Raw genomic sequence first — 94,375 nt, 5'->3', positions numbered from 1 at the left:
GGCTGTGACAAAAGTCTTGTCACAGTCCCTTATCCCGAACAAGCGGTGTTCTCCCGCCAACTCCTCGGTCACACAACCTCCATTTTAACAATAAACTTGTAAATGTGAGGGCAATACTTTGATATTTACAGGTAATTTGTCCCCTTCATCACCATCAACATTCGTCGTCAATTCTTCCTCATCAGCTAATGACACAACTAATTGCTCACAAGTAAGGTAGGCTAGATTTTTCGTTGATTCATCTACTCCTTTTAATAGGTCTGGCAATGTTTTAAGCGTATCGATCAAAGAAGAATCTTTTAAATAAACTAAATGGAGCTTACCATCATCCACTTTTGCATTTGGAAGCAATGTCTCAAATCCGCCAACTGAGTTAGTTAGTCCTATCAGTAGAGTACTACTCTCAATCTCTTCCTTCTTTCCATCAACTTCTACGTGAAACGAGTAGGATTGTGTGGAAGCTAACTGTTTGATTCCTGACATGAAATAAGCTAGTTTTCCGAATTTCGTCTTCTTCTCCGCATCTACATCATTGATTGCTTCAGGAATAGAGCCAATTGCAACGACATTCATAAAATAGTCATCATTTATTTTTCCAATATCCAATGGTTTGACTGATTCAATCGAAAAATGACTGATCGCTTCCTCAGGTTCTAGCGGTATCCCTAATGCTCGAGCCAAGTCATTCACCGTACCTAATGGGAAAAAGCCGAAATTTGGCCGATGTTCTTGTTCAGCGATTCCACTGATTCCTTCGTTAACTGTTCCGTCTCCGCCCATGACAAATACACTATGATACCCTTCCACAGCCGCCTCGCGAGTAAAGTTTTTTGCATCTCCTGCTTTTTTTGTATGCAAGACGACCACTTCATCAAACACCGACTCCAATTTTGCTATCGCTAATTGCTCAAATTCCTTTGCTTGTTCACCGCCTGAACTGGGGTTTACCACTAATAAAACTTTTTTCATCACTTTCTTTCCCTTCTCATTGATTTCTTTAATATAACGATAGCATAAAGAAAAAAATTAGGCTGTGATGAAGTATCGCTTTAATGTTTCTTATGATTTGTTTCTACGCTTGATAAGTACATATCCACTAGTGACTACTGCCAACAGACCAATAATTGTGAGTATAACAGAACTCTTCTTATTTTCATTAGTTTTAGGCAATTGCTTATCAGGACCATTAGACGACTCTTGAGATGCAATAATTATTTGCTTATCTGTTGTGCTTGGTTCTGTCATACTTGGCTCTGTCGTACTTGACTCTGTCGTACTTGGCTCTGTCATACTTGGCTCTGTCGTACTTGGCTCTGTCGTACTTGGCTCTGTCGTACTTGGCTCTGTCGTACTTGGCTCTGTTTCTTCTAATGTATTGATAATCGTGAAACTGTTTCTATCACTTATCACCTCATACGTGAATCCATCTGGCACGTCTATCTCATCTACACTATAAATAAAATTCTCACCGTTATTATTGTAAAGAGGCAAACTAGAGGAAATACCTGCAATGGGTACCTGATAGACTGAAGTTGCATAATCCTCTTCTTTAGATAACATCAGTGGGTCTGAGGTGATCCAGCTTTCATTATTGGTAACAGTTTGTCGTTTGATGACATATTGAATAGAAGTTGGTATATGATTAGTTTCTATATTCTTCCACTGTTTCTTGATATTCAATTTTACAGTAGGTGCCTTGATCGATGGTATAGGAAAATCGAGAAGTTCTCCATTGTTCAAAGGATCAAGAGTCGTCCGTCCATTACACAAATACCATGTTTCACCTTTGAATGCTTCTGCTTCCGTAGCTAATCGTATTTGATACGTAAAAGTGATTTTTTCATTTTTTCCCAATGTAAGATGATTTAGTTTGATGATCTGCCCGTTCTCAGTCACTTCAGTCTTCCCAAGAACAGTTTCATCCGCTTGCCATTCTCCGCTTTCTTCTTTACTCCAACCTTGCAGCTGATAATATGAAGGACCAAATGCCCCAATTCCCTGCAGCAAGATATCTTTCCCCATTGGATCAGTAACTGTACCATTAACAATTGTTTTATCCATTCCATTCGCAATTTCCTTCAATGCATTTCCAAGACCAGTCAGATTCTCATCAATCGATAAATAATTGTTTGGGGAAGAAGCTAGATTTCTGCCTATATATTCGCCTCGCGATGAAGGAGCTGTTGCTACAGAATAACATTTGATTCCTGCATTTTTTATCGAAATGATTGTTCCTAATGTCGCATCATTGATAAGAGAACTGCTTACAGAAACCGCATTTGGATCTGTCGAACTACCGCTTGTTTGATATTTTTCTGAGTCCGTTTGGAATTCTGTGACATATTGATCCGTATGGTACCCGTTATAATCCACAATTTCTCCTGAATTATGAAATACTTGTGCATTTTCTTTAGGGAGATAACTTCGATTAGCACTGTCATCTCCGATATGCACCAACATTTTTTCTGCTTCTGGTCTACTCTTTTCTTCTAAAAGTGATTGGCCTTCCAGCAATCCTTTTTGCATGAATGTCCCCGTATGACTTTCAGCTGTATTTCTCAAAAAATACTCCAGTTGATTGATATCTGTCAAAAAATCATCTGTTGAATAAACAAATCGATTATATGCCACGATTCCAATACGGATATTCCCACTTTCTAAGGAATCATCAAGTTCTTCACCAAATTCTTGTAAGCCTTTTAGTGCGTTTGATAATTTTTCGCCCGTCATCGAAGAAGAATAGTCAATGACCATTACTAGGTCAATTGGTTTTTTTAATTGATTTCCCTTGATAGCTAATGTTACATCGAATAATCCTTGTATTCCTTCTGCCTTTTTTACAGATTTTTTTACAAATGCGCTGTTTTCATAATTTATATAATTTTCTTCATCAAAATTTGCTTCAGGTGCATTCCCATAGTCATAGTTATAAGTATCGCCTTCTTTTACCCCATTTGTCAAAAATTCCCCTTCTGCATTGTTTTGATAATGAAAAGCATTTGTTTCGGCAAATGTGTCTCCCCCAAAAAACATTGCAACTAAACTAAACACTATCATCAACATGCTAGCCAGGTTCGTTTTAGTTATTCTATTACACATCTTTATTCAATCTCCTCCCTTTTATTCACTATTAGAAGTCAGTATAGAGGATTTCTAGTACTTTAACAGACAATAAATCGTACAATTAAAGTACAAAATGGTACAAAACATATGCTATGATTTACAATAATAGAATATATATAGCGAGGAGTCTAAATAATGGAGGTATTTCATTCTTTTTTTGGCAATGAAACAAAGAAAGAACTAGAACTGTTAAAGCTTTTATACAAGAACAAACGATTCATGGGAACAGAAGAAATCAGTGAATGTCTAAAAATGGATCGACGCTCAGTCTATAAATATTATGATTTGTTGTTGAACAAACCCTACATGACAAAGAAAGAACATATGGCAGTTTTATCAGTTAAGCATGGACAAGGCTATAAATTCAATGGCTCGAAAAAAGACTATAAGATTCTATCAAGACAAGTCCTTCAATCGAATCCTTTTTTTGAATTGCTTGAGACTCTCTTACTTGATAATAAGATCATCATCGCAAAATTCGCCTATGATAATTTTGTTTCTGAATCAAGTGTTCGGAAAAGAATGCATGAGTTAGCATCTCTGCTTGAACCCATGGACTTTTCCTTGAAGAAATCAAAAGGTACCGTTCACTTAATCGGTAAAGAGATGCGTATACGCTTCTTTATGGTGGCTTTTTTTTGGCGGATCTTTTCTGGCTTGCATTGGCCTTTTACGGGTATATCTCAAAGAAAATGTGAAAAGATCGTCACGGAAATCTACCATGAATGTCAGATTCCTGTTAACACAATCGAATTAAAACTTTCCTGTTATGTATTGGCTGTGACGATTCTAAGAACACGCAAAGGTTTGAAGATCGATGAGGAAATACATTCTGTCGTTGATCGATTCCCTTTTGTCAAACAGCCAGTATCACCATCAGATATGAAGAATATGCAATCTATTAAAAATATATTAGCGGAAAAATTAAGTGCCCATTACCATTTAGATAGATCAAATATCGAATTTATTTTTTTATGGCTGTATTCACGTGCTGATTTCCATCAAAAAAACATAAATACTGACTGTTTGGCTGATATCGATGCTCATAGAAGTGATAGCACTCTAATAGAAAAAATCATGTCACTTTATCCGCAATTAATAAAAAAAGCCGATACTGGATTGGTTGATGAAGAAAAGAAAAGAATGATTTTTGTGACATTATATACAGGTATCCTCTCTGTAGAAATGTTTGGAAAAATGGACTATTCCTTAACTGGTTATAATCTAAAAGAATATTTATCTCTCAAATTCACCGGTTTGTTACAACAATCGGAAGAATTAGTGAAGAGAAACAAGATTTATTCGAAAGAACCAGATAAACAAGAAGGATTATCCTTACATGTAGCGGTTGCTTGGTCTATGGTCGCCAGACCTATCAGTTTCTCAAAAAAAATAAAAATAAAAGTTGAAACCGACTTACCTTTTACGATTGAGCAAGGGATCATTGAACGAATCCAGACCACTTTCCAAAGCTATTATCCAATTGAGGTGAGCCATTCCTTTAAAGAAGAGAATTATGATTTTTGTTTGAGTACCGCGCCAATCACAGAATTAGAAGGATCTACCGAAACTTTATTGATCAACGCACAAGTTACTTTATCAGATTTACTGGCTATACAGAAAAAACTAGATACACTTATCCCATCATAAAAGTTGTTTTGCTTACAAAAATTCAATTCATACTATCGATTCACTCAAAAAATCCTGACCCACTCATCTAAACTTTGCTAGGTGGGTCAGAATTCTTAAAACGATAAAACATAAAAACAACCAAAATGAGAACACTCAATACAGCAAAATAAGAACGAAAAGGTAATATTATTTGATAGACACCTAACAAACTGAAAATTTTAGGTGGCAGATAAAAGCACAAAAATAGCAGGAGAATGTAATAGCGTCTCTTCCAATTTTTGTTGTCAGACCTCATAGCGATAAGAGGAATACCACATGCATAACTGAAAAACTCTTTATGTATCGTTAACGTTTCATAGCCTTGAATAATAAATGCTACAATCCCTGCTATAATCAGGGTGCCTAACATCAAAACGGAAAATCGATGAATATATTTTATATACAAATGATCCATTGTACTTCCTGCCTTTTTATTTGTGAGAAAAACAAATCCTTATACGTGAATAACTTCTAGAAATAAAAGAAATTTGCAAAATCACTTCATTTAACTACTTCTACGTACATTTTTCGACATCGCTTTCTTTATTTAATATTATATAGGGAAATATCTAGGGTGGCTATCTTGGATTCCAACTAAAACAAAGAATTGTTTAAATAAAAAGAACTAAATCAAGTAGTAATGAAACTACTGTTGATTTAGCTCTAATAAAAAGATTTAGATGAACGGTTTTATTGGTTTAAATAGTTCATACTTTTTTATTTATTCTGCTTATTTACTACTTGCTGTACTGGAATCTGAAGTGAATGTACTCAAAACATTTTCAAAGTCTTTGTCTTTGATTTTTACATTAGCGTCTTTCAATACTTCGCCAATCACTTTATTCCGGAAGGTACTGTCACTTAATTTTGTGTCTGTCGCGATTTCTTTCAATTCTTTTTTGTATTTATCCATGTCGTTGCCTTTGTTTTGGTTTTTCACCATTTTGACTACGTAGTATTCTGTAGCGTAAGTTGAGGTATTAGTAGAAGTGATCACATCAGAAACTTGACCGTCTTTCAACTTAAAGGCTGCTTCTTTGACTTCTGTTGGAACCGTTGTAGTAGTGGAATCAAATTTTACTTTTACGCCATCTTCTTTTGTCGTAGTATCAGTTGACTTGTCTTTAGCTAATTTAGAGAAATCATCTCCCTTATCAGCAGCTTTTTTCACATCTTTTGCATCGTTTTCACTTGCTACTTGGATGATTTGAGCTTCTACTTCTGGATGGAAAGTTTTCCAAGCCGTTTTTAGATCTTCATCAGTCAATTTGATATGCTTCTTTAGACCTTCTTGGAACGCAAGACTTTGTTTGATACTGTCTTTGAAGGTTTCTTCAGTGTAACCTGCAGTTTTCAATTGTGAATCAAATGAATCACCCAATTGTTTCTTTGTTTGATCATATTGAGAATCGACTTCTTTAGTTGATACGTCATCTCCGTATTTGTCTTCAAATACTTGATAAACGATCAACTGTTGCACAGTGGAATCTGCTCCTTGCATTTTTTTCAAGCTATCCATTACTTCTTGTTCGCTGATTGTGCCGCCTTTATAACTAACGGCTGTTTTTTCACCAGCATTCGTACAGCCTGACAATAAACCAGCGCCTAGTACGATGGCAAGTGCTAAAAATTTTTTCTTCATTTATTTGTTCTCCTACTTTCGTTTTTTGCGAATTGCTAAAAACAAAGGTGCTCAAGATGAGAATCATCTAGAACACCTCTACTAATCTGCTTGATACGGCCTGAATAGATAGAAGTCTATACAATCCAGAAAGTTCGCTCAGCAGAATAAATGTCAAGTAGCATATCACACCTTAATATACTACTTCTTTTGTTACCGTTTTTCAAGTCTATCTTGCGTTACGCTTTTGAAAAAACTGTGAATCCTTAGAACAAGTGCTATCATTTTTGTTCTTTCTTTACCGCTGTTGTCATCTTAAAAATAGACACTTTTATGTCCGATTTTTTAGACATTTTTTTGTTGTTTTTATTATGATATATTTTTATACAACTAAAAATGAATATATTAAAACTACCAAAAATAACTTTTAACGCTGTTTCATTGTATGTTTTTTCTATTTTATATAAACTTTTGGATACTTAATACCAACCGGTTGGATTGTACCAACATGAGAATGTGTCAGTTCTATTTCCTGTCGCACTTGCATAAGCCCATACTCCTTTTGTTGCATTTGCTGATCGAATAGAGTTTCCAACTTTCGCTTTTGCACCGTGACGATTATAGACACGACTATAGTGGTTAGAATGACCAGTTTTTCTCGTCCAAGTTGTATCACTATAATAAACCCATCTTCCAGAGCTATGATTAATTGCTGTTCTAGAAATTTCCCGGTCTACTGGTAAATTTGACTTAATAATATTACCTTTAGCATCAAAATGAATCTCTCCTGGCTTTAAAGATTTGTAATAGATTTCACCGTGAACTGAATTTGCTTCCACTTCAGATGACATAGCGTTTCCTCCAACAAAACCTATCCCTAGTGCACAAATAATAACTGCTTTTTTCATAAAACGACATCCTTTCCTTTTTGATTTTTAAAGCATGATCATCTTGTTTCCTATTTTGGTCAGATATGGATCATGCGTGACCACGATAACTAACACACCTTGGGAAGCTTGTTGCGATAAGATTTCAACGACTTGATCCTTATTTCGTTTATCTAATGATCCAGTTGGTTCATCGGCTAAAATGATTTTGCTATTCTTCAATAAGACTCTCGCACAGGCGATTCTTTGCTTCTCACCACCAGATAATGTATAGATAGGCGTACTTAGCTTCTTGTTTATATTTACTTTTTTCAATGCCTCATACTTTGCTGTTCGCTTATCTGAAACATTTAAATTCGAAAACTTCAATCCAATATCTAAATTAAAATCGATCGTTTCATATTCAATCAACCCAAAATCTTGAAAAAGAAAAGATATGGTATTTCTTTTTATCAAGCGCTTCTCTCTTCCAGTTAATTGTTTCGTCTCTTGATCGAACAAATAGAATTGTCCTGAACTGAACCGATCATTCAATCCTAATATATTCAATAACGTACTTTTACCTGCTCCACTTTCTCCAACAACAGTCACAAGATCCCCAGCATCCGCAGTGAAACGATCCAAATGAAGAATCGTTTTGTTTTTGATGATTTTTTTCGCACCTTTTATCACTATCCACGGCTCCAATTGTTAACCTCCATTCATCAACAATAATTGACTTTTCTTTTCTGTAGACAAAATAAAAACAACTGAAAGAATAAAATCAATGAAACTAAAGAAAAAAATATTAAAAAGATATTTAGGCTCTCTTTCTATAAGAAAAAGGAAGATTACACTTGTCGTCCCCCATTTGATGAGGTTCATCCTAAAGAAATCTTTATACGTTTCAAAGAGCGAATAACCACTTGAACGAAAGATAGCGATTTTCCGACAATTGTAGACAAAATATATGCATAACATGACGTAGCTCAACAAGAAGAAAGAAAAGAAAGTGAGAAAACATATCTGTATCAAGTAATGAAATGATCTGCTTAACACTTTGACAGCTATCTCTTCAGTCTGAGTATACGGAAATGATAACTGCAGATTATCACGTAACTGACTTTCCTCAATCAGCTCAAATAACCTTTCTTTCGACAAAGAGCCTATCTTGATCTTTAACGGCGGATAGATTTCTCCGCTGAGGATATTCCTTTCCCAATACGTACTGTTTTTCAATGTCAGTATTTCAACAACCGGATAATGTTCGATCCATGGGTTAGAAGGAATAAATGTATAAATGGGTTGGTTGTTTTTTATAAATAGAAATTTCGGTTCTTTTTCACTGATTTCTTGATAATATTCTGTTATTTGAGCTAGGTCATTTTTTAAATCTGTATGTCTATATCGTTCAGGAATCAATATAACCGGGTGCGTTTCTTCTTCGGTTATTTGGATCAAGCTTCCAGAGACATCAATCAAAGGAAATTTCTTAAGATAATTCAGATTTATTTTTATCCCTCTGCCAAACTGTTCGTTTTCTTCATTCAAGTAATCTGATACATTGACTAATATACTTCCGTTTTTATTCAAAGTTTCATATAATTCCTGATCTGCTGCTGATGCAAAACGATTGGAATAAATAAAATCTACATGGTTTTTCCCGATGGTTACTGGATAAAACACATGATAGTCTTCATCAGCGATTTCTTTTGGAGATTCATGGGAAACAGCTAACTGTGAAGAAGAAAAAACGATAGTTGCTAATTCGACATTGGCAACAGTCAAAATAAGAGAAAACAATAATCCAAATGTAAAAAGAATGTATTGGATATAGTTGAACGCTTCTCTTAACGAAGCGATTTTTTCAACTAATAAAAGAGAAATTAAAGAGATACCATATATTCCACTGAACAAGAAAACGTACATCTGGAACAAATAAAGAAATTGCTCCTTATAATACATAAAAATAAAACCACCAATAATTCCTGCAATTATGAATGTAGTAATGATTTTCTTTTTCCCAAATAAACACCACAATACTTGATGTAAGGAAAAGCCATTATTCAACAATAAACTGATTTCTTTATTCATCAATAAGAAAAAAGACGGTAACAAAAGGAATAAAAGAATCAACCCAATAGTTAAATACACTCGATAATTATATACGTCTGTACTTGAAATAACCGAATACAGATAGCTATTTTCAAAATCTTCAAAAACATCAGTCGCATAACCAGTGTGAAATGCTTGATTGAATCGTTCCACAAATAGTAATATGAACCGATCATAGTCTTCTTTTTCTCTCGTCATTAAGAAAAATTCACCTTCAAAATCTTTTATTTTGATCGATTCTTCAATGGACATTACGCGAAAGGAGGTATTAGAATACGGTACCTTCTCGTGAAAAGATTTGACATTCCCTTGATAATACAATGTCATTTCAAGCTTTGGCTGTATCTTGAAGTTCCAAGATGTATCTACTTCATTGGATTCATTTACTGTTTTTTTCATATAAGAAAGCTCAGTTTCTGATGATACATTTTCAAATACCATGATTAGCTGCTCATATTCTTCTCGCTCAATAAAATGTTGTGGCAATCGAATCGGAGTATAAGCATCCGTTTGGTGGAAAAATTCATTTGTCCGATAAAGTACCTGTTTATTTATACTAACCAAGGAAAAACCGCTCATGATACCGATTACTATGATTGTGAGTAAAACTGTGAACTTTTTTTTGATTATCACCACTCTCCCTTACTTAAATGATTCTTCGATAAAATCATACCGTTTTTCATCAAAAAAACGTATCTATCAAGTGTATAGGTCATGTAGAATAAATCTATATACTGTAGAATCGAAAGGAGAAGAAGATGAATATCGGAGAAAAAATACGAACTTACCGCAGAAATTGTAACCTTACGCAAAAAGAACTAGGCGAAAAAATCGGTGTTTCCGATAAAACGATCTCTAGTTGGGAAAATTCTCGTACAATGCCAGATCTTGAAATGCTGTCACTTTTACATCAGACTTTAGGTCTGCCGATTGATTTTCCTTCTATTGAGCCAACTGCCAAATCAATAGAACCAACATTGCCGGATGAATCTCTTGTTTTCAAGAAATCTTATTCATCAAAACAACCCTTCTCACTCAAAAAGACACTATCTTTCTTTCTACTCGTCTTTTGTTTGGTCTATCTTTTTCTTATCAATTATCAATACAAAAATGAAACGATTGATCGATTCAACCCTTTTTTGAAACCACAAATCGGCTATACCACACTCCCTGTAGGATACGTGGACAATTCCATCGAACATTGGGTATGTAATGATATCTTTGGTCATGGTACATGGCTGTCTTTTCACGCTGGCGAGGTAGAAAATGGTAAGAATCATGCTGTAATCAAACACAAAGGAAAACACGTCATGAACGTTCGTCTACTCTCTTGGGAAGCCATTCCCTCAGATTACCAAGAGATCCTCAGCCAAGACTATGACGACGCCTTAAAAAGAACCCCTCAGGAGCTAGATAGGCATTAAGTAGGAGAGGAATGTGAGGTAGAAAAAATCAATGTACATGATTTTATCAAAAACATAGGTACAAAATAATTGAAAAAGCCTTGAGATGAAAGGCGTCAAATAAACATCTCTACCTAATCGAAAAATTTGATTAGGCAGAGATGTTTATTCTGGATAAGCACTGCTCTCACAACCTCATTAACCGATCCGAGACGCTTTGAACATTGTCTAATGCCGCATCTACCCTTTGGCCTTTGGCGGCAGCAGAAACATTGTTTTTATAGGTATCACTGGCATTCTTCAGTTTAGTTGCTCCTTGGCTTTTTCTTTCTCGTGTGAGGTTTTTTCTAGTTTGGGATGTAGCTTTGCTGGGACTTGCTACAAGTAAACGGATGAGTTGTTTTTCCAGATTCTTTCGTTGCTGGATTGATTCATTATTTGCTCCTTCAAGTAAAGCATCTACACCACTCATGATCCAATCGAATTCAAACATAGGATTCTCCCTCTCTTTTTGATTTTCTGTATCCTTCTTCATACTGACGGATCTTTTTGTTATATATAGATTGATTTTCATGTAGTCATTCTTCTAGATTCCGTTGGGTTGCTCGTGTTCGTTGCCGTGATTCTTCACTTGCTTGTTCTAAGAGACGATAGACTGCCCTTTTATTTTCGGGAGGGTTGGTCTCATAATGTTTAGCGGTGGCATTGATTTGCACAGAGATATTTTCTAAATAGCGTTGAAATTTTCTTTGCTCATTCGACAGATAATCTAGATGGTTTTCTAATACTACGCGATTTTTACGATAAATTTCTTCAGTTTCTTCTATTTTCCTTCTGATTTCTTGTTCCATTTATTCACCTCTAAAATAAGTAATGGCTGAGCTCATGATCAGAATCTACTTGCCTATTGATCGTTTGTTCAATGTTTCTTAACAGCCTTTCAAGCTCTTCTTCTGATTTTCTAAGCGTTGCTACTGTTTGTTCATATTCATTTACTGGGTCTATCCGTATACTCCGTTCCGTTACTCCCAAAGAATCAAGTGCTTCCAGTTCTTCATAATGTGTCAAACTTGTTCCCCAATAGCGGGCGTCTAATTTTGTCGTTTGCCATAATTCATTGGCATTTCTGATTTCTGTTTGGAACCATTTCTTTAATTCACTAATTTCTGTCTCCACTGTTTTTTTGTACCCACTAGTAATCGCTTTGGCTTGTGATGCATCCAAAAATATTTTTTGAGCAGAAGATAGACTGCCTTTTGCTAGAAAGTGTCTCTTCACGTTTTCGATGCCGGCAAGACGCTGCTGGGTTTCCAACCCGATCACATCAGGTTCTCCTTTCGTATCAAACAAGACATTCCCGAATTGGTCATACTGATATCCACCCCACATGTGCTGGTCGACCCACCCGACTTTTTTAGACAACACTGGGCGCATTCGGCCGACCATTGGCTTGTCTTTGCTATAGCCGATTGGTACCAAGTCTTTCTCATCGACATAATTATGCAGTTTTCCTGACCTCGTCAGAAGATCAGCGGTCACGCGCTGACTTGGCGTCAATACCGTATAAATATTGGGTCCTTGGAAAAAATATCCTCCACTAAGACGCCTGCTTTCCTCCAATGACAAATCAGCGACAGCATATTGTCCATTCATGGAGCCTAAAGAATGACCATAGACGAAAAACTGGGCATTGGGATAATGGCGCATCGCTTCCTTCAGGGTCTCCGCAGACGTTCTTAATTGCGGGGGCGGTGCGCCTTGTTCAGCCGCGAGGATCTTACGTGCCATATCCACATTGTTGACGACCCAGTCTTGCCACACATCGCCAGTTTGTTTCTTGATTTTGTCTAAGCCTGTCGAACCGCGATAAAGCACCGTTACTTCTTTAACCGCCAATCTTTCCGGCAATGGTGCAACCGGGGAAACGAAGCGGTCCGTATGGGTAATGACAAAAGACTGTTCGCCAGAGGGATTGTTGATGACTTGGGAGATGTAGCCGATTGTCTTTTTATTTTCATTAATTTTTATTGGGTAGCTAATTATCAAATTATCGTACTCTTTTCTAGCAATCATTACTTTCTCCTCATCAGTGTACATTTTTTTCTCCTTCTTTTCCTTTTTGTAGTAATCGATCTAATATCGGGGAATAACTAGAAGAGTCAACTTTTACATCACAATTATCATATTTCATCAATATAGGGTGATAATCTAATTCCTTCTTTCCATTAATATGAATAGTCAGCATGATTCCACCCATCGGATTTTTTCTGATACTTGTATAATCTACTTCATATGTTTGAATGATTCCTTCTGAAGAAAAAGCATTCCTATCTAAAATAATTAGACTCCTTTCTATAGCTTTTTTTGCCTCTTCACTTTTCACGTTTTCGATCATTTCTTTTTGTAACTTTTCTGCTTTATTTTGCTTGTCTATCACTAGTTTTCCTCCTATTCCTAAAAGTATGAGTATGCCGATCAGTGGAACCAACCACCATTTTTTCTTTTTCATTTAGGCTCCTTTTTTAGTTTTATTTATCTCACCAATCTTTCCGGCAATGGCGCAACCGGGGAAACGAAGCGGTCCGTATGGGTAATGACAAAAGACTGTTCGCCGGAGGGTTTGTTGATGACTTGGGAGACGTATCCTAAAAACGTTCCATCTTTAAGGCGTACCTCTTCTTTTACTTTCCAATTTTTATACTCTTTATTCGCAATTTCCACACGTTCCGCATCAGTATAATAAATTTGGCTCATTCTACTCTCTCCTTACGCAAATTAGTACCTAGCTTGCTCGAGTTTCCTGCAATTACATATTCACTAGAAAAAATTCCATTACTATTTTTATTCAGGTGAAAGTAAATATATAATTCTTTATCGTTATTCACAACTATCGTTCCATCTATCCCGCCCATCGGATTGTGTTCTATACTGTCGTAATCGATTTCATAAGATTGGATCACTCCTTCTGGGGTCAATGCTTTAGGGACCAAGTTCTTCAAGCCTTCTTCAACTACCTGTTTTGCCTCTTCGCTTTTCACAATCTTGACCATTTCTTCTTGCAACTTTTCTGCTTTATTTTGCTTGTCTATCACTAATTTTCCTCCTCTTCCTAAAAGTATGAGTATGCCGATCAGTGGAATCAGCCACCATTTTTTCTTTTTCACGCTAGACTCCTTTTTTAGTTAGTAAAGTAATTCGGGATTTATAAATTCATCACAAAGTTTATAATTTTAATGGTTTATTTATCTTCTCTATACAAAATCCCAACTATATAAAAGCGCATTCATTTAAATGTTAACATAAAAGCCTTTATACAGGATTCCATATTTTTACTATAAAAATAAAAAAAGTTTATAAAATAATAGTTAGCTAATGAAAAAATATCATACTCTTGCGTAATTTAAACAAAGAGAATGATATCTTATATATTTAAGTCTTTTCTGTTCATTTTTGGGTTATCTTCAAAATTGTTTAATCATTAGAACTAGTTCTATCAATCTTGTCCTTTCTTTACCCCTATTGCCATCTCAAAAACAAACACTTTTATGTCCGATTTTTCAGACATTTTTTTGTTGTTTTTATTATAAAAAGTTTGTTTTTTTCATTATGATAGTTAGAAAAAAATACCATTCTCTTGCATAAATGAAATGAAGCAAAGAGAATGATCAATTAAAAAATGATTAACTATTCTATTATTAGGCTATTTGTATTATTCTTCTGTCACTTTTCTATCAAAAAAGCCAGAAATAACTAGATATAGGTATTTCTTGCTTATAATATAATATTTACGCCACAGCCTCCCAATGATTCTTTTTGGAATCATAATCTATGATGATTTGCAGTAACATAAATAAATAGGATCATCGCTGGTAGTTTATCCAAGAGCACTCAAGAAAATACAAAATGTATTGTTCAAGCGCCTATCGTAATGATAAAATGAAACAAATAAACGATACAAGGAGGAAGAGACCTTGAGTAATGGCAAAAAATTTTTTTCATTGTAAAAATCGTTCAGTTGCTAATCTATGGGGTTTCGGTAGTGTGGGCATTTTTTTATAGAGGAATCACACCAAACTGGCCATTTTATCTCTTTTTAGTGGGAATATTAGTAGGAAATTTTGTCCCCCTTCACTATCGTACCAACTTTTTTTCAACTGGTTCTGGTCTTTTTCTTAAAACAAAGACGCGAAAATTAGAAAACATTATTGAAATGACAATTACCTGTATGGTCATTTTCTTAGTAATATTCCTAAACGTCTTCTAATAAGAATCTCTTAAAATTAGCTTGTTACAGTTAGTTAACTAGTTTGTATTTTTCCTAATTTAAATAACACAGTAATTTTATCTTCCTCATTAACATCTTTTGCCACCTCTTTGTCTTAAATTTGAAACATACAAGTAGAGCTACGGACACTAAGAATGTTTTGGCTCTGTTTTTTTGCATCAAAATTACTCTGATATAGCTAGCTGATAGCTTCGTCCATTTGAATGAAATTATTTTCATTTCACCTTATTACGAAAGGAGGTGTGACAAAAATCTTGTCACACCTCCTTTTTCCGAATAAACGGTGTTCCAGAAGTAGCTTCTTCGGAAATAAGCCGAAATTTCACAAAAATTTGAGAAGCAATTTTCGTAAATTCCTTCTTATTTCTTGAAGCTGCCCACTTCTGTCACAACCTCTATATTTAAGTATTACCCCACAGACCCTTCCAATGACTCTTTTGGGAATCAGAGTAAAGGAATAAGCTTTGTATAGATATTTCATTTAACAAATTACTATAGACTGACAGTATATAGCAGCAGATATTATCATCGGGAACGTAGCCAATATCGTAACCAAAACAGCAGGTAGAGAAGTTATTTGAGGATTCAAGTTATTCTGTTTCAGCTATGAAGTTAAGTTCATTTACTATAATTGAAGATAATTGATTTTTTTCTAAATGATTCACGTATTTTTTTAAGCTCTTTAGTAATTGTTGATTAAGGGTTATTGTATCTCTTTATTACAACTTAAGATATTTCTTACCTATCTGATTAGTTTCATATCTTTTTGAATTTCTTCCATATCAATAATCTTATGTTTATTTACGACTCAAAGATAAAGTTATGGATAGTTGATCGATTAAGTACAATAGATATTTGCAAGAATTATCTAAATCTGAAAATAAAGTTGATTTTATCATAAAGATATTATAAAAAGAAGAAACGGTGACATAAGTCGCTAAAAAAGAAGCATGTGTAACTCTTCAGATCAATTCTCCCTATATTTAGTCGTCCAAGAGAATAAATATGATTTAAGCGCAATGGGATTGACAAAAATAGATACTGGAAACATTGAAGATAAATATAAAAAATAAGGAGCACTCGAAAAAATAAGCCATTTTCGAGTGCTCCTTATTTTTTATAGAGTGTAACTAACTTATGTCACACCTCCAATTTATTCGTATTTCTTAGCGCTCAATTACTTACATAGATAGTTAAAAACATCAGCGCTACTTCCAACAACTAAGATTAGTGATTCAGTTAAATTAATATTTTGATAGAGATTAGATAAGACAACGATGATTGAACATCACATTGTAAATGATCATTGAAACTTTCGACACCTTATTTATTTTTTGTTAACGTCAAAGATTTGTAAACACTCCCAATTATTGATGGTATTCAAATGACACTAAGCAAGATCAAATCAGTCGTTTTCCATGTACTATTAAGAGACAAAAATGTGTATACGTACCAGTGATCAAGAGATAGATAGATCGAACAATGATCGAATACTTGGAAAACTTTCTTTACCTTTATAAAAATTAGACTATGAAATAATGTAGAAGAAAAGCAAATTTAATAACGCTGCGATTCCATGTGTAACTGTATTTAATACTTAATTGATGAATTCGTGCTTTCGTCTAAATTCTATCTCCATCTTATTACACTCCGTTTCATTCGTGAGATTCCACTATACACAAAAGATATTCTGTTTACGTAAACTATATACTTACTTTTTTAAAAATTTTATTAGGATCACTAAAAATAGCAACAAGAGCACACCGATCAAACCGCTTACAAGTAAAAATGCAGTACACTTTGCCTGTTTCACTTTTTCTAAGGATTCCTTTATTTCTTCTGGTTCAACAACGATTCTGTGTCCACGCACCAGTAAACGGTGACTGTTGATCATATACGGAGTACAAGTAACCAGTGTGACTAGATCTTGATCTTCTTGGATTTGCAGCGCTTCTGTTTCTGTGGGTTCTACGGTTTTGATTTGATCGACTTGATACGCAAGATACTGTCCGTTAATTTCAATATAAAAGTGATCTTTTATTTTTAATTGAGGTAAATTTGTAAACAATTTTGCTTGCGACAAGCCTCTATGGCTAGAAAGTACCGCATGTGTCGATTTGCCTCCAATAGGGTATGAGGTTCCCTCGAGCAGACAAGCTCCTTTTTCCAATAGTTTCATCGTTGTTTGATCAAAAATCGGTAAGTTGACATTGATTTTGGGGATCGTCAAAATACCGATCGTATGTTTCTCAAAATAGGTTCTATCCTTTTTCACAGGTTCTTTTTTCTTAGTAAAGGGATCTGCACCTGAATTTCCACCTTCTTTTGCTAATTGCTGGTTTTTCTTTGTCATGTTTTCTTGGATTTTAGCCATGACTTCTTCATTTTCTTTGACCGCTTGTTGCTGATAATGAGAGATGATCTGCTGATCCAGATAATTATTCAGCGCGTCGCTAACAAATGGATAAGCTAGTATCCCTATTCCTGAGAGAAGCAAGAAAAGCATCAGCAGATCTAGAAGTTTCCTTTTCTTTGGTTTCATTTGTGTTCTCCTTGTGATGACTGTTTGATAATAAAAGAAAAAGGAGCATTTGCGTAAGCCACTGCTCCTTTTTCCAATTCTTGCAAAAAGACTAAATCTGACTGTGCTTGCGTCTAGCAAAGTACAATCCAGCAATCAGTAGAAGGACTACTCCTGCACCGATATACACATAGATTCCCTTACCGCCTGTTGAAGGAAGTGTACCTTTGTGTTTATTTGGTATTTTTTCAGGAGAAATCAACTGTCCTGCTGTTACATAAGATTGTTCATCGATAGTAAATGCTACACGGTTTGTTAATGGAACATATTTTTCTGGCGCTTTCGTTTCTTCCAGATAGTACGTGCCATATTTTAGACCTGTCACATCGATTAAACCGTTACTTGTGGTTGTAAAAACCGTTGCTGATTCTTTCGCCGATACCCAGCTGACGGCTTTTGTAGATGGGTCGATCGACAAATAGTTCGCTGTGTCACTATCTTGATCACGAACGACGAATTCTGCTCCAGCAAGTGTTTGGTCTGATGTAACGTCACCATCTACTTTAACAAATCGTTTGCCCCCAGTAACGACATCGACTGACGGTGGTGTTTGATCATTTGTATGCCCGTTATCGACATTTGCTTGGTTAGAAAATCCTTTGGTTGGATCTGCTTTTTCGTTCAAATGCATATAGTAAACGAATTTCAATGTACCGCCAGGAGTTAATGAAGGAATATAATTCGGATCAACTGAAACCGTGAATCCGTCTGTTTGCTCAGTGACAGAATAATTTACTGGGTCGATTTCTTTATTTCCATCATATAAGGCATAAGCATACGTTCCTGAAGAATCATTATCAAATGTTAAAGCAGCGTCATGAGTATCGATAAGTTTGAATGTTGTGTACTTGTTTTGCGTTCCTTCTTTATCAGCGATACCTAATGGGATATTGACAGAAATCTCATATTGAATTTTTTCACCGATTGCGACATCTTTTCCATTCAATTGAGGTGTTGTTTTATCGACTTTGGACGTATCATTTTTGATTGTCTTTTCTACAGGTGTTTGACTATTTGCCAAGATCTCAAACGGTGTGTTTGTTTGATTGTCAATCATTTCCGCATTATCAGGAGCTTTTACTTCTTCTAAATTATATTTTCCAACCTCTAAATGATTGACGATCAACTGTCCTTTTTCAATCGTTGCCTCGGCAAAGTCATTGTTGCCGATGTCATAAGAATGACCAGTAATGAAATGTTTGGCTTTGGTTTGATCCGTTGTCCAAGTGTACAATCCATCTGTGACGCTTTGGATGTATTTTTTGACGCTTGGTGTTCCTTCTTCTTTAGAAATAATAAATTCTGCTCCATTTAGTGCTTCGTTTTCGGCAGTACCGATTTTTGTAACTTTCAACGTTCCATCATTACCGACTGTATTTTTAGGGTAGAGATGGATAGTATCTAGTTCTTCTGTCCCGTATTTATAAGAGCCATCTGCTTGTTTGATCATCTCATATACAGGGAAAGCTAAAACCATGTTTGCGGCAGCTGACACTCCGTCTTTTGGTTCTTCTTTGATCGTGTAGACTGCATCTTTCCCATTTTGTTTTTTAGGTAAAGATAAAGTGACATTTCCATCCGCATCTGTCGTTCCTGAAGCAACTGGTGTACCAGGAGTCAAAGACTGGACTGCTTGTTTTGCTGCATCCACGGACGCTCCTTTATCTCGTTGCGCATAAAATTCTGGAGTGACGTTATAAACTGAAAATGAAATATCGGCTAATCCTTGGTATTGATCGAATTCGCTCATTTCTTTCCCGCTGTTTTGGATTAAAGGATCGGGTAAATCAGTCATTTTCTTTTTATGAAGGATGACTTGAGCTGCTGTCTCCTCTGCAAACACTTTTTTTGCGCCGAAGCTGTTTGTGAGTAATGGTAAAATAAGGAAAAGTACTCCTAACATAACGTTTATTTTTTTATGATTTTTCATTTTTTCACTCCTGTTCTTTTTTTGATAAACAACCAGATTGCAAAGCTTGCGAATACCATACCAACAACGCCTAAAAGTGTATTTTTCGTTTCGTTTGTTTTTGGAAGAAATGGACGGCTATTTTCTTTTTTATTGACTACTTTCAATATACTGTCCGCCTCTTTATCCTCAGAAAGAAAAGTTGAAATGGTAAACGGAATTTCTGTTTCACTTAAAATATAACCAGAAGGTGCTTCGATCTCTTTTAATCGATAACTTCCTGTTTTCAACCCGGAAATTGAAAAAGCGCCATTTTTATCGGAAATCAGGTGAAGCGCATCTGATTCGTTCTTTGTCCACTTGTATCCGTTGGCTGTTTGCTGGAGGTAATTTCCTGCTTTGTTTTTAATAAGGAATACTGCGCCAGCTAATCGTTTATCTGGTTTATTTGTCTCGATTTTGACAAATTGCTTACTCCCTGTATATACAGAAACTTTCTTTGTACTGATACCAAAACCAAAATCTAGTGTTCCGTTGTTATTGATTTCCTTGTTCGCCTGAGCTGTACTGTTTAGCTGCATCTGATAAGAAATATTCAGGTTTTTTCCAGCATATTTTTCTAGCGAAGGAATCGAAAATGCAATTTCAAATCCGTGTGGTTTCGTGTGTATGACAAATCCTTCTGATAGCTTTTGTCCATTCGATGAAATCGTTAGACTATTAGGTAAAAACGTTAATGCTCCATCCGCACTATCTGATAATACGAACTTTTGATAGTCTAAGATATTCATAGGGATCGTCGTGTGCAAGGAATAAGTGATTTTGTCACCAATCGTAAAATCATCCCTCGATTCTTCTAATACCTTTTCAAAAGGAGGATCAGGGTAGTTATTTTCTTCATTTTTAGGATACAAATGGATAGTTGAAAGTTTTTGATTGTTTTGTCCATATACAGGAAGAACAACTACCATATTCTCTGCCTTTTCTTTGACGACTTCTGGTGCTTTGGATTCAATGAAAAGATACGCTTTATCTCTTTTTTCTTGATCTTTAGCGGCCAGAGAAAAAGAAGCGATACCATCTTCGTTGTTAAGAGTTGTAGTTGTTGCTTCTGCGGTAAACGTACCGGAAGACGCACCGTTTTTTGCGATCTCTGTTTGTGCTTCTTCTACCGTTTTGCCCTTTTCCCGTAGATGGTAAAAAGAATCTGTGACATCATAAACTTGGAATGTGACACCATTTAATCCTCGATACGTTTGTAATAACGCTTTTTCTTGTCCGTCATTTGGATGATTTTTCGGCAGTTGCCCGTTTGGGAAAAGCAATTTGTGTAAAGTAATCTGAACCATTTCTGTTTCTGTTTCTGTTGCTGCCTGAGTAAAAGCTGGTTTAAATAGTAACAAGAAGAGACACATACTAAGCCAACCAAGTTTTTTCATATTTAGCTGCCCCCTCTTTCTTTTTTCAAAAAAAGATACCAAATAGAAAACGCACAACCAATCATCCCTACTAGATAGATTCCTAAACGGCCAATTCCTCCCGTTTCAGGTAATGGTACTTTTGCCTGATTCGTGATGTCTAAAGAAATCTGGTTGTTTTTGGCTCCTGGTGACAGAACAGATTCATGATCTTGTCCATCCACTTGAATTAACCCATCTTCGTGTATAACTATAGTAACTGGCTCTTTTAGACCTTGGTATCCTTCTGGTGTAAAAGTTTCGGTCAGCGTATAAGTTCCAGGTTTTAAATTTTCGAATAGAAAGGTATCTGTTTCTTGTCCATCTTTTGGCGATTCTAAGTCCATTTCTGGTCCCTGCAGTCTGAATTTTGCTCCTTTTAATGTCTGTCCGTTGTCTTCTTTTTTGTGTACCGTTAGATCAAACGCTTTTAGTCGATTTTGATGAGTGAGCGTCCATACATTATTTGTCATCTCGGTATTTTTTCCCGTGTAAATGATTTTTCCATATTTATCGATTTGGAATTCATAATTTCCCGGCGAAGTATCATATCCGGCAGGACCAGCTGTTTCAACGACTCGGTATTTACCAGGTGTGAGTGAATCAAAACTGGCAAGACCTTTTTCATTCGTTGTTTGGCTGTCAATTGGCTGATAAGTACCATTTGCTTCTTTTTTCTGTAGGGAAAATGCTGCTCCTTTAAGATTTATCTCTTTGTCCGTCCCTTGCATCGTATACTTACGTACTGCTATAGGAATTTCAACAAAAGGATTTTCAATGGTCAACTGGATCGTATCATCGGAAGTAGTGACTGTTTTTCCATCAATGGTTACCGTACCATCAGAAGCAATCTTGATTTCCCAAGTAGTCTTTTTGCTTAATTCATGCCCTTCTGGAGCTTTTGTTTCTGTCAGTGTATAAGTCATTTCTTTTTGCAATTTGACATTTTCTGGAAGAGAATAGGTTCCGTCGCCATGATCTGTTAGTAAAGTATCAATAGAATCTCCTGTTAATTTGAAAACAGCGCCAATAAGATCCTTTTCACCTGTAGAGGAATTTTTCGTTATTTTCAAGTTTAACGGTGTGAATTGTTTAGTATTTTTCCATGTCATTGCATCTATTTGTTGAGAATCGTATCCTGGTACAGGTAATTCTTTGATTGTTTGGTAACTGAATGCTTGACCTTGATTATTGTATTGAGGTAGTGATAATATCTCTTGATAACTTTCTCCGCTATTTGCAGATAATTTGTCAATGTCTGCACGTTCCCACGTATTTGTTGTATCTTTAGCTGGTTTAATGATGCGGATATATCCGTTTTTCCAAGCTGCAGCATTTGTCGTATGTTCCCGTTGAATCTCAAAAGTAACTTGATCTGGACGATCAGCTAGATTGTTGTCAAATTCTTCCCATAACTTTTTGATGTGAAGACTGACTCCGGGAGCTTTAGCAGATGGTATACCGAATTCAGCTAATTCATTGGTATCAATGTTTGGCTGGAAAGTTGTCCTGCCGTTCATTTGATACCAGAAATTTGGATGGAAGTCCTCATTTTCTGTTTGGATTCTCACTTGGTAATGGATTTGGATTTCTTGGTCTTTTCCTAAATAGATCTGATTGCTCTTGATGGTATTTCCTTCTATGGAAATAGATGGAGTGACCGTTGTAGGACTTGTCCCCACACTCTTGACTGAAAGTGTACCAGGCTGATAAATGAATGGTTCTGCGATTGGATCATTTATTTGTCCATTGCTTACAGTTGCTGAGATCTGTACAGCTTTTTTGGCTAGGTATTCAGAGATATCTGTTGCATGATCAGCTGATTCATAGTAAAGATCGCCTTTTTCATCTGATGAAACCATTTGTCGCATACGAGACTCTACTTCTGCTTTTGAGAGACCAGCTGCCGGATCGCTTTGAAGTTGGATGCCAAGACCATGTATTTCGATTCCTCGTTCTTTGAGTGCCATCGCTTCTCCGATGGTTGCGATAAACGTACTGTCGATTCTTCTGGATAGATTGTTTTGGTCAGGTGCATCATAGATTCTTGAGATTAGAGAAGTATTTCCCGGCCGATCTTGCGTATTAGAAAACTGAGTTCCGTAATAATTGCTGCTTGATTGTGCGTGTACCCGCTGTACTTTATAGGAAAATGTTGGTACACCATCCGTCAGCAAAACGATCACTTTTTTATGTCCATTTGGAACGGATAGCATGTTTCCTGCATCTCTTAGTGCTTTTTGTGTAAAAGTACCACCATTTGTCCATGAAGGTGTAATGGATTTTACTTGATTTTTCACTGAATCAAATGAACCCATCTGTACTGCACCGTTACTGTAGCTATATCCTTCGATTGAGTAGCCGACATATCCCATATTGATTTTGTCTGTGATACCGCTATCTGCTAAAGTATCGACAAAACGATCGACACCAATCTTTACTTCACCGATCCGATTATTGTCGTTCATACTTCCAGACCAGTCTACGACCAATACGAGATCAAGAGGAGTGATATTTTTTTGAGTATTTCCTCGAACATTCAGATACAAGTCAAACAATCCAGGAGTCGCTGTTTCTTTGGCAAATTTTCGGATGGCATAATCGGCATCCTCTTTTTCCCCACCATATTCAATATAAGAATTGTTGCGATTGGTTGGATTGCCATCCCACCCATTCAGCCCGTCCCATTGCTGTTGTCCTTGGCGATTGCCCTGATGATTACGCACATATTGACTATTATCCGGTTGCCACATTGCCTTAGGGTATGTTCCTTGCTCATCTGTGGTATATTCTGGTTCAATCGTAGCTAACCCCTTAGGTTTCAACTGTGCATTAAATAATTGTGGTTGTTCAAACGGACGATATTCGTCTTTATCTAACGATGAATCATCCGATATCTCATGATTTTCATAAGAAGTTGATGTTTCAGACGTTTTTTCATTTGTTTGTGCAGTTTCCTGATTCTTATTATCTATAGAAAATGAAAAGGAAACAGGTTCGGATAAAAGTAACTGACCCGTTTTTTCTTCTATCTGAATATTGAGTTGAAATTCTTTGCTCGTACTCGGCAACTCAATGGTCCATTCTTTTTCTTCAATAGTTTGAGAAAAATAACCTGCTAGCCATTTTCGTTGTTGTTCATCTGTGTATTCTTGATATTCCTGAGAAACATAAGAGGAAAGCAGATTCGTTTCAGGTGCATCTTTTGAATGTAGCTGGAATAAAAATCGGGTTTCTTGCGTTTGCGCATTTAATCGATACAAGATCGTTAGCTGATGATCTATTTTCCTAATACTTACTTTGCCGTATTCATTGTTTAATACTTCTATGGTTGATTCTTCATTGGCTGCCACAGTCTCCCCTTTTTGGATATGGAAATAGGTGACGAAAAATAGAGAAAATAGACAGAAAACGATAAAATAATTTCGCTTCTTCATTTATGGATACCTCCTTAGAAAAAATTTAATATTCAATTAGATAATATAAAAAAAAGAAAAAATTCACTAATCTTTCTAATTCTCTTCTCTTTTGGCTGTAACTATTCAATCAGAGTTATTTTAAAGGAAATTAAACTTGAGATAGATTAATAAATATATCTAATAATTAGTTATTGAAAATAGGTTATTTATTCTTTTCTCTCACAAAATATACTCATTAAGTGGTAATTTTGAGATAAATTAAAAAAAAATATTTCTAAATCCTGTATAGTTTTTTTAGAAAATCGAGACAAGTATTTACAAGAAAAAATAAATACGGTATTAATAATAAAAACATAAAAAGAAGGTGAAGAATTGATTGAAAAAATTTTATTAGATGACCATGCGAGAATGAAATTAAGCGTGTATGGAAAGGTGATGACCTTACGGCCGGGGGAATATAGTTTAGATCATGTACGAGAAAACTTAGATTTCTATTTCAGTGCGACTCGTTTCAAAAAAATCCTATGTGATATACAAGATGATTTAGAACAATTTACTGATATTAAACTGTTACATAATAAAAATAAGTTATCCATTCCTGAACAACTTGTTCAATATATCCAATACCAACATTACCTATCAACAGAAAGTGTTCCTTATAAATTATTGATCAGTCTTCTGACCGAACAAGATGAAAATCTTGCAGCTTTTTGCAATCGCCAATTTATCAGCCGCTCAACGTGTTTTCGGCAAATAAAAAAATTGGCTGAATATTTGAAGGAATACAATATCAACTTGAATTTATCGAATCTTACCTTATCTGGTTCTGAAATGCTGATTCGCATCATCTTTTTCAATTTCTTTTGGTTTGTTTCATTAGGGGAAAGCCTGGATAGCATTCCTTACAGCCAAGAAGTTCGTGCATTGATTTATAAGCACGAAGGATCGCAACACAAGAATAAGTTTGATTTAGGAAAAAAACAAGCCAGCCTCCATTGCCTGATTTGTTTGCTGAGGATCGAAAACAATCATTTTACGGATATCTATAGATTATCAAGAGATTCCTTTATTCCAAGCGAAACAAACATTGACTTTTTTTACGACTTCTTCAAAATTGCGAATCTTCGTTTAGATATCTTAGAGGTAAACTCTTTGTTTTACTTATTCTATTACTGGCCGCTTCTTACCTCTAATCAAGACATTCGTGTGCCGATCGTTCATCATTCGTATGAACAACCGAGCAATGAGGTCAAAGATATCTTAGAGGAATTTCAGAAGCATTGTCAGACATTTATTGGTACACTCCAGTTTGAAAAAGAGCCAGCTTTGCTTTTGAATCTCTATCTATCAATTGGTAATTTTAGCATGTTCAAGCAAAAAATTCCTTTGACCACACTATTTATCTCTTCTTATATTAAAGATAAATACCCACTTTTACGTATCTTGACAATCAAAATCGAAGGTTTTTGGAAAAAAATCGCACAACGAAAAAACTATACATGGCTGAAATCATGCGTAAGTGAATTAGCCTTTCTACAAACCAGTTTACTTTATCCGTATTATTCAGAAATCGATGAAAACTATAAATTGAAAGTTGGGTTTGTTAACGTCTCTGAACATCTGATTTCCGAAGAAATCTTGAATTTAGGAAAGAAAATCCCCTTTGTAGATATCGAGCTACTCACACTTCCCATCACTGAAGAATATGACTTTTTCATCTTTGGTTCACCTCTACTGATTCCTGCTGGTCTTGATTCTTCTAAGTATACAGTCCTTGATTTTTGTCATTACAGCGATTTTGAAACTGATCTGTATCAACGTCTTTTAGAAGTTCATCATCTCAAATTACAAAATTTGTTCTCTAATTAGCTGATTTATGTAAAAAAGTGGCTATGACATAAGTTCCTAAAAAGAGCTGAACCCTTATCTATCAAGGGTTCAGCCATCGTTTCTTTATTCAGATTTTTCTTCAGCTATGAAGTTAAGTTCATTGACGATAATTGAAGCTAGGTGCTTTTTGAATAGGATTAATCACTTTGCTAATAATAAATTTTAATGATTAGTTTTCAATCGTATTCAAGTTACGTGGTGTGCTTTTGGTAAAAAGCTACTTATCAATTAGTTTCAAAGGTTCTACATTAGCAAAATTATCAATTTTTGTAATTTAACTAGTAAAACGATATTCCCAAGCTTTTTCTTTACGCTTATTATTAACAGAATATCTAAGCATATACTTATATTTTTAGCGAAATTCTTTGTAAATCTCAATAAATTTCATCTGGATTGTCATAAGTAATAATCCCTAATGCTATGCTTATCTTTATCAATAAATTCAAATAAAGATTTTTTTACATTGATTAAAATATGGAGGCTCAAAAAAATGAACATTTTCTCTTTTGGATAATTAAATGAAATACCATCTGTATAAGATTCAACATCCATATTAGTTAATTGAATCTTTTAGTAAAGAAATATCCCTTATTTTTTTATTAAAGATTGCTTATTAAAGCAACAACCTACCTTGTACTTACTTTCTTGTTTTGTCCCCTCTATCTGTCCACCGCTAGTAATACCACTTACGTTCGTTATATTTAGGAAGGAGGTCGCAAACCCTTCCTCTAGAGAAAAAGGATGATTAAACTCTTTTTTACAAATTTCTTTCTGTCTTGGCCATTCTTCAATGTTTACAATGGTTTTGTTAATCAGATTGATAAATTTGTTGGGATAATTTAATATTGAATACCATAAAGAACGCATAGATTTATCTAAATTATTAATTGCAGTCATTTTCACATTCTTTTGAATTAATAGCTGAATGGGCCACCCCGGCTCCCTCTGCAAAATGCTCGATATCTCGATATAAATTTCATATTCTCCAATACTCTTGTCTATTGTTTTTTTCAAATTTATACAATTGACTTTTTCCTGCCAGATACCTCAAAAGGGAGTTGGTTGTTGGCAAAAAATACACCTCCTGAAATATTTATTTTTTGCATTATTAAATCTTCATCAACTTTTTGTCCTTACATACATATCTGCATATATATCCAGCTTTAATCTGTCATCACTTGAATTTTACCAAAAGTATTCGTTAAATAGTTTATTTATAGTTTTTAATATCTCTTTGGATAAAAACTTTTTTAATCATCGTTGGAGAGTATTGGGTCATTATCACCTGAATACCCTAGTCTTAAAAAAATTGGGTTAAGACATAAAAAAATTCAATTTGTGCAGCTGGAAAAAGACCTGCGTCTACTTCATCAATTAGCAAGATTCCTCCTTCAATTTCTTAAACGATAACAAGACTCTTACAATTGTCCAACATTATCTTCACCTACAGATATTGATTGAAAGTTATATTCAGAAGTATGTGGTTGCTAAAGAGTTTACCGTCCCACTAATAGTATCAATTGCTGCGACAAATTATATCCAGTAAGCTCTAACTTCAAGCCTTTATTTTCTTCAACATATACATCAGTAGCAAAATCATAATCACGAGAAACAATTAGAGTTAAGCAATTTACATTAAGATAAATTATCATTGGATTCATTGCATTTCTAGCTCTCTTAACACTGGACTATTTTTGCTATAATCTTTTGATAAATTTAACTTTAGATTTTTCTTTTCTACTCCATCATATAGTTCAATACCAACATCCAGTGAACTAGGTAAATCATAGTTTTCTAAGAATCTAAAGTGTTCTGAAAATACAAATTCATATGCTTTATCCAACAACGTTTTGTATACTTTCAAATGATTTCGTTTAATTGGATTCTCAGTATAACCTGTTGAGAATATAGTATACCCTATCGTTACATATCCCATTCATTATTATACCAGTATTTCTTTGTGATACATAAGGGTGTAAAAATAGCTTCTTATACTAAAGACTACAAGTAGTTATTGAAGCAAGTCTTCATAAGACACCTGTAGAACATCCCTAATAGCTCTCAATTGATCCAACTTAATGTGTTGGCGGCCGCTTTCAATCTTAACCAATGTTTCCCTAGTTATAGCGATTTTTCTAAGCTGTAGGTCTCTAACTAGCTCGGTTTGACCGATTCCTTTTTCTACTCGGAATCGTCTAATATTGCTACCGATTACATTTTCTCTATCAATAATTTTTTCCTCTTTCAAGAATAGCACACCTTTTGGACTAAAATTAGTCCTTTTTCTTATTAATGTTAAAGATTTGGTATGCTACAATGGGACTAGTATTAGTCCATATTCAATTTTAAGGAGGAATTTCTTTGAAAAAATTTGCAATCATTCTAACCTGCGCTTTACTCATCAGAACTATAAGCGGGTGTACCACTTCTGACACAAATTCTACAAGTACGGAAACTAGTACAACAACCTCAGAAAAGAATTACCCTATACATTTTTTTCCGGTTCCAGATGGATTTGAAGCTTATTATCATGATAAAAAACTAGATGTCCCTTTATCAGAAACTGAACCTACTGAAAAGATTTTGCCAATTGAAATTGAAAGAAATCAAGAGGATATAAAACTCAAGGCCGATCTTCCCATACTGAACAGCACAGAAATTGATTGGCACGAGAACATTAAAGTAACTATTGAAAAAGGAGCATTAGCACAACTTTATACTGAAAAAGTTGAACAATTTTTTGAGGCTGGTGCCAATAAAGACTTTTTAAAAATAAGCGATTATTCGGATAACTTTTTTAATGAAACCCAAGATGAAATCATGAACTCAACTTTTATGGCTGAAGATATGTACAATATGACGTTAAAAAAAATTAAAGCTTACGACCATCCGTTAAATCTGACACTAAATAATGGATTGCTCTCTTTTGTATTAGCAGGTTACGTTGACTATGAATATTCACCAGCTTATTTGGAGAAACCTCTTCAACACGAGAACAATGATATTAATTTTAGATTTGTCTACAATTCAAAAAGGAAAACATGGTTAGTTGATCAACTAAGCACTATAAACACAAGCTTCCATGAATTACCTAAACCTGAAACTGAAGCTAATATGGTCATTAAAACATTCTAAAAAAGAAACGTTGAAGGAATAATCATTCTTTCAACGTTTCTTTTATTGTTTTTCAGTTTACAGTCTTACCTGAGCGAATAATCTGATTTCTAAACTCTCGAAAAACTTCTTGTGGTTGATAATAGTCTGTATCTATTTCAAATATTTCCGAAAACAATTCAAGGAACTTTTCTACTGAAATGATAATGTTACCATCTTCCTCTTGGCTGTTTTCTATTATTTCTGCTTCTAATTCAAATAAATCTAGTGACGAACTAAAATCATAAATCCTGTCATATTGAACAAAAAAATCAAGAAAAAGTTGCTCAAACTCTTCCTTATTTATCACTAGTGTTTCAAGCGGAACAACTTTATTTTCATCAGACATTCTCCCAATTTCCTCACTTTCATTTTCAATCGTTCATTGTTGCGGACGTATCAGATTTTCTCTATCATTTTTCAGTGCATAGATTACTTGTAATACACGACCATGCTTTGTAAACTTTTTTAGTTAGTCGAATATTTTTTAAATGTGCGTTTCATACTATACGCTTGATAGATTTTCTCCTATTTTTTAATCTTTTATCACAACTTTTATCGTTTTTTCTTCTGAAAAAAATCTTGCTTACATCGTTACATAGTTTCCAAAAAGATACATTACTAGTAGAAACAACAAGATTCCTTTATTTCCCGCTGAAATGGGAAGTATATTTTAAACATTTTTTCTCCTTCAACTTACACTATAAAGTATCTTAATCACGCGATATGCTGGCCACTAAATTCATTATATTTGATTCCTTTTTTTAGATAATGTAGCATCTTTTTATCCAATAACGCAATTGTTTTCAAGGATAAATTTCTTAAGATGGTACATTTCAAAATGGTATTTGACATATAAAACAAAAAAGAAAGAAAAGAGCATAAGGGAAAACTGATAGCACCTTCCTACAGGAAGGTGGCTAAGTTAGCTGTGCCAACTGGTTTTCTTTCAAAATCACTTCATATTTTTTTGATACCACAAAAAAATCCATTTTGGACCTATTTTCGGTCATAATATAGTACCTACTTTTGGTCATAGTTTCGTCCGTAATTTTGGTCATAGTGACTAAGGCTTTTACACACAAAATTGGTTTAAATTTGCTTTCTTTAACACTTCATTTATATCATAGCAATTATAATGTTTACACTACATCATTCCTAATTTTAACGGTTGTTCCTCTTTATATTTTTTAAGTTCTACATTTTTTTGAGTTTAATTGCTTTTCTCTTTAGTGTTGAAGCAGATACACTCGATTAATTCAAGTGTATCTGCGTTTTGGTCAAGACAGCAGATTTGATCTATTAGACGATTTCCAATCATATTAAGAGTCCTTTCTTGTTTATTTACTTAGAGCATCTATGATATACATTCTGTTATCTTGTTCTTCTAAAGCAATTTCTTTCCAGTGATTTCGAGATACCGTGTTTTCAAGAGTTGTATGAATTATGGATTGATAACTACAGAACAAGAGTAAAACCGTCTTCTGTTGCCGTTGCTCAACGTTTTTGCAAAAACCATATATTACCTGCTTTTGGGGAATTACGATTGGATAAAATAAGTGTTAGTTATTGCCAAAAACAGGTGAATGAATGGCACAAAACATTAAAACAATATGGTTTCTTGAGAAAAACAACTGCTCAAATATTTAAATTTGGAGTAGCAAAGGAAGTCTGTAAGGATAATCCTATGTCTAAAACATTGCTTCCAAGAAAAATTGAAGAAGAACAACCCTTGAAGTTTTACACGAAAGATCAATTACAACTGTTTTTACAGAATACTAAAGAAAATAATTCAGTTAAACTGTACACTTTTTTCCGTTTATTAGCTTATACAGGAATGCGTAAAAGCGAGGCATTGGCGCTTCAATGGGAAGATATAGACTATTTCAATAAAACAATAACAATTGGTAAAACTATCGCTCAAGACGAGTTTAATCAAGTAGTTCTACAAGTACCTAAAACTAAAAATTCTTCAAGAACGATTCAGCTTGATGATTCTACACTTAAACAACTGCGTATTTGGCAACAAGAGCAAATGAAAATAATGATCTTATATGGCTATAACACGAATTCACCAAAGCAGTTTCTTTTCACTACAAACACAAACAAGCTGTACTACCCCCAAGTAGTAAACGATTGGTTAGACTGGATTTACAAAAAGACACCGATGGAGCCTCAAATTACTCCACATGGATTTAGGCATACCCACTGTAGCTTATTGTTTGAAAGTGGTGCTTCGATAAAAGAAGTACAAGAACGATTAGGTCACAAAGATATTAAAACTACCATGAATATCTATGCTCATGTCACACCACAATCTGTTAAGAAAACAGGTGACCGATTTGCAAAATTTATGGGCGAATAATTCCAAACATAGCCAAAAACGTAGCCAACTATTAAAATGCAAATAAAAAAATGCTCGAAACGCTTTAATATAAACGTTTCGAGCAATGAAATAGTTATTAGCCAACTGACCCTTCCATCTCATAACTGATCAATCGGTTGAGTTCGACTGCATATTCCATTGGAAGTTCTTTGGTGAATGGTTCAACAAAGCCCATGACGATCATTTCAGTTGCTTCAGATTCTGTCAGGCCTCGGCTCATCAGATAGTAGAGTTGTTCTTCTGAGATTTTTGAGACTTTGGCTTCGTGTTCTAAAGAGACTTGGCTGTTGTGGATCTCATTGAATGGGATCGTATCGGATTTCGACCATTCGTCCATGATGATCGTGTCACATTCGATATGAGAGATCGAACCCGCACTGTTTTTGGCAAAGGTTACTTGTCCTCGATAGTTTACTTCACCGCCGTCTTTTGAGATTGATTTAGAGACGATGGAACTAGAAGTGTTTGGTGCGTTGTGGATCATTTTTGCACCTGTATCTTGGATTTGGTTTGCTCCTGCAAAGGCGATGGAGAGCATGGTGCCTCGTGCGCCTTTTCCATCTAAGTAAACACTTGGGTATTTCATCGTTGTTTTTGCACCTAGGTTTCCGTCGATCCATTCAACGGTTGCGCCTTCGTATGCTTTTGCTCGTTTGGTTACTAAGTTGTACACATTGTCTGACCAGTTTTGGATCGTGGTGTAACGGCAATACGCATCTTTTCTTGTAAAGATTTCTACGATGGCGGCATGCAGACTATTACTTGAATAAGTAGGTGCCGTACAGCCTTCGACATAGTGGATGCTTGCTCCTTCGTCAACGATGATCAGCGTACGTTCGAATTGCCCCGTGTTTTCCGCATTGATCCGGAAGTACGTTTGTAATGGAACATCGACTTTGACGCCTTTTGGCACGTAAATAAAGGTTCCACCTGACCATACGGCTGAATTCAGCGCTGCTAATTTGTTGTCGGTTGGCGGTACAATTTTTGAAAAGTACTCTTTGAATAATTCAGGGTATTCTTTCAAAGCAGAGTCAGTGTCAGTAAAGACGATTCCTAATTTTTCGAATTCATCTTTCATATTATGGTACACGACTTCTGATTCATATTGTGCGGAAGCACCGGCTAGATAAGCTCGTTCAGCTTCTGGGATACCAATCTTTTCAAATGTATCTTTGATTTTTTCTGGTACGTCTTCCCAGTCACGAGCGGGTTTGTCACTTGGTTTTTGGTAATATTTGATGGCATCGAAATCGATGTCTGAAAGGTCGGGCCCCCATGTTTGCATTGGCATTTTATTGAATGTTTCTAGAGATTTCAGACGGAATTCAAGCATCCATTCTGGTTCGCCTTTGATTCTTGACATCTCACGGATCACTTCTTCTGTCAAGCCTTCTCCTGTACTGAAAACCGGTTCGACATCATCGTGAAACCCGAATTTATATTCTTCTAATTCTGGTACGCCCATGTTCTCACTCCTCTTCCTTGTGGTAATGATGGAAAGCTGCGGTACCATCGTTTTCCATTGCTTTTCCTAGTGCTTTCCAGGCAAGTGTCGCACATTTGATCCGAGCGGGAAATTTAGCTACACCACCAAGCATAGCAGCATCGCCTAATTGGTCGGGATCTTGGACTTCTTTTCCTTGGACAAGCTGTAGAAAGTCTACAGTTAAATGTTCTGCTTCTTCTATTGATTTTCCAATGACGGCGTCTGTCATCATCGAGGCACTTGCCGTACTGATGGAGCAGCCGCTGCCGTCAAAGGCGATATTTTTGATGATTCCGTCTTTTACATCGACTTGCAATTCGATCACATCTCCACATGTGGGGTTGTTCAATTCAATCTTGCTTGTCGAGTCGGTCAAGCTTCCACGATGATGCGGATGGGAAGAATGATCCAAGATCACTTGACGGTATAAATTGTCTAATTTAGATAGTCCCATGTTGGAAAAACTCCTTTGTTGCCATGATTGCTTCAACTAAACGGTCGGCGTCGTGCGTCGTGTTGTAGAAATAAAAGCTGGCGCGAGCAGTCGCTGATACTTCAAGGTACTTCAATAGCGGTTGCGCACAATGATGACCTGCTCTAACGGCTACCCCTTCCATGTCTAAAGCTGTCGCGACATCATGGGGATGTAACCCATCCAAATTGAACGCAACAACTCCTGTCCGAAATTTCGGGTCTTGCGGACCATAAACAGTCAATCCATCGATTGCTTGTAATTTTGGCAACACATAAGCGGCTAGTTCTTCTTCATATCGATGGATATTGTCCATGCCGAGTTCTTGCAAATAATCGATTGCATGGCCTAATGCGATAGCGCCAGCGATATTTGGTGTCCCTGCTTCGAATTTCCAAGGTAGTTCTTTCCATGTACTGTCGTATAATTCGACAAAATCAATCATTTCGCCACCAAATTCAACGGGTTCCATTTCTTCTAACCATTTTCGTTTACCATATAAAACACCAATACCTGTTGGTCCGCACATTTTGTGTCCGCTGAAAGCAAAGAAATCACAGTCTAGTGCTTGGACATCAATGGCCATGTGCGGGGCAGATTGTGCACCATCTACTACGATGACCCCACCGTTTTCATGGACAAGTTCAGCTAATTCTTGAACAGGATTGATGACACCTAAAACATTGGATACATGAGCAATGGAGACGATTTTGGTTTTGTCCGTAATCTTTTTCGCTGCATCCTCCATATCCAGGAAGCCTTCTTCTGTTAGTTCGATATATTTCAGGACGGCACCTGTTCGTTTTGCCAACTGCTGCCATGGGATAACATTAGAATGATGTTCCATGTAAGAGATCACTATCTCGTCTCCTGCTTTGATATAGCGGTCGCCGAAGCTTCTGGCTACCCAATTCAAACTTGTCGTCGTACCACGAGTAAACAGCACTTCTGCTGTTTCTTTTGCATGGATGAACGCTCGTACTTTTTCTCTTGCTTGTTCATACTCATGGGTCGCGCGTTCTGCTAACGTATGGACACCGCGATGAACATTGGCGTTATCGTGTTCGTAATAGTGCGCTAATGCCTGGAGTACTTGTTTTGGCTTTTGGGTCGTCGCTGCATTATCCAGATAAACGAAAGGTTCATCATTGACGTCTTGAAATAAAATAGGAAAATCATTGCGTAGCTTTTTAGCATCGATCATCCATTCAACTTCCCTTCGATTACTTCGACTAATTCTTTCCGAACTTGTTCTACAGGGATTGCTGTTAAGACAGAACCGAGGAATCCTCGAATCACTAAGCGCTCTGCTTCTTCTTTATGCAATCCTCGACTCATCAGATAGTACATTTCTTCTGGATCAACTCGTCCTACACTGGCAGCATGTCCAGCAGTTACTTCGTTTTCATCGATCAAAAGAATAGGATTCGCGTCACCGCGTGCTTTGTCAGAAAGCATCAAGACACGGCTTTCTTGTTGAGCATCTGCACCTTTTGCTCCTTTCAAGATGTGGCCGATACCGTTAAAGGTCAATGTTCCTTTTTCTCGGATCACTCCGTGTTGCAAAATATGCCCGATCGTATGAGGTGCTTTATTGGTTACTCGTGTATCGATTCCTTGGATTTGTCTGCCCGAGCTGATCGCCACGATTTTGACTTCTGCGTGTGCACCTTCTCCTGCTAAATCTGAATCAAAGTCAGCGATCACATGACCGTCATTCATGACACCAATTGCCCAGTCGACAGAAGCGTCTCGTAAAATGTGCCCACGGCGATTCATATAAGAAGTAATATTCTCTCCTAATTGATCTACAGCTGAATATTTGATTTTTGAACCAGCTTTAGCGATGACTTCCACGATGATATTACCTGATGATTTTGCTACTTGTTCTTTGGTTGTCTGGAAACGTTCCAGATAAGAAAATTCACTATGTTCATCTGCCACGATCAACACATGCTTGAAGAAGTGCTCATCGGATGCGCCATCTTGAATGAATAAGGACTCGAGTGGTTCATCGATCACGACATTTTTAGGCACATACAGGAAAATACCGCTGTTCATAAAAGCTACATGGAGTGCAGTCAATTGGTCTTCGTCCATGTTTACTGCTTTTTTCATATAATATTCTTGGACTAGTTCTGGGTATTCGATCATTGCAGTAGACAAGTCGGTAAAAATGACTCCTTTTTCTGCTAATTCCACAGGTAGTTGTTCAAAAATCGTCCATGAACCTTGTTGGACAAGCACAGGATTGTCTTTCATTGCATCAAATGCTGGAATCGTGCCTGTTTCACTGATAGTTTGTGTTTCTTTCACATCGAATAACGACCAACGATGGAATTTCACCCGATCGATATGCGGCAATGGCAGTTCATCTGCTTTTGTTAGTGCGTCTTGACGGAAGGTTCTCATCCAATCAGGTTCGCCTTTACTTAAAGAAAAATCATTTACCGCGTCAAGATAATCGAGCCAGTTTTTTTCTTTCATTCTTGCTCCCCCTTACGCTTCTTCTTCTTTATAGTCGATTCCTAATTCTTTACTGATTCCAGCGTAACCTTCTGCTTCTAGGCGTTTAGCTAAGTCAGCATTTCCTGTCATGACTACTCGACCTTCCATCATGATGTGAACGACATCAGGTGTGATATAGTTCAATAATCGTTGATAGTGGGTGATGATCAATGCACCGAAATTGTCTCCACGCATTTCATTTACTCCTTTAGCAACGACTTTCAAAGCATCGATATCCAAACCCGAGTCGATTTCGTCTAAAATCGCAAATGTTGGTTCTAACATCAACAATTGTAGGATCTCATTCCGTTTCTTTTCCCCGCCAGAAAAACCTTCGTTCAGATAACGTTCAGCCATTTCTTCTGGCATATTCAGTAAAGCCATTTTTTCATCTAACTTTTTCAAAAATGCCATAACAGAGATCTTGTCGTTTTCATCACGTTTCGCATTGATTGCTGCACGCATGAATTCCGCATTCGTGATACCTGGTATCTCACTTGGATATTGCATAGCTAAAAACAAACCAAGTCGTGCACGTTCGTCTACTTCCAAGTCTAAAACATTTTTTCCGTCAAACAAGATTTCGCCTTCTGTTACTTCATAGTTTGGATTGCCCATGATAGCGGCAGATAAGGTTGATTTTCCTGTGCCGTTAGGTCCCATGATGGCGTGAATTTCTCCGGTTTTCATTGTTAGGTTTACGCCTTTAAGGATTTCTTTTTCCTCGATCGACACATGTAGATTTTTTATTTCTAAGACAGACATGCATTATACCCCCAAATTCTCTTTCGTTCTCACTCATTTTAGACTAATTGAGAATGAAGCGCAATGATCTTCCTTACTAAAATCAAATATCTTTTATTGATTATTAAACAATTTTGATTTCTAAATTAGAATAGGTATAAAAAAGATGAGGAATAAGCCGTTACAGACTTATTTCTCATCTTTTTTGTTTCATTCCTTATTTTGCATCAGCCTTTACTGGTTTAACAGAGCCGCCCCATTTGTCTGTGATCCATTCTTGGACTTCTTTACGGTGAAGCACTTCAATCAGTTTTTTGATTTTGTCACTGTCTTCATCACCTTTGCGAGTCGCAATGATATTCACGTAAGGAGAGTTGTCTTTTTCAAGTAATACGGCATCTTCTAATGGATTCAATCCTGCGCCATAAGCGAAGTTTGCATTGATTGCGACTAGGTCACCTTCATCATTTTGGTACGTAGAAGCTAAAAGTGATGGGTCGATCGTATGGTTGAACTTCAAATTCTTAGGGTTTTCTGCAATATCATCGAATGTGGCTGTTTCCAGATCTACTCCATCTTTGACTTTGACTAGCCCAGCATCTTGTAAAATCGTGATGATGCGTCCCCAGTCTGATTCAGAATTCGAAGTGATGATCGTTGCACCATCTTTTAGTTCAGAAACATCTTTGATTTTTTTAGAGTACAAGCCCATTGGTTCGATGTGGACAGCACCGGCATTGACAAAGTCATACCCTTTTTCTTTGATTTCTTTGTTCAAATAAGGAATATGTTGGAAGTAATTGGCATCGATATCGCCTTCTTCCAAAGATTGGTTCGGTAATACATAGTCATCGAATTTGACGATTTCAAGATCGATTCCTTCATCTTTCAATAATGGTTTCACATGTTCCAAAATCTCTGCGTGCGGTGTCGGTGAAGCGCCGACTTTCAATGTCGTGTCGTCTGCTTTATTTGCTGAATCTTTGCTGTCGCTGTTGTTACCGCATGCTGTTAATCCTACAGTCAGCAAAAGCGCTGCTGCTAATCCAAAAATCTTCTTTTTCATATCCTATATCCCCCTATATCCTATTATCTTTTGTCTGTTTTCTTAGTTAAGAAATCACCGATTCCTTGAACGATAAATACGATTAATAAAATAATTAAAGTCGCAACGAATGTCACTGTCAGATTACCACGTTGGTAGCCTTCCTGCCAAGCAAGACCACCAAGTCCACCTGCGCCGATCGCGCCGGCCATTGCAGTAAATCCGATCATCGAGATCGTTGTAACTGTTAATCCAGAAATCAACGCGGGAATACTTTCAGGTATCAAGACCTTCCAGATGATTTCCCAGTAACTTGCCCCCATTGCATCTGCTGCTTCCAGTACGCCAGGGCTGACTTCACGAAAAGCAATCTCTACTAGACGGGCATAAAATGGTGCCGCGGATAAAACAAGAGCTGGAATGGCTGCTTGCGCACCTAGCATAGTGCCTACGATTGCTTTAGTAAATGGAATGATCAAAACCATCAGGATCATAAATGGTGTTGATCGGAAAATATTACTGATGATCGATACGATCCCGTAAATGATTCGAGCATACGGTTTGTTTTTGCGCCCAATAGAGTAAAGGATCAATCCCAAGACTAATCCGATGATCGTCACTAAGACCATTGAGATCAATGTCATATATAGTGTATCAAGGATAGCCTGATTCATCGTTTCCGGATTGATTTGTTTAAAATCTAGATATGTTTCTGAAAAGCTTTTATCCACGATGGATCACCTCAATTCCTACTCCTTGTTCTTTAATGAACACTTCTGCTTGATCTAATTCTTTGGTTTCACCTGTCATCAAGACAGTCAATGAACCAAAGGAACCTTCTTTTACTTGTTTGATTTTCCCGTATACGACGTTGACATCAATGTTATAGCGTCGAATCGCTTGGGAAATAACTGGTTCGTTGGCATTTCTTTCGCTAAAGGTCAAAGTTGCCAAACGGCCGCTTGGATTTTCTTTGATGAGTTCAGCTAATAGTTCTGTCGAATCAGCTTCTGGTTCGATGTCTTGTTGTACAAAACGTTTGGTTACTTCTTTTTTCGGTTGTCTGAAGACAGTCAACACGTCTCCTTCTTCTACGACTTTCCCCAACTCCATCACAGCGACTTTGTTGCAGATTTTGCGGATCACATTCATTTCATGTGTGATCAAGACGATGGTCAAATTAAATTTCTTATTGATTGCTAACAATAAGTCTAATACTTCTTCTGTTGTTTGCGGGTCCAATGCACTCGTAGCCTCATCACAAAGCAGGATCTCAGGATCATTTGCCAATGCTCGTGCGATACCGACACGTTGTTTCTGTCCGCCGGAAAGTTGTGAAGGATACGCTTGTCCGCGTCCTTCTAACCCGACTAAACGCAACAATTCTTCTGCTCGTTCTTTGCGTTTGCTCTTTGGTACACCAGCTAATTCCAACGGCAGCTGGATATTTTCAAGTACAGTTCTTGACCATAACAGGTTGAAATGCTGGAAGATCATACCGATTTTCTTTCGGAATGTACGTAATTCTTTGTTTTTTAATTTTGTGATATCTTGATCGTTTACGATCACTTCGCCGCTCGTGGGAAGCTCAAGTCCATTCAGGAGACGGACTAATGTACTTTTTCCTGCCCCAGAATAGCCGACGATTCCATAAATATCCCCTTTTTCAACGTTTAGTGAAACGTCATTGACGGCTTGGATGTTTCCGTTTTTCCCATTGAATGTCTTTTTGACATTCGTTAGTTGGATTAATGACATGCCATTCACATCTTTCTCTTATGATTTTTCAAACAAAAAAGCCTTCGCCCTCTTGCCTTAAGCAAAAGGACGAAAGCTTGAACTTCCGTGTTACCACCTTGATTTACCGTTACTTCGCAATAACAGCCTCTTCCAGTACTTGGACTTAGCTTCTTTCCGTATACTGTCGCGCTGTAACGGGCACTCCCGTAGTAAGTTTGCTTACGCTCGCTTACTCTGCTCTAAGACCATCTTCCATCTCATTTTCGTTACCCATTTTCAGCAAACAGGGCTCTCTTCAAACGTCCGTGACATGTACTCTTCTTTTCAAAGCTTTCTCGTTTCATATAGGATTGCTTATGATTATAGCAACTGGAAGAATCAGTGTCAACTTTTTTCAAGTGATTTTCTGATTTTATAATTCGTCAAATTCTTTTGGATCAACATCTTTGAAACTTAAGATCCACGCATTCATTTCATCTGAATCATTCAAGATATTGATATCTTCACCGATTTTATCATTCACAGAAGAAACTGTACCCGTTAGCGGGCTAGCAAATTCATTGACCGCTTTTTCCGCTTCGACTTCGATCAGAGGTTCATCTTTTTTTAGCGATTGTCCTGCTTTTGGCAAATTGGCAAACGTGATGTCTCCGAGTTCTTCTTGCGCTTCATTTGTCAAACCAACACAGTATTCTTTTCCATTAAATAAGATCCAAAGGTTGTCCTTTTTCTTCAAATGTTTGCCTGCCATTTTATATCAGTTCTCCTTCATAAATTTTTTCATTGAATCCAATTGCAACAAGCTGGTCCTCTTGCACGATCAGCGGCCGCTTGATCAGCATGCCATCTGTCGATAAGACTTGGCTTGCTTTTGAAGCCGTAAACTCGCCTACTTGATCTTTCAGTCCAAGTTCTCGATATTTCATCCCGCTTGTGTTGAACAGGCGACGGATCGGTACTTGACTCGTTTCTAGCCAAGTCTCAATCGTTGAGGCCTTCGGTACTTCTTTGATCATATCAACAGTTTGATAACTAACGCCATGCTGGTCTAACCACGCTTTGGCTTTTTTGCATGTTGAACATTTCGGGTACCAGTAAAAGGTGTACAATTTTCTTACCTCCTTGAAGATCTTGCAGGTGCTTCATTTTGGTATCTCATCGATAATATCAATCCGACACCGATCATGTTCCCTAAAATCGAAGATCCTCCTTGGCTAATGAAAGGCAATGGGATCCCTGTTAAAGGAAGTAATCCGATATTTGCTCCAATGTTCTCAAAGACATGGAACAGCAGCATCATGATCAAACCGCTTGCGATATAGGCGTAAAATTCATTGTTCGTATCGAAACACACCCGAATCATACGATAAATCAAAATAAAATACAAGAAAATGACGAATGCACCACCGATAAAGCCGAAGTTTTCACCGATAACGGTAAAAATCATATCGGACTCACGAACAGGCACATAAATATTGCTTACATTGAATCCTTTACCAAACAAGCCACCGGTGCCGATTGCCAAAAGTCCTTGTGCCGGCTGGTAACTCATCCCAGACGTATCATGGAAAGGATCCAGCCATGAATCAATACGTGCAAATTGATAAGATTTGAAGCCCACTTTATAAAGCAAGTCTCTTCCGCCTTCAGTCGTCACTAAGAAAATCGTTCCTGCACCAACGACTACTGCTAAGATCACTACAGGGGCGATGATGCGCCAAGAGATTCCAGACATCAAGAATATCCCGCCGAAGATCGCAAGGAAGACGAGCATCGTTCCAAAGTCATCTTGAGCCATGATCAATGCTAATACCGGTATCGTCACGATCAAGAGCTTCCCAATCAGCCAAAAGTCCGATTTCATCGTCCGTTCTTTTACTTGCGTATTATGTTTGGTCACGATCAGCGCCATCATCAAGATGTACGCGATCTTCATTAGCTCTGCTGGCTGGAAGGTGAACGCACCGAATCGGAACCAGTTTTTAGAACCTGTAGAATCGGCTAAATTCTTGTCATAGAATTCCAGTAAGAGTCCCATTACTACTAACCCCAAGCCATAAAGGTAAGGAGTCAGTTTCCAGATCCATTTGGAATTCAAATGCATGATGACAACGATTGCTGCCGCCCCAACTAAATACCAGACAACTTGCATCCCTACGCCTTTCAAGACTGCTGGATTGTTCGGATCATGGCTAAGTGCTACATATAATGAGAGCAGACCAATCAAACATAACAGAAAGACTGGTAAAATCACGCCATAATCAATACGATTATCGTTCGAAGCTTTTAATTTTTTTTCCATGTTTCATCCCTTTTCTTAAAAACCATACTGCTGATTATTATAGCGGTCCAGTTAGATAATGGAAAGTCTTTCCACAGACATTTGGGAAAAATTAACTTTCCGTTTGTGCAGCTGCTTGAGCAAACGGAAGGCAAAAGCCTACTGCTTATCTTTAGTGTATCACAGAACTTTTTTTGATACATGCAATTATCTATCAGCTGAGATTCTCCTCGCTGTGAGAAGTTTCTGTGCTTTCATTGTATCGAAGGATCTCTTCAGCAATCTCTAACAGCTGATCAGAAACCAGATTGGTTCGTTGAATGAAATAAAAATACCGATGGAAATTCAACGGAATCATTGGTACGTCTTTTGGCACAGAGCGCTCAGATAAAATCGAGCGTCCGATTCCTTCCTTCAGCAACGCAACGATCACATCATTGCTTTTCACGATCATTTTCTTATCTTGGATGTTCATTTCTTCAAAATAACGTTGTGTGTAATGAAAAACGCCAGAATTTGCTTCTCTTACAAGCCACAATTTACTTTTTGGGTCCCCAGCAATGACTAGCTGGTCTTCCATCAAGGAGTACCTTTGTACGCCGGAAGTCTCTAATGGCTTTTCGATAAAACCAAAATCGGATTCATGTTTCGCTACTTGTCCTAATGATTCATGTGAATTCGCGATCTCGATCTCAAAATGCACTTTAGGAAACCTTTTGATCAGATGTTTCATCAACTGAGGCAAAAGATAAACAGCAAATGTGTGGGAAGCAACGATCCGACATACTTCTTCTTCATTTTGTTCATTGAGCAATTTTTGCTGGGTCTCTTCCCATTCTTCTAATAAAACCAGCGTCCGCTCGTATAATAAATCGGCTTGCTTAGTTGGAAGCATCTCTTTTCTGCCATTACGCTGAAAAAGATCAATATTCAACTCCCGCTCTAATTGTTTGATTTGATTCGAGACGGCTGGCTGAGATAAAAACAGTACTTCTGCTGCTCTAGAAAAATTTCTTGTTTCATATACTGCTCGAAAAGTCGTTAATAACTTAAACATGGCACCACTTCCATAACTTTTTATGATAATTACTATAAAAACTATTTGATTTAAATATACAAAAAACCATCTATAATAGAAATGTACAACAAAACAGTTGCTGATCCAACTAGTAACTCAGACAAGATAATCAGCTGTCTGCTTTGCTCGTAATCATACAGACCTATTCATTTTACAATGTATTCGTTCATCTTGGTACTAAAATCTATTAAATAAAAAGGAGAATATATATGAAGAACTTTTTGAAAATTATTCCGATCCCGATCTGCGGGTTGATTCTTGGGTTAGCTTCCCTTGGAAATCTGTTTAAAGACTATCACCATGTTGCTTTAGGCAATCTAACTGGCGGTATCTCAATGATTCTTATGATATTCATTTTTGTTAAATTGTTTATCTTATTTGAGCATACGAAACAAACGTTGCATGATCCGATCATCGCCTCCGTTTCACCAACTTTTACGATGTCACTCATGGTTATTTGTACTTATTTTGTTTCATATGAAAGTATTGCACCGATTGTCAAATTCATTTGGTTGTGTGCAGTTATTTTCCAAGTGATACTTGTCTTTTATTTCAATTATCACCATGTCATCAAAGCTGATCTTTCTATTGAAGCAATTTATCCAAGCTGGTTTATCATTTATGTTGGGTTTGGGGTCATCACTGTAACTGCTGGGAACTTCTTCCCACTTATTGGAAAAATCTTCTTTTGGATTTCATTGGTCTGCTATGCGTTCTTATTACCAATCATCATCAAACGTGTCTTTTTCGTAAGAAATATGGCTCATCCAACACGTCCGCTGATTACGATCGTTGCAGCACCTGGTTCTCTTTGCCTGACAGGTTACCTGAAAAACTTTGCAGAACCTAACTTTTATCTTGTCGTAGCGTTGTTCGTTTTATCTCAAGTATTGTATTTCGTCGTGCTGTCTATACTGCCACGCTTGTTCAAGCTTCGTTTTTATCCAAGCTACGCAGCCTTTACATTCCCACTTGTTATCTCTGCAACAGCTCTATTTACTACTGTTCATTACTTCAACAGTTTAGGTATTTATAGTAGCGTATTAGATTTCTTAAAAATTGCGGAATGTCTGTTTGCAAGTGTAGTTGTCTTCTACGTGCTTGCTCATTACGTACGTTTCTTAACTAAAGAACATAGCAAACATGGAAAATTTGTTTCTAAAAAAATCGCTTCATAATTGATTCGATTGGTTGTGAAAGAAGTGGTCAGCTTCTAGAAATAAGAAGGAATATACGAAAATTGCTTCTCAAATTTTTGTAACATTTCGGCTTATTTCCGAAGAAGCTACTTCTGGAACACCGTTTACCAAGAGGTCGTGAAAAAGCCGCCTAGTTTCGAGTAGTAAGAAAAATTTTGTGAAAATGGCTTTCCACATTTTTGCATAAATTTGGCTTAATACCGAGAAACTGGCTTTGGAACACCGTTTATTCGAAACAAGAGGTTGTGACAAGACTTTTGTCACGACCTCTTATTCTTTTGTCAAAATACTGGTTTAGTGCTACTATGTTCGAGTATGCTTTTAGTATTTATTGACGAAAGGAACCAATCAAATGAAATCATTGTCACATCCAATAAAATCTGTAAAGGATTCAGCGGTCCGCGAGATTTTGCCCGGATTACTGCTTTCTTTTGCCATCGCTGCCGTCAGCCGGCTTCTTGCTATTTATCTGCCACAGTTAGGTGGAGCGACTATTGCTATTTTATTGGGTATTTTATTAGGAAATACTTTTTTTAAACAGCCTGTTCTAGCAATCGGCACAAAATTCGCTGAAAGCAAACTATTGGAATTCTCTGTTTTTTTACTAGGTGCAACTGTCACCGCTCAAACGATTGCTCAAATTGGTGTAAAAGGAATTGTTTTTGTGTTACTACAGATGTCAGTCACTATCATCGGTGCTTACTTGATTGGTAAGAAACTGCAATTCAGCGATACTTCTTCTTTGATGATGGCTGGAGGAAACGCTGTTTGTGGTTCTTCTGCTATTGCTTCGATCGCCCCTTCCATCCATGCAAAAGAGGAAGAAAAAGGACAGATCATCACACTGGTCAATCTACTAGGTACTATGATGATGTTGACCCTCCCTTTTCTTGGATTACAGCTATTCGGAGGAAATCTCATTGAAAAAAGCGCACTTTTAGGTGGCACACTCCAATCTGTGGGTCAAGTAGTCGCTGGTGCAAGTTTGCTTGACAGTTCTGTTGTCGAATTTGCCATGTTGTTTAAGATTCTACGTATCATGATGCTTGTTGTTGTTGTCTATTTGTTTGAAAAATTCATGCACAAGAAACAACCAGCTCTGTTTGAAACACCGACTGATACGCAGAAAAAACGAAAATTACCGCTTCCTTGGTATGTATTAGGGTTTGTGATCTTTTGTTTGGTCAACAGCTTGTTTTCTTTACCTGTAGTTATTGACCAATCGGCACATTTTATCAGTAGCTGGTTTGAGATCACTGCTTTAGCGGCAATTGGGCTGCGTTTAGACTTTGCAAAATTCATGAAAGAAGGTACACGTTTCTTATCTTACGGATTGGCTGTCGGGCTTCTCCAAACAGTAATGGCTTTACTATTTATTTGGCTGATCAAACTTTAGAACAAACACGAAAAAACAGTTGTGATTCTCGCATGGAACAATGTTCGAATCACAACTGTTTTTTAATTTTGCAGATACCCTTCTAATAGCAACAATTGGCGTTTGATTTCGACTCCATCTGTTGCGTTTCCCATATATCCTGTCAGTTTTCCATTTTGCCCGATCACTCGATGACAAGGAATAACGATTGGTAATGGATTGGTTCGATTTGCCTGTCCAATCGCTCGCATAGCTTTCGGACTAGCGACAGCAACGGCTACTTCTTTATATGTTCGGATTTCTCCATAAGGAATGGTCGACAAAGCTTTCCAGACATTTTGCTGAAAAGGCGTACCTCTCTTTATAGATAAAGGAATTTCAAATTCTTTTCTTTTTCCCGTAAAATATTCTTCAAACTGTTCTTGTGTGCGCGTTAAAATTTGCTGATTCGCTGATTTGCTTTCCGAAATTGGCTGAAAAGATACAGCAGTCAACCCGGATTCATCTGCATCTAACCATAAAAAGCCGATAGGTGTGTGTATTTTCATTTTGTTTGCTCCTGGTCAACAGACTGGAACTTCCTCCTTTTTCTCTGTCCGAAACTACTTGCCAACTACTAAAAATTGTTCTTAAAAATTTGATAAACCGAGGAAACATGGTAAACTAAATACGGTAGTTTACCAAAAGAATACCTGTTCTTTTACGTAAAATCAAATTTAAAAGGTGTTATTTAAGGTTTATTAAATTTTGAATGTAAACCATATATAAACATACGATTGAAAGGAAAGAAACGATGAAAGTATCAATTGTTGTCCCATGTTTCAATGAAGAAAAAACGGTTCCTCTTTTTTTTGATGAGGTTGAAAAATTCAAAGGTCCCCATGAGTTCGAATATTTATTTATTGACGATGGATCAAAAGACGGTACATTAGCAGCAATCAAGAAGCTAGCTGCAGCTTATCCTTATGTCCGCTTTGTCTCATTTTCCAGAAATTTCGGGAAAGAAGCGGCTCTATACGCTGGATTACAAGCTTCTACAGGAGATTTAGTGACTGTTATGGATGTTGACTTACAAGATCCACCTGAACTGCTTCCTGAGATGATTGAACGAATCACTACTTCTGATATCGATTGTGTCGGCACCCGGCGTTCGACTCGTGAAGGTGAGCCTGCAATCCGCAGCTTCTTCGCGAAAAAATTCTACCAGTTGATTAATAAAATCAGCGATACAGAAATGGTCGATGGCGCTCGTGATTTCCGTTTGATGACCCGACAAATGGTGGATGCTGTCCTAGAACTAACAGAATACAACCGATTTTCAAAAGGTTTATTCAGTTGGGTCGGATTCAAAACAGAATATATTTCTTATGAAAACCGCGAACGTGTAGCTGGTGAAACATCTTGGTCCTTCTGGAAATTGTTCAACTACTCGATTGATGGTATCGTGAACTTCTCCGATGCGCCATTGACAATTGCTTCATTTATCGGCGCTTTGTCTTGTGTCGGTTCTGGTATTGCGATCTTGTTCATTATTTTGCGGGCATTGCTGTTTGGTGATCCTACATCAGGATGGCCTTCCATGGTCTCGATCTTCCTATTCATCGGCGGAATCCAACTGTTATGTCTTGGAATCATCGGGAAATATATCGGAAAAATCTTCTTAGAAACGAAGCAACGTCCTGTTTATATTATTAGAGAAACAGAAAAAGTGAAGCCAAATGAATTGAAGCCTCACCAATAATATACGTCAAATGAAGTAAACATTTTTTTAAATGAAGAGGGACTGTGACAAAAATCTTGTCGCAGTCCCTTTTTCCGAACAAACGGTTTTCAATCAACTAACCTTCGGTATTAGCTCAACAAACGACAAAATATGAGGAGCTATTTTTGTTTGCTGTTCTTATTACTTGATGCAGGATGATGCAGAACAGCTTTTTCACAACCTCTGATATATGGTGTTCCAGAAGTAGCTTCTTCGAAAAATAAGCCGAAATGTTACAAAAATTTGAGAAGCAATTTTCGTAAATTCCTTCTTATTTCTTGAAGCTGACCACTTCTGTCACAACCTCCATCTTCTTACTTCTTCATTGCCGCTTTTAGTGCTGCTGCTAATGGGCTTTCTTCTGGTTCTTCTGCCTGTGCATATTTTTTCAGCAAGCGACGTTCTTCATGTTTGGTCATTTTCTTCTTCTGCTCTTTTTTATCAAGCATTTTTTCTGTCGTTCCGTCGTATTTACAACGGAAATAAGCACCATTTTTGCCTTCGATGATTTCCATTTTCCGGTGGCATTGTGGGCAGCGATGGTTGGAGACTTTTGGATCTTTTCTTCTGCGGTAGTTGCAATCTGAATTGGTGCAGACATAAATTTTGCCGTCTCGCGTGTTTTTCTCACGCAGATTGGCCCCACATTCTGGACATTTCTTTTGGGTAATCGAGAAATCTTGATATTCTTGTTTGCTTGATTTGATTTCATTCACCAAGCGTTTTGTTTCTTTTTCGATTCCATTCAAGAAGGTTCCTGCTTGTTTCTTTCCTGCAGCAATAGCTTCAAGGTCTTTTTCCCAGCTTTCTGTCAGATCCGGTGTCACTAAAGATGGGTTGACTAATACTAATAATTGTTTACCTTTAGGGGATACTTGCAGTCCTTGAGGGGTACGTTCCATCAACTCTGATTTGATCAATTTTTCAATGATCTCTGCACGAGTAGCCGGGGTTCCCAGACTGTATTTTTCCATTTGTCCAAGCAAGCTTGCTTCTGTCAATGGTTTAGGCGGTGCAGATAATTCTTTTTTGATGGTGAAATCAGGATTGATCCGCATTCCTTTTTCCCATTTGACTGTTTCCGTTTCAGATTCAGTTTCGCCTTTCCACCCTGCTTGGACGACACGATTTTGTCGGAAAATGAATTGTTCTTTATCAAATTCAACCGTGACTTTTGTCTGACTGACTTTGTGTGGTTGAGCAAACAAGCCTAAGAAACGAGAGACGATCATTTGATAGATTTTTTGCTCTTCATTACTTAGTTTTTCATAACGTGCTCGGTTTTCAGTTGGCAAAAGCGCATGGTGATCGGTCACTTTATTGTCTTGGAATACTTTTGTCTGTTGGACGATGGCTCCGTTTTTCAAATACTGCTTGACCTCAGGAGCAAAATCGCTGACTGCTTGCAGTCGTTCGTTCATCGTACTTTTCATGTCGTTTGTCAGGTATTTGCTGTCTGTACGCGGATAAGTAACGATTTTATGGGTCTCATATAAACTTTGTACAAGACTTAATGTTTTCTTTGCAGAATAGCCATAGCGTTGATTGGCTTCTCTTTGGATCTCTGTTAAATCATAAGGTAGCGGCGCAGATTCCGTTTTTAATTTTTCTTGGACTTCTGTGACAGTTCCTTTGCTTGTACTGATCAATTGAACAAGTTTTTGTGCTTCTTCTTGTGTTTTTAAAGCAAATTGATTTTTTTGAACCATTTTGGCTTGTTCTTTTCCAGCGTGCAACGTGATCGTGAAATACGTTTGTGGACGGAACTGTTCGATTTTCTTTTCTTGGTCTCTCACTAATGCTAGTGTCGGGGTCTGCACACGGCCCGCTGATAAATTATCCGCGTACTTCACAGTTAAGGCTCTGGTCACATTCAATCCTACCAACCAGTCCGCTTTTGCCCGGGCAAGAGCAGATTCATACAATGCATCATATTCTTTTGCAGGTCTTAGTTGCTTGAATCCTGTTTTGATTGCTTTATCTGTTTGAGAAGAGATCCATAACCGCTTCACTGGTTTATTGAAATGCACATACTCTAAGATCCAGCGAGCAACAAGTTCCCCTTCCCTTCCGGCATCTGTCGCAATGACTGCTTCTGAGACATCTTTTCGTTGAGCCAGCTGCTTGATTGCTTTTAATTGATATCCTGTTTTAGGAAGTGGTTTGATTCCTAGTTTTTTAGGGATCATCGGCAACGTGTCCATTTGCCAGCTCTGCCATTCCTTATTCAGATCTTCCGGCATTTTCAATCCTAATAAATGACCAAGGGCCCAAGTAACGATCACCTTGGGTCCTTCGTAATAATTTTTGTGCTTTTGATTAGCACCAAGCACCTTGCTTAGGTCTTTCGCAACGCTTGGTTTTTCCGCTAGAATTAGTTGTTTCATAAAATTCCTTTCTGCTTTCTACTGTGATGGGCTGATGATTTTTCAACAACGCAAGTCCCTTGTATTGCTGTAAATCATCGTCACACTCTTCACACCAGCGCTCATCTCCGTCATTCCAAAAGGCGCTGAGAAAGTTTCTTTTCGCATTGATATATTCATAATTTTGATGGATCGCGATCCATTGTTTTTCGTACGCTTGTCGTGCTTCTTCAAAAGACTCGAATGTTTCTTCTGCTTCAATATCTTCTTCCCAGTCTTCAAAAAACCACCAAGGCTCATTGTCCCCGAACATGGTAATTACTTGATACATACTCGTGCTCCTTCTTTCAGCTTTTCTAGACTCATCTTAGTCACTTTTCAAGAAAGTTGCAAGAATTTTCTCTTATAAAAGGATCATTTAATGAACATCTTGAAAATGATACCAATGAATCTGATTGTTTAAGGCAAAGTAGCGATAAAGTCATTGATCATCCAAAAATAGCTGTCCTCTGGATCGATTGTCGGTTCTTTTGTAAAGTATCCTAAAAAACGCAAGGAAAGATAGCCGTGGATCATACTACGTAATTCTCTGCTTCGGTGGACTTTTTCTTCTTTCGTTAATTGAAAAGCCTCAAAGATCTGCAAAATGATCTGGTTCGTTTCATGGATTCCCTCTAATAAAACTGCTTCATTGGTGTGGGGCACACTGATCAGCAACTCATACACTGCTTGATTCGAAAAAGCAAAGGATCGATAAGTTTCTGCATAGATCTGCAGTGCTTCCTGACCACTTTTCCCCACAAGAGCCCGACGCAGCTGGTCATTAAGTTCCTGCAGAAGTTTTGCTGTTAACGCTGTTTTGACATCACGAATATTTTTGAAATGGTTATACAGCGAGGGAGCCTTGATATCCAAGCGTTTTGCTAAATGCTGAAAGGTTATTTGCTGAACATCCATCTCTTCTGCTAGTTCTCGAAAGCAGTCGATGATTTTCTCTTGAGACAGATTTCTTTTTTTCATTTCCATGTTTCCTCTCATAAAATAAATCCTTCACTCTTTCAGTTTACCACGAAAAAGAACGAGAAAAAAGAGACTTTCATTGATAAACTACATAATGTAGTTTATAATAAAGAGTTGTAGATGAAAATTTTCAGAAAGAAGGAGTCTAATTGGCTGCAAGAATAAAGGAAAAATTATTTAGGAAAAGAGAAACTTGGGAACAGAACTTGTTTGTCTTATGGTTTGGAACATTTATGGCTGGTATCGGATTTAGTTTAGTCATGCCTTTTATGTCACTTTACATAGATACGTTAGGTAATTATAGTACGGCACAATTGAACTTTTGGAGCGGATTGACTTTTTCATCTACTTTCTTAGTGACTACGCTGATCTCTCCTTGGTGGGGGAAATTAGCCGACCAAAAAGGAAGAAAATTGATGCTGTTGCGTGCTTCATTAGGAATGGCAATCGTCATTTCTTTGATGGGCTGCGTGACTAGTGTGTATCAATTAGTCGCATTGCGTCTGCTTCAAGGGATTTTTTCTGGTTATATCAGTAATGCCACTGCCCTTGTCGCAACTGGGACGCCAAAAGAAAAAAGTGGTCAAGTTCTTGGGACCTTAGCAACTGGTTCTGTTACAGGAACATTACTTGGACCGCTTCTTGGCGGGATCTCTGCTTCAGCGTTTGGCTATCGCCCTACCTTTTTCATTACAGGGATCATCTTATTTTTCGTCTTCTTGTTGAGTCTGTTTTTCGTCCATGAAAAATTTGTCCCAGTGAAAAAAGAAAACATGGTTTCTGCCAAACAGATTTTCAAAGACTTGAAATATCCACACGTCGTCATCGGTATGTTCGTCACAACGATGATCATCCAAGCATCCAACAATTCCATCAGTCCAATCATCAGTCTGTACATTCGTCAATTGCTGCATGGACATGGGAATGTTACATTGATCAGCGGAATCATCGCTTCGATACCTGGAATTGCTACTTTGATAGCCGCTCCAAGATTTGGTCGCTTAGGTGACAAGATTGGGAGTGAAAGAATACTTGCGATTGGTTTGGGTTTTGCGATTTTGGTTTATATCCCAATGGCATTCGTCACGAATGTTTGGCAATTAGCTGCCTTACGTTTTTTGATTGGTATCTCTGATGCTTGTCTGCTCCCTGCTGTCCAAGCATTGATCACAAAATATTCGCCTCATCAAGCTGCTGGACGGATCTTCAGTTATAACCAATCTTTCCAAGCAACTGGTAACGTAGTAGGACCTATGATTGGCTCCAGTGTTTCCAGTGCATTTGGTTATCGTGGCGTCTTTCTTTCGACTTCTCTTCTTGTTTTAGTCAACTTCTTGCTTGTACGACACAATACACAAGAGATCCATCAGCAAGAAACTGCAGAAGAAAAAGCTTCAGGAGTCTCCATATCTTCAGGGCACTCTCCTTCTCATAGACAATAAGCGTAAATGAAAAACACTGCTTGAACAGTTGTCACAGACTGTCCTTGCAGTGTTTTTGTTTAGGCCTGTTTTTTCAAGAATTCAGATAAAAGGGATAATCCCTTTTCCAAGGTTTCTTTTTTACAACAGTAACCTAGTCGGGCATGCTTCGGTAAATCAAAGGCACTTCCTGGTACTAATAGTACTCCTGTTTCTTCTAATAAATTGATACAAAATGTCTGATCATCTTCTTCGATGGTTAATTTGATGAAAGAAGTAGAGACGTAATTGGGAGCGACGAGTTCAACTTTCGGTTCATTTGCTACCCACTGTTTTAAAATCGCAAGGTTCTCAGTAATGATCTTTTGGTTTCGCTCCAAGATTTTTTCTTTGTTCTTCAATGCATGTACAGCAAGATCATCTGACAGGACTCCGCCGCAAATCATCGTGTAGTCTCGATATTTTCGAAAAACCTCTGCCAACTCAGGTCCAGTAGCTGTCCAGCCAATACGGATACCTGGAATGGAGTAGGTTTTGGATAGGGAATTGGTTGCTATACCTTTCTCATAGACATCTACGATCGACAAGAATTCACCTTTATCCGTTAAAGGCGCATATACTTCATCTATCAATACATATGCATCTACTGTACGAGCAATTTCTGCGATTTTTTCTAAAGTTTTCCGATCTAGCAATGTGCCTGTAGGATTGTTTGCACTATTCAAACAGATGATTTTTGTTTCAGGTTTGACTAAGGCTTCTAGCTGTTCTAAATCAAACTGCCAATCTTCTTCTTCCTTCAAATGAACAAAGTCAACAGTGGCACCTAAAGATTTAGGGATGTCATATAGTTGCTGATAAGTGGGAAGCATCGAAACAACATGGTCTCCTGCTTCCACTAACGCGTATAGAGCTAAAAGATTAGCACCAGTCGCTCCGTTCGTTTGTAAGATGTTTTCTGGATCGACGGTTTGATAAAGCGAAGCGACTTCTTGTTTGAACGCATCTGATCCTTCGATCCAGCCATAGTCCAATGGTTCATTTTTGCGTTTTTCGAAAAATTCACTTACGTTGGTCCCGTCTAAGCCAACGAGTTCGTCTAATGTCAATGCTTCGATCGAACTTTGTGCAATATCATATACCGCTTTCTTCTCCCATTTATTTAGCCATTCTTCCACACCGAAATTTGCGATTTCCATGTTTCTTTCCCCCTTATATCTTGATCCAGCCTACAGTAAGCAACCCGATTGAAAGCAGTGCGGCCACACAAATCAGCCCAATCATTACTTTTTCTTTTCCCGTGATTTGATGGTTGGTTTCCCGACAAGCGATCCAGTAGAAGCAAAAACCAGGAAGATAGGCAATACTACATAAAAGGACATAAGAAAATCCTGCTAAAGTGATTCCCATCAATTCAAAAACTACAGCAATCCCACCGATCACTACTTGTTTTTTGATTCCTTCTTTTAAAGAAAACTGGACTTGATAGATTCCGACAAGCAGATAACAAATCAAGATTGCCGCTGTACATAAAGAATAGGCAAATTGATAGGCATAATCAGTAACTAAGAAAGTCAATAAGAATAGATTAGTCAAGATGGCAGTAACAACTAACGAATAAGTTGGGGCATTTTTTTTATTCGTTTTTCCCCAAGCTTTCGGCAACAGACCGTCTCGAGCCATCAACATCGTTGTTTCTGCTGGGAGCATCGTCCAAGACAACCAAGAACCGATGATCGAAATGATCAAGCCGATATTGATCAGTGCCGCTCCCCAATTTCCCACGATTCCTTTTAAAATATTTGCCATAGCAGGTTGTGAAATAGTTGCTAACTCTTCTTGAGATAAGACACCGTATGGCAAGATCGAAGCAAGGATATAGATAAATAATAAACAAAGCAGCCCCATGATGGATGCTTGCTGGGCTTCTGAACGTTTCTTCGCGCGGTTAGCTAAAACACTTGCACCTTCGATCCCTACAAAGACCCACATCATGACCATCAAACAACCTTTGATCTGCAACCAGATCGTTCCTTGCTGTCCTGATCCGTTCACTAGATTATCAGATACGTTGCCCCAAAAATTAGTAGTGAATATATTCACTTTAAATGCGATAAATACAAATATTAAAAATAGGAATAATGGCACTAATTTACAAATCGTCACGATCGTATTGATTACGCTCGCTCCTTCGATCCCATTGTTTACTAATAAAGTCAGACCCCAAATAAAAAGACTTGCGAATAAAATAGAAGGAACATTTTGTCCCCCTTTGAATATCGGAAAAAATTCTCCCATGGCACTCATTAGCATCGTCGCAAAAGCAACATTTCCTAGCCACGCAGACAACCAATAGCCCCAGCCACTAATGAAGCCACCTAACTTACCAAATGAAGCTTCTGCATACCCAAAAATCCCGCCATCCAGATCTGGACGTTTTTCTCCTAAATGGTTCAGCGATAATACCAAAGCTAAAATACCAATCCCGACGATTATCCATGAAAGGATTGCTGGTCCAGGGGCGGCAGAACTAGCCAGATCACTCGTGATTCCAAACACACCGCTTCCGATTGACGAACTGACAACGAGAGCAACCAGACCCCACTTACTAATACCTGTCGATTTCTTTTCCATTTCCATCACCTTCACTTATAAAATTGAACAAACCACCTGCAAAATATTTCCTTTATTTTGCATCTGCTCTTGCTTACCAAAAGCAACTTTATTCATATTATTGGATATTATGGACTGTTTACACTAAAATTACAAGCGTAAAATGAATAAAAATTAATTTTATTGCAAAAAAACAGCTATGCTGTCCAAAAGAAAAGGTGTTTCTTTTGTTAGCCATAGCTGTTTTGATTCATTTCATATCGCTTAAACGTATTGTAAAACTTTTGTTTCTTGGTATGCGTGGTCGATCAAACCGCCACCTAGACATTCCATTCCGTCATAAAATACAACTGCTTGTCCAGGAGTGATGGCACGTACAGGTTCGTCGAATACGACTTCTGCACGGTTATCATCCAATAAGCGAACTGTCACAGGAACATCTTGTTGACGGTAACGGAATTTCGCTGTGCACTTGAATTCTTTTGGCATTGGTTCATTCGTCGTAAAGTGGATTTCACTTGCATCCAAGCTTGTGGCGTACAGTGCAGGATGGTGGAACCCTTGACCCACGTATAATGTGTTCGTCGCTAAATCTTTCCCTACGACAAACCAAGGTTCTTGCGAATCTCCTCCGCCACCGATTCCTAGGCCTTGACGTTGACCGATCGTATAGTACATCAAACCAGCATGTTGCCCTTTGACTTCACCGTCAAGAGTGACCATATTGCCTTTTTTCGCTGGTAGATAGTTGCTCAAAAATTGTTTGAAGTTCTTTTCACCAATAAAGCAGATTCCTGTTGAATCTTTTTTCTTAGCAGTCGCAAGGCCTGCGCGTTCAGCAATTGCCCGCACTTCTGATTTTTCCATACCGCCTAGAGGGAACATCGTTTTTGAAAGCTGTTCTTGTGATAATTGACTAAGGAAGTAAGTTTGATCTTTATTGTTGTCTACTCCGCGAAGCATATGGACCACACCGTTTTCATCGCGAGTGACTTGCGCATAATGTCCAGTAGCTACATAATCAGCACCAAGATCCATTGCATAGTCCAAGAATGCTTTGAATTTGATTTCTTTGTTACACATCACGTCTGGGTTAGGTGTACGTCCTGCGCGGTATTCGGCTAGGAAATATTCAAATACACGGTCCCAATATTCTTTTTCGAAATTCACAGAATAATAAGGAATCCCGATTTGAGCAGCTACTTTCGCTACATCCTTATAATCTTCCGTGGCCGTACATACGCCGTTTTCGTCCGTATCATCCCAATTTTTCATGAAGATCCCGATCACGTCGTATCCTTGTTCCTTTAATAAAAGTGCTGTTACAGATGAGTCGACACCGCCGCTCATCCCTACGACAACGCGTGTTTGGCTGTTGTCTGTCATGATATCACCATCATTTCAATTAGATTCTGAAACATCTACGAGTTGAAGGTCGCAACTTTTCAGTATTTTACATTATACGTCATATTTCTGAAAATTTCATCCCTTAATTATCAGCGTTCGAATACATAACCTATCATAGGGAAAAAACAGCGCTATCTTCATACTCCAGTGATTCTCATGATCAAAAGAGGAACGGCAGTTTCGATTCATAAGAAAAACAAAAGAACAACATTGTAATAAGTAGCAAATAGATAATTCATTCCTAAAAGTAGCCACTTTATTCGATTATCCTCAAGTTTTGTAGAGAAATAGAGACCCATCAAGCCGGAAATCATTATGAAAAGCAACAAAGGGATAACAAGCCAAGATTTAATAGTATTTGAATGGAAAGCCAACAAGTAATGGATTCCAATAAGCGAACTGATCGATATTAGCATCGGTAGACCTAGACCGAACAGATAGAATGTTTTTTTCTTTTTTTGATAGTCTAATGTTACGACTGCTCCAAAATACAACACACATACTAACAACAACTCCCACCTAGGTAAACTTATCCACCCGATGATCCACCCAATGATGTAAACAAGCCCTACTCCGCAAGTCAAAAGAAAATGAAGAGCAATCACTAGCCATTTTACTTTTATAGAATCCATTCTTCTTGAAAAAGCTAAACTGATACCACTTAAAATCCAACATGAATACTGGACGATTAGAAACCCTATCACTTCATGACGAATATACAAATGACTGCTGAGCAAAATCATACAGAAGACTAACAGAACCACCGATACCCTCTTACTTTTCTTACTTTCTATTGATAACATTCAACTCGCTCCTTTTTAATTGTTTGCTTCGTTGCTGACTTCAAAAAGTTTGAAACAAAATAAATAGAAATTGGAAAACATTAAAATATGTAGCAAATAGATAATTGATAACTAACAACATCCATCTTACCTTCGCAGATTTGATCTTTGTCGAAAAATAAAGACCTGCTAAGCCGGGGAAGGATATGAAAATCATTAAAGCTGCACTTTGAAGACTATTTCCATAATAGAAATGAGCCACCCCTAGACACCAGCCAGACAGTAACATAGATATACATAACCCGACCAAATTGATAGTTAGTTTCATTTTTTCTCCTTTTGTTTTTAATCCTCTTTTTCTTACAACAGAAACGTTCCGCCATTTTTTACCAACCAAAAATGATCCAGTTAAAGATACATATCAAATTCGATACTATAACAATCGCTTTTAAACATTTAGAATTGATTTTTGTTGAAAAAACCAGGCTTAACCCACCAAATAACCAAATACAAAACATTATTCGTATACGAGTCCCATCGTCGTTATAATTTATTGAAGGGAAAAAAATAGTCAAAGCTATACAAAGCACTAGTAGACTTATTGAAATGATTGTACACGTCTTACTTTTTAATGGTAACATTCACAAATCTCCTTTCCGATTGATACATGGCTATCTTAATAAATGACCATAAAATTGCATCATAGTAAGATGGGTAGCTATTAGATAATTTAGTATTATCAGGAACCATCTCATTCTTACAGACTTGACTTTTGTAGAAAAATATAGTCCTGTTAATCCTGGAAAAATCATCATAAGTAACATATATACTCCTTGAGGGCTATTTCCGTAATAGAAATGAGCTATCCCGAGACACCAGCCAGACAGTAACATAGATACACATAAACCGATCAAATTGACATCTAATTTCATTTATTTCCCCTCATTTTCGTTTTTTATTGAAACAACAAACTAAAACAGAACAATTTACATAGCATAAATCACCCAACTATAAATACCAATCAAATCAAGTAGGATAACTAGCATTTTTAACCTTTTAGAATTGATTTTTGTCGAAAAAACCAAACTCAAACCACCAGTGCTCCAACAACAAAATATTATGGACACTAAGAACTGAAGATTATTTTCTATAGAAGGATGAAAATAAAAACTAGCTGAAATGAAACAAATTGACAACAAGCTTATTGAAATGATCGTACACGTCTTACTTTTTAGTGGTAACATCCACACATCTCCTTTCTAATTGATTGATACTTGTCTATCTTCAAAAAAACTCTAAACAAAAAATCTAGAAATTTGTTATTTAAAAATAAACAAATAAAAAATATAATAACGAAACAAAACAAACAGATATACAAATCAACACGTCTGTTCAATACTCATTCCTACCAAGAAATTGTATCTTCTGTAGACTATCTAACCCCAAATAAAATATAACGTCTTTGATTTTATTCGTAAAAATTAAGTTAAATGCTAATTATTTCATTAAAGATAACAGTTCTCAATCATCGATATAGCTGATTTTACTCTTTGGTGTTATGTGCAATATACGCCTAGATTAAATAACTTATACATTTTATTTTCAAGCTATCATCATACTTATTCATATGTTATTATTCTAGCATAAAACAAGGAGGGATTACATTGAAATCAAAAATTAAATTGTTTCTGACTACCTGTTTACTCGCCGTCGCATTTGCCATCCCAATCACGACTGTACATGCTGATACAGATACCCAGCAGATATTGGAGGAGTATTATGAAGAATTCAAAAATGAATACGCTTCCTTCGATCAGACATTTGAAGAATTCACTTCGAATTATTACAATCAACCATTCAATTCCGCGATTTCCGAAGAAGACCAATTGCGTGACTACCTAAACACCGTCAATGAGCACTATATTCGTAAAGAAGCCGAACAATTATCCAAAGACCCGCCTCTTTGGTCATTCAATATCGGAAATGCTTTGGAGAATATCACTTTTGAAAAAGTACCGACTTATCATAAATATGATCTGATGAATATCGTTCAACCAGGAGATATCATTTTCGAACGGAAAAGGGCTGGAATCACTCCAGTATTTCTTCATCATGTGATGATCGTAGAAGGCATTTATGAAGAGACACATAGCATCAATGGAAAACCAGAGACCTTCACATATATCCGAACTATCGAAGCAACTGATTATAGTCCTATACTTGAAACAAAAGCTGGAGGCGTTGTTTACGGTGTCTTGGATGATGAACGATTCGATTATACTGATTCAACTATTTTAAGAGTTCCAGCAGGGACAACAGCACAAAGAAATGCAGCCATCTCATTTATGCGTGGACAATTAGGTAAACAGTATAGTGTATGGGGAGATATAATGGGACGGGATCGCTCATCCACTAGAAATGACTGGTATTGCTCTTCCCTTATCTGGGCTGCATATATGAACGCAACACCTGATGGTAGAATCGATGAGCTAACTAATGAAAATGATCCTAGTTTCCAAGGTATTGATTTAGAAAGAACAGATTTTATTAACGGAATGGGTGTAACTCCAAATGATATAAAAAAATCCGATAAAGTCGAAAAAATCAATCCTTTTTTCGTAAATTATAAAGATTACGCAGAAAACATACGATGGTCGAACGCCGGCACTCCTATAGATGGCGAAGATTTCATTTTTAGCCGCGGTTCCAACTCATACACCTTAAGGAATGATTATTATTTCATCGCCACGGACAAAAATAACGGTAGACCTTATGCAAGTACACGTCTTACTTTCGGGCGTAATCATTCTGGAACGATCGTCGTAGAATTCGATATGTTCACCCGTTTTCTTTTAACAGACGAAGCAAGAGCCAAATTTTCTGACAGGAATATCCCGCTTATTCCAGAGACGATCGAAGATCATGATGTTCCGAACTATGTGATGAACTGGATCAATACCTATACCCAATGTTCGTTGGAGATCGTTTATTCTAACAATATCTCTACTGACAACAATCACTTAAGATATAATCCTTCTTTTACAAAAATCACGAAGAAAAAACATCCAGTCAATCCTTATCAGATCAACCAAGTCGTCCATACACCGCCTGCCTTCACTCAGCAAAGATTTGACTATACAGAGAACCTCAGTATCTATGACAAATATGAAATGACGCGACCGAATCCTTTCAATGCAGATGTTTCTTATAATCGAGCTACACCAAGCTGGTATTATTTTTACAATAATTATCATGCGTTGATAAAATTAGAGAATGGTACCTATCGCCACGCCTCTTATCTAAGGATCCATGGTTCATTCACAACTGCTGCTTCTGTCAGGAATGGTTATGGCTTCAATCATGATTTCACGATGACGGACGAAGCAAAAGCGATTTATGGGAATTATTTCTATCATATCGGCGTGAATCAGTCAGTGGATTATGCGATTGACTGGCTAAACCGATACACAAAAGAAAACACCCTGATCGTCTATTCCACTAATATAGATAATGATGTTAGGAAATTGAATGATGGTACTCCACGGTCAGAAAAGCAGTTAATGATCAAGGGAAATTCGTGTACTGTATTTTGTAGTTCCTCCTTACAACATATGACTGTATTACTAAAAAATAGGATAAAAAGCCGCGCCAAAAAGGGACGACTTTTTATCCTATTTTTGAAAATCAGGTACTTCAATTCTTTTATAACATGCAGCGAACTGTTTTTCTATTTTGATCCTTATGGCACAGAATTGGGCAGCAGGCTCAAAAGCTTGTATTTGTGGGGACAAGTCCTACCCAATCAAAAACACGAGAAGCTGTTTTTGATTGCCTGTTCTTATCACTTGATGCAGGGCAGCTTTTTCACGACCTCTTTGCTTCATATATTTCTTTGATTTGCTTTTCGGATAACGGCGTACCGAATGGCAGTTTTTCTTTTAGAAGGTCTCTTTCTGGTGCGTCTACGCCTACATTGACGACATTTTCAATGGGTACACTATAATGATGGATATGCCCGTGAAGGTTTCGAATGGTGTCGTTAGGTCCGAGTAACATTGGATAATGCGTCAAGTAATATTGCTGATGGTCGAACTTCACGATAGCACCTACGTCATAAAAATAAAATTTGGGACTGCCATCAGAAAGTCCAGGATCGTTTTTTTCTAAATAACGGAAGAACGCACGACTGTCATGATTCCCTTTGATCAAGTGGATCGTTCCTTGCAGTTGACTGACTAATTCTAAGATGTCTGCATTTGCTTTTTCATACTGCGGATGCATGGCAAGATCACCTAGATGATAGACGTGATCCGTTTCTTTTACTACTGCATTCCAGCTGGTGATCAACTGTTGGTTCATCTCATCTACATTTGCAAAGAGTCGCGGAGCAAAGTCATTTTCTCCTAGTAAACGCTCATGAAAAAAGTGCATATCACTCGTAAAATAATTCATGTTTCTCCTGCCTCCCTTTTCCTTAGAGTAAACAAAATTGCTGATCGGAGCAACTCATAACATCTAAAAAAGCTGTGAAAAAACCACTTGATTTCAAGTAGGAAGAAAATTTTTATCACCGCTCCTTTTCTATTCGTTTTCTTGTTCACGGTGTTCTTTCACCAGTTTTTTCTGTAATTCTTTATCATAATTTCGAGCAACGGGTGTCAAAAATAAAACGATCCCGCATAAAAGCGTACCAATTCCCGCAATCAGAAACATCTTTTCTACACCAATCTTATCTGTCAAGGGGCCGGCAAATATTAAGCCAATCGGCCCTGGCAAAGTCATTAATGAGTTGAATACACCTAAGACTCGTCCTAAAACGTTCGGTTCATAACTCTGTTGGATGATCGCCATCAGTAAGGTATTGAAATAAGGTGTGGCAAAACCTGCCCCGGCATTCAGTAAAAGAAAATAAAAGAATCCCTGTGTTGTCCCCGGCAACAATCCACTAGCCCCAATCGTGGTACCTACGACTACATAAGCCATGAAAATCGGCTTCATCCGGTCTTTCCATTTTCCAAAAAAGCCAATCACCGCTCCACCTGCAAGCATTCCTACTGAATAGACTACTTCGACAAGACCCGCCTGTCCTACATTTTGACCAAAATAGCCCATCGTCATCAACGGATACAGACTGGCAGCTGGCATAAACAATAACGTGAACACAGCACCGTTGAGCATGATATGCCAAAGACCTTTATTCTCGTACAATTTTTTCACACCAAATTTTGTATCTGTCAACAAATGAATGGTTTCTCCTTGCGAAATAACCTTAGGGATCGTCACAAAAACAAGTAATCCCACACCAAATACCGCGCCTAGCACATCAAGCAAAATCAGCCAATTGATAGGTATCACTGTAAATAAAAATGCACCTATTGCAGGCGCAATGATAAAATTCGCTGACTGGACCATGCCTAGCTGTCCATTGATACGTGTCAGCTCTTCTTCTGGGACCATCGTAGGAAGGATCGATTGGATCGTCGGCATCTGGAAAGTTTGAGCAATTGCACGAATGAACAACGATACAAACACTAGCCACAACGGAAATGTGTCAGAAATCGTACCGACTACTACCAAGACCATTGCAAACAACGCGACAATGATATCTGTCAAAATCAACAATCGCTTTTTGTCCCAACGATCCACCAACGGACCAGCAAACGGACTCAGCAAAACCATTGGGATCATACCTAATAACGTAGCAAAGCTCAAGATTGTTGCTGAACCTGTTTCTTTCGTCAGATACCAAATGATTGCATATTGCACGATCATACTCGTGATTCCAGATAAAAACTGACCTGTCAAAAACAAGTTGATATTTTTACGCCAATGTAAAACCGGCTCCTTTTCTTCTCCCATATCCTTCCCCCACTTCTTCTAAGACTTATCGTCCTTACGTAGCTAGAATTATACTTGATTATTTCCTTGAAACCTAGCTGTTTGTTCAAATACCATCGTTATATATTTTCAGTTTTGGTAAAAAAGTAAAATTAGCAGAAAAAAAATCAGCAATCATGCTAAACTAAGAAAAAACTAGGAGGGCATCAGTCATGAAAATCAACTTTCAGACCACTCTTACCCCTGAAGAAATCAAAATCGTACTTGAACAGACACAAGGTACGATCTGGATCAGCCACAAACTACCTAAGCTTCCAGAAAATGCTTTTATCTCTTTTATCATCAAAAGGTGTGTACAGCAATTGGGAAAACAGTCCAACCAGAAACAATCGATACCGTCATCATGATCCAGCTTCCTTGGGATATAGAAGCCGATTATATGATCTACATGCTAACCGAACAAGCAGAAAAAGCTGGTCTTACAATAGCCAAAGAATCGTTCCCTTCGATTCCTGAAACGGCTAGAAAGAAAATGGCAGAACACCAAGAGAAGATTGCTGCTATACTAAGTACATTTGGTTATCCAATCGATTTTTCCGTGCCATCTGCCGCTGAAGATACGAAGAAAAAACCAGCAAAAGCTCGTCATCGCTGGTCAAAAGAAGTCAGTGAGATTCCTTTTACCGTCGATTTCAGGGGAAGTCAAGCAACGCTTTACTGGATCAAACGAAATGAATTGCTGATCAAAGCAGGCGCGACGCTCGTCAAAGATCCTCCTTTAAATAAAGACGGCTCATTAGGTTATGCTGCAAAATATGGGCAAAAGCTACGAGATGATTATAAAGACAAGATTTCAGGCACAACCACGATCGAAGATATCATCGTAAAAAGTGTGAATGAGGCAAGCTTGCTGTTGTACTTTGCCGGAACAAATAGTTGGTTGGAAATAGTGGATGAACATGGAAAATCCATTGATGAGTGGACGAGAGTCTGATTTACAGCAGAAAAAATAAAAAAGACAACTATTTTGTGTCGTCCTTTCAAAGTTAGAGATCTAACGATTAGGCCGTTTCAAAACTAGTTGTCTTTTTATATCCACAGGTTATTCGACTTTTTCGAATAACCCTCGACTGATCATCCCATCCATCAAAAAATAGAATTTATCTTGACTCATTTTCTGTTTTGGATCTTTGAAAATATTGACTGCTTTCAGTCCGTTTGCTGTAGTGATCGACATTTTCAATGTTTGGATATCTTTTGATACAGTGATTTTCAGTTTGAAGCCTTCTTTGCTTTGCGGCGTTGCATCTAATGGTCGGATCAATTGATAATTGCCTCCGTTTGTTTCTGTAAACCCATTATCGCGCAATGTATATCTTTTTGCATCAGGATGCAAACGATAGCTGATTGGTGCGCCAAGTACAGTTGCTGTTGTTTCAAATGCCATGATTTTCACCTCGATAAAATTAGTTTCTCTTTATTATAAAAGTTTATCCTGATTTTTACTAGGTTTTTCAGTTAAGTTCCCTAAAAAATGAAGGCGTTCTCTCAGACATCCGTCCACATCAGAATGACTTTATTAGTTATTTTTTGACAGCACGAACTAATTGATCAAGGAAATAATGGATGTCTTCTTCAGTATTATCTAATCCAAAGCTGATACGAATGGATTCTTTTAGTATCGGCGTATCTTCTCCATACATCGCTTCTAATACGTGAGAAGGTTCGATGTTCCCTGCTGTACAAGCCGAACCAGTAGAAATAGCGATTCCGTTCAGATCAAGCTTCATCAGTAGCAAATCATTTGCTTCGCCAATCAAGCGAAGATTCAACACATGAGGGAGTTTATTCGTTAAATCACCATTTACTTGATAAGGGATTTCGTTTGCTTCTAATGTATCAAGAATCAATTGTTGGAATCCTTGATATTTGTTGTTACGTGCTTCACGTTCTTCAGGTGATAGCAGTTCAACTGCTTTTGCCATTCCCCAGATTCCTGCTAAGTTTTCTGTACCTGCACGCCGCTTTTCTTCCTGCTCGCCACCTAAAAGCAAGGCAGGGATATTTACTCCGTCTCGTTTATATAAGAAACCGACGCCTTTTGGTCCATTGATTTTATGAGCAGAGATACTTAATAAATCGATCCCTAATTCTTCTGGATGGATCGTTTGGTTTCCATAAGCTTGTACCGCATCTGTATGGAAATAAGCTGGATGATCCGCTAAAAGTTCACCGATTTCTTTGATTGGCATCAAATTTCCGATTTCATTGTTCCCGTACATCACAGAGACCAAGATCGTATCTTCTCGCAACGCTTTTTTGATCTCTTCGATCGACAGATTTCCTTTTTCATCTACAGGCAGATATGTAACGTCAAACCCCTTTGTCTCTAAATATTTCATGGTATTAAGAACAGCAGGATGTTCGATAGCTGTAGTGATTAGATGTCTGCCTTCTTTTTGACGCGAGAACGCTGTTTCTAAGATAGCTGTATTATCCCCTTCTGTTCCCCCACTATTAAAGATGATCTCATGAGGTTTTGCTTGCAGACTATCTGCAATGATTTGTCTTGCTGTTTCCATTTTTTCATGCGCGTGGCGGCCAAACCCATGTATGCTTGAAGGATTACCAAACGTTTCTTGCATGATCGCCGTCATCGCTTCAATTACTTGCGGATGCATGGGGGTAGTTGCCGCATGATCCAAATAAATAGTTTTCACTTCATTCATCCCTTCCAAATTATCGCTAGGCACATTCTAGCATAAAACAGCGAATATACCAAAGAAGAGATTACTTTTACCTAGAAGGCACTTAGTGTAGCGAAAAAAAGACTGCCCAAAATAAGGTGCAGTCTTTCTTCTCGTTGCTAATTAATCTTCTCGTTTTTTGTCTTTTTTCTTATTCGAATTCTTTTTCTTCCAGACGGAATAACGGACTCATCGGTGTATTTTCATGGATGCGTTTGACCGCTTCACCCATTAATTCTGAACATGTCACGATCGTTAAGTTTTCTGGATGACGATTTTCTTCTGTGAAAACAGAATCAGTGATACAAATATCTTTGATTGGTGCATTGTCTAAAATGCTTTTCGCATGATCGGACAATAATCCATGTGACGCACAGGCATATACTTCTTTTGCGCCGTTTTCTTTTAATACATTTGCTGCTCGTGCAAGCGTTGCTCCGGTGTTCAAGATATCATCTACCATGATACATGTCTTTCCTTGAACATCACCAATCACATAACCACCCTCCGTTGAAGCATCATCTGCATGGTCTACGATGGCTAATGTACTGTTCAAATATTCTGAAAGACTACGTGCACGCTGAACGCCGCTGTTTTTTGGCGACACAACTACGATGTCATCTCCCATCAGACCTAATTGACGGTAATAATGAGCAAACAATGGCATCGTAAATAAATTATCTACAGGAATATCAAAGAATCCTTGTACTTGAACCGTGTGCAGATCTAAAGTCAGTACTCGAGTTGCCCCTGCTTCTTCGATCAAGTTAGCAATCAATTTCGCAGTGATCGGTTCATGAGGTTTCGCCGTGCGGTCTTGTCTAGCATACCCATAGTAAGGCAATACGACATTGATCGTTTTCGCACTTGCTCGCTTCATTGCATCAATCATAATCAGCAGTTCCATGTAATAGTCATTGACAGGTGCATTCGTTGATTGAACGATGTACACGTGATCCCCACGGATACTTTCTTCAATATTGATGGAAATCTCCCCATCACTAAATTGCTTCACGACGCTTTTACCTAATTCTGTTCCAAACACTTTCGCGATTTTTTCAGCTAATGGACGATTCCCATTCAAACTAAAAATCTTCAACGTGTCATCCTGATACTTATTACTCATGTAGTCCTCCCCAAAACTTCTCTATTCTTCGATAGTTTAACATATTTTCCCAAGATTTTCTGTTAATTTCAGCAAATTCTTAAGGAAGTGAAACTGTTCCGTTACTCCAACTGGCAGGAATAACTTTATGGTAGTCCCCCCAATTGTCGTGTACTTTGTAATAACGTTCCCCTGTTTCAGTTTCAAAATAAGCATACGCCGTCACCCAATGATTGCCGTAAGTACTACCAAGTACTTTCAGGATTCCAATCATCACAGGCTTGCCTTCACGTATACGTTTTGTGGCTCGCTGCCATGAACCTAGAAGAGTTGCTCGTGCACGCTCGTGATTGCCATTCTTCTTTAAAAAACTAGAAATCCCTGTACTGACTTGAAAAGGGATCGTAGGAAGGCCTAGTGGTTGGATTTGGCTACGCAACGCCTTTGTCAATGCCATCGAGTTAGACGTGTTTTTCTTGCGGATCTCTAGGGGAAGCATCCACTCTTTACGATAGTCTTGATAGTAGGCAAGTAAAACCGCCGCCGCATAAGTCCCGCAAAGATAACCTGAAGGAGTAGCCCATTTCTTATATCTTAAAAAACGTTCTTCTGGCAATCCCACCCAACAATTTACGAGTTCTTTTCCTGACCTTTTTTCTTCGATCAAAACAGGCACCTCTTCTTTTCCGTTGATCCATTGAGAGAACTCGATTGGTGCTTCATTGAGCAGTCTCCATTGGCTACGAGAAATGCCCTCTTGATAGGTATATTCTGCTGGAGAATATTCTGTCGGATGTCCTGATTGATCGATGATCACATAACTTTGATCTTCAAAAATCAGTGCTAAAAAAAGCCGTTCGCTTTTTTTTGACTGTAGTTGCTGGGTGCTGGCTAATTTTTTGATTTTTTTATCTATTTTAAAATAGAAAGGTTTATCCACTACTTGTTTCAGTTGGGATCGCCTCCTTTTTTTCATTATAAGTGAACGATTGAAAAAAACAAATCAGTTTGATTGTCCGAATTTTCAAATTTTTTTATGTTCTATTTGTTAATTCCTTCATTTTGTAAGATAATGGGCACACGAAACAAAAAAGGAGCGATCGATGAATGAACAAAGAACGATTGAAACAAGATTTCTATGAAGCAGTCAATGAAGAATGGCAAAAAACAGCAAAAATCCCTGCAGATAAACCAGCTACAGGCGGTTTCCAAGACTTAGTTGACGGAATCGACCAACTTTTGATGGGAGAAACAGACGATCTGCTTGCCCATCCAGAAAAAGTATCTTCAGAAAAAATGAAACATTTCCTTGCTTATTATCAATTGGCAAACGATTATGACCGAAGAAATGAGTTGCATGCTCAACCACTTCAGCCTGTAATCGAGAAAGTTGAATCATTGCAGTCTTTCGACGAATTGAATGAGCAATTCCCGGAATGGTTGTTGGATACACTACCATTGCCATTTAATCTAGATGTAGATGCTGATATGAAGAATGCACAGACGAATGCCTTCTTTGCTTATCCGCCTTCTTTATTTCTTCCAGATAAGACGTATTATGCACCAGAACATCCTAACGGTGCACAACTAATGGGCGTTTTCTTTGATATGGCAGTTCAATTATTGGAGCTTGCTGGCAAAGAAAAAAGTCAGGCAGAAGCAATCACAGAACAAGCAGTGCAATTTGATAAATTGATTGCTCCTCATGTAAAAAGTGCAGAAGAAAACGCAGATTACAGCAAAATGTATAATCCGCAATCTTTTGACACATTTATTCAATACACAGATAAACTTGACTTGAAAAAACTTGTCACTAGTTTGATTGGGACAACCCCAGATAAAGTGATTGTCACTGATCCAGTGTACTTTGATCATTTGAATGACATCCTGACAGAAGCTCATTTTCCCTTATTCAAAAGCTGGATGATCATTAAAACAGTACGTTCTCTTAGTGGGTATCTATCAGAAGAATTCCGCCAAGTCAGCGGAATCTATTCTCGCGTATTGTCTGGAACAGACGAAGCAATGCCTCAGAAAAAAGCAGCTTATTACCTTGCTTCTGGTCAATTTGATCAAGTCGTTGGTGATTACTACGGGAAAAAATATTTCGGCGAAGCTGCTAAAAAAGATGTAGAGCAAATGGTGAAAAAAATGATTGCCGTTTATAAAAAACGGCTAGAAGAAAATGAGTGGCTTGGGGATGCAACAAAAGAAAAAGCCGTCATAAAATTAAATAACTTAGGTATCCAAGTCGGTTACCCCGATAAGATCCCAGCACTATTCGACCAATTCAAAACAGTGCCTGCAGATCAAGGTGGTACTTTGCTTTCAAACACCCTTGCTTTCAGCAAACTCACATTAAAAGATCGTTTCAGCAAATGGAATAAACCAGTGGATCGTTCAGAATGGGAAATGAGCGCTGATACAGTCAATGCTTATTACCATCCATTCCGGAATGTGATCGTTTTTCCGGCAGCCATCCTTCAAGCGCCATTTTACAGTCTAGAACAATCAAGCTCTGCTAATTACGGGGGAATCGGAGCTGTTATCGCTCATGAGATTTCCCATGCATTTGATAATAACGGCGCTTTGTTTGATGAATATGGCAACTTGAACAATTGGTGGACAGAAGAAGATCTTGCACAATTCCAAAACAAAGCACAAGCAATGATCGAAGAATTTGATGGCCTGCCTTTTGCTGACGGAAAAGTAAACGGAAAATTAACCGTTTCAGAAAACATTGCGGATGCAGGCGGTCTAAGCTGTGCATTGGAAGCAGCAAAAACAGAATCAGATCTTTCTATCGAAGAATTCTTTGTCAATTGGGCAACGATTTGGCGTACAAAAGCAAAAAAAGAATACCAACAACTTTTACTGCAAATCGATGTTCATGCCCCTGCTAAACTCCGAGCAAATGTGCAACCCAAAAACCTTGACGAATTCTATGAAACATTTGGTGTCACGGAACAAGATGCTATGTATCTAGCGCCAGAAAAAAGAGTGCGAATCTGGTAAGAGGTTGTGAAAAAGCTGTCCTGCATCAAGTAATAAGAACAGCCAAACAAAAATAGCTCCTCATATTTTTCGTTTGGTTGGGCTTATTACCGCAGATGCAAGCTTTTGAACACCGTATATCAGAGGTTGCGAAAAAGCTGTCTTGCATCAAGTAATAAGAACAGCCAAACAAACACAGCAAGTGGGATCTCATCTATAAAAATGATAGAAGGAAGTGGAACGAATGGACGTCTCACTTCCTTCTTTTTTTACTTTCCTCAACTAATTGTTCTACCTTATCAAAAGGATACAGTGCGTTTATTTTTTTCGCTGTTTCATGACATAAGCAGCTACACCGATTAACAAAATTCCTCCAGCTACTGCTAACAACGGGCTATTAGACTCTCCCGTTTGTGGAAGTCCTTGAGCGCCATCTTTTTCCCTTTCTTTTGCTGCCCCATCTGGATCAGAAGGTTTTTCATTTGGCGATCCATTTCCTGGATTTTCCCCTTCTGGTTCATCAGTTCCTGGTGGCACACTGACAGCTTCTCGCACTGTGATCGCTTTTTGCTGGGTAACAGGTTCTGTATGAGCAACCCATTTTTCACCATCAAATATTTCCGAACGATAAGTGACTTCTAGCGTATATTCTCCTTTTGAGGGTGCTGAAAAAATAGCGGTATGATTAGAAAATTGAGCACTTGACTGTGTTTCAACGATTTGGATCTTTTCTGGGAAATAACGCATATCTTCAAAGACAGGTGTTCCTTGATTTGGTGTGAATGTTGACACAGATACTGTAAAAGGCTTCAGTTCGATGATATTTCCTTCTGCATTCTCCGTCACACCATTTGCCTCTTGGATAATGATTGGATTATTTTGTTCGTTTGGTTTTGTCTGATTTGGTTCTTGTACGATTGCATATTCTGGATACTCCGAAGACGGTGAGGTTTCTCCGTCAAAAGTAGCACCTACAGATAGTGGAAGACCATCTACTCTTCCCTTTTCTGTTTGACGATTCTCCGGTTTGATTTGCATCAATCCATGGACATGGATGCTTCCATTCGCATAGCGCGTAACAGGCTGCTGCCCTTCTTGCGAATGTGTATTTAGAGATTCGATCCAATCTTTTGATACGGTATGTCCAAGAGTATTTTCTGATTGTTTCTCTCGTTCATTCCAATAGTAGTTCAACGAGTGATAGATTTGATCTTCGTTTTGATTCAATGGGCGGATCTGCTCTCTCATCTCAAGATTTTCTGTTCGGAAAGATAAGATACCAGAAGCATGGAAGTCTGTGTTTCCTGCCGAAGAGGTATAAAGAGCCACATTATAGGAACCATTGTTGAAGCTTGTACTGCTATTGACGATAATATCTGTTCCACTATTGGAATCGATTCCTTTCGCAAGATTTTCGAAAGACAAACTATTGATCAATTCATGAGGGCCCGATAAAAAGGAACCACCCATTTTGAATCCATTGCCGTTCCCTTCTCCTTCAACTCCCGGTACCCAACCGTTTCGATAAGCAACTGAGTTTTTGATGACTACTTTCCCGATCGAACCTGTTTCATTTTTAGCAAAAAGATCCCAACCATCATCTGCATTATGATAAGCGATACAACCGTCAAATACATTCCCTTCTCCTGTCGTCAGTTTGGCCGCAAATCCATCGGCATCTTCAAATCCCGGGTCAGCATTTTCAAAAGATGTACAGTTCTTGACTAAGTTATGCGCTGGCCATGCTTCGAAAGGATCATTTGAGCTACCACTGATTTGGATTCCTGTATTTCCATTCCGATAAGCATGAATCTCTTCAATCAAATTATGGTTTCCAGAAATCTGCAATCCTTTTTGCATAGCAGCACTATTTGTAACGTCAAACCCACGTAAAACCCAGTAGTGACTAAACAGTGTCATCCCATTTCCAGTTCCTTTAAAATCAAGTACAGGTCGCTTGTTTTCTTGATTTTTCTCTGCAATCAATTGAATCGGGTTTTCTCTAGTCCCGTTAACTCCTTTTGGAATCGTTAATCCTCTTTCAAAGGAATAAGTTCCAGGAGCCAGTACGATTGTCTGCCCAGCATATGCGTATCTCAATGCTTGCGTCAGAGATAACGGATTTTGTCTGCTTCCGCTTCCTGTATCTGACCCTTCCGGTGTTACATAAACTGTCGAGTATTTAGGTTTATGGTAGTCAACTGTATGCAGGATCTCCTTTGTTTCATAACTAGCCATCTCTACGTATTCTTCTGGCGGATAGTTTTTATCTGGCGTAAAACTGAAAGTAAATTCGTTCGTTCCTTCCATCAGTTTTGTCTGATAATCAAATTCCCGATTTGCAGTGATTGCCAAGTCTTTCGCGTTCTCAAGTACCTCTCCTGTTGCTTGATTTTTGATTGTTAATAATCCGTCAGCATTTGCTCTAAAGGACATAGTATGGTCTTGGTTTCCTGAATGATTACTAGAGGTCACAGTGTAAATCGGATCAATCAAGCGAGTGGGCCTTTCTTGTCCAGGAGGATCTGTCGCAGGATCTGAGTAAGCCACTTCGATTCCTTCTACCTTGATCGTCATATTCCTTGCTGCAGCAAATCCTGCATAGATAACCGATTCATCGGAAGCATATAGCTTTTCCCAGTCATACATGATGTTAGAAGCTAGTTCTTCCCCTGTTTCAGGATCGTAATAATATGCCTCTAAACCAGTGTTCGTTTTTTTCATCTCTACATCTAGTTTAGTAATCGAATCCGTAGCCGGAAACAGATTCCCATGACCGTTTCCGAATATATTATAAGAACCTGCTTCTTTTTCTAAGAGCCCTGCTGAAGTCTCTAAAGGCGTTGTTTCCACTGAGACACTCCCAGGAGCAGGTGCGGCTTGAGGATCTTCAGATGATATCCCTGTGATTGCCCGTGTCCCCAATCCAAGTCGCATCGTATATTTACTGCCGTTCGTGTTGACCACTTCTTGTCTATCCGAGTCCCAGACATATTCGATCCGACTGCCCAGTATAGCAAATGAATTCGAATAAAATGCTTGCCCAAACAAATGATCTTTTGGCACTGTGTCTCTCACCATCAAAGCAAATCCTTCTTGAGCATTCGTATAGGTCCAAGATTCTATTTCAATCGTCGCCCGTATCCTAAAATTGGTATCTTTCGGAATGGCTTGATAATAATAGGTCATTCCATCTGATCCGCTTGACTGGAATTTCCCACCGTTATTCGTGGAAGAAAGCCGCACGCCGTCTTCTAATGGTTCAATCGCATATCTACTGGCACTTGTGCTTTCTCCGAAAACTACCCCTTTCCACTCTTCAGGAACTTCATCAGATTGCTTTTCTGCCTTTTCATTTTCTGATTCTTTTATCATAGGATCATTTCCTTCTTCCACATCCTTCTCTTCACTAGCCGTTGATTCTTCCTCCAATATTGACGTTTCTTTGCTGTTCACGTGTGCATTTTGTTCGTTCACAGTCTGTTCGTTAGCAGCAACTTCAACGACAGAAGTCAAAATCGAGGTACTAAGCATGAGGATATTCATCATTAGTGCACTGTATTTTATTTGTTTTTTTATCAAGTCCATCCCTCCTGAAACAAGTTAGAAAGCGTTTACCTAAAGTATTACCTAATTTATTTTTGCTGTCAATAAAAAACAAAATTATAATAAGTGATATTTTATAAAAAGAAAAATATAACTTTAGTTGTTAATAATAAAGGGATTTATTATAGTTGAAATTATATTTTTGATAAAAAATAACAAATAAAAGAAGAGCGTAAAACAATGTGATTCGTTTTACGCTCTTCTTTTATTATTTTTTGATTTTTATTTTAAAAAAAGTTTTGTTTTTTATAGAATCTCTGCACCTAACGCGGATTCAAAATGTCTCAATGCCCATTCGTGTCCGACAGGATCAAAACTTGCCACGGCATCTTTGAAAATATGGAGTTTGTATCCTAGATTATACGCATCAACTGCTGTATGCAACACACAAATATCTGTACACACGCCGGACAAATAAACATCTGTGATCTGACGTTCTCGCAAACGAATGTCTAGATCTGTTCCACTAAAAGCGGAATAATGCCGTTTGTCTATCCAATAAACATTTTCTTGCTGCTCATGCTCTTGGTACAAATTTTTTAAAGAGCCGTACAATTCCCGTCCACTCGTTCCTATCACATTATGCGGAGGAAATAAGCGGTTCTCTGGATGGAAAGAATCTTTTGGATCATGTGCATCAATGGCAAAAATGACAAAATCCTTTTGCTCCATAAACTTTTTTGTGTGGGCAGTCAGCTTTTTTTCAATTGCTTGACCTGCTGCACCAGTCGTCAGCTTTCCATCCTCTGCAACAAAATCATAGGTATAGTCAATCGAAATCAATGCGTTCATCTTAGTCCTCCTTATACGAGATGTTTGACAAATTCGATCACCATTTCTGCTGATCGCTTGCCTGCGTCTTCGATAAATTCATCAAAGCTTTGTGTCGCCGAGTGATCTGCTGTGTCACTCATTGCACGTACGATCAAAAATGGGATATTGAACTGACGGGCCGTCTGTCCAACAGCGGCTCCTTCCATTTCACAAGCTAAAGCTTCAGGGAAATTCGTTAAGATTTCTTTGATTTTATCTGGAGAGTCGACAAATGTATCGCCTGTAACGATCAATCCTTCTTTTGCATTCAAATCCGTTGCTTTTGCTGCTTTAGCCATTTCACTGCGCAAATATGTGCTTGCTTCATAATATAGAGGCATTCCTGGTAATTGACCTGGTTTGTAGCCAAATCCTGTTGCATCTGCATCAAAGTAAGCTACTTTGTCTGATATAACAATGTCGCCTACTTGTAAACCTTCACCGATCCCGCCAGCTGAACCTGTATTGATCACCATGTTCACGCCGTATTGTTGGATCAACAGACTTGTGGTAATAGATGCTAAGACTTTTCCTATACCGGAACGTACGACGATCACTTCGTGGTTACCTAATGAACCTGAAATAAATAAAGCGCCTGCGCGTTCCCATGATAATGGTTCGCTTAGGTTCTCTCTCAAAATTTTTACTTCTTCTTCCATTGCGCCGATAATACCGATTTTCATCTTTTTAATTCCTTCTTTCTATATAAATGCGATTGCTAAAAAAACCACACATAACATTAGGATAACAATAATAAGAGATTTCATCAAAAAAGAGTTCCATTTGGTCGTCTTTTCTCGTTCACTGATCCTTGTTTTCGTGATTGGTTTATTCTTTTTGCTTTCTTTACGATAAAAGCTGGCAATCTTTTTTTCTTCTTGCTGATAAGCTGTTTCTGCTTTTCGCTGTTTTTTTAATGACTCGCTTGCTTGTGCTTGTTGTCGCTTGCGAAGTTCGCTTCGCGTAATAAGCGGTCCTTTGGCCATAAGCCGATCCCTCTACTTTCCTTTGGTCAATAATTCCCAGTATTGAATCGCATAAATCGTCTTTGCATCACAAATCAACTGATCTTTCATCGCTTGTTGTGCCTCTTCAAGAGTTAGATGATACAGCTCCAGTACTTCGTCTTCATCTTGAGCTAAAGGATTCTCGACCTTCTCTACTCCTTGTGCATGATAAATATGAAGGACTTCATTTGCAAAACCTGGTGAAAGATACATCGAAGTAAGATGGCTCAGCGACTTCGCACGATAGCCGGTTTCTTCTTCTAATTCTCTGGCTGCAGTCATTTCAGGATTTTTTCCTTCTCCTGGATCGATTTTTCCAGCTGGGATCTCCAAGATCACTTTTTCTAAAGGCTTTCGAAACTGTTTGACAAGGAGCAGGCGGTCATGTTCATCAAAAGCAATGATCCCAACACCGCCAGGATGAAATACCAGTTCCCTCTTCGAAGTTCCTCCGTCTGGTAAACGAACTTCATCTACAGCAACATCGATAATTTTCCCGCTATAGATTTCTTTGCGACTGATTGTTTTTTCTTCAAATTGCTCATTGTTCAGCATATCTTCTCCTGCTTTCTTTGTAATCATAACTGCTTTTTTTTCATTTTTCAATTTTTCTCGAAAACTCCCTATTAGTTTACCATAGATAAACCTTAGATTTTCTCTAAATATAGAAAATCCTTCTTTAGTCCGATACTCTTTCTAGTAGTCAGTATGCTAAAATAAGAATGTAATCGAATAACGGAAAGAATTCAATACTCAATGATAAATGACTTGGAGGGCTTATTATGATAAAACGAAATTGGCCGTGGCTTCTAGCACTGGTCTTGCTGTTTCTCTTTGTCCGAAACAATGGTTTTTCTTTTGTTCTAGGACTATTATTGATAGGCGTAGTTTTAGTTTTGTGGGGGCTCTTCGGTTCGCGCAGGAAAAAGGGAAAACAAGAAGAAATTCCTGCACTGACTGACGAACTTGAAACTCACTATGAAAAAAACGGTATGACAGCGAATGAAATCTCATTTTTTCGACAAACAATGAATCAAACAAAAAATGAGATCAATCAATTGCAAATGAATATGCAGCAGACAGCCAAACTTAAAGCAATCGATCTCCGCCATGACCCAGTCAAAGCAGCAAAAGCTTTATTCAAAGAATTGGTGAAAGAACCAAACCGACTGCATGAAGCAAGTCAGTTTCTTTATACGCATCTGCCGAATCTAGTTGATTTGACAAATAAGTATAATGAGATCAATGACCATGAGATCAAAAACAAACAGACCTATGAAAAGCTAGAAGAAAGCGCGCAGATCATCGACCAGCTGTCAGCTTTGATCGCACAAGATTATCAAAAATTCGTCGCTGATGACCTAGACGACATCGACGTAGAGATATCTGTTGCGAAACAAAGCTTAAAGCGTGATAATAAACATGAACCAGAACAAAAAGAGTAACTCTTTTGTTCATAAAAAAGACTCGGAACATTCAGATGATGTCTGGTTGTTTCGAGTACTTTTTCTAAAGTAGAGATATTCATGTAAGAATCGAGAACAGATTCGACAAGGAGGAATTTTTTATGGATCATAAACCGACTGAAACAAAAGATGTCACACCAGTTAACGATACACTTGAAGACTTATTGAACAACCCGTTTTCAACCCCAACAGATACGCTGACCACTACACAACAAGCGGAGATCGATCAGCTCCAAGAGCAGCAGACAGCTGCTCGCTTAATTGACAAACTACCGGCGGAACGTCAAGAACAAGCAAAACAGCTGGCAGCAAAAATCGATGCCAATGATGCACAGTCTGTCATCAGCTATGGCTCAGCTGCTCAAGCGAAATTAAGTGAGTTCTCACAATCAATGTTGAATCACGTACAAGCTCAAGATATTGGCCCAGTCGGAGATTCGTTGACTGAACTAATGTACCGTCTCCAAGAAGCCAACCCTGACGAACTGCGTGCCGGAGAAGGAAATATCTTCCAACGTGTCTTCGGTAAGGTCAAACAATCGATTTATGAAGTGACAGCAAAATATCAAAAAATTGGTGCACAAATCGACAAGATCTCAGTGAAATTAGATAAAGAAAAAGACGGACTATTAAAAGATAATCTGATGTTAGAACAGCTTTACCAAAAAAACAAAGACTACTTTGATGCATTGAATATTTATATTGCTGCTGGAGAATTGAAAATGGAAGAACTTCAATCAACGATCATTCCAGAAGCAATGAAAAAAGCAGAAGAAACTGGTGACCAGATGGATGTCCAGATTGCCAACGATTATACACAATTCCTAGATCGTCTGGATAAACGTACACATGACCTTCGCCTAGCTAGACAGATCACGATTCAGCAAGCCCCACAAATCCGCTTGATTCAAAACACGAATCAAGCCTTAGCTGAAAAGATCCAAGCATCTATCGCTACAGCCATTCCGCTGTGGAAAAACCAAGTCGTGATCGCATTGACTTTGCTTCGTCAAAAAGATGCAGTGACCGCTCAACGCCAAGTCTCTGAAACAACAAACGACTTATTGAAGAAAAATTCAGAGATGCTGAAAATCTCAGCCATCGAAACAGCGAAAGAAAACGAACGCGGAATCGTGGATATTGAGACCCTGCAAACTACACAAAACGATTTGATCGAAACGATCCAAGAAACTTTGCGTATCCAAAAAGAAGGAAAAGAAAAACGTCGTCATGCAGAAGTAGAACTTGGACACATGGAAGAAGATCTGAAACAAAAACTTTTGGATTTAACCCAATAGACCATTTTTCGTTCGTTACTAAAACAAACGCCCATCAACAGTTTATTGCACTGTTGGTGGGCGTTTTTCTTATCTTTCTTCTAACTTCTCCATTGGAGTCTATTTCTCGTTCATCTTGCTGTGTCCATAGCCATAGCCAAAATAAATGATCAGTCCAATAACCATTACGATACCGAACACGATCCAAGTCACCGTTTGCAGACGAAGCATCAAGACGATACAAGTCAAGATCGAGACGATTGGCAAGATAGGAACGAATGGCACTTTGAATTCTCCTGCTTTTGGTTTGCCAAACATTTTTCTTAACTTCAGTAAGCCTAGACTAACTAGCATCAAATAGGCAAGCGCCATGATATTCGTTAGTTCCGCTAATACATTCAATGGGAAAAATCCGGCAAAGAATATGGCTGCCACACCAGCGGCATAAGTCGCTTTTTTCGGTGTACGATGCTTTTGATCGATTTCTGTCATAAATTTAGGCAGCAAACCATCCTTGCTGACAGCAAACAACAAACGAGCGAGTGAATACATCATCGAGATCGTCACCGTCAGCAACGTCAAGATTGCCCCTACAGCGATCACTGCGCCAACTGTCCCATGTCCTACATACCTCATGGCAAAGGCCACTGGATCATTAACGCCTAGTTCAGTATAAGGAACGATTCCTGTCAAAATCAGCGTCACGATAATGTAAAGGACCGTAGCGATCAGTATCGAACCAATAATCCCTCTTGGTACGTCTTTTTGTGGATTTTTGACTTCCTCAGATGCCATTGCAACAGCATCAAATCCCAAGAAAGCAAAAAAAACAAGAGCTGCACCATCTAGCACACCGGAAAAACCAAAAGGCATGAATGGCTGCCAATTATCAGGCTTAACGAAAAATATCCCTACAATGATAAACAACGCGATGATACCAAATTTGACATATACCATGACATTATTCAAACGTAATGCTTTCTTGGCTTCAAGCGACACGATGTAAGTGACGAATATCACTACGAGCACCGCAATCAAGTCAATGTATGTACCATTTTCCGGATTGTACCCACCAGTTAATGCTTGTGGAAGTTCGGCCCCTAAGCTTTTCAAGAAACCTTGCATATAGCCAGACCAGCCGGAAGCCACAGAAGAAACTGCTAGCAAAAATTCCCCGATCAACAACCACCCTGTCAACCAGGCAGCAAATTCACCAAAGACAACATACAGATAGGCATATGGTCCACCGATCACTGGCACTCGCGAAGCAAACTCTGCGAAACTCAGTCCAGACAAAATGACAACGATTGCAGCTAAGACAAATGAAAGTGACAGTGCTGGACCAGCATTTTGATTGGCCGCAACCCCTGTCACCACAAATATTCCCGTACCGATGATCGCGCCAATTCCAAGCATGATCAAATCAGACGTTTTTAGTTCTTTTTTCATCTCACTCGTATGATTGAGATTGATCTCTTTCTTACGAAACAAATCCATTGAAGTTCCTCCCCATTTTAGGTTGGAAAACAGTGATTAAACTGTTTTCATGTACCCTAAAAGGATACCACCTAAAATGACTAAAAGGCAACCAACAATAACATAAATGAGCTCTTTTTTCGTTTTTCTTTCGCCAAGGATGAAAATCCCACCTAAAGTAGAAATAATGATCCCCATTTGTGAAAGTGAGAATCCAACAGCTAAACCAAGGGATTTGACTGTAAGAAGCATACAGATATTACCTAAGCCCCATAATAATCCACAGATCATGTTTTTCCATACAAATTGATCTACTTTAACTTTACGGAAGGCAAAGAAGCTTGCGCCTAAGATCATTCCGATACTTTGAGGTAAGATAATTGACATCGCATCCAAATTCGCCCAGTTGACAATGATCGTATATACGCCATAACCAATCGTAGAGAAGATCAATGCTCTAAAGCCCTTACCAAAATCAAGCATTTTATTATCTGTATCTATTTTTCCTTCGTCATCTTGTCGTGCCGTCAAATACGCACCGCTTACAAGAAGAGCTAAAGCAATAATACCGTATACATAATCTTTCGTTTGTGTCCATTCTTGGAAGAAAACGGCTCCCGCAATCGTATTCAAAATTAATTGAAAACCAGTAGACAATGGTAACCCTACAGAAACACCCATGTACTTCATTCCATGGAATTGTCCATTTTGTCCAACACTCCAAGCTAAGCCAGATAAAAATCCGATCAAGAAAATCCAAGGGGTGATTACAGGACTAACAACGAAAAAGACAACTAAAGAAAACAGAAATGCACCAATCGTCATTCCTAGTGTTTGTTGATTGGCATCGCCACCAATTTTACCACTTACTAAACCAATACTACCCCATGCCAACATAGGGACTAATGCTATTAAAATTTCCATAACCAATCTCCTTTTATTTCACATGATAAGAAACTTATCAGCGAAAACGTTAACAACACAAGCGTTTTTTTTCGTTTCTAACGATTTTCTAACGTTTTTCATTATAAAAATTTAAGATTGGGAAAAATAAAGTCATTGTCGTCCCTTTTCCTTCAGTTGATTCAGCCGTCAATTGGATACCTAATTTTTCTGCCAGATTTTTTGCCAAATACAGGCCTAATCCTGTTGAATGCGTTTTACTAAGTCGTCCATTTCTTCCAGTAAATCCCTTATCAAAGATTCGTTTCAAATCTTCCTCCGGGATACCGATTCCTGAATCTTTAACAGAAAGGCTGACTCCTTGCGCTTCCTTTTTTATGCTCACCATGATATTTCCGTGATCCGGCGTATATTTGATGGCATTGCTAAGCAGTTGGTTGAAGATAAAAGCGACCCATTTAGCATCAGTCAGAACAGTATGATCCTCACCAATGATTTCGTAGCGAAGATTTTTTTGGATAAAATAATTGGCCTGACTGCGTATCACAGGCTGGATGATTCCTTTCAATCCATACTCTTGGATGAGATAGTCCCGCGAGAAACTGTCGAGTCTTGCATAATACAAGACTTGCTCTACGTATTCGTCGATTTTTGATAATTCATTTTCGAGTAAGGTATACTTTTGATCGTCAATATCGAACTCGATCGAACGAACCAGTAACTTGGAAGCGGAAAGTGGTACTTTGATCTCATGGACCCATGAGTCAATATAATCTTTTTGGTCTTGTTGATTGCTGATTGCTGATTGCATCACTTCTTGATGTTCGCGAATCAACTGATTGATATATTCTTCCACCAGTTTTTCTTCTTCTGTCCGCCCGCCACTCAAATAATTTTGCAAAGGAGATGTTTTTTGTATGTCAGCTAACTTCCCCCACCATCTTCTTTTGCTCAAGTAGCCACCTAGCAGATAAAAAATCAGAAAGACGCCCTCGATCAAAGCTAAATAAGCAATCGTGCTCAAATCCACTTTGATATTTGGGGCTAGCCACATCACAAAGATCGTTAAGGCAATAAAAAACAGCCATCCCAAGATTAATGTCCACTGATCTTTCAAATATTTAAAGAAATTCATCTTAACCGATCATCCTTTCAGGGAACGATATATCCCTGTCCTACTTTTGTTTCGATATAGCCTTGGATACCTGCCTGTTCGATTTTTCGGCGTAACCGATTGATGTTCACTGTCAATGTATTGTCATCTACAAACCGCTCGTCATCCCAAAGTGCTCGCAGCAATTTTTCACGGCTTAAGATCTTTCCGTTGTGTTTCATCAAAATAAATAGCAGGCGGTATTCATTTTTGCTCAAATCAATGATCTCTCCATTGATCTCCATATTTCCGTTGTCGACATTCAACGTAATACCATTATGGCTCATCATTTCACTGGATAATTCTGTGTAATTATAAGAACGGCGAAGCAACGCATTGATTTTGGCAATCAGTACATCGATTTGGAAAGGCTTTGTCACAAAATCATCTGCTCCCATGTTCATGGCCATGATCATGTCCATATTCGTATTCCTACTGGAGATAAAAATGATCGGTACTTTCGATACTTCACGTATTTTTTGACACCAATAATACCCATCCAAAACAGGAAGATTGATGTCTAGCAATACAAGCTGTGGTTCTTCTCTTTCAAAGTCTGAAAATACTTGGTTGAAGTCGGTCGTTCCAAAGGTTTCGAATTGCCATTTCTCAAGTTCTTCCATAATCAATTGTCGAATGATTTCTTCATCCTCGACTACCATGATTTTTGCCATAAAAAATCCCTCCATCTTTCTTCTTGCTTCTACAATATCAAAGAAGCCTTTGTGAAACAAGTTGGCTTACCTGTAAAATGCCATTTTAGAAAACGTTAAAAAAAAACTGAAAATAGGCGATTTAATCGCTTTTGTCTCTTCCAAGCAGCTGAAATTTATTATGTTATTCTTAATAATTGGTCTATCATCTGTTATTTTTCTTTGGTTGTTTTTGTCTTTTAAATTTTCGATAACCCCAATAACCGAAAAGAGTTAGTATTAACAATACCCCTAGTAAGAGCGCAAGTAATCGATAAAGATGGTATCTTTTTGTCTTTTCCATCTTCGAAGAGGCTTCTTCTGTAAAAGGGACTCGCTTTCCTGTCACCAGTAACCTGTGGGTGTTCACAGTATAAGGTGTGCAAGTAATAAGTGTGACCAGATCCTGTTTTTCTCTGATTGCTAATGTATCTGTTTTTGTTGGAAGGACAACGATTTTCTCAACGACTTCATAAGCGAGCATACGACCATATACTTCAAGATAGAAACGGTCATTTTTCTCCATTTTTTCAAGATCTGTAAACAATTTTTTCTCAGCAACACCGCTATGGGCGGTAATGACGGAATGTGTACTTTCTCCTCCAATTGGAAAAGAGGTACCTTGTAGAACTGTCGCTCCTCTATCTAATAAAAGATCATTTGTTTCATCGAATAAAGGCAAGCTAACATTGATTTTCGGAATATAGATTGCTCCGATCATATGTTGTTCGTAGTATTCTTTTCCTGGATTTCGGACATCTCTAACCGCTTGTTCAAAAGGATCTTTGACTTGACCCATTCCTGGGATGGCTGCCGTACGAGCAAGCACCTGATTTTTCTTTTCTTGTACCGCTAATCGTTGCTCATTTTTTTCTTCTTTCTCTCGTGCAAGCTGTTTTTGATAATTCTCGATCCTTCTTTGGTCCAAATAATTGCTGAGAGCATCAGCTAAAAATGGATATGTAAAAACTGCAGCTCCTGTAAAAAACATCACTGCCATGAATAATTGTAATAATATACTGATTTTTGTTTGAGGTCTTTTCTCTGTTTTCTTTTTCATTTTCTTCACCTTCTTATTTAAAAAAACCGCAGCAACCTTTATAAAAACCGATTGCTGCAGCTTATTTTTGTTGCTTATACTTCAGACTTCATTTTAGATTTACGGTACCAGCTGTAGGCCCCAATCATCAAACTTAGACCGATCAGCAAGAATGCTAAGATCCCGTTTCCTCCAGTAGAAGGAAGAAATCCTTGTCTTACGTTTGGTACGCGTGCTGCTCCTGGATACTCATAGCCCACAATCACAAGTTCATCATCATAGCTACCAAGTTCTACATTGAATTCTGTGAAAGCTGCTTCACCTGTTGGTAAAACATATCCTTCTGGTGCTACTGTTTCTTTCATGAAATATGTTCCGTAATCTAATCCAACAACTTCGAAGTATCCTTGGTCATTTGAGACAAATTCTGTTGCCTCTACACTATTATCACTTATCCAATCGATTGTGATTTCTTCTGCATCAGCACCTGACTCATAAATAGGTAATCGTACGCCATCTTTATAGAAAACAGCATAAGCAGTTTTCTCTTCGTTCCACAATTCAAATCTTGCACCGTCTAGTAAAGCATTACTTGAAGCATCAAACTTTTCAAATCTTCTCCCGCCAGTCGTTACTTCTTCTGATGGTACGCGACGTTCGTTGTAGTCATACTCGTCACCTCTACCGATTTCGATCAACGCTGTATTGTTATGGAATTCGTCTGCATTGATGACTGCATTGACTTGTAAGTCATAGGTAACAGTTAATTCCCCGCCGCGATGATTCCCTAATTTTTCAAGCGTTGCTCTGTTCGGTATACCTCCTGTTTCAAGAATGATCTCCACGACAAAACCGTTACCCGCTTTTGTTACTGTATAATCAGTATCTTTTATCAGTGTTGTATCTCCTGCTTGTACAAGGATATCCTGATCAAAATAACTCAAACCTTCTGTTGGCGTATCTGTGATCGTGAAATGCGTGATGACTGTTCTATTGTCCTCATTGATTTCATCAATAAAGTAAGGAATCGGTGCAGTTATTGTATAAGAAACTGTTTTTCCTTTTTCCAAGTCAACATATCGGATCGTTTCTTCACCATTTTCATTGCGAATCGTCACTGTTCTAACGTCCGCTTCATCTACATTCATTTCTTTGGAAGAATCTTGGATTTCATTTTTAGGATACAAGTGTACATCGGTGTTGTACGTATCTTTCCAAGAGGTTCCATCCCATACACCGCCAATAATATCTGGCATCATAACTGGCATCATGACAACCATTGGAGACGCGATTCTTGAAATATGAGCTGGTGAATATGTTTCTAAGAAGAGATAGACTTTATCTCTTAATTCTCCCGTTGTTTCAGTTACCTGTACCTTTTCAAAAACAGCTTCACCATTTTCGCCAGTCGTCTGCTTATCTATACTTTCGATACCATAAGATACAAACCATGCTGCTGTGTGATCTGATTGGATCAAAGCAATCGCAGCAGCAGGTTCTAACCCATCATCATCTATGTCAGTTGTTCTAGGGTCATCTTTCAGCAAATTATAATAGACATCTGTAACATCAAACATTTCAAAATCGACGCCTGGAAGATTTTCATTGCCAAAATCATCTGATATCAACCCGCTGTTCGGTCGTTCTTCAGGCACAGTCGTGAATGCTTTTTTGTGTAATGTGATTGTCACTTCACTTGGTTTTTCCGTGACTTCTTCAGCGTGAACTAATTTTCCATTTCCAAAACTTCCTAAACCTACAGCTGCGAGCAACAGCGCACTCATCCCCATGGTCATCATTTTTTTATTCATTTTTTTCTCCCCGTTCTTTTTTTATTAATAAAACAGCACCTAACAACAAAAGGATTCCTAACAAAGAAATCAATGTTCTTGCTTCATTGGTTTGTGGAAATACGGACCCTTTCACAGGTTGATTTGGATTGCTTGGTCCACTTGGTTCTTTCGGTTTGTCCGTTGTTTCTTTTATGGTCTCGTTATACACGCGTGGTGTTGCTGATTCATAGGCAGAGGCTGGAACTTTTCCGGATTCCAATTCAGCCATCTTCTGCCCATTGACCATTACATATTGCGGCTGTCCTTCTGCATCCACCCAAGATTCAGGGACAATGACCTCGATTTGCTTACTTGCTTCGTCCATTTCGTACCCTTCTACACTTTTCAATTCCTCAAAATAATAGATACCAGAGGGCAAGAATCGTTGACCTGTCGTGACTAGACCGTCTTTATCTGAAATGAATTTGCTTACATTTTTATCATTCAAAGGATCGTTGTTTGCTGGTTTGATCCATTGATTTTTCAAGTCATTCGCAGGAGCCATGTCTAAATAATATTTTTCGCCTTCTATTATCTGATACAGAGCAAAAACAGCACCTTCTAATGGGCGTCCTTTTTCAGTTGTTCCTCTTTGTCGTCCATACTTGAAAAAGTATGGATCTCTTAAATAACCGACATTTTTAGGATAGATATGGATTTCTTGCAGTTCCTCGGTTGGTTCTGTTGGATGATAGATTGGCAAAACAGCAGCAATCGGGATCGCTGTTTGATCGATATCCACATTCAACCCGATTTCCGGATCAATTGATTCTTCAAAAATCAAATAAACTGCATCTCGATCTTGGTTTTTCTTAGGTACTTGGATGCGTGCAATCCCATCTCCTAATCCACCAACCGTATCTTTTCCAGTCGTTACCGATTCCCCAACCTGAGCAAGTCTTTCTTCTGTGATCAACTGACGGATATTGTTTCTGCTCGTTTCAGCGATTTGCTGGACGAATTCTCTAGAGGTCATGTTCTCAGCAGCTTTTTTGTCATGATAATAATCGGTCATATCGTAAACGGCGAATGTCGCTCCATTTAGCGGAACTGTCTGCGAAATGATATCTGCTGTTTTTCCCGCTTCCTCAGAGATAGCCAGACCGTCATTTTCATGGAATTCAAATTGGTCGTTATAATCGATATCTCGAATCATCCGTTTATGCAATACGAATTCCACAACGTCTTCCCCTAATTCTTCTGCCGACATCGTTTGAGGAAGAAGGACTGCTACAAATGGCAGTAAAACAAGTAATTGAAGCATCAAACACAACAGCTTTTTCATTACCTTGCCCCCTCCTTTTTAGATTGTCTGACATACAAACCATAGGCTGCACCGGCAAGTGCCACGAAGAATGCAGCAATCAGGATATAGAATAATCGTCCAGATCCCCCTGTAGCAGGCAATGGATTTTCAGGATCATTCCCGACACTAAGCTGTAGCCTGATTCGGTTCGTATCCAAAAGTTCATACTCTAATTCTTGCTGCAGATCAGGAGTCTCTGCTTCTTCGTTTGGATAATAAGAAATCTCAACTTTTAGTGTCCCGGATTCTTTTCCTGGAACGACCCGATCATTTTCCACTTCTGGTTCTTCTCGATAACTAATTTCTAAAATAAAGTAGCCTGGAAGTTTCCTGTAGCCGTCCGGCGACTTCACTTCCTTGATCCGATAGAATCCTTCCGTCAAATCCAAAGCATTGAATAGGGAAGAATCGTTTGGATCTGGTGCCAAGCCTCCGTCGATGAGTTCATAGTCTCCTGCACTATTTTGTTTCTCAATTGAAAATTCTGCGCCTTCAAGACGTCGACTACTCATACTGTCAACTTTCAAAAGTTCCAGATCGATTGGTGCTAGTTCATCTTCTAAGGTTACTTGTAATACACCATCGATGATGTCATAACCCTCCGGTAACGGATCAGTTTCGTCTTCGATGACTGTCTCTCCAATGACAAATTTCCCTTCTTCATTCAGTGCAAACTGGAATACTTGATCAGACAATTGATACCCATTTGGTGCAACAGATTCCGAAACTTCATATTCACCGATAGACAAACGGAGTGGTTGACTGTATTCTAAATCGACGTACTTCTCTACACCGATCGTATAAAGATAGAAGTAACCGATTCCAGACAAACGTTTCGTTTCTTCTGGTTCTAATGGGTTGCCTGTGTATGCTCGATACAGCGGGAAGGAAGAATCTCCTATTTTCCTAATGTCAAAACCTGCACCATTTAAAGGATTACCTTCATGATCTAATTTTCTAACCCGGATCTCCCGGTAATCAAACGTATTGTAAGCAGTGAATGCCACCCATAATCGGCCCTCTTCGTCTGTTGAATGGGTAAGATATTGCCAATTTTCTTCACCTGTTCGTCTAAGCTGGATGATGCCTGTTTCATTGTCGTAAAGTCGCAAGATCCATGTGTCGTTTTCGCTAGGTTCTTTGAAACCTTCTGGGCTTTGACTTTCAACGATTTTGTATTCTGCATAGTTGGCATTTTCTTCACTGTCCGTATGAATAAATGAATCTGGTTCTCCAATAGGATGAATGACTTTCTCACCCTCCACGAGCAAATATTCTCCATTTTCATTTACTGAATAGAACGTGAGCATTCCTTTCTCTTCGTCTGCTTCATTTGCACCAGAGATTCCTTTAGCTACCGGCGTTCCAATTTCAAGTCCGCTTCCATCGGTTTGATAAAGTTCAAACTCTGCCCCATTGATTGGCGTAGTGCTTCCTTCAATTAATTTATTGATGTTCATGTGGACTGGCTTGAATTCATTCCGCATTTCCAGTTTGACATACAAGTCTTCATAATCCGTTTCGTCCTCATTGACATTTTGAACAATTGAAAGTTTGTGGTATTCGCCTTCATAATAAGAATCAGGATCGCTACCTTCTTCTCCACCAACTCTTACTCCTGAAGTATTTGCTGCTACCAACTCATAGTGACCAAGCGCTGTATCTCCGCTGGAACTATATTTTTTGATTTGGAATTGATACGTCTCATCCACTAACTGATAACGTGGCGGTCCAGCGATCTCTCTGATCCAGAAAATATCACTGACAGCACCTGTTTCATCCCCCAGCACAGGGATCTTCGTTTCAAAGATTGCGAGTCCATCGTTGGTAGTTGTTCTCGTTTCAATCGGTTCCACATCCCCGCTATCCGGGTCCTGATCATATAGAGCAAATTCGACTCCTGCTAAAGGTTCCCCATTTTGCCCTGTTTTGCTAACTTGCAAATTACGGTCTTTGTGTCCATAACGAATAGAGGACGTTGGGAAATACATTCGACCAGATGTGATATCGTTATCATAATCTTCCAGATTTTGGATATATGCCTGATTATTTACAGCATAGAAATTCCCGTCTTGTGCACCTGCATCCAGTTTTACTTGATACTTGATCCTGACCATTTCCCCTTCACCTAAAGAAATCGGAGAAAATTTATAGGCTTGATTTTCTCGTCCGACATACGTTGTCGGTGTCGCCACTACTTCTGGCGGTGCTTGCCCATGACGTGTGACATCCCATATTTCTGGTTCTTGGTACTTCATGCCATTTTCTCCTGGATCTAGATGGTAAAACTGAATATCCGCCGATCTGCCAGCTCCAAACGGTGAAACATTAAATCCAGTTTCATCATAAAGTGTGGCTTGTTGGATCGTTTTCTTGAAAGTAGAGGAGATGTCCTCCAAGGCTGTAATGATGTCATTCTTGTTGTTCGCATCGTAATAACGCGGTGTTGTGCCATCATCGTTTAAATCAGCAATGTTTTTTAATACATTTCGTCCAATTGCATCGAGCCGCTGTCTGCCGGCAACACTTCCGTCAATGCCTAACCCAATGGAGAAAATACTTGGTGGGTTCTCTTGGTACTTGTTTTTCAGCCAATGATGATATGCAACAGTATTGATGGCAGATGATTTTTCTTGGGTATCCGGTTCTCCTGTAGTACCATTGCTAGCAGCACCAGTACCAACCCAGTGAAACGCTTTATCATCACCTTCTTTTACTTCTCCGTAACGATAATTATAATCCCACGTATCTTCTGGACGATTAAATTCTGAAGGATAGACAACAGGATAACTAAAACCTGCCCCTGATGTATTTCCAGAATATGTTTCAAAGTTTTTAAATAAATCGCCTGTATCTCGAGCGATCATATTATTCATAACTGCCCAGTTGGTAAAATCTGGTCTGTTACTTCTTTCAATTGGAGCATAACTGAAGGTGGGTGTTCCGTCTCCTACGACGATCAGGATCTTTTCGGGATTTCTATTTTCTCCGCCATTATCCGCGTACAATGTTTCATAGCCATTTTTAAGTCCTAGTGTAAGCGGCGTTCCTCCGATGGGTGTACGATTTAGTGCTGTATTCTCACTTCCCGTTAAACGATTGATGTCATTTGTCAACGGAAAGATGTCCGAACTGATTTGTTCCTGGTTATTGATGACTGTACTATTATGATAAAAATTCACCATACCGATCCGAATATCCATATTTGGGTCGGATAGCAGATTTTCACTAATTTCATTTACTGCTTCTATCAGTGCCGCATTTTTACTCTGACCTCCGCCTTCTAGTGTCCCCTCATTCATACTGGCTGATTTATCTAGAACAAAAACGATATCGATCGGGCTGATTTCTTGTTTCTCACTTCCGATCACATCTAGATAAACGTTATAAAGTGTCGTTGCATCTTCAGGATGTAGATCAGATGTTGGGTTGTTTGATAGAACAGGTTCTACCCATTTTTTGATATACGCTCCGTTATAATCCAAGTAACTGTTTTCAAAATTCCGTTCATCTCCCCAAAGCTGAACGGTTTGAGCCGGAACATTTACATCTTCTTCACCTGCAGTTGATCCATTATCAGCCGCATAGTCATAATTTCGCCAGTTCGCTCCCCCGATTGTGTAATCACTATCATCGATCAAGTTCTCTCCATCATATGGTGAGCCTTTTTCTCCCTGATAGCGTTCATTGCTTTGTGACCAATTTCCTAATACTTTTGTATAGTCATTCGTTGTAAATCGTGGATAGCGGTGCTGATCGTTTTCAGCTATTCCGCTAGGATAGATATATTCATATGGATCTTGCGTAGCTGTTGGTCCAAGACGTTCTAAAATACCGTTGAATAACCGGCGTTGAATGCGTTGGAGTGCTTGACCGCTGGGCACGATTGGTGTGTCCAGCTCTTCCGTTTCATTTTCTTCGCTACGTTGATTTTCAGCGGAATCCTCTGTATCTGTTTCATTTTCTTGTAATTCTTGATTAGCTATTCTTTCATCGACCACCACTTGAAGAGGTAGTTCCCCTTCATTCACATCTGGAATCTTTTCTGTTTCAAAAACCAATGTGCCGGTCTCAGCTTCTTTTGAATAAAATTTTCCGACATACCATTCTTGACCATCGATTGTCTCGACTTTTAAGTCTTCTCCATCTTCATCGTAAGAGGAGAGACCTGTTCCCCGAACGTTTTTTACGGTACCAATACCGGCAGCAGCTGTATCGATTGCTAAACGTATTCTACCTTCGTTCGCACTCTCTTTCTTTTCAAAAGCCAGATGCCATTCAAACGTTTCTTCTTTTTCGATATACCTCCCTTCGATTTTTGCATAATCCTCATCTAGAAATACCTCATCCTCCTTCACTTCTGTTGACTCAGCAGCTACATCCAATGCTGTCATATGATAGACAGACTGGAAATACGGTCCAAATAGCAGACTGACAGCTGCTAACTGCAAAAGCTTCAATTTTATCCCTTTCACATTCTTATACTCCTTTCTAAAACATGTGTCTTCTTTCACAACAAACACCAAAAACAACGTCTATCTAATTATAATCTAATTTAATTTTAACTTTAAATCAAATAATATCCATTTTAGTTAAAAAACACCAATTATACAACATTTATTATTAAAATTAGATTATAAAGTTTTATAATGTTCTCATTTAACAGAACTTAAGTTATTAAGACAGGTAAATAATCCCCGACTGTTTCCCTGAAAAACAAAAAAATAAAGCACAAATGCGTATTTACGCACTCATGCTTTATTCATACAATTGATTCAGATAACGGCAGCACACAAGATGCCGATAACACTTCCTAAAATAGCTCCTCCTAAAACATCAGTAGGATAATGTAAAAGTAAAAAAATTCTTGAATAAGCGATCAAACAAGCAAATAGAAAAGCTAATATTCCTGCAATACGACTTAACTCGAACAACGCTGCTACAGATAAAAAAGCAAGTGCCGTATGCCCTGAAGGAAAAGAAGAAGTCTTCGGTTTGCTTGTGTAAAGGATAAGCCGACGATTTTTTTCATAGGGTCGTTTCCGCCTTGTCGTTTTTTTAATGAGAAGTAGACCAACAAAAAAATAGATTAGACTGCCTATAAGAATAGCTAGACCATATTCTCTTGTATCAGGTACCAAAACTAAAACCGTAGCAAGGAGCAGCCAAATAAAACCGCCATTAGAGATATTACTGATAAATTTCAAGAAATTGATTTTCCTATTGTCCGTTTCTCGTTGCTTAGCGAACTTATTGATAATACGATCATCGATTTTAGCAATCAAACGCAGCATGTTATTCCTCCTTTTTAAGACCCTTTTCTTGCGTACGATGGATAAAAAGCAGGACTTGAAAATAAAACAAGAAGCTAAAACCTAATAAAGCAAGGTAGATTGGTCCTGCAAACCATAATACAATCAGAAGTATCGACGTGCCTGCTAAATAAAAAAGTGCACTTTTAAAATCATTAAAAAACAAGAAAAATGCTGCAATCCAAGAGACTTCTTTTTGATTTTCCAGTTGAAGCAAGATTTTGTAACTAAAAAGAACCGCACTTAATAGAAGCAAAAACAACGTAGTATACATCAATGTATAGCCAATTCTCCCACCCCAATAATGGAAAATCCGATAATCGATGAATAAAAGAAAAAAATAACTACTTGCTAAACTATCTTGCTTTCCATAAAGAGAAATATTCTCACGGAACTTCTTCCAGTATAATGAACTGAGCTTTTTCTCTTTATTTTTTTTGTAATAATAAATCATATACAGAACTGTTCGACTTGCAGATCCCAATGTGAAAACAGGCAAGACGCACAGGAACCACAGTAGCTGTAACTGGATAAGACGTGGTATCCATTCAATGATTTCTAAGAAATAATCATTGGCTCTTTTACCAATCGACCGATTCATCATCCTTTTGATCCTCCTGTCAAATCCATTCCTTCAATGAAATAACGTTGTGCAAAAAAGAACAGCAAGATCGTCGGGATCAAGACAAGTGTTGCTCCTGCCATCAGATAATTCCATTGTGTCGTCGCTTGGTTCTGAAAAACTTGCAAGCCAATCTGCAACGTGTATTTTTCTTGATCTTGGATATATAAAAGAGGACCTAAGAAATCATTCCAAGCCGCATTGAAGGAATTGATTGCAATCGTGATCAAAGCAGGTTTCGTCAATGGAAGCATCAAATGACTCCAAATATACAAATGATTCGCTCCGTCGATTTCAGCAGCTTCGATCAATTCATTATTGATCGATAAGTAAAATTGACGCATCAGAAATATATTGAACGCATTGCCGAAGAACGATGGAACGATCAGGGGCAAATAAGTACCTACCCAGCCGATCTTGGAGAATAATACATATTGAGGAATCATCGTTACAAAACCTGGGATCATCATCGTAGAAAGAACCAAAGCAAACATCAGCTTTTTCCCAGGAAAATCAAGCTTCGCAAATCCATAAGCAATAAAAGAATTCGAAAGGACATTACCAATCACTACTAGCACAGTGATGAATAATGTATTTCTTGCATAGCGCCAAAAAGGAAATGCGGCAATCGTATCCAGATAGTTTTCCCATACGATTTTTTCTGGGAAAAAGGTCGGAGGATAACGAACGATTTCTTCCATTGGTTTCAATGAAGTAAATACCATCCAAAGCAATGGAATGAGCAAAATAATTCCTATTACCGTCATAAGCACATAGCTTAGCATTTTTTTTGATTGCCGATTCACACTGGTCTTTTTAAAATAATCCATCATTTGCCGTCACCTCCAGAATAATAGACCCATTTAGGTGCAAGCTTCAAATTGACAAAAGTCAGAACCAAAACGATCAGAAATAGGATCATCGACATAGCCATCGCATACCCCATATCAAAAGCGACGAACGCCTTGTTCCACATATGCAGATTATAAAAAAGCAAGGAATTTGCAGGCCCACCTGTTCCATTTTTCGTCATGACATAAGCTTCTTGAAAAATTTGGAAAGAACCGATCGTAGAGGTGATCACATCGTAAAAAATAATAGGAGTGATTAATGGCAAAGTAATACTTTTGAACTTTCCCCAAACGCCTGCTCCATCGATTTCTGCTGATTCATATAAAGATCTAGGAACATTTTGTAATGTAGCTAAGTAAAGTAGCATTGCTCCTCCAGAGCTCCATATTTTCATCAAAATCAACGCTGGTTTCGTCCATTGTGGATCAAACAACCAAGCTGGTCCAGGGATGTGGAACCAGCCCAGAAATGTGTTGATCAATCCTGCAGATGGAGAAAGCAGCTGCATCCATAAGATGTAGACTGCTACTCCTGATAAGACTGCCGGTAAATAGAAAACTGTACGGAATACACTGATTCCTTTGATTTTTTGATTGAGTACTGTGGCTAAAAACACACTGAAAATCGTCGTCAGCGGTACATTGAAGATGACGAAATAAACGGTGTTGTATAACGATTTCCAAAATAAATCGTCATGAACGAACATTCTTTTGAAATTTGCTAGACCAATGAAATTCATCTTGGATGTCAAATTATAATCGGTGAAACTACCAATAACTGAAAAAAGCATAGGCCCTAGCATAAAGATTAAAAAACCGATAATAAAAGGCGAGATAAATAAATAGGCCCATCTTGCTTCTTTTTTCTTTCGGATAGATAAACGCTTCAAATTTTCTTGCCTCCTCTTTACCTAGACAGTCAAAAACGGATTATTGATTTTGCTTGACTAAGTTCTCTACTGCTTTTTGTGCATCTGCCAATCCTTCTTTTGCTGATTTTGTTCCTAAAAGAATCTGGTCGATCTGTTCATTCACTAATGTCGTATAATCCGGTGCATCTAAAGGAACTGGTGTGATCACCGTATTTTTAAAGTTTTCGTCCGCCATTTGATAGATCATTTTCCCTTTGTCCGTTAGGTTGTCATTATTCACTAA

77 protein-coding genes, 2 pseudogenes and 1 other annotated feature (1 of these 80 running past the window's edge) are annotated in these 94,375 nt (G+C 38.0%); of the genes and pseudogenes, 14 read left to right on the top strand and 65 right to left on the bottom strand.

Annotated features, from left to right (window positions below; all coding sequences use genetic code 11):
• Window positions 1-84: 84 nt before the first annotated feature.
• Both AB3I27_RS10370 and AB3I27_RS10365 read right to left on the bottom strand, forming a co-directional pair.
• A complete protein-coding gene (locus AB3I27_RS10370; protein WP_002346137.1) occupies window positions 85-969 on the bottom strand; it encodes a diacylglycerol kinase family protein in 885 nt (294 codons plus the stop codon).
• Window positions 970-1,059: 90 nt separating this feature from the next.
• Window positions 1,060-3,099: a VWA domain-containing protein gene (locus AB3I27_RS10365; RefSeq protein WP_104760415.1), complete on the bottom strand. Its 2,040-nt coding sequence runs from the start codon at window positions 3,097-3,099 to the stop codon at window positions 1,060-1,062.
• A gap of 159 nt (window positions 3,100-3,258) precedes the next feature.
• Between AB3I27_RS10365 and AB3I27_RS10360 the strand changes: the two genes are divergently transcribed.
• Complete coding sequence (locus tag AB3I27_RS10360) at window positions 3,259-4,773, top strand: helix-turn-helix domain-containing protein (protein ID WP_073490369.1); 1,515 nt, start codon at window positions 3,259-3,261, stop codon at window positions 4,771-4,773.
• Between the two features lie 67 nt (window positions 4,774-4,840).
• On the opposite strand, the gene AB3I27_RS10355 is transcribed toward AB3I27_RS10360, so the two are convergent.
• The 5 genes from AB3I27_RS10355 to AB3I27_RS10335 form a co-directional block, all read right to left on the bottom strand.
• Window positions 4,841-5,209, bottom strand: a complete 369-nt coding sequence (locus AB3I27_RS10355; RefSeq protein ID WP_002308256.1) for a hypothetical protein — start codon at window positions 5,207-5,209, stop codon at window positions 4,841-4,843.
• Window positions 5,210-5,524: 315 nt separating this feature from the next.
• Window positions 5,525-6,436 (bottom strand): peptidylprolyl isomerase, encoded by a 912-nt coding sequence (locus AB3I27_RS10350; protein WP_368022990.1) that lies wholly within the window; start codon window positions 6,434-6,436, stop codon window positions 5,525-5,527.
• A gap of 458 nt (window positions 6,437-6,894) precedes the next feature.
• Entirely contained in the window at window positions 6,895-7,323 is a 429-nt protein-coding gene (locus AB3I27_RS10345; RefSeq protein WP_002308254.1) for a hypothetical protein, read from the bottom strand.
• A gap of 27 nt (window positions 7,324-7,350) precedes the next feature.
• On the bottom strand, window positions 7,351-7,989 hold the full coding sequence (locus AB3I27_RS10340) for an ABC transporter ATP-binding protein (protein WP_104760417.1): 639 nt from the start codon (window positions 7,987-7,989) through the stop codon (window positions 7,351-7,353).
• Between the two features lie 3 nt (window positions 7,990-7,992).
• Window positions 7,993-10,029 (bottom strand): DUF1430 domain-containing protein, encoded by a 2,037-nt coding sequence (locus tag AB3I27_RS10335; RefSeq protein WP_104760418.1) that lies wholly within the window; start codon window positions 10,027-10,029, stop codon window positions 7,993-7,995.
• Between the two features lie 125 nt (window positions 10,030-10,154).
• On the opposite strand from AB3I27_RS10335, the gene AB3I27_RS10330 reads away from it, so the two are divergent.
• The gene (locus AB3I27_RS10330) at window positions 10,155-10,820 is read left to right on the top strand and encodes a helix-turn-helix domain-containing protein (RefSeq protein ID WP_368022989.1); all 666 of its coding nucleotides are present in this window, start codon (window positions 10,155-10,157) and stop codon (window positions 10,818-10,820) included.
• 166 nt (window positions 10,821-10,986) lie between these two features.
• Here the strand turns inward: AB3I27_RS10330 and AB3I27_RS10325 are convergent, their stop codons facing one another.
• The 10 genes from AB3I27_RS10325 to AB3I27_RS10280 form a co-directional block, all read right to left on the bottom strand.
• On the bottom strand, window positions 10,987-11,373 hold the full coding sequence (locus AB3I27_RS10325; RefSeq protein WP_368022988.1) for a hypothetical protein: 387 nt from the start codon (window positions 11,371-11,373) through the stop codon (window positions 10,987-10,989).
• Between the two features lie 4 nt (window positions 11,374-11,377).
• Window positions 11,378-11,650, bottom strand: coding sequence for a hypothetical protein (locus AB3I27_RS10320; protein WP_235688729.1), 273 nt, complete (start codon window positions 11,648-11,650; stop codon window positions 11,378-11,380).
• A gap of 10 nt (window positions 11,651-11,660) precedes the next feature.
• The gene (locus AB3I27_RS10315) at window positions 11,661-12,896 is read right to left on the bottom strand and encodes a hypothetical protein (RefSeq protein ID WP_104760420.1); all 1,236 of its coding nucleotides are present in this window, start codon (window positions 12,894-12,896) and stop codon (window positions 11,661-11,663) included.
• Window positions 12,886-13,308: a DUF1310 family protein gene (locus tag AB3I27_RS10310; RefSeq protein WP_104760421.1), complete on the bottom strand. Its 423-nt coding sequence runs from the start codon at window positions 13,306-13,308 to the stop codon at window positions 12,886-12,888. Before AB3I27_RS10310 ends, AB3I27_RS10315 begins: the two co-directional genes overlap by 11 nt.
• A 23-nt stretch (window positions 13,309-13,331) precedes the next feature.
• Window positions 13,332-13,553, bottom strand: coding sequence for a hypothetical protein (locus AB3I27_RS10305; protein WP_087063592.1), 222 nt, complete (start codon window positions 13,551-13,553; stop codon window positions 13,332-13,334).
• Window positions 13,550-13,963 (bottom strand): DUF1310 family protein, encoded by a 414-nt coding sequence (locus AB3I27_RS10300; RefSeq protein ID WP_104760422.1) that lies wholly within the window; start codon window positions 13,961-13,963, stop codon window positions 13,550-13,552. Before AB3I27_RS10300 ends, AB3I27_RS10305 begins: the two co-directional genes overlap by 4 nt.
• 2,832 nt (window positions 13,964-16,795) lie before the next feature.
• On the bottom strand, window positions 16,796-17,626 hold the full coding sequence (locus tag AB3I27_RS10295; protein WP_005874445.1) for a class C sortase: 831 nt from the start codon (window positions 17,624-17,626) through the stop codon (window positions 16,796-16,798).
• A 91-nt stretch (window positions 17,627-17,717) separates the two neighbouring features.
• Window positions 17,718-19,595 carry a SpaH/EbpB family LPXTG-anchored major pilin gene (locus tag AB3I27_RS10290; RefSeq protein ID WP_104760386.1) on the bottom strand — a complete coding sequence of 626 codons (1,878 nt, stop codon included), beginning with the start codon at window positions 19,593-19,595 and terminating at the stop codon, window positions 17,718-17,720.
• Window positions 19,592-21,013, bottom strand: a complete 1,422-nt coding sequence (locus AB3I27_RS10285) for a SpaH/EbpB family LPXTG-anchored major pilin (RefSeq protein ID WP_104760385.1) — start codon at window positions 21,011-21,013, stop codon at window positions 19,592-19,594. The genes AB3I27_RS10290 and AB3I27_RS10285 overlap by 4 nt, the downstream gene beginning before the upstream one ends.
• A gap of 2 nt (window positions 21,014-21,015) precedes the next feature.
• Window positions 21,016-24,468: a SpaA isopeptide-forming pilin-related protein gene (locus AB3I27_RS10280; protein ID WP_104760384.1), complete on the bottom strand. Its 3,453-nt coding sequence runs from the start codon at window positions 24,466-24,468 to the stop codon at window positions 21,016-21,018.
• 354 nt (window positions 24,469-24,822) lie between these two features.
• Between AB3I27_RS10280 and AB3I27_RS10275 the strand changes: the two genes are divergently transcribed.
• On the top strand, window positions 24,823-26,319 hold the full coding sequence (locus AB3I27_RS10275) for a helix-turn-helix domain-containing protein (protein ID WP_002313382.1): 1,497 nt from the start codon (window positions 24,823-24,825) through the stop codon (window positions 26,317-26,319).
• A gap of 609 nt (window positions 26,320-26,928) precedes the next feature.
• Here the strand turns inward: AB3I27_RS10275 and AB3I27_RS10270 are convergent.
• From AB3I27_RS10270 to AB3I27_RS10260, 3 genes are all read right to left on the bottom strand, one after another.
• Entirely contained in the window at window positions 26,929-27,237 is a 309-nt protein-coding gene (locus tag AB3I27_RS10270) for a DNA methyltransferase (protein ID WP_235688730.1), read from the bottom strand.
• 760 nt (window positions 27,238-27,997) lie between these two features.
• Window positions 27,998-28,276 carry a hypothetical protein gene (locus AB3I27_RS10265; protein WP_002314576.1) on the bottom strand — a complete coding sequence of 93 codons (279 nt, stop codon included), beginning with the start codon at window positions 28,274-28,276 and terminating at the stop codon, window positions 27,998-28,000.
• 75 nt (window positions 28,277-28,351) lie between these two features.
• Entirely contained in the window at window positions 28,352-28,597 is a 246-nt protein-coding gene (locus AB3I27_RS10260; RefSeq protein ID WP_002313380.1) for a helix-turn-helix domain-containing protein, read from the bottom strand.
• A 104-nt stretch (window positions 28,598-28,701) separates the two neighbouring features.
• Here AB3I27_RS10260 and AB3I27_RS10255 point away from each other — a divergent pair, with 104 nt between their 5' ends.
• Complete coding sequence (locus tag AB3I27_RS10255; RefSeq protein ID WP_045171916.1) at window positions 28,702-29,475, top strand: hypothetical protein; 774 nt, start codon at window positions 28,702-28,704, stop codon at window positions 29,473-29,475.
• A 52-nt stretch (window positions 29,476-29,527) separates the two neighbouring features.
• Here AB3I27_RS10255 and AB3I27_RS10250 read toward each other — a convergent pair whose 3' ends face one another.
• Window positions 29,528-29,842 carry a hypothetical protein gene (locus tag AB3I27_RS10250; RefSeq protein ID WP_002313378.1) on the bottom strand — a complete coding sequence of 105 codons (315 nt, stop codon included), beginning with the start codon at window positions 29,840-29,842 and terminating at the stop codon, window positions 29,528-29,530.
• Window positions 29,843-30,919: 1,077 nt separating this feature from the next.
• Between AB3I27_RS10250 and AB3I27_RS10245 the strand changes: the two are divergent.
• Window positions 30,920-31,858 (top strand): annotated as a pseudogene (locus tag AB3I27_RS10245) (tyrosine-type recombinase/integrase); the annotation flags it as partial.
• 97 nt (window positions 31,859-31,955) lie between these two features.
• Here the strand turns inward: AB3I27_RS10245 and sufB are convergent.
• The 12 genes from sufB to AB3I27_RS10185 all read right to left on the bottom strand — a co-directional run bounded on the left by sufB (window position 31,956) and on the right by AB3I27_RS10185 (window position 43,215).
• Entirely contained in the window at window positions 31,956-33,347 is a 1,392-nt protein-coding gene (gene sufB, locus AB3I27_RS10240) for a Fe-S cluster assembly protein SufB (protein ID WP_368022987.1), read from the bottom strand.
• Window positions 33,348-33,351: 4 nt separating this feature from the next.
• Window positions 33,352-33,822 (bottom strand): Fe-S cluster assembly sulfur transfer protein SufU, encoded by a 471-nt coding sequence (sufU, locus tag AB3I27_RS10235; protein ID WP_002308248.1) that lies wholly within the window; start codon window positions 33,820-33,822, stop codon window positions 33,352-33,354.
• A complete protein-coding gene (locus AB3I27_RS10230; protein ID WP_002312075.1) occupies window positions 33,809-35,044 on the bottom strand; it encodes a cysteine desulfurase in 1,236 nt (411 codons plus the stop codon). The genes sufU and AB3I27_RS10230 overlap by 14 nt, the downstream gene beginning before the upstream one ends.
• Window positions 35,041-36,327 carry a Fe-S cluster assembly protein SufD gene (gene sufD, locus AB3I27_RS10225; protein WP_002312073.1) on the bottom strand — a complete coding sequence of 429 codons (1,287 nt, stop codon included), beginning with the start codon at window positions 36,325-36,327 and terminating at the stop codon, window positions 35,041-35,043. The genes AB3I27_RS10230 and sufD overlap by 4 nt, the downstream gene beginning before the upstream one ends.
• Window positions 36,328-36,339: 12 nt before the next feature.
• A complete protein-coding gene (gene sufC, locus AB3I27_RS10220) occupies window positions 36,340-37,113 on the bottom strand; it encodes a Fe-S cluster assembly ATPase SufC (RefSeq protein ID WP_002287679.1) in 774 nt (257 codons plus the stop codon).
• 196 nt (window positions 37,114-37,309) lie between these two features.
• Entirely contained in the window at window positions 37,310-38,158 is an 849-nt protein-coding gene (locus AB3I27_RS10215) for a MetQ/NlpA family ABC transporter substrate-binding protein (protein ID WP_002345358.1), read from the bottom strand.
• Between the two features lie 23 nt (window positions 38,159-38,181).
• Window positions 38,182-38,868, bottom strand: a complete 687-nt coding sequence (locus tag AB3I27_RS10210) for a methionine ABC transporter permease (protein WP_002287674.1) — start codon at window positions 38,866-38,868, stop codon at window positions 38,182-38,184.
• Entirely contained in the window at window positions 38,861-39,895 is a 1,035-nt protein-coding gene (locus AB3I27_RS10205; protein WP_104760387.1) for a methionine ABC transporter ATP-binding protein, read from the bottom strand. Before AB3I27_RS10205 ends, AB3I27_RS10210 begins: the two co-directional genes overlap by 8 nt.
• 62 nt (window positions 39,896-39,957) lie before the next feature.
• Window positions 39,958-40,214 (bottom strand) — a binding site (T-box leader).
• A gap of 75 nt (window positions 40,215-40,289) precedes the next feature.
• Entirely contained in the window at window positions 40,290-40,628 is a 339-nt protein-coding gene (locus AB3I27_RS10200; RefSeq protein ID WP_002291179.1) for a glycine cleavage system protein H, read from the bottom strand.
• A 1-nt stretch (window position 40,629) separates the two neighbouring features.
• Window positions 40,630-40,986, bottom strand: coding sequence for an arsenate reductase family protein (locus AB3I27_RS10195; protein ID WP_002308244.1), 357 nt, complete (start codon window positions 40,984-40,986; stop codon window positions 40,630-40,632).
• Between the two features lie 5 nt (window positions 40,987-40,991).
• Window positions 40,992-42,179, bottom strand: coding sequence for an FtsW/RodA/SpoVE family cell cycle protein (locus AB3I27_RS10190; RefSeq protein ID WP_002308242.1), 1,188 nt, complete (start codon window positions 42,177-42,179; stop codon window positions 40,992-40,994).
• A gap of 193 nt (window positions 42,180-42,372) precedes the next feature.
• The gene (locus AB3I27_RS10185; RefSeq protein ID WP_104760380.1) at window positions 42,373-43,215 is read right to left on the bottom strand and encodes a LysR family transcriptional regulator; all 843 of its coding nucleotides are present in this window, start codon (window positions 43,213-43,215) and stop codon (window positions 42,373-42,375) included.
• A 230-nt stretch (window positions 43,216-43,445) separates the two neighbouring features.
• On the opposite strand from AB3I27_RS10185, the gene AB3I27_RS10180 reads away from it, so the two are divergent.
• Together AB3I27_RS10180 and AB3I27_RS10175 are read left to right on the top strand one after the other, a co-directional pair.
• Window positions 43,446-44,414 (top strand): TDT family transporter, encoded by a 969-nt coding sequence (locus AB3I27_RS10180; RefSeq protein ID WP_002312068.1) that lies wholly within the window; start codon window positions 43,446-43,448, stop codon window positions 44,412-44,414.
• Window positions 44,415-44,787: 373 nt separating this feature from the next.
• A complete protein-coding gene (locus AB3I27_RS10175) occupies window positions 44,788-45,831 on the top strand; it encodes a YeiH family protein (RefSeq protein ID WP_002316496.1) in 1,044 nt (347 codons plus the stop codon).
• Window positions 45,832-45,893: 62 nt separating this feature from the next.
• Here AB3I27_RS10175 and AB3I27_RS10170 read toward each other — a convergent pair whose 3' ends face one another.
• Complete coding sequence (locus AB3I27_RS10170; RefSeq protein ID WP_104760379.1) at window positions 45,894-46,358, bottom strand: methylated-DNA--[protein]-cysteine S-methyltransferase; 465 nt, start codon at window positions 46,356-46,358, stop codon at window positions 45,894-45,896.
• A 245-nt stretch (window positions 46,359-46,603) separates the two neighbouring features.
• Between AB3I27_RS10170 and AB3I27_RS10165 the strand changes: the two genes are divergently transcribed.
• The gene (locus tag AB3I27_RS10165) at window positions 46,604-47,551 is read left to right on the top strand and encodes a glycosyltransferase family 2 protein (protein WP_002308234.1); all 948 of its coding nucleotides are present in this window, start codon (window positions 46,604-46,606) and stop codon (window positions 47,549-47,551) included.
• 335 nt (window positions 47,552-47,886) lie between these two features.
• Here AB3I27_RS10165 and AB3I27_RS10160 read toward each other — a convergent pair whose 3' ends face one another.
• The 3 genes from AB3I27_RS10160 to AB3I27_RS10150 form a co-directional block, all read right to left on the bottom strand.
• On the bottom strand, window positions 47,887-49,959 hold the full coding sequence (locus tag AB3I27_RS10160; RefSeq protein ID WP_222897006.1) for a DNA topoisomerase III: 2,073 nt from the start codon (window positions 49,957-49,959) through the stop codon (window positions 47,887-47,889).
• Window positions 49,892-50,269 carry a DUF1033 family protein gene (locus tag AB3I27_RS10155; protein WP_002308231.1) on the bottom strand — a complete coding sequence of 126 codons (378 nt, stop codon included), beginning with the start codon at window positions 50,267-50,269 and terminating at the stop codon, window positions 49,892-49,894. The genes AB3I27_RS10160 and AB3I27_RS10155 overlap by 68 nt, the downstream gene beginning before the upstream one ends.
• 128 nt (window positions 50,270-50,397) lie before the next feature.
• Window positions 50,398-50,958 carry a TetR/AcrR family transcriptional regulator gene (locus tag AB3I27_RS10150; RefSeq protein WP_002325115.1) on the bottom strand — a complete coding sequence of 187 codons (561 nt, stop codon included), beginning with the start codon at window positions 50,956-50,958 and terminating at the stop codon, window positions 50,398-50,400.
• Between the two features lie 149 nt (window positions 50,959-51,107).
• Here AB3I27_RS10150 and AB3I27_RS10145 point away from each other — a divergent pair, with 149 nt between their 5' ends.
• Window positions 51,108-52,400 (top strand): multidrug efflux MFS transporter, encoded by a 1,293-nt coding sequence (locus tag AB3I27_RS10145; protein WP_002308227.1) that lies wholly within the window; start codon window positions 51,108-51,110, stop codon window positions 52,398-52,400.
• Between the two features lie 59 nt (window positions 52,401-52,459).
• Here the strand turns inward: AB3I27_RS10145 and AB3I27_RS10140 are convergent, their stop codons facing one another.
• The 4 genes from AB3I27_RS10140 to AB3I27_RS10125 all read right to left on the bottom strand — a co-directional run bounded on the left by AB3I27_RS10140 (window position 52,460) and on the right by AB3I27_RS10125 (window position 57,202).
• Window positions 52,460-53,578, bottom strand: coding sequence for an aminotransferase (locus AB3I27_RS10140; protein ID WP_002308226.1), 1,119 nt, complete (start codon window positions 53,576-53,578; stop codon window positions 52,460-52,462).
• Between the two features lie 13 nt (window positions 53,579-53,591).
• Entirely contained in the window at window positions 53,592-55,013 is a 1,422-nt protein-coding gene (gene arcD, locus AB3I27_RS10135; protein WP_002308225.1) for an arginine-ornithine antiporter, read from the bottom strand.
• A gap of 243 nt (window positions 55,014-55,256) precedes the next feature.
• Window positions 55,257-56,378 carry a tRNA 2-thiouridine(34) synthase MnmA gene (mnmA, locus tag AB3I27_RS10130; protein ID WP_002313365.1) on the bottom strand — a complete coding sequence of 374 codons (1,122 nt, stop codon included), beginning with the start codon at window positions 56,376-56,378 and terminating at the stop codon, window positions 55,257-55,259.
• A 206-nt stretch (window positions 56,379-56,584) separates the two neighbouring features.
• On the bottom strand, window positions 56,585-57,202 hold the full coding sequence (locus AB3I27_RS10125; protein WP_222897005.1) for a hypothetical protein: 618 nt from the start codon (window positions 57,200-57,202) through the stop codon (window positions 56,585-56,587).
• A gap of 1,643 nt (window positions 57,203-58,845) precedes the next feature.
• Between AB3I27_RS10125 and AB3I27_RS10120 the strand changes: the two genes are divergently transcribed.
• A complete protein-coding gene (locus AB3I27_RS10120) occupies window positions 58,846-61,077 on the top strand; it encodes a YiiX/YebB-like N1pC/P60 family cysteine hydrolase (protein WP_235688731.1) in 2,232 nt (743 codons plus the stop codon).
• On the opposite strand, the gene AB3I27_RS10115 is transcribed toward AB3I27_RS10120, so the two are convergent.
• Together AB3I27_RS10115 and AB3I27_RS10110 are read right to left on the bottom strand one after the other, a co-directional pair.
• On the bottom strand, window positions 61,046-61,633 hold the full coding sequence (locus tag AB3I27_RS10115) for a metallophosphoesterase family protein (RefSeq protein ID WP_002313362.1): 588 nt from the start codon (window positions 61,631-61,633) through the stop codon (window positions 61,046-61,048). The two genes, AB3I27_RS10120 and AB3I27_RS10115, sit on opposite strands and share 32 nt — an antisense overlap.
• Window positions 61,634-61,762: 129 nt before the next feature.
• Window positions 61,763-63,040 carry an MFS transporter gene (locus tag AB3I27_RS10110; RefSeq protein ID WP_002308213.1) on the bottom strand — a complete coding sequence of 426 codons (1,278 nt, stop codon included), beginning with the start codon at window positions 63,038-63,040 and terminating at the stop codon, window positions 61,763-61,765.
• Between the two features lie 191 nt (window positions 63,041-63,231).
• Between AB3I27_RS10110 and AB3I27_RS10105 the strand changes: the two are divergent.
• Window positions 63,232-64,013 (top strand): annotated as a pseudogene (locus AB3I27_RS10105) (hypothetical protein).
• Between the two features lie 108 nt (window positions 64,014-64,121).
• On the opposite strand, the gene AB3I27_RS10100 reads toward AB3I27_RS10105, so the two are convergent.
• The 4 genes from AB3I27_RS10100 to AB3I27_RS10085 form a co-directional block, all read right to left on the bottom strand.
• Window positions 64,122-64,466 carry a DUF1831 domain-containing protein gene (locus AB3I27_RS10100; RefSeq protein ID WP_002286736.1) on the bottom strand — a complete coding sequence of 115 codons (345 nt, stop codon included), beginning with the start codon at window positions 64,464-64,466 and terminating at the stop codon, window positions 64,122-64,124.
• Between the two features lie 136 nt (window positions 64,467-64,602).
• On the bottom strand, window positions 64,603-65,748 hold the full coding sequence (locus tag AB3I27_RS10095; protein WP_002308210.1) for a cysteine desulfurase family protein: 1,146 nt from the start codon (window positions 65,746-65,748) through the stop codon (window positions 64,603-64,605).
• A gap of 169 nt (window positions 65,749-65,917) precedes the next feature.
• Complete coding sequence (locus AB3I27_RS10090) at window positions 65,918-66,892, bottom strand: ribose-phosphate diphosphokinase (protein ID WP_002308208.1); 975 nt, start codon at window positions 66,890-66,892, stop codon at window positions 65,918-65,920.
• A gap of 79 nt (window positions 66,893-66,971) precedes the next feature.
• Window positions 66,972-67,847, bottom strand: coding sequence for a hypothetical protein (locus AB3I27_RS10085; protein ID WP_002308207.1), 876 nt, complete (start codon window positions 67,845-67,847; stop codon window positions 66,972-66,974).
• A 131-nt stretch (window positions 67,848-67,978) separates the two neighbouring features.
• On the opposite strand from AB3I27_RS10085, the gene AB3I27_RS10080 reads away from it, so the two are divergent.
• The gene (locus AB3I27_RS10080; RefSeq protein WP_047927562.1) at window positions 67,979-69,886 is read left to right on the top strand and encodes a M13 family metallopeptidase; all 1,908 of its coding nucleotides are present in this window, start codon (window positions 67,979-67,981) and stop codon (window positions 69,884-69,886) included.
• Between the two features lie 297 nt (window positions 69,887-70,183).
• Here AB3I27_RS10080 and AB3I27_RS10075 read toward each other — a convergent pair whose 3' ends face one another.
• The 5 genes from AB3I27_RS10075 to AB3I27_RS10055 form a co-directional block, all read right to left on the bottom strand.
• Complete coding sequence (locus AB3I27_RS10075) at window positions 70,184-73,453, bottom strand: LPXTG cell wall anchor domain-containing protein (RefSeq protein ID WP_368022985.1); 3,270 nt, start codon at window positions 73,451-73,453, stop codon at window positions 70,184-70,186.
• Window positions 73,454-73,717: 264 nt separating this feature from the next.
• On the bottom strand, window positions 73,718-74,263 hold the full coding sequence (locus tag AB3I27_RS10070) for a cysteine hydrolase family protein (protein WP_002308201.1): 546 nt from the start codon (window positions 74,261-74,263) through the stop codon (window positions 73,718-73,720).
• Window positions 74,264-74,274: 11 nt separating this feature from the next.
• Window positions 74,275-74,967, bottom strand: a complete 693-nt coding sequence (locus tag AB3I27_RS10065; protein ID WP_002308200.1) for a 5'-methylthioadenosine/adenosylhomocysteine nucleosidase — start codon at window positions 74,965-74,967, stop codon at window positions 74,275-74,277.
• 18 nt (window positions 74,968-74,985) lie between these two features.
• Window positions 74,986-75,270, bottom strand: a complete 285-nt coding sequence (gene macP, locus AB3I27_RS10060) for a cell wall synthase accessory phosphoprotein MacP (protein ID WP_002286760.1) — start codon at window positions 75,268-75,270, stop codon at window positions 74,986-74,988.
• Between the two features lie 12 nt (window positions 75,271-75,282).
• Window positions 75,283-75,846 carry an NUDIX hydrolase gene (locus tag AB3I27_RS10055; protein WP_002329574.1) on the bottom strand — a complete coding sequence of 188 codons (564 nt, stop codon included), beginning with the start codon at window positions 75,844-75,846 and terminating at the stop codon, window positions 75,283-75,285.
• Window positions 75,847-76,073: 227 nt separating this feature from the next.
• Between AB3I27_RS10055 and AB3I27_RS10050 the strand changes: the two genes are divergently transcribed.
• Both AB3I27_RS10050 and AB3I27_RS10045 read left to right on the top strand, forming a co-directional pair.
• The gene (locus AB3I27_RS10050) at window positions 76,074-76,736 is read left to right on the top strand and encodes a 5-bromo-4-chloroindolyl phosphate hydrolysis family protein (protein WP_002308198.1); all 663 of its coding nucleotides are present in this window, start codon (window positions 76,074-76,076) and stop codon (window positions 76,734-76,736) included.
• A 122-nt stretch (window positions 76,737-76,858) separates the two neighbouring features.
• Complete coding sequence (locus AB3I27_RS10045) at window positions 76,859-78,055, top strand: toxic anion resistance protein (RefSeq protein WP_235042705.1); 1,197 nt, start codon at window positions 76,859-76,861, stop codon at window positions 78,053-78,055.
• Window positions 78,056-78,154: 99 nt separating this feature from the next.
• Here the strand turns inward: AB3I27_RS10045 and AB3I27_RS10040 are convergent, their stop codons facing one another.
• From AB3I27_RS10040 to AB3I27_RS09980, 13 genes are all read right to left on the bottom strand, one after another.
• On the bottom strand, window positions 78,155-79,531 hold the full coding sequence (locus tag AB3I27_RS10040) for an amino acid permease (protein WP_002308196.1): 1,377 nt from the start codon (window positions 79,529-79,531) through the stop codon (window positions 78,155-78,157).
• 36 nt (window positions 79,532-79,567) lie between these two features.
• Window positions 79,568-80,434 (bottom strand): GRP family sugar transporter, encoded by an 867-nt coding sequence (locus AB3I27_RS10035; RefSeq protein ID WP_002291228.1) that lies wholly within the window; start codon window positions 80,432-80,434, stop codon window positions 79,568-79,570.
• Between the two features lie 88 nt (window positions 80,435-80,522).
• Window positions 80,523-81,548, bottom strand: coding sequence for a HAMP domain-containing sensor histidine kinase (locus tag AB3I27_RS10030; protein WP_002308195.1), 1,026 nt, complete (start codon window positions 81,546-81,548; stop codon window positions 80,523-80,525).
• A gap of 17 nt (window positions 81,549-81,565) precedes the next feature.
• Window positions 81,566-82,240: a response regulator transcription factor gene (locus AB3I27_RS10025; protein WP_235042704.1), complete on the bottom strand. Its 675-nt coding sequence runs from the start codon at window positions 82,238-82,240 to the stop codon at window positions 81,566-81,568.
• A gap of 184 nt (window positions 82,241-82,424) precedes the next feature.
• Window positions 82,425-83,318 (bottom strand): class C sortase, encoded by an 894-nt coding sequence (locus tag AB3I27_RS10020; protein ID WP_235042703.1) that lies wholly within the window; start codon window positions 83,316-83,318, stop codon window positions 82,425-82,427.
• A gap of 74 nt (window positions 83,319-83,392) precedes the next feature.
• The gene (locus AB3I27_RS10015) at window positions 83,393-85,108 is read right to left on the bottom strand and encodes a SpaH/EbpB family LPXTG-anchored major pilin (RefSeq protein WP_172757286.1); all 1,716 of its coding nucleotides are present in this window, start codon (window positions 85,106-85,108) and stop codon (window positions 83,393-83,395) included.
• On the bottom strand, window positions 85,101-86,414 hold the full coding sequence (locus AB3I27_RS10010) for a pilin N-terminal domain-containing protein (protein ID WP_235042702.1): 1,314 nt from the start codon (window positions 86,412-86,414) through the stop codon (window positions 85,101-85,103). Before AB3I27_RS10010 ends, AB3I27_RS10015 begins: the two co-directional genes overlap by 8 nt.
• Window positions 86,414-90,910, bottom strand: a complete 4,497-nt coding sequence (locus tag AB3I27_RS10005; RefSeq protein ID WP_325908078.1) for a SpaA isopeptide-forming pilin-related protein — start codon at window positions 90,908-90,910, stop codon at window positions 86,414-86,416. Before AB3I27_RS10005 ends, AB3I27_RS10010 begins: the two co-directional genes overlap by 1 nt.
• A 300-nt stretch (window positions 90,911-91,210) precedes the next feature.
• Window positions 91,211-91,729, bottom strand: a complete 519-nt coding sequence (locus tag AB3I27_RS10000) for a phosphatase PAP2 family protein (protein WP_002312039.1) — start codon at window positions 91,727-91,729, stop codon at window positions 91,211-91,213.
• Between the two features lies 1 nt (window position 91,730).
• Window positions 91,731-92,351, bottom strand: a complete 621-nt coding sequence (locus tag AB3I27_RS09995; RefSeq protein ID WP_002313354.1) for a DUF624 domain-containing protein — start codon at window positions 92,349-92,351, stop codon at window positions 91,731-91,733.
• Window positions 92,348-93,202, bottom strand: a complete 855-nt coding sequence (locus AB3I27_RS09990; protein WP_002308183.1) for a carbohydrate ABC transporter permease — start codon at window positions 93,200-93,202, stop codon at window positions 92,348-92,350. Before AB3I27_RS09990 ends, AB3I27_RS09995 begins: the two co-directional genes overlap by 4 nt.
• A complete protein-coding gene (locus AB3I27_RS09985) occupies window positions 93,199-94,110 on the bottom strand; it encodes a carbohydrate ABC transporter permease (RefSeq protein WP_002291248.1) in 912 nt (303 codons plus the stop codon). Before AB3I27_RS09985 ends, AB3I27_RS09990 begins: the two co-directional genes overlap by 4 nt.
• Window positions 94,111-94,150: 40 nt before the next feature.
• Window positions 94,151-94,375, bottom strand: partial view of an ABC transporter substrate-binding protein gene (locus tag AB3I27_RS09980; RefSeq protein WP_002316508.1) — the 3' end only. It continues 1,110 nt past the right edge of the window; the window shows 225 of its 1,335 coding nt (coding positions 1,111-1,335); its start codon lies beyond the right edge, outside the window; its stop codon occupies window positions 94,151-94,153.

The sequence above is a fragment of the Enterococcus sp. C46 genome, from assembly GCF_040887565.1.
GTDB lineage: Bacteria > Bacillota > Bacilli > Lactobacillales > Enterococcaceae > Enterococcus_B > Enterococcus_B lactis.
This window is presented reverse-complemented; position numbering and strand designations above follow the sequence as displayed.

Bases quoted from the DNA above. Each gene is read 5' to 3' on its own strand.
- AB3I27_RS10040 (WP_002308196.1), bottom strand. From the start codon at position 79,531: ATGGATTTGTTTCGTAAGAAAGAGATCAATCTCAATCATACGAGTGAG.
- AB3I27_RS10280 (WP_104760384.1), bottom strand. From the start codon at position 24,468: ATGAAGAAGCGAAATTATTTTATCGTTTTCTGTCTATTTTCTCTATTT.
- AB3I27_RS10230 (WP_002312075.1), bottom strand. From the start codon at position 35,044: ATGATCGATGCTAAAAAGCTACGCAATGATTTTCCTATTTTATTTCAA.
- sufD (WP_002312073.1), bottom strand. From the start codon at position 36,327: ATGAAAGAAAAAAACTGGCTCGATTATCTTGACGCGGTAAATGATTTT.
- AB3I27_RS10055 (WP_002329574.1), bottom strand. From the start codon at position 75,846: ATGCTGAACAATGAGCAATTTGAAGAAAAAACAATCAGTCGCAAAGAA.
- AB3I27_RS10165 (WP_002308234.1), top strand. From the start codon at position 46,604: ATGAAAGTATCAATTGTTGTCCCATGTTTCAATGAAGAAAAAACGGTT.
- AB3I27_RS10100 (WP_002286736.1), bottom strand. From the start codon at position 64,466: ATGGCATTTGAAACAACAGCAACTGTACTTGGCGCACCAATCAGCTAT.
- AB3I27_RS10095 (WP_002308210.1), bottom strand. From the start codon at position 65,748: ATGAATGAAGTGAAAACTATTTATTTGGATCATGCGGCAACTACCCCC.
- AB3I27_RS10305 (WP_087063592.1), bottom strand. From the start codon at position 13,553: ATGAGCCAAATTTATTATACTGATGCGGAACGTGTGGAAATTGCGAAT.
- AB3I27_RS10115 (WP_002313362.1), bottom strand. From the start codon at position 61,633: ATGAATTATTTTACGAGTGATATGCACTTTTTTCATGAGCGTTTACTA.
- AB3I27_RS10355 (WP_002308256.1), bottom strand. From the start codon at position 5,209: ATGGATCATTTGTATATAAAATATATTCATCGATTTTCCGTTTTGATG.
- AB3I27_RS10000 (WP_002312039.1), bottom strand. From the start codon at position 91,729: ATGCTGCGTTTGATTGCTAAAATCGATGATCGTATTATCAATAAGTTC.
- AB3I27_RS10070 (WP_002308201.1), bottom strand. From the start codon at position 74,263: ATGAACGCATTGATTTCGATTGACTATACCTATGATTTTGTTGCAGAG.
- AB3I27_RS10175 (WP_002316496.1), top strand. From the start codon at position 44,788: ATGAAATCATTGTCACATCCAATAAAATCTGTAAAGGATTCAGCGGTC.
- AB3I27_RS10215 (WP_002345358.1), bottom strand. From the start codon at position 38,158: ATGAAAAAGAAGATTTTTGGATTAGCAGCAGCGCTTTTGCTGACTGTA.
- AB3I27_RS10325 (WP_368022988.1), bottom strand. From the start codon at position 11,373: ATGAAAATCAATCTATATATAACAAAAAGATCCGTCAGTATGAAGAAG.
- macP (WP_002286760.1), bottom strand. From the start codon at position 75,270: ATGGCCAAAGGACCGCTTATTACGCGAAGCGAACTTCGCAAGCGACAA.
- mnmA (WP_002313365.1), bottom strand. From the start codon at position 56,378: ATGACAGACAACAGCCAAACACGCGTTGTCGTAGGGATGAGCGGCGGT.
- AB3I27_RS10290 (WP_104760386.1), bottom strand. From the start codon at position 19,595: ATGAAAAATCATAAAAAAATAAACGTTATGTTAGGAGTACTTTTCCTT.
- AB3I27_RS09990 (WP_002308183.1), bottom strand. From the start codon at position 93,202: ATGATGGATTATTTTAAAAAGACCAGTGTGAATCGGCAATCAAAAAAA.
- AB3I27_RS10330 (WP_368022989.1), top strand. From the start codon at position 10,155: ATGAATATCGGAGAAAAAATACGAACTTACCGCAGAAATTGTAACCTT.
- AB3I27_RS10295 (WP_005874445.1), bottom strand. From the start codon at position 17,626: ATGAAACCAAAGAAAAGGAAACTTCTAGATCTGCTGATGCTTTTCTTG.
- AB3I27_RS10270 (WP_235688730.1), bottom strand. From the start codon at position 27,237: ATGACTGCAATTAATAATTTAGATAAATCTATGCGTTCTTTATGGTAT.
- AB3I27_RS10170 (WP_104760379.1), bottom strand. From the start codon at position 46,358: ATGAAAATACACACACCTATCGGCTTTTTATGGTTAGATGCAGATGAA.
- AB3I27_RS10150 (WP_002325115.1), bottom strand. From the start codon at position 50,958: ATGAAAAAAAGAAATCTGTCTCAAGAGAAAATCATCGACTGCTTTCGA.
- AB3I27_RS10090 (WP_002308208.1), bottom strand. From the start codon at position 66,892: ATGAGTAATAAGTATCAGGATGACACGTTGAAGATTTTTAGTTTGAAT.
- AB3I27_RS10065 (WP_002308200.1), bottom strand. From the start codon at position 74,967: ATGAAAATCGGTATTATCGGCGCAATGGAAGAAGAAGTAAAAATTTTG.
- AB3I27_RS10250 (WP_002313378.1), bottom strand. From the start codon at position 29,842: ATGTCTGATGAAAATAAAGTTGTTCCGCTTGAAACACTAGTGATAAAT.
- AB3I27_RS10030 (WP_002308195.1), bottom strand. From the start codon at position 81,548: ATGAATTTCTTTAAATATTTGAAAGATCAGTGGACATTAATCTTGGGA.
- AB3I27_RS10155 (WP_002308231.1), bottom strand. From the start codon at position 50,269: ATGTATCAAGTAATTACCATGTTCGGGGACAATGAGCCTTGGTGGTTT.
- AB3I27_RS10110 (WP_002308213.1), bottom strand. From the start codon at position 63,040: ATGGGAGAAGAAAAGGAGCCGGTTTTACATTGGCGTAAAAATATCAAC.
- AB3I27_RS10360 (WP_073490369.1), top strand. From the start codon at position 3,259: ATGGAGGTATTTCATTCTTTTTTTGGCAATGAAACAAAGAAAGAACTA.
- AB3I27_RS10010 (WP_235042702.1), bottom strand. From the start codon at position 86,414: ATGAAAAAGCTGTTGTGTTTGATGCTTCAATTACTTGTTTTACTGCCA.
- AB3I27_RS10190 (WP_002308242.1), bottom strand. From the start codon at position 42,179: ATGGAAAAAAAATTAAAAGCTTCGAACGATAATCGTATTGATTATGGC.
- AB3I27_RS10185 (WP_104760380.1), bottom strand. From the start codon at position 43,215: ATGTTTAAGTTATTAACGACTTTTCGAGCAGTATATGAAACAAGAAAT.
- AB3I27_RS10035 (WP_002291228.1), bottom strand. From the start codon at position 80,434: ATGGAAATTTTAATAGCATTAGTCCCTATGTTGGCATGGGGTAGTATT.
- AB3I27_RS10080 (WP_047927562.1), top strand. From the start codon at position 67,979: ATGAACAAAGAACGATTGAAACAAGATTTCTATGAAGCAGTCAATGAA.
- sufC (WP_002287679.1), bottom strand. From the start codon at position 37,113: ATGTCTGTCTTAGAAATAAAAAATCTACATGTGTCGATCGAGGAAAAA.
- AB3I27_RS10045 (WP_235042705.1), top strand. From the start codon at position 76,859: ATGGATCATAAACCGACTGAAACAAAAGATGTCACACCAGTTAACGAT.
- AB3I27_RS10285 (WP_104760385.1), bottom strand. From the start codon at position 21,013: ATGAAAAAACTTGGTTGGCTTAGTATGTGTCTCTTCTTGTTACTATTT.
- AB3I27_RS10310 (WP_104760421.1), bottom strand. From the start codon at position 13,308: ATGAAAAAGAAAAAATGGTGGTTGGTTCCACTGATCGGCATACTCATA.
- AB3I27_RS10025 (WP_235042704.1), bottom strand. From the start codon at position 82,240: ATGGCAAAAATCATGGTAGTCGAGGATGAAGAAATCATTCGACAATTG.
- AB3I27_RS10200 (WP_002291179.1), bottom strand. From the start codon at position 40,628: ATGGCAGGCAAACATTTGAAGAAAAAGGACAACCTTTGGATCTTATTT.
- AB3I27_RS10075 (WP_368022985.1), bottom strand. From the start codon at position 73,453: ATGGACTTGATAAAAAAACAAATAAAATACAGTGCACTAATGATGAAT.
- AB3I27_RS10160 (WP_222897006.1), bottom strand. From the start codon at position 49,959: ATGAAACAACTAATTCTAGCGGAAAAACCAAGCGTTGCGAAAGACCTA.
- AB3I27_RS10140 (WP_002308226.1), bottom strand. From the start codon at position 53,578: ATGGAAATCGCAAATTTCGGTGTGGAAGAATGGCTAAATAAATGGGAG.
- AB3I27_RS10350 (WP_368022990.1), bottom strand. From the start codon at position 6,436: ATGAAGAAAAAATTTTTAGCACTTGCCATCGTACTAGGCGCTGGTTTA.
- AB3I27_RS09995 (WP_002313354.1), bottom strand. From the start codon at position 92,351: ATGATGAATCGGTCGATTGGTAAAAGAGCCAATGATTATTTCTTAGAA.
- sufU (WP_002308248.1), bottom strand. From the start codon at position 33,822: ATGGGACTATCTAAATTAGACAATTTATACCGTCAAGTGATCTTGGAT.
- AB3I27_RS10015 (WP_172757286.1), bottom strand. From the start codon at position 85,108: ATGAATAAAAAAATGATGACCATGGGGATGAGTGCGCTGTTGCTCGCA.
- AB3I27_RS10345 (WP_002308254.1), bottom strand. From the start codon at position 7,323: ATGAAAAAAGCAGTTATTATTTGTGCACTAGGGATAGGTTTTGTTGGA.
- AB3I27_RS10050 (WP_002308198.1), top strand. From the start codon at position 76,074: ATGATAAAACGAAATTGGCCGTGGCTTCTAGCACTGGTCTTGCTGTTT.
- AB3I27_RS10265 (WP_002314576.1), bottom strand. From the start codon at position 28,276: ATGGGATATGTAACGATAGGGTATACTATATTCTCAACAGGTTATACT.
- AB3I27_RS10365 (WP_104760415.1), bottom strand. From the start codon at position 3,099: ATGTGTAATAGAATAACTAAAACGAACCTGGCTAGCATGTTGATGATA.
- AB3I27_RS10320 (WP_235688729.1), bottom strand. From the start codon at position 11,650: ATGGAACAAGAAATCAGAAGGAAAATAGAAGAAACTGAAGAAATTTAT.
- AB3I27_RS10085 (WP_002308207.1), bottom strand. From the start codon at position 67,847: ATGAAAAAAAGGAGGCGATCCCAACTGAAACAAGTAGTGGATAAACCT.
- AB3I27_RS10020 (WP_235042703.1), bottom strand. From the start codon at position 83,318: ATGAAAAAGAAAACAGAGAAAAGACCTCAAACAAAAATCAGTATATTA.
- AB3I27_RS10370 (WP_002346137.1), bottom strand. From the start codon at position 969: ATGAAAAAAGTTTTATTAGTGGTAAACCCCAGTTCAGGCGGTGAACAA.
- AB3I27_RS10205 (WP_104760387.1), bottom strand. From the start codon at position 39,895: ATGTCATTAATCCAACTAACGAATGTCAAAAAGACATTCAATGGGAAA.
- AB3I27_RS10125 (WP_222897005.1), bottom strand. From the start codon at position 57,202: ATGTTATCAATAGAAAGTAAGAAAAGTAAGAGGGTATCGGTGGTTCTG.
- AB3I27_RS10315 (WP_104760420.1), bottom strand. From the start codon at position 12,896: ATGTACACTGATGAGGAGAAAGTAATGATTGCTAGAAAAGAGTACGAT.
- AB3I27_RS10180 (WP_002312068.1), top strand. From the start codon at position 43,446: ATGAAGAACTTTTTGAAAATTATTCCGATCCCGATCTGCGGGTTGATT.
- arcD (WP_002308225.1), bottom strand. From the start codon at position 55,013: ATGGAAAAGAAATCGACAGGTATTAGTAAGTGGGGTCTGGTTGCTCTC.
- sufB (WP_368022987.1), bottom strand. From the start codon at position 33,347: ATGGGCGTACCAGAATTAGAAGAATATAAATTCGGGTTTCACGATGAT.